This window comes from Bradyrhizobium sp. CCBAU 65884, assembly GCF_028128835.1.
GTDB lineage: Bacteria > Pseudomonadota > Alphaproteobacteria > Rhizobiales > Xanthobacteraceae > Bradyrhizobium > Bradyrhizobium ottawaense.
On record NZ_LBJU01000130.1, the window covers coordinates 170,486 to 283,619 of the forward strand.

Here is a 113,134-nt window from a genome sequence, read left to right on the forward strand (position 1 = left end):
CGCCGGCGCAGGCCGACAGCAGGGGCGTGCCGAGCAACAGGCCGAGCGCGCTCCGGCGGGTCGCCCCTGACATCAGGGACCCGGGAACGGGAGATTTTGGAAAACGCGGGCCCACCATTTCAGCTTCTCTTCTGACCCGTCGGCGCCGGCGGGTCACGACATTCTTTCCACGACACAAGCCGCGGATTCAGGCATATTGTCGGCAAATAGTTAACCGAAACAAAAGGATAATAGCCGCTTAACGCGGCCGCCTTGCTGTCCCGGCAGCTGTTTGCCCTCGCTCATTCAGCATCAAGGCGGCGTTTCGGTCGCGAATATGGCGCGAGAGCCCTCACGCCCTCTCGGCGTGATCCTGGATCGATCACATTCCCGTCCGTTCCTCGCCCCTCACCTCGGCGCGATCTTTTTCGGCGAACCGGTTCCCAGCCCTGCGGATCATGCCTAAGTTGACTTCATTATGCGCGCAAAGCCGGTCCCGATAAATACGCCTGAAGCTCAAGACGCCGCCTCGCGCGGTTTCTGCATCGATGCCCATCGGCTTGCGGCGCCGAAGGCGGCACCGGGCCTCCATCTGGTCGCAACCCCCATCGGCAATCTCGGCGACATCACGCTGCGGGCGCTCCAGACCCTCGCCGGCGTCGATGTCATCGCCTGCGAGGACACCCGCATCACACGACGCCTGACCGAGCGCTACGCCATCGCCGCGCAGCTCAAGCAATATCACGAGCACAATGCGGAAGCCGCGCGCCCGAAAATCCTGGAGGCGCTGGGGCAGGGCGGCTCGATTGCGCTGGTCTCCGATGCCGGCACGCCGCTGATCTCCGATCCCGGCTTCAAGCTGGTGCGCGAGGTCTGCGCCGCCGGCCATGCGGTGTATGCCTTGCCCGGCCCGTCCTCGGTGCTGGCGGCGCTGTCGGTGGCGGCACTGCCGACCGACCGCTTCTTCTTCGAAGGCTTTTTGCCGGCGAAATCCGCCGCGCGAAAGGCGCGCTTGACCGAACTCGCGCGCATCGATGCGACGCTGGTGATGTTCGAATCCGGCAACCGCGTGCAGGACACGCTGGCCGAGCTCGCCGAGATCATGGGGGCGCGCGAGGCCGCGATCTGCCGCGAGCTGACCAAGCTGCACGAGGAGATCTCGCGCGCACCGTTGAGCCAGCTGGCGCGCGAGGCCGATACGCTGGAGACGCGCGGCGAATTCGTGCTGGTGATCGCTCCGCCAGCGGCCGACGCCGAAATGCTGACATCGGATGCGCTGGACGGTCTGTTGCGCGAACAGCTTGCCGCGCACAGCGTCAAGGATGCCGTGGCGCATGCGGTCGCGCTCTCCGGCCGCCCGCGCCGCGAGGTCTATGCCCGCGCGCTCGAGCTTGCAAAAGACTTAAGGGGCGGCGATGGCGAAGACTGAGGTCCCGGTGGAACCGAAGGTCGCCTCGCCCGAGCGCGTCGCCGCGTTTCACACCGGCATCTCCGCGGAGAGCCGCGCTGCGGCCTATCTGATGGCCAAGGGCTACCGCATCCTGGCCAAACGCTACCGCACGCCGCATGGCGAGATCGACATCGTGGCGCGCCGCCGCAATCTGATCGCCTTCGTCGAGGTCAAGGCACGGGCCACGCTGGATGACGCCGCCTTCGCGGTGACGCCGCGCCAGCAGCAGCGCATCATCGATGCCGCGCAAGGCTGGCTCGTCGCGCATCCCGAGCATGCCGAATTCGAATTGCGATTCGACGCCATGCTGATTGCGCCGCGCTCACTTCCGCGCCATGTGTTGGCGGCATTCGACGCCTCGACCTGAAAGGCAGACCATGAAACTGAACGTCGCCGTCCAGATGGACCCCATCGCCCGCATCAACATCAAGGGCGATTCCACCTTTGCGCTGCTTCTGGAGGCGCAGAAGCGCGGCCACGGCCTGTCCTATTATACGCCCGACAAGCTCTCGATGGTCGGCGAGGAGATCGTGGCTCCGGTTCAGCTCCTGACCGTGCGCGACGAGCCGGGCGATCACTTCACGCTCGGCGAGCCCAGGCGCGAGGCGCTGAACGGCTTTGACGTGGTGCTGCTGCGCCAGGACCCGCCGTTCGACCTCGCCTACATCACCTCGACACATCTTCTGGAGCGCATCCATCCGAAGACGCTGGTGGTCAACGATCCCGCCTCGGTGCGCAACGCGCCGGAAAAGCTGTTCGTGATGAATTTTCCGCAGCTGATGCCGCCGACCCTGATCTCGCGCGACCTCGACGAGATCAACGCGTTCCGCGACAAGCATGGTGCGGTCGTCATGAAGCCGCTGCATGGCCATGGCGGCGCGGCGGTGTTCCGCGTGATGCCGCAGGACATGAATTTCGGCTCGCTCTTCGACATGTTCTCGGTGACGTTCCGGGAGCCCTGGGTGATCCAGCAATTCATCCCCGAGGTGAGGCACGGCGACAAGCGCATCATTCTGGTCAACGGCGAGTTCGCCGGCGCCGTCAACCGCGTGCCGGCCGCCGACGACCTCCGCTCCAACATGGTGCGCGGCGGCGCGGCGCAGGAGACCGAGCTCACCCCGCGCGAGCGCGAGATCTGCGCCACGGTCGGACCGGCGCTGCGCGAGCGCGGCCTGTTGTTCGTCGGCATCGACGTCATCAACGGCAACCTCACCGAGATCAACGTCACCTCGCCGACGGGCATCCGCGCCATCGCGCGCCTCGGCGGCCCCGATGTTGCGGCGAAGGTCTGGGACGTGATCGAACAGAAGCGGGCGAAGTAGCACTCTGCAATGATGACGTTGCGGAGCGCGCGAACTCTCCTCAGCGTCGTCCCGGCGAACGCCGGGACCCATACCGCGGAATCTATCCGGGGAGCTTGGTCGCGGTACCGGGCGCTCAATCTTCGTCAAACTGCTCCCTGGGGTTATGGGTCCCGGCGTTCGCCGGGACGACACCGATGTTGTGGAGCGCGCTGCGATCTCATTGGCATGATCGCACCCACACACCACTAACCACCCATTCACCATGACGCCGCGCATGTCATTCGAACGGACGTTCCGTACTGCGTGAATCTACGGGGCCGCTGGCCGACCGGATAACGCCGCGTTCACCATCTGCCGAAAACCAGCATCAAGGCCGGCCATCGCATTCGGCCTCGCAACACCCCTTATACTTTTACTCCCTACTCATCGACACGGGGAACCCGCCAGGTGCGGTTCGAGTGCCCCGCGTAAGAGTAGAAGCGTATGAATACCGCACGCATTGTCGTTCTCGTCATCGCGCTGGGCGCCGGTGGTGTCGCTGCGTATCTGGCGAGCGGCTTCGACAACAAGCCCGCGCCCGTCCTGCCCGTCGCCGAGAAGCTGCCGACCGTCGAGGTCCTCGTCGCCAAGTCCGACATCGGGCTCGGCCAGGCCGTGAAGCCCGAGGACCTGCAATGGCAGGCCTGGCCGGCAGCGACCGCGAGCAGCGCCTTCATCCGCCGCGACAGCAGGCCCGAGGCGCAGACCCAGATCGCCGGCTCGATCGCCCGCGTCCCCCTGATGCAGGGCGAGCCGATCCGCGAGCAGAAGCTGGTCAAGGCCGACGGCTCCGGCTTCATGGCCGCGATCCTGCCCGCCGGGATGCGCGCCGTTTCCACCGAGATTTCAGCCGAGACCGCCGCTGGCGGCTTCATCCTTCCGAATGACCGCGTCGACATCGTCTTGACCCGCCGTCTGAAGAACCCCGACGGCGCCAACAACAATAACGGTCCGACCGGCGGCAACGACCTCGTCCTGTCCGAGGTCATCCTGACCAACATCCGCGTGCTCGCGATCGACCAGGCGCCGAAGGAGAAGGACGGCCAGAACGCCGTCGTCGGCAAGACCGTCACGCTCGAGCTTCGGCCCGACCAGGTCGCAGTGCTCGCAGCCGCGCGCCAGGGCGGCACGCTCCAGCTCGCGCTGCGGAGCATCGTCGATGCCAACGCAGTCGACGGCACGCCCGAGGACCAGGGGATCAAGCGTGCGGGCGGCGTGAACGTGATCCGTTACGGGGTGCAGGCACGGCAATTGACGTCACAGAAGTGATGATGGGGATAGCATGAACTACGGGGATGATCGGATGGGCCTGCGCCTTCGGGGGAAGCGCACGCGCTCGTTCTGGACGGGGACGATGCTGATGCTGGGGCTGCTCGCAGCCCCCGACCTCGTCAGCGCGACGGATGCGCCGGTCGGCGACCAGGCGCCGATGCAGGCACCGGATCTCGGCGTGTCGTCGGTCGGGACCATCGCGTCGGCGAAGACGCGTTTTCTCTCGCTTGGCGTCGGCAAATCCGTCGTCATCGACCTGCCGCGCGAGGTCAAGGACGTGCTGGTGGCCGATCCCAAGATCGCCAATGCAGTGATCCGCTCGGCCCAGCGCGCCTATATCATCGGCGGCCAGGTCGGCCAGACCAACGTCGTGTTCTTCACTGCCGACGGCCAGCAGGTCGCCTCCTATGACATCGCAGTGAAGCGCGACCTCAACGGCATGCGCGCGGCCCTGCGCCAGTCGCTGCCGGGCGTCCAGATCGAAGGCGTCGGCGACAGCGTGATGCTGACCGGATCGGTGTCGAGCCCGGTCGAGGCCCAGCAGGCCGGCGAGGTCGCCGCAAAACTGGTCGGCGGCTCGGACAAGGTCGTCAACAGCATCGTCGTGCGCGGCCGCGACCAGGTGATGCTCAAGGTCGTCGTCGGCGAAGTGCGCCGCGACATCGTCAAGCAGCTCGGCGTCGATCTCAGCGCCAGCCTGAACGCCGGCACCGCGGTGGTGAATTTCAACAATTCCAACCCGTTCTCGGTCTCGGGCGGACCGATCGTCGGCAGCAACGGGCTCGGCGTCGCCGGCCTCGCCAAGGGCGTCGCCACCGTCAGCGCCACCATGCGCGCGATGGAAAGCGCCGGCGTCATGCGCACGCTCGCCGAACCGAGCCTGACCGCGATCTCGGGCGAATCCGCCACCTTCATCGCCGGCGGCGAATTCCCGATCCCGGCAGGCTATTCCTGCGATCCGGTCACCCACGTCTGTACCACCCAGGTCACCTACAAGAAGTTCGGCATCTCCCTGAACTTCACTCCCGTCGTGCTCAGCGAAGGTCGCATCAGCCTGCGCGTGATGACCGAGGTCTCGGAGCTGTCGAATACGAACTCGATCACGTTGACGCAGGCGGTGTCCTCGACCTCGAGCAACTCGATCACCATCCCCTCGATCCAGACTCGCCGCGCCGAGACGACGCTGGAAATTCCCTCGGGCGGCTCGATGGCGATGGCCGGCCTGATCCAGCAGCAGACCAAGCAGGCGATCAACGGCCTGCCCGGCGTCGACCAGGTGCCGATCATCGGCGCGCTGTTCCGCAGCCAGGACTTCGTCAACAACGAGACCGAGCTGATGGTGATCGTGACGCCCTATGTGGTGCGCGCGGTCGCCCAGAAGGAATTGGCGCGGCCCGACGACGGCTTCGCGCCGGCCTCGGACGCGCAGACCGCACTGCTCGGCCGCATGAACCGCCTCTATGGCATCGCGCGTCGCGTCGATCCGATTGCCGGCGCGCCCGGCGATTTCGGCTTCATCATCGACTGAGACGAACGGACGGCTGGGGAACGGGGCGGGAATCGGGCAAGAGGGGACGAAGCGATGACGAAGACGACAGCCGATCGACGTCGCAATCTAGGCGTTGCGCTGGCACTGACGGGGCTCTCCGTCATGCTGGGCGCCTGCAACACCACCGGTGAGATCGTCACCCAGACGGTACCGACCGACTATCGCCAGCGCCACCCGATCGCGGTGCAGGAAGGCAAGAAGTCGATCGTGATCTTCGTCGGCAAGGCGAGGGGCGGCCTGTCGGCCGCGCAGCATTCGGACGTCGCGGGCATCGCCCGGGACTGGGTGCGCGAAGGCACCGGCTCCGTCGTCGTCGACGTTCCCGTCGACGCTGCGAATTCGCGCGCGGCGGCTGCGACCTATCGGGAAATCCGTTCCGTGCTCGCATCCGGCGGCGTGCCGTCGCGTGCCATCGTCCAGCATCCCTATCGCCCTGAAGATCCCGGGCTGCTGCCCACCATCCGCCTGAGCTATTCGAAGATCGCCGCGGTCGCCGGCCCCTGCGGGCTGTGGCCGGAAGACCTCGGCCCCAACATCCTCGATCCCGGCTACAACGAGAACCGGCCCTACTTCAATCTGGGCTGCGCCAGCCAGCGCAATCTCGCCGCGATGATCGACAATCCGGCCGACCTCGAGCAGCCGCGATCCGAGACGCCGGCCTATACCGCGCGGCGCGACATCGCCTTTGATCGCTACCGCAAGGGCACTGCGATCTCGACTCCCAATTCCGAGGCCGACAGGGCCAAGCTCAGCGACACAGGCAAATGACGGGCATCCACGACGAAGAAGCGGACGATCCGCAGCACCCCGAGGAACACATTGCGCCGGTTCCCCGCATTTCGGTGCAGGCCTTTTGCGAGACCGAGAAGACGCTGGCCGCGGTAACCGCGGCCGGGCAGGACCGCCGGCTCGCCAAGGCGCACCTCACCGCCAAGGACGGTGGCCTTGCCGCGGCGATCGAAGTCTATGAATCGATGCCGACGCCGAACGTGATCGTGATCGAATCCGACGGCACGCGCGACATCCTCGAGGGACTGGACGACCTCGCCGGCGTCTGCGACCCCGGCACACGCGTGGTCGTGATCGGCAATCCCAACGACACCGCGCCCTATCGCGAGCTGGTGCGCCGCGGCGTCAACGATTATGTGGTGGGACCGGTCGAAACCCTCGACGTGGTCCGCTCCATCTGCAGCCTGTTCTCGGCCTCCGAGGCCATCATCACCGGCCGCGTCATCGCGGTGGTGGGCGCCAAGGGCGGCGTCGGCGCCTCCACCGTCGCGCACAATTTGGCCTGGACCATCGCCCGTGACCTCGCGCTCGATTCCGTCGTGATCGACCTCGACCTCGCCTTCGGCACCGCGGGCCTCGACTACAACCAGGACCCGGTGCAGGGTATCGCCAACGCGGTGCTGTCGCAGGACCGGCCGGACACGGCGTTGATGGAGCGCCTGCTCTCCAAATGCACCGAGCGCCTCAGCCTGCTCGCGGCGCCTGCCACCCTCGACCGCGTCTATGATTTCGGCGCCGAAGCTTTCGACGCCGTGTTCGACACGCTGCGCATGACCACGCCCTGCATCGTGCTCGACGTTCCCCACCAATGGTCCGGCTGGACGCGGCGCGCGCTGGTGAACGCCGACGACATCGTCATCGTGGCCGAGCCCGATCTCGCCAATTTGCGCAACACCAAGAACATGCTGAGCGTGCTGAAGGCGGCGCGGCCAAACGACCGGCCGCCGCTGTATTGCATCAACCAGGTCGGCATGCACAAGCGCGCGGAGATCGAGGTCAAGGCGTTCGCCAAGACCATGGAAAGCCAGCCGATCGCGGTGATCCCGTTCGATTCAAAGCTGTTCTCCACCGCCGCCAATAACGGCCAGATGATCGCGGAGGTCTCCAAGAACCACCGCACCACCGAGCTGTTCCAGAACATGGCGAACCGCCTCGCCGGCCGCGGCGAGGTGAAGAAGCCGAAGCGCTCGCTGCTCGGACCGCTGCTGAAGAAGTTGAAGGGCAAGTCAAGCCGCAACTCGGCGCCGCATCGCAAGGCGTCGTAAGCGTACACCAAAAGGGGCGGACTACTTATCCGCCCGCTGCTGCTTCTTCGCCAGCAGCTGCCGCAGCGCCGCGACCTTGGCCGCGGCCTGGTCCGGCGGCAAATCTGCCTTCACGAGGATTTCGGCCTCGGCCTCGCGGCCCTGCAATCCCAGCACGAGCGCGAGATTGGCGCGGACCCGCGCATCGTTCTGATTGCGCTGATAAGCGCGGCCGAGCACCTGTTCGGCCTTCGGCAGATTGTTTTGCAGCATATAGGACAGGCCGAGATTGGACAGCACGGTCGGCTCGTCCGGCACGATCTTCAACGCCGCGGCATAATATTGCTGCGCCTCCTCGTTGCGGCCGAGCTGATCGAGCGCCGCACCTTGCGCCGACAGGATGCGCCAGTCCGGATCCTCCGGCGCATGCGCGCGGCTGAGGACGTCGAAGGCCTGCTGGAAATTGCCGCTGTCGGCGAGCGCGCGGCCATAGCCGGCGAGCAGCGCCTTGTTGCTGGGATGGGCGAGCACCGCCTGCTCCATGACCGCAACCGCCTGCGCGCGCTGGCCGGTCTCGCGCAGCGCCTTGCCGTAGGCGAGCGCAACGTTGGGATCACTGGGCTTGGCGCGATAGCGCTCGCGCAAGGCGTCCATCTCTGGCTTGGCGTCGGCTTTGACCGCCGTTTCCGATCTGACACCGAGCGCACCGGTCACATCCTCGATGCCGGCGGTCTGGCAGCCACCGAGGACAAGCACCAGGAGTGCGGGAAGCAGCAATCTCGCCGGGGGAGAGGCGAGGGACGAACGCTTGGACATACTCTGATCACTCGGCAACTGATCAGAGATGCTTACCGATTAACGCTAAAGTCCCGTTAAGGACGCGGCCTGGGAGATCTTAGTCGGTGAACTCGGCACCGAATTCGCAGCCGATGCGCCAGCGCAGGCGGCATTGGCGGGAATAATCAGGTGCGAAAATGATGGTGAATTGCGGCGGCACTTCCAGGAATTCCGCCACCACCTTCACGCCGCCATCCGAAATATCGGTGATCGTGCAGTCCCGCGGCAGCGAGCCCGCGCCAAAATGGATCTTGGCGAGCCGGCTGCACACCCGACGTTCGCTTCTCCGGCGATTTGCAAGCATTTGAATTGTTCACCCGTTAGACCACGGCCCATCCCGCAGCCTCAGGAATAGCGGACATTCGTTGGAATGTGCTGAGGACAGAAGCCGGCATTCGAGGCTTAGTGTCGGCGTGGCGTTTACGATTGGTTAGGGCTTGCTCGCCCTCCGGGATCGTTCCCGTATTGTTCTTGCGGAGAAGGTCCGTCTCTGCTACCCCTAATTGTGCGAGAGGGGCAGGCTGGTTTGAGCATGGTTCAGCGGGTTTCCACCGTCGCCTTTGAGGGGATCGAGGCCCGCGCGGTCGACGTGCAGGTGCAGGTCGCGCCGGGCCTGCCGGCGTTCGCGATCGTCGGCCTGCCGGACAAGGCGGTGTCGGAGGCGCGCGAGCGGGTGCGCTCGGCGCTAATCGCCTCAGGGTTGGCGCTGCCGGCGCGGCGAATCATCGTCAACCTGGCGCCGGCCGACCTCCCGAAGGAAGGCAGCCATTACGACCTGCCGATCGCACTCGGCTTGATGGCGGCGATCGGCGCGATCCCGCCGGATGCGCTGACCGGCTTCACCGTGCTCGGCGAGCTCGGCCTCGACGGCTCGATCGCGCCCGTGGCCGGCGTTCTTCCCGCCGCGTTCGGCGCCAATATGCGCGAGGAAGGGCTGATCTGCCCGGCCTCGTGCGGCTCCGAAGCGGCATGGGCGAGCCCGGACATCCAGATCATCGCGGCAAGCTCGCTGATCCAGATCGCCAATCACTTCAAGGGCACCCAGGTGCTGTCGCGGCCGTCACCGAAGGTGCATGAGCCCGCCGCCTCCACGCTCGACCTGCGCGACATCAAGGGCCAGGAAAGCGCCAAGCGCGCGCTGGAGATCGCCGCCGCCGGCGGGCATCACTTGCTCATGATCGGGGCGCCCGGGGCCGGCAAATCGATGCTGGCGGCGCGCCTGCCCTCGATCCTGCCGCCGCTGTCACCGAGCGAACTGCTCGAGGTCTCGATGATCGCCTCCGTTGCCGGCGAAATCGAGGGCGGCGCGCTGACGGCCAAGCGGCCGTTCCGCTCGCCGCATCATTCCGCGAGCATGGCCGCGCTCACCGGCGGCGGCATGCGCGCAAAGCCCGGCGAGATCTCGCTGGCACATCAGGGCGTGCTGTTCCTCGACGAATTGCCGGAGTTCGATCCGCGCGTGCTGGATTCGCTCCGGCAGCCGCTGGAGAACGGCGAGGTCGCGGTGTCGCGCGCCAATCATCGCGTCACTTACCCTGCCCGCTTCATGCTGGTCGCGGCGATGAATCCGTGCCGCTGCGGCAACGCGTTCGAGCCGGGCTATGCCTGCAAGCGCGGCCGCGTCGACCGGTGCACCGGCGACTACCAGGCGCGCATCTCCGGCCCGCTGATGGACCGTATCGACCTGCGCATCGAAGTTCCTGCCGTGACCGCAGCCGACTTGATCCTGCCGCCCCCGGCGGAAGGCTCCGCCGAAGTCGCCGCCCGCGTGGCGGCGGCGCGCGACATCCAGCTCGCGCGTTATGCCGATGCCGGCCTGCCCCGTGTCCGCACCAATGCCGAGGCTCCTGCCTCTGTGCTGGAGGAGATCGCAAAGCCGGACGCGCAGGGCCAGAAGCTGCTGCGCGACGCTGCCGAGACCATGCGGCTGTCGGCGCGCGGCTATCACCGCGTGCTGCGGGTGGCGCGCACGCTGGCGGACCTCGATCGAGCCGACAAGATCGGCCGGCTGCATCTCGCCGAAGCGCTGTCCTACCGCGCACTCGCGGAGGATGTGCGCCAGATGGCTTGATCATTCCGCGCATCAACCCGGCGGTAACGAGTTTCCTTTACGCTCTGCAAACCATAAAGCCCAATGAGTTCCCCGGGCCTCGGCGAGTAGAGTGTCATGTTGCGTTTCAAGATCCTGGCCTCGGTTGTTCCCTTGTTGGCGGCTGCGGTGTTCGCCCGCGCGGAGATCGGATCGGTCTCGCATCCCTGCATCGCCCTCGGCGAAACCTCGGTCGAGCTCACCTCCCTGTTCTGGACCGCCGGCGTCCATGTCGCCTTCACCGAGGATCCCGCCCGGGCCACGGTGCGGGTTCAGATCACCGACGATGCCGATACAGCGGACTTCGCCGTGGTCGACGACGGTCTCGGTTCCGAGCCGGATTCCTGTCAGGCCAATCCCTCGACGCGCCTCGTCTCGATTGCCGCTCAGCCCGTCGATGGCGGCCAGGTGATCTATCTCTCCACCGAAGGGCCGGCGGATTACCGCATCTATGTGCGCTCGAAGTCGTTCTCGCAGCGCGAGGCCGCGGCGCTGATCGTCGGCGCCCATGGCGGCCATCGCCCGCTCCCGCTCCAAGCCGCCTCGCTCTGAGCCGTTAACACCTGGTCAACCCTGTTTGGAGGCAGCGCCAAAGCCTCAAGCTGTTCGCAAGGTCGGCGCGACATCGTCGCAGACGGCGGGTGGCGGGATTTCGAAGAAGAGTCGGGGTCGGTGGCGATGGGTCGGACGTTCCGGATCAAGGTGCGCATGCGCCGCTTCAGGCGACAGCATCCCCGCATCGCTTTCGCGATCCGCTCTTTCATGATCTTCTCGGCGACCTTCGGCGGCGCCTATGGCTTCGTGTCCGGCAGCCGGTCCGAGAACTCCGGCTACGATCCCCACACCTTTGCGATCGGCGCGAGCTTCCTGTTCGCGCTCGCCTGCCTCGGCCTTGCGACGCTGAGCATGCGCCTGCGTTTCGTGGGCAAGCGGCTGCGTACGCTCGCCGCCCACAACGAGGCGCTGATCGATCGCAATTGGGAGCTGAAGGAGGCGGAAGAACGCGCCCGCAGCCTGTTCGAGCAGCAGGGCGACCTCATCGTGCTGCGCGCTACCGATGGCCGCATCACCTTTGCCAACGAAGCCTATTGCGCGCTCGCAGGACAGGCGCGCAGCGCGCTGGTCGGCACGCGCTTCGATTTCGACGTGCTGGAGCAGGGTGACAGCGCCCGCGAGAGCAGCGGCACACGCATCCACGACCAGAAGATCGCAACCCCGCTCGGCGCGCGCTGGATCGCCTGGCGCGAGGGCTATGTCCGCCTCGATGCCGGACAGCCCGCCGAATTGCAGAGCGTGGGGCGCGACGTCACCGACCGCACCGAGACCGAACGCGCTCTGTCCGACGCGCGCGACCAGGCCGACGCCGCCAACCGCGCCAAATCGCGCTTCCTCGCGATGGCCTCGCACGAGATCCGCACGCCACTCAACGGCATCATCGGCATGGGCGGCCTCCTGCTCGACACCAATCTGACCCCGGAGCAGGCGACCTATGCCAAGGCGGTGAAAACCTCGGGCGAAGCCTTGATGGCGCTGATCGAGGAACTGCTCGACTATTCCAAGATCGAGGCCGGCAAGCTTGATCTGGAGCAGCGTCCCTTCGCGCTCTCGACCCTGGTCGAGGAGATCACCGAGCTGCTCGCGCCCCGCGCGCAGGCCAAGGCGCTCGAGATCGCCGCCTATGTCGACGAGCGCCTGCCGCTGGAGGTGGTCGGTGATGCCGCGCGGCTGCGCCAGGTGCTGTTCAACCTCGCCGGCAACGCCATCAAGTTCACCGCGAGCGGTGGCGTCGCGCTGATCGTCGAGCCCGGCATCTGGCCGAACGAGGTCAGCTTCCTGGTCCGCGACACCGGCATCGGCATTGCGCCGGAGGCGCAGCAGCGCATCTTCCGCGAATTCGAGCAGGCCGACGAGCGCGTCGCCCGCACCTATGGCGGCACCGGGCTCGGCCTTTCCATCAGCGAGCGCATCGTCAAGCGCATGGGCGGCCGGATCACGCTCGCGAGCGAGCCGGGCAAAGGCTCGACCTTCGAGATCGCGGTGCCGCTTCCGCCGTCGCAAGCCAGCGCGGGACAGACGGCCTTTCCAAGTCCCGACCTCACCGGCAAGTCGATGCTCCTCGTCGCCGACGGCATCGAGGCCTCGCTGATCGCGCGGCGCCTCGAGCGCTGGGGTGGCCAGACCTGCATGATTACGGATGCCGCGGTCGCCGAAGCGCTGCTGCCGGAACGCTCATGGCACGCGGTGCTGATCGATCGTGCGATCGGCCCTGCCGCGGCCGACCAGCTGGGCGAAATGGCCCGCGCGCATGCGTTGCAGCGCCTCGTGCTGCTGACTTCTGGCTCGCGCCACGAAAAGCTGTCCCCGGCCTTCACCGGTTTTCTGGTGAAGCCACTGCGGGCGGCCTCGCTCGCCGCGCGCCTTGCGATGACGCCGGAGGTGGCCTCGCCCGATCTGGCGCCGGAACCACCGGCGGAAGCTGCCGGCGCGACGCCGGCCAAAGGAGCGACCAAGGGCCTGTCGATCCTCGTCGCCGAGGACAACGAGATCAACGCGCTGTTGATGCGCTCGCTGCTGACGAAGCTCGGCCATCGCGTCGTCATCGCCGTCCACGGCGAGGCCGCGCTGGAGTCCTGGCTCGCCGCTTCATCGGCCGGCACGCCCTATGATCTCGTGCTGATGGACATCCAGATGCCGCAGCTCGACGGCATCGAGGCGACGAAGCGAATCCGAACGCATGAGGCGGCGACCGGCGGCCACCACACGCCGATCCTTGCGCTCACCGCCAATACGCTGGTGGAGGATCGCTATGCCTGCTTCGAGGCGGGCATGAACGGATTCCTGATCAAGCCGCTCGATCGCGACAAGCTGGACGAAGCGCTGGCGGGACTGGCGGCGTCACGGCGGCTGGCCGTCTGATCCGAAAATCTCGCGGGAACTCATCCCGGCAGGCAATCGATAATTGAAATCGACCGCGTTGCGCGTCACCATCCTCCGGGGGCATTTGCAGGAGGGTTTCGCGCATGAACGTGCTTTTCCGCCTCGTATTCATTGTCTTTCTCGCTGGATTTTCCCGACACGCCGCGGCCGATACGCCGGAGCTCATCGCCTCGCTCAAGCAAGGCGGCTACGTGCTGATCTTTCGGCACACCGCCACCGATGACAGCCAAAAGGACGTCTACCCCTTCAAGTTCGACGACATGAGCGCCCAGCGTCAGCTCAGCGAAAAGGGCAGGGACATGGCGCTCCAGATCGGGGCAGCGGTCAAGGACCTCGCGATCCCGATCGGCGATGTCTACACCAGCCGGCTCAACCGTGCGATCGAGGCCGGCAAGCTGATCTCCGGCCGCGAGGTCAAGCCGGTCGACGCGTTGACGGACAGCAGCAACGCCAGCGCATCGGGAATGGCAAACACCACCGGCGCCAATGCAAAGGCCGGGCAGGCCGTGCGCCAGCTCGTCGACGCGCCGCCGAAGGCAGGCAGCAACAATTTCCTGGTCACCCACAAGACGAACATCGCCGATGCCTTCGGCAAGGAGGCCGGCGACGTCGGGGAAGGCGAGGCCTTCGTTTACAAGGCCGGCAGCTCGGGCCCCGCCACCTTTGCCGGACGCCTCAAGCCTGCAGATTGGAGCGCCAAAGCCGGCAAGTGAAGCGCCCACATTCGACCCTGATCGCTGGCGTGATGGAGGGGCCGGATTTCCCCGGCCTCTCGACGAGCCGGCTCACGTGGAGGGTATCCGGCCAACGTCTGCGCAAACCGAGATTTGCCGAGACATTGCCGAAACGCCGCAGACAGATTGACCTTGTGCGACTTGCCCCCGCACGATCGACTTGTGATACCCACGTCTTGCGAGTTCCGACTGAAAGGCTGGCGAACACGTGAGAACATCGGAAGACCGCTCATTTCTCGTATTGCTTGCCGTGGTCACGCTAGCCTTTGGCTGGGTGCTCTGGCCTTTCTCCGGAGCATTGCTGTGGGCCACGCTGCTGGCCATCATCTTCGCCCCGCTCTATCGACGCTTCCTGGAAACCCTCCCGGGAAGGCGCAACCTTGTCGCATTCTCCACCGTCGTCATCGTGGTGGTGATCGTCTTGATCCCTGTCGCGATCGTCATCGCTTCGCTCATCGACCAGGGAGGGGAGCTGTATCAGCGCGTTCAGTCGGGGGAGATCAGTTTTGCTCATCCGCTTCAGCAGCTGAAATCCGCGCTGCCCGACTGGGCTGCTCCCATGGCGGATCGGCTCGCCAGCATCGATTTTTCGGCCCTGAAGGAACGCCTGTCCGGTCTGCTCGTCCCGGCCGGCCAGCAGCTGGCCGGGCACGCGATCAACATCGGTCAGTTGACCCTCGAATTCGTCGCAAGCTTGCTCGTGATGTTGTACCTGCTGTTTTTTCTGCTGCGCGACGGTGACGAGCTGAACGCACGCATCCGCGACGCCCTGCCGCTGCGTGCGAGCCACAGCGCCGAGATTCTGCATGCGTTCACCCTGGCGGTTCGCGGGACCATCAAGGGAATCATCCTCGTTGCCCTGATTCAGGGCGCGCTTGGCGGGGTGATCTTCTGGCTGCTCGGACTGACGGCGCCGCTACTGGCGGGCGCGCTGATGGCGCTGCTCTCGCTTCTGCCCGTGCTCGGCTCCGCGCTGGTATGGCTTCCGGCCGGGCTCTATCTGCTCGTGGCAGGCTCGGTCACGAAGGGAATCATCCTGCTCGCTTTCGGCACCTTCGTGATCGGCCTCGCGGACAACTTTCTCCGCCCCATCCTGGTAGGACAGTCGATCCGGATGCCGAGCTACATTGTGTTGCTCGCCACCCTGGGCGGACTTGCGGCTTTCGGAGCAAACGGCTTCGTCATCGGCCCACTCGTCGCGGCTATGTTCCTGACGGCCTGGCAGGTCTTCGTCCGCTCGAAAGAGCAACAGGAGGTCCGGAAATGACCTGCTACGCGGCGCAAGCTATGAAGCGCGGTGCGGAGAGCTTGTCGGGCGGCCCCGGGGTGCCCTTGAAGATGGTGTCGGTCTTTGCCGCACGCTTGCAATGCGGACATACGAAGAGATGCGCAATGACCGGAACCGGCTCGTCCGCGAGCAGTTCCGAGCGGTACCACCTCATCTCGACATGGCAATCCGGGCAGGTCGGTGCTTCGAGCTGTTCCGCAGCACTTCTGAGACGATCAACCATCGAGCCCTCGCGTTTTCGAAGGTCATAGCCCAATACCTCTTGCCGGTCTGCAACAAAAGACACGCTGCACGAACGCGCAGGATCCGCCGACCGCCGCGACTACAGTCGCCTGAGCGCCACGTTCTCCACGGTGTGGTCGGCGCCCTTCTTCAGGATCAGCGTCGCGCGAGGGCGGGTCGGCAGGATATTGTCCTCGAGATTGGCGAGGTTGGTGCGCTCCCAGATCGCGATCGCGGTGGCAGTGGCTTCCTCGTCCGACAGCAGCGCGTAGCGGTTGAAGTAGGACTTTGGATTGGTGAATGCGGTGTCGCGCAGCGCCAGGAAGCGCTTGATGTACCATTGCCGCAACGGGGCTTCGTCGGCGTCGATATAGACCGAGAAATCGAAGAAGTCGGAGACCACGGGCACCGCCTTGCCGTCGCGCGGCAGCTTGCCGGTCTGCAGCACGTTGACGCCCTCGACGATCAGGATATCGGGCTGGTCGATCTCGGCCCACTGGTTCGGCACGATGTCGTAGGTCAGATGCGAATAGACGGGCGCACGCACATGGCGGCGGCCGGACTTGATATCGGAGAGGAAGCTGAGCAGCAGCGGCAGGTCGTAGCTTTCCGGAAAGCCCTTCTTCTGCATGATGCCCTGCCGGTCGAGCACGGCGTTCGGATAGAGGAATCCGTCGGTGGTGATGAGTTCGACCTTCGGGCGCGGCGACCAGCGCGCCAGCAGGGCCTGGAGCACGCGGGCCGTGGTGGATTTTCCGACCGCGACCGAGCCGGCGACGCCGATGATGTAGGGCACCTTGCGGTCGCGGATGTTGAGGAACTGGCGCTCCGCATAATACAGGCGCTGCATCGCATCGACATAGATCGAGAGCAGGCGCGACAACGGAAGATAAATGTCCTCGACTTCCTTGAGATCGAGGCGATCGTGCAGCGAGCGCAGCCGGTCGAACTCGCCCGGCTCCAGCGTCATCGGCGTATCGTCGCGCAGACGCGCCCACTCCTCGCGCGAATAGATGCGGTACGGATTATACTGCTGCTCGGGTGCGCGGATGTCCATAACGCGACCTTTCCCTTGGGGCTTATACTAGCCCTTACGCGACGCTTTCTCTTCCAGCCCTGACATATTCGTACGCTTGTCGAGCGCCGCTTCCACCTCTTCCAGCTTTACGCCGCGGGCCTTCAGCAAGACAAGGAAGTGATAGAGCAGGTCGGCACTCTCGGCGATCAGATGCGCGCGATCGTTTTCGACTGCTGCGATTACGGTTTCGACTGCTTCCTCACCGAACTTCTTGGCGCAATGCTCTGCGCCCTTGTCGAGGAGCTTGCGGGTATAGGACGCTTCGCCGCCGGCCGCCGCGCGGGCGTCGATGGTCTCGGCCAGATCGTGGATCGTGAAACGCGGCATCGGAATTACTCGGAAACACGCTTGGCAACACACTTGGCCACGGAGGCCATTCCCCGCTACCTCATGTAGCACTTTTACGAACGGGAGTCGTCAGGCATCGAGGCGCATGGCCAGTCCGCGCCGGGCCATGTGCTCCTTGGCTTCGCGGATGGTGAATTCCCCGAAATGGAAGATCGAGGCGGCCAGCACGGCCGTGGCGTGGCCGTCGCGGATACCGTCGACGAGGTGGTCGAGATTGCCGACGCCGCCTGAGGCGATCACGGGCACGGCAACGCTGTCGGCGATCGCCCGGGTCAGCGGGATGTCGAAGCCCTGCCTCGTGCCGTCGCGATCCATCGAGGTCAGCAGGATCTCGCCGGCGCCGAGCGAGACCACTTCCTGGGCATATTCGATGGCGTCGATGCCGGTCGAATTGCGACCGCCATGGGTGAAGATCTCCCAACGGTCGCCGCCGGGGCGCTTGACGCGCTTGGCATCGATCGCAACCACGACGCATTGCTCGCCGAATTTCTCGGCCGCTTCCTTGACGAACTCGCGCCGGGATACTGCGGCGCTGTTGATCGAGACCTTGTCGGCGCCGGCGCGCAGCAGCGTCTTGATGTCGTTGACCTCACGCACGCCGCCGCCGACGGTCACAGGCATGAAGCAGGCCTCCGCCGTGCGCCGGACCACGTCCAGCATGATGCCGCGATTCTCATGGGTCGCGGTGATGTCGAGGAAGGTGAGTTCGTCTGCGCCGGCGGCGTCATAGGCGATCGCGGCTTCGACGGGGTCGCCGGCATCTCTGAGATCAACGAAGTTGACGCCCTTGACGACCCGTCCGTCCTTGACGTCGAGGCAGGGGATCACGCGCACCTTGAACATGTGTCAGCTCCCAGGCGCGCGCGCGTTGCGGATCAAGGTGAGGGCGGCGGCGGGATCGAGCCGGCCGTCATAGAGCGCGCGGCCGGCGATCGCGCCAGCGAGCTTTTTCGCGCGCGGTGTCAGCATGGCTTTCACATCTTCGATCGAGGCGAGGCCGCCTGAGGCGATCACGGGAATCGAGATGGCGTCGGCCAGCGCGATGGTCGCATCGAGGTTCAGGCCCTTGAGCAGGCCGTCGCGCGCGATGTCGGTGAAGATGATGGCGGCAACGCCGGCATCCTCGAAGCGCTTTGCGATCTCCAGCACCGTGACCTGCGAGGTCTCGGCCCAGCCTTCGACCGCGACCTTGCCGTCGCGGGCGTCGAGCCCGACCGCGACGCGGCCGGGGAATTTTTTCGCCGCAGCCTTCACCAGCTCCGGATCGCGCACCGCGGCGGTGCCGATGATGACGCGGGTGATGCCCTTGTCGAGCCAGGCTTCAACGGTCGCGAGATCGCGAATGCCGCCACCGAGCTGCACCGGAATCTTGACCGTCTTCAGCATCGCCTCGACGGCCTCGGCATTCACCGGCTTGCCGGCGAAGGCGCCATCGAGATCGACGACATGGAGATACTCAAAGCCCTGCTCGACGAAGCTCTGCGCCTGCGCGGCAGGATTGAGGTTGAACACGGTCGCGCGCGCCATGTCGCCTTGCTCGAGGCGCACGCATTGGCCGTTCTTGAGATCGATCGCGGGAAAGAGGATCACGGTTTCCATCGCAAAAAGTTCGAGATCAGAGCGAGGCCAAAGCGCTGGCTCTTCTCGGGGTGGAATTGGGTGCCGATCGCGGTGTCCTTGCCGACGATCGCGGTGACAGGCCCGCCGTAATCGGCGCGCGCGAGCACGTCCGCCTCGTTGGCGGCATTGAGGTGGTAGGAGTGCACGAAATAAGCGTGCTGGCCTTTCGGGCCGAGCGGCAGCCTGTTCAGCACCGGATGTTCCTGCAGTACGTCGAGCGTGTTCCAGCCCATGTGCGGAATCTTCAAGCTCTCGTCGCGCGGCGTGATCTTCTCGACGTCGCCGCCGATCCAGTTCAGGCCATCGGTCGTGACGTGCTCCTTGCCGCGGGTCGCCATCAGCTGCATGCCGACGCAGATGCCGAAGAACGGCCGCGCCTTGACCCGCACCGCTTCGGTGATCGCCTCGACCATGCCATTGACGGCATCGAGCCCGCGCCGGCAATCGGCGAAGGCGCCGACGCCCGGCAGCACCAGACGGTCAGCCTCGTAGGCCTGATCGGGATCGCTGGTGACGAAAACCTTTTGCGGATTTTCGAGGCTGCGCGCGGCGCGCTCGAACGCCTTGGCGGCGGAATGCAGATTGCCAGAACCGTAATCGATGATGGCGACGCTCATCTTGACCCTCCCGGTTCTGGAAACAACCCGATGATGCCGCCGGCCGGAATCGGCGGCGGATTCGAGAATGGCTGACCCGGCACGCTGCGGGTCGGCGGCGGGCCGCCGCGATCGACGGCCCATTGATCGTTGACGATGCCGTGCTGCTTCTGGCTCCAGCGCTCGAAGAAGCGACGCTCGGCGGTGTCCTCGTCATCGCCAACCACCACGTCGAGCTGCCGCCATTTGCCGCGCGACAGCGTCCAGCGGCGGAGGCTCGAGGCCTCGAAGCCCATCAGCAGCGCGACGATGAGATCGGCGAAGAAGATCGAGCCCCGTCCGACGCCGAGGCTCGACAGTCCGGCGTTGAACGCTGCGACGAAAACCACCCAGCCGATCAGCGCCAGCCACAGCCGATTCCACAGCAGCCAGAACGGACCGAGGATCATCGCCCAGAAATGGAATCCGTCGCGCACGAACACGAACTTGTCGGTCGCGCGCAGATCGGCTCCGGCAGGGGAGGGAGCATGAACTGTGTAGACAGGCATGGTGATGCCCCGTTCCTAGGAATTCAGTGATGCCGCAAGCGGCGCGCAGCCGCTGGCCGAAAGACGTCAGCCGCCGAGCGAGCCCTTGGTGGACGGGATTTCTCCCGCCGCTTTCGGATCGATCGCGACCGCGGTGCGCAGCGCCCGCGCCAGACCCTTGAAGCAGGACTCGGCGATATGGTGGCTGTTATCGCCATATAGGGTCTCGACGTGGAGAGTCACGCCGGCATTCATGGCGAAGGCCTGGAACCACTCGCGCACCAGCTCGGTGTCGAACTCGCCGATCTTGTCGCGGGGGAAGTCGGCCTTGAACACCAGGAACGGGCGGCCCGAGATGTCGATGACCACGCGCGACAGCGTCTCGTCCATCGGCATGTGCACGCCGGCATAGCGGGTGATGCCCGCCATGTTGCCGAGCGCCTGCTTGACCGCCTGGCCGAGCGCGATGCCGGTGTCCTCGGTGGTATGGTGGTAATCAATGTGCAGATCGCCCACCGCCTTGACCGTGAGGTCGATGCGGGAATGGCGGGCGAGGAGATCGAGCATATGGTCGAAAAAGCCGATGCCGGTCGCGATATTGGCCACGCCGGTGCCATCGAGGTTCACGGAGACCTCGATGTCGGTTTCCTTGGTCTTGCGCTTGATCGTCGCGGTGCGCATTGAAACTAGCTCTCATCTGGCTCGGGGGCCGAAAACGCCGGTCTTTTAACAGCCAAATGACGCCTTCGCTACCGCGGGATCGCCTTGGCAGGCCGGCACTTCCACCTATGGTGAGCAAATTGGGGCCGGAGCGGCCCGTTGTGCCCTGGTTGTCCCCTTGCCCCCGACCGCCTAAATCAGGCCGGACAACGAGGTACTTCATGCAGGATTCCCAGAACAGCTCGCCGGGCTGGCACGGCACCACGATTTTGACGGTGCGCAAGGGCGGCAAAGTGGTGGTCGGCGGCGATGGCCAGGTCTCGATCGGCCAGACCGTGATCAAGTCCAACGCTAAAAAGGTCCGCAAGCTCGGCAAGGGCGATGTGATCGGCGGCTTTGCCGGCGCGACCGCCGACGCCTTCACGCTGTTTGAGCGGTTGGAAGCCAAACTCGAGCAATATCCGGGGCAGCTGACCCGGGCCGCGGTCGAGCTGGCCAAGGACTGGCGCACCGACCGTTATTTGCGGCGGCTGGAGGCCATGATGATCGTGGCCGACAAGGACGTCTCCCTGGTGCTGACCGGCACCGGCGACGTGCTCGAACCCGAGGCCGGCGTCATGGCGATCGGCTCCGGCGGCAATTACGCGCTGGCGGCGGCACGGGCCCTGCTCGACACCGACAAGGACGCCGAGACCATCGTCCGCCGCTCCCTCGACATCGCCGCCGACATCTGCGTCTACACCAACCGGAATTTGACGATCGAGAGCCTGGCAGCGGGATAGGCCATGGCGCCCGCCCACACCTTCCGCCCGATGGCCGAGGCCGATCTGCCGATGATCCGGCGCTGGCTGGACGCGCCGCATGTCGCCGAATGGTGGCATGATCCGGAGACGCTCGAGTTCGTCAGCGGCGACCTCGAGCATCCTGACTTGGCGCAGTTCATCGTCAGCCTTGACGGTCGGTCTTTCGCCTATCTGCAGTGCTACCAGATCGGCGATTGGCATGTCAGCTTCGGCTCGCAGCCCGTGGGCACCCGCGGCCTCGATCAATTCATCGGCGAGGCCGACATGGTCGGATGCGGCCACGGCTCGGCTTTCATTCGCGCTTTCATCGATCAGCTCTTTGCCCGCGGCGTGCCGCGCATCGTGATCGACCCCAGCCCCGCCAATCCGCGCGCAATTCGTGCCTATGAGAAAGCTGGATTCGTGCCGCAGCACGAGATCGTTACGCCCGATGGTCCCGCACTCCTGATGATCCGAGACCCATGACGCTTGCCGCGACTTCCACCGCCAAGACGGCGTTTCCGCCGATCGCCTGGGCGGGCATCGCGCTGTTGCTGCTGGCGCTGCAGGCTGCGATCCTGTTCGGCATGGGGCGGGTGCCGATCTGCACCTGCGGCTATGTCAAGCTGTGGCACGGCGTGGTGAACAGCTCGGAGAACTCCCAGCACATCGCCGACTGGTACACCTTTTCCCATGTTCTGCACGGCTTCCTGTTCTATGGCCTGACCTGGCTGCTGTTCGCGCGATTGCCGTTGCTGTCTCTATCCTGGCCGGCTCGACTGATCATCGCCATGCTGATCGAAGGCGCCTGGGAGATCGTCGAGAACTCGCCCTTCATCATCGAGCGCTACCGCGCCGGCACGATCTCGCTGGATTATTTCGGCGACAGCATCGTCAATTCGGTCTCCGACAATCTGGCCATGATGCTCGGGTTCCTCGTCGCGCGCGTTCTGCCCGTATCAGCGACGATCCTGATCGGCCTCGCCTTCGAGATCATGCTGGCGCTGCACATTCGCGACAATCTGACGCTCAATATCCTGATGCTGATCCATCCGATCGAGGCGGTGAAGCAATGGCAATCCGGCCCGCCCATCATCTGACCTAAAAAGCGACTTGTCCTTGACCGCCTCCCGCCCTAGCTAGACAGACATGACAGACTTCTCTCCCCGTGAAATCGTTTCCGAACTCGACCGTTTCATCGTCGGCCAAGCCGACGCCAAGCGCGCCGTCTCGATCGCGCTGCGCAACCGCTGGCGCCGGCAGCAGCTCGAAGGCTCGCTGCGCGAAGAGGTGCTGCCGAAGAACATCCTGATGATCGGCCCCACCGGCGTCGGCAAGACGGAAATCGCGCGGCGGCTGGCCAAGCTCGCGAATGCGCCGTTCCTGAAGGTGGAAGCGACCAAATTCACCGAGGTCGGTTATGTCGGCCGCGACGTCGAGCAGATCGTGCGCGATCTCGTCGAGGTCGCAATCGCCCAGGTCCGCGAGAAGAAGCGCAAGGACGTGCACGCCCGCGCGCAGCTCGCCGCCGAGGAGCGCGTGCTCGATGCGCTGGTCGGCGCCAATGCCAGCGCGGCGACGCGTGAATCCTTCCGCAAGAAGCTGCGTGCCGGCGAGCTCAACGACAAGGAAATCGAGATCGAGACGCAAGGCGGCGGCAGCGGCATGCCGATGTTCGAGATCCCGGGCATGCCGGGCGCGCAGATGGGCGCGATCTCGATCGGCGACATCTTCGGCAAGTTAGGGGGCCGCAGCAAGACGCGGCGGCTGACGGTCGAAGGCTCGCACGAGATCCTCGTCAACGAGGAGTCCGACAAGCTGCTGGACACCGATCAGCTGACGCTGGAGGCGATCAACGCGGTCGAGAACAACGGCATCGTGTTTCTCGACGAGATCGACAAGATCTGCGCGCGCGAGGGCCGTGCGGCCGGCGACGTCTCGCGCGAGGGCGTGCAGCGCGATCTGTTGCCCTTGATCGAGGGCACCACGGTCTCGACCAAGCACGGCGCGGTCAAGACCGACCACATCCTGTTCATCGCCTCCGGCGCCTTCCACGTCGCAAAGCCGTCGGACCTGCTGCCGGAATTGCAGGGCCGCCTGCCGATCCGCGTCGAGCTGCAGGCGCTGACCCGCGACGACATGCGCCGCATCCTGACCGAGCCCGAGGCCTCGCTGATCAAGCAATATGTCGCCTTGATGCAGACCGAGGGCGTGACGCTCGACATCACCGACGGCGCCATCGACGCGCTCGCCGACGTCGCGGTCGCCGTCAATTCCACCGTCGAGAACATCGGCGCGCGGCGGCTGCAGACCGTGATGGAGCGGGTGCTGGACGAGATCTCCTTCACCGCCCCCGACCGCAGCGGCGAGACCGTCAAGGTGGATGCGGATTTCGTGCAGAAGCACGTGGGTGATCTCGCCAAGAACGCCGATCTCAGCCGGTTCATTTTGTAATTTTGGCCTGGCACGCTATCAATCGGTTGTCGTCCCTGCGAAAGCAGGGACCCATAACCACCAGCGGTCCTTGTTGAAACAGATAGTAGCTCCAGCCCTGCCTCAAATAACCTCCTGTGGTTATGGGTCCCGGCTCGCGCTTCGCTTGCCCGGGACGACGGCGGAGGTCGATCGCGCCAGCCCGGGTGCTGCGTGATCGCTCCGATCCAGAACAACCCCTGGCGACTCCTGCTCGCGATCAACGCGGCGGTCATCGTCGGCGTGTTCATTCACAAGATCCAGCTGCCGCCTTACGTCCCTTACATCCATCTCGTGGTCGACTACCATTTCGGGTTCATCAAGCGCGCGCTGATCGGTGCCACCGTCGCGCTGGTCACGGACAAGGTGCCGGTCTGGTCGGTGTTCGCGATCGGCGGGGTGACGTGGCTGGTGACGCTGGCCCTGTACGCAAGGCTGTTTCAGAAGAGCTTTGGCTTCACCGCGAAAACGCTGCCGCTGTTCGTCTTCATTGCGGGCTCGCCGTTCTTCCTCAAGAACTTCATGCACACGCTCGGCCATTTCGACATCTATGGCTGTGCGCTGGCGCTCGTTCTGCTGCTGATGCCGGCTGGGTCGCTGCTGTTCGTGGCTTTGGCCGCGATGTTCTCGATCGTCCTCGTGCTGATCCACCACATTCATCTGCTGATGTATGTGCCGACGATCGTCACCATCGTCGTGATCAGGCACTATCTCGCCTGCGGGCTCAATCGCGGCAATATCGCCTTCGGCATCGTCGCCCTGCTCATTGTCGCGGTGCTGTTCTTTGCGGCGCAATTTTTGGGAACGATGCCGATCCCCGAAGCGGATTTCGTCGCCTATCTGAAGAGCCGGATGGCCGATCCCTCGCGAACCGATCTGCTGCAATTTGCCTACATCTGGTACCAGCCGCTGTCCAAGGAGGTCTCGGACACCTGGGGGCGCCTGCCGCACAACGTCCTCGGCGTGCCCGTGTTCGCGCTGCTGATCTGGCTGCACACGCCGCTGTGGCGTTTCTTCGCGAAGCTCATCGGCGCGCTCGCAAGCGAGACGCACCGCCGCCTCGTGCTCGCGGCACTGATCGGAATCAGCCTCGCCTATCTCGTGATGTTTGCGATGGTGTTCGACTATTCGCGCTGGATCTCGAACTGGGCGGTCTGCATGTTCCTGCTCCTGCATGCCGTGAAGATGCTGCCGGCCGCGCAGGAGACAGCGCTGATCCCGACGGAGGATCAGAAAACGAATATCTTCGGCCTGATCCTCACGCTGATCCCGCGCGTTGGAATCATCCGGCCGTTCTAGAGCACTGGTTGAAGTCAAATCGAGTATGGCCAACAGCGATGCTCTCTCCGTTCCCTCCCCCCTTGTGGGGGAGGGAACGCACTTTCGCCGGAGCGCGTGTCGAGTCTCATCGTTTCAGGTCTTAAAACCTCGCCCGCCTGATCCGCACATACAGCGCGCCCTCGCCGCCATGGCCGATATGCGCCGTCTCGAAGCCGACGACGAAGGCGCGGAATTCCGGCAGGCTCAGCCATTCCGGCACCAGGCGGCGCAGCACGCCGCTTTCGCCGCCGCTGCGGCCCTTGCCGGTGATGACGAGGACGAAGGTCAGGCCGTCGTGATGGGCGCGGTGCAGGAAGCCGGTCAGGGCGCGATGCGCGCGCGTCTGGGTCATGCCGTGCAGATCGAGCCGCGCCTCGATCTCGCTGCGGCCGCGCGACAGCTTTGTGCGCTCGCGCTTGCCGAGCGGCGCCAAGGGCGGGACGGCCGGTTTTGCGGCGCGCGGCGCCGGTGCAGCGGCGACCGGCCGTGGCGATGACGCAGGCCGCGTGACGGGTGCTGCGGGCAAAGGCTCGGTGCGCGGAGCGGCATGCGCCTTCGCCGCGCGGTGCTTCCTCAGCGGCTTGACCTGTTTGGCAACGACTTCCCACAGCTCGCGCTCCTCCTCGCTCAGCGCGCGGCGGCGCGGCGAGGGGCGAGGCTCCAGCACGGGCGGACGGGACGATCGCTTCATTGCTGCCGATGGGGCCGTTTCTTCACTGGCCGCTGGGATTCGGAAGCGGGCTCGATCACGGGACGCGGCGCCGGCAGCGGGACTGGACCCGCGATGGCGACGGTGTCGCTCTTGGTTTCCGCGGGGCCGGCGGCAGCGGCCGGCTTCGCCGTCCCCTTCCCGGGGTCGGTTTGCGGAAACAGCTTGGCGATCTTCTCCGAGGGGCGCGGATCAGGCAGCGGCAGCCGGGCGCCGCGTGCCGAGGGATCGAGGCCCTTCGGCACCAGCATCACGAAATGCATGGGATGGCGCAGTCGCCCCGAGATGCGGCCGGCCTCCTGGCCTGCGCCGAAAAACAGATCGGCGCGCGCGGGACCGATGATGGCCGAGCCGGTATCCTGCGCGATCATCAGCCGATGGAACGGTGTCTTCGAGCGTTCGGACTCGATCGGCAGCTCGCCCTCAATGAAGAACGGCGTGCCGTAGACATGCAGCGCCTTGTCCACCGCGATCGAGCGTCCCGCCGTCAGCGGGATACCCTGCGCGCCCACCGCCTCGTCCTTGTCGGAGAGGTTGACCTCTCGGAAGAAAATATAGGCGCGGTTCTGGCGGCGCAGATCCTTGGCACCGTCAGGATTTTGCGCCATCCACTCCCTGATCTTCTGCATCGACATCTCTTCCTTCGGAATGATGCCGCGCTCGATCAGGACGCGCCCGACGGCAGTGTAGGGATAGCCGTTATAGGCGTCGTAATTCAGCCGGACCGTGCCGCCGTCGTCGAACTTGATCCGCGCCGAGCCCTGGATCTGCGCGAACAGCAGATCGGTCGGATCCTTCAGCCAGGCGATCTCCAGCCCGCGGCCGGCGATCTTGCCGTCCTCGATCTCGCCGCGGTCGTAATAGGGCACCAGCTTGCGGCGGCCGATCTTGCGATAGACCGGGCCCTTGTTGGGCAGGCTGACCGAATCCTGCTTGTAGCCACGCACGAACAGATTCGAGGGGCGGCGATAGACCGGAACGTTGTAGACGTCGGTCGGCGTGCGCGATCCATCCAGCACCGGCTCGTAATAGCCGGTGACGAAACCGTCGGGCTCGCCGAGGCGGGAGATCCGCAGCGGCGCGAAATTCTCCTCGAAGAAGGTCTTTGCTTTGGCGTCGTCGGTGAGATCGAGCGATTTCGCCGCCCGGCAAGGCTCGCTCAGCGAACCTCCCAAGGCTTTCGGCTCGGCCGCGCCGGTTTGTGCATTGATCGGCTTGCAGCTGGCGCGGAACGTCTTGTACGCCGCGAGATGATTGTCATCGCTCCAGCCCTTCACGTCCGCCCAGGCCAGCGGCAGATATTGCGCGCCCGGAATTTCGAACGGCAGCGGGAGCTGCGGATAGGGCAAGGCCCGCGGCGGAGCCGCAGGCAATTGCGGGGGATGATGGTGATGGCTGCGATAGTGGCGCCGCGCGGCCTCGGCGCCGAGCGAAAACGACGACAGCACGACGACACCTGCGCAAAGCGCCGTCGCGCCGGTCTTCAGATAGACCTTAATTCGCGCTTCCGGTGCCAACCAGCTTCCAGTTCGGATCGCGAGAGGTGACGTCGCGGGCGAAAGTCCAGATGTCGGTGATGTCGGCGACCGTGTCGGCGCTGCCGTCGACGATATTGCCGGCCTTGTCTCGGGTGGCCGAGATCATCTGCGAGACGAAGCGAATCGTGAGCTGGGCGGTACGGTCGCGCAGCTCGGCGCCGACGAGTTCGGCCTTGTCGATCGAGACGAAGCGGGTCTCGGTCTTCTGCTCGTTCTTCTCGCGTTCCTTGATCGCGGCCTCGAAGCTGTCATAGACGTCCGAGGACAACAGGTCGCGCAGCGCGCGGCGGTCGCCATTGGCAAAGGCCAGCACGATCATCTCGTAGGCACCGCGGGCGCCCGAGATGAAATGGCGCGGGTCGAACGTGGCATCCTTGTCGACGATGGCATCCAGGCCCTGCGCAAGCGCGGTGCCCGGCTCGGTCAGGCCCTTCCAGCGATCGGAGGGCGGGGTCGGCTCGGCCGTCGGCGCCAGCGGGGCCTGGTCGATCACCTTGCCCGGCATGGTCACGACGTTGTTGTCCTGGGCACCCCCGAGCGCATTGCGAGCGGCGGTCCGATCGAACGGCGGCCGCTCGTTGCCGGTACGCTGCCCGAGCACGCTGCGCAGCCGCAGAAAGATGAAGACCGCCAGCGCCAGGAAGATGATGGTGTAGATGTCCACGTCGGATTCGCTTTCTGGTCTTTGCTCTGGGTCTTCGCTTTGGGGTCGTCGCCGGGAAAATCAATCCGGCCAGTAGACCGTTCCATACGGGAACGGCAAGTCTACATCACCATTTTAGGTCCACGTCAGGTCCGTGGGATGTAGGCACGAAATCTTGCCCGGCCAATGGCGCCTTTTGGCACAGCACCGAGTGTAGCGCGTTTTATGCTTAAGGGGAAACCCGATCCTGCCCGGAAATCGCGCATCTTCAATCATTTAAGGCGCAGTTTTGCGGAAAAGGCGGGATGAACGCGGCGGTTGCGACGCGGCCGGAATCCGCCTCCGGGACCGTTCGTCCTTGTGGAATGAGGCGGCCCTATGTTAGCCAACCGCCGCGAAATTCAGCCCAAATCGGGTAAGGAGAGACTCTCATGACCAATGGTAACGGCACCCCTCCCGAGGCGGCCCAGGCTCCCCAGCTCAACGTGCTGGCGCAATATACCAAGGACCTTTCGTTCGAAAATCCGAACGCGCCCAGCTCGCTCCAGCAGCAGAGCCAGCCTCCCCAGATCAACATCCAGATCAATGTCAGCGCCAACAATCTCAGCGAACAGGAGTTCGAGGTGACGTTGTCGGTCGAAGGCAAGGCCGAGACCGCGGGCAAGATCATGTTCTCGTTCGAGCTCGCCTATGCCGGCGTGTTCCGCATCGCCAACGTGCCGAAGGAGAATCTGCATCCGCTGGTCATGATCGAGTGCCCGCGCCTGCTGTTCCCGTTCGCCCGCGAGATCATCGCGACCGCGGTGCGCGACGGCGGGTTCCCGCCCCTGATGCTGGATCCGGTCGACTTCGTCGGTCTCTACCGCCAGAACATGGAGCGGCAAATGGCCGCTCAGCCGAGCGGCCAGGCCTAACCAGCCGGAGGAGCTGGAGCGGGCAAAAACTCGTTCCAGATCGCCTTGTCGCCGAGCGTTGCGATGAAGGCCTTGTGGGCCTCACGCTCGGCATCGGAAACCCGCGGCGCGAGCGGCACCAGCCGCTGCCGCCGCGGCGCATCGCCAGCCGCATTCACCCGAATCTCCTGAGCGTCCGACGCCAGAAGCAGCTGCGACTGCCGCGCCCCGACCAGATCGACATAGACCTCGGCCAGCAGCTCTGCATCCAGCAGCGCGCCGTGCTTGGTGCGGTGTGAATTGTCGATCGCATAGCGCGAGCAGAGGTCATCGAGCCGGTTGGACACGCCGGGATGCTTGCGCCGCGCCAGCAGCAGCGTATCGACCAGCCGTTCGCGCGGGATCGCCGCGCGCTTGATCTTGTCGAGCTCGGCATTGATGAAGCCGATGTCGAACGAGGCGTTGTGGATCACCAGCGGCGCATCGCCGATGAACTCCAGAAACGCATCGACGACCTCGTGGAACAGCGGCTTGGTCGACAGAAATTCGGCCGACAAACCATGCACCGCAAAGGCTTCCGCCGGCATGTCCCGTTCGGGATTGATATAGACGTGATACGTCTGCCCCGTCGGCATGCGGTTGAGCATCTCGACGCAGCCGATTTCGACCAGACGATCGCCGCGCAGCGGATCGAGGCCGGTGGTTTCGGTATCGAGAACGATTTCGCGCATGTCTTGAGATCAGTAGCTTGAGAGCAGCGTCTTGAGAACCGTGTGAGGCGGCGAATCAGGCTCGCCGCTGCGGCATCTTAACGACCTCGGCCAGGATGTGGGCGATTTGCGCGCGCACCGGGTCAAGTCCGTGTGACGTATCCACCACGAAATCGGCCCGCTTGCGCTTCTCGGCGTCCGGCGTCTGCTTGGCGATGATGGCGTCGAGCTTGGCTTCGTCCATGGTACCGCGCGCCAGCACCCGCTCGCGCTGGAGTTCCGGCGAGGTCGAGACCACGACCACGGCGTCGACCCGCTTCTCGCCGCCGGTCTCAAACAGCAGCGGGATGTCCAGCACCACGACCGGCGCCTTGGCGGCTTCCGCCTCGGCAAAAAACTTTTGCCGGGACGCGCCGAGCATTGGATGGACGATCTGCTCGAGCTGCTTGATGGCAGCGGGATCATGCACGACGCGCGCCGACAGCTTTGGCCGGTCCACCTTGCCGTTCACAGTGGTGCCGGGAAAGGCGGCCTCGATGGCGGGCGCCGCTTCGCCTTCATAGAGCTGATGCACGGCGGCATCGGCGTCGTAGACGGGCACGCCAGCCTCCGCGAACAGTTTCGCGGTGGTAGATTTCCCCATCCCGATCGAGCCGGTCAGTCCCAGGATCCGCATCGGCGCTCAGCCCTGTCTGTCATTCACACCGCAACTAGCCGTTCGCGTCGCAGGAACGCAAGCAGCGGCAGCAGCGGCAAGCCGAGAATGGTGAAATGATCGCCCTCGATCCGCTCGAACAGATGGATCCCCAGGCTTTCAAGCTGATAGGCCCCGACGCTGGTGGTGACGGCGTCGCCGGCAGCGTCCAGATAGGCTGAAAGCTCGTCCTCGGTCATTTCGCGCATGGTCATACGTGCGACCGCGACGTCTTCGAAAACAATCTTGCCGTCATGCGCCACGGCCACGGCGGAATTCAGCTCATGGCTGTTGCCGGCGAGATCGCGCAATTGCGCCAATGCCTGCGGACGGCCTGCGGGCTTGTTGAAAAGACGGTTGCCAAGAGCCAGTGTCTGATCGGCCCCGATCACGTAGCTTCCGGGATGATTGGCCGAGATCGCCTTGGCCTTTTCGCGCGCCAGCAGCAGTGCGATCTCGCGCGGATTTGAAAGCGCCGAAGCTAATTGAATACCGCGCTCGTCGATATCGGCGGTAATAGCCTTGAACTCCAGCCCGGCATTGGCCAGCAGCATTTTTCGGGCTTTGCTCTGCGAGGCCAGAATCAACGGATGTTTGCCGAGCCACAGACCCATCGCGAAAGCTATCCGGAAGGCCGGTTGCGCTGGCGATCGCTGTAGAGCTTCATGATCGCCGCCGCGGTTTCCTCGATCGAGCGTCGCGTGACATCCAGCAGCGGCCAATCATGCTTGGCACTGAGCTTGCGCGCAAACGCAACTTCCTCGGTGACCGACTGCCTGTCGGTATAGGTGTCGTTGCCGGAGTCGGTCCCCATCGAAAGCAGGCGATTCTGACGGATCTGGATCAGGCGTTCCGGCGTCGCGTGCAGGCTGACGACCAGCGGCCGCGTCAACGTCTCCAGTTGCGAAGGCACAGGAATGCCGGGAACCAGCGGCACGTTGGCGGTGCGGATGCCGCGATTGGCCAGATAAATCGACGTCGGCGTCTTGGAAGTGCGGGACACGCCGACCAGCACCACGTCGGCATCGTCGAGACCTTCGACATGCTGACCATCGTCATGGATCATGGTGTAGTTCAGCGCATCGATGCGCTTGAAATATTCCGCGTTGAGGACGTGCTGGGCGCCGACGCGGCCGGTGGTCGCAGCCCCGAGATAGGCTTCGAACAGCTGCATCACCGGGCCGATGATCGACAGGCTCGGAACATTGATCTCCTTGCACTTGTCCTCGAGCCTCGAGACCAGGTCCTTCTCCAGTAGCGTGAACAGCACGATCCCCGGCGCTTCCTCGATCTCGTCGAGCACGCGGTCGAGCTGCTTCTGGCTGCGCACCAGCGGATAGACATGCTCGACCGGGGTGACGTTGGCGTATTGGGCCGCAACCGCGCGTGCCACGGTGATCAGCGTCTCGCCGGTGGAGTCGGACACGAGGTGCAGATGGAAATAATTGTTCGAGGTTGGCACAAAATCTCTTTGTATGGCGTCGGTGTGGATTGTGGATTTCTGTGGAGCTTAACCCCTCGGAAAGGGTTGCGCGACACCAGGGGCGGGACAAGTGCCAATTTTCTTCACACCGCTGCCCGTCAGGACAAGTCCGGCGCCCTCGCTGCAGGGAAACGGGATTGCGCGGACAACCCCCTTGATAAGCTGCCGACAGAAAGGCGCAAGCCTTTGAAGCTGGCCGACTTATCGTAAATCGCCGCAGCGATCAGGGATATGTTGATGGATGTGAACAAGCGCGCGTGAACGTGCGGACGGAATTGTGTGAGTCCAATCCACGGTCACATAGACTCAAACCTTAAGAATCTAAGATTCTAGATTTGAGGAAGGCGCTACGGACGGATATGTGTGCAGGCAAGACCTTAACGAGTTCTTACTATCCCCAGCGTTCCCTCGGCTGGCTCAGAAATCCGGACGCAGAAAATGTTTGAAGACGTCTATCTCTGGATCAAGGCGCTGCACGTGATCGCCGTCATCTCCTGGATGGCGGGCATGCTCTATCTGCCGCGGCTGTTCGTTTATCACAGCGAGGCCGAAATCGGCTCGAAGCAGTCGGAAACGTTCAAGGTGATGGAACGTCGGCTGCTCAAGGCCATCATCAACCCGGCCATGATCGTCACCTGGCTCGCCGGGCTCTATCTCGCCTGGTCCGGCCACTGGTTCTCGTTTGGCTGGCTGCACGTAAAACTGGCATTGGTCCTGGCGATGTCCGCGGTCCACGGCTTTTTTTCCCGCTGGCTGAAGGATTTCGCCGCGGACCGGCGCCCCCGGACCCAGAAATTCTATAGAATTATCAACGAGGTGCCGACCGTCCTGATGATTCTCATCGTCATCATGGTGATCGTGAAGCCGTTCTAGGCAAGGCGCGCGACGATTAGCTCAGCGCTTCGGCTTGCGGAGAAGGGAGCGATTTTCTATATTATCGATATCCCACCCAACGCAGGCGGATGTGGTTGTGTCTGAGCTTTCCAGAGGCCGGACACCGCATCAGGTTTGAAGCCTCATCGGCACTTAACCTTGCCAGACCTGCGGACCTTATCTTCTCACGTCCGCATTTCAGAGCCTCCTCGCACCCCTCCCAAGGTTACCCACAGGACCACCCCAATGCGGGAAATTAAACTCGAAGACCTCAAGTCCAAAACGCCGGCCGAGCTCGTCTCGTTCGCGGAGGAGAACGGGGTCGAGAATGCCAGCACCATGCGCAAGCAGGAGCTGCTGTTCGCCATCCTCAAGCAGCTCGCGCTCGCCGAGACCGATATTGTCGGCCAGGGCGTCGTCGAGGTTCTCTCCGACGGCTTCGGCTTCCTCCGCTCGCCCGATGCGAATTATCTGCCGGGCCCGGACGACATTTACGTTTCGCCGTCGCAGATCCGCCGTTTCGGCCTGCGCACCGGCGACACCATCGAAGGCCACATCCGTAGCCCGAAAGAGGGCGAACGCTATTTCGCGCTGCTGAAGGTCAACACGCTCAATTTCGAGGATCCGGAAAAGGCCAAGCACAAGGTCAATTTCGACAACCTCACGCCGCTGTTTCCGAATCAGCGTTTCCGCATGGAAATCGACGATCCGACGCGGAAAGACCTTTCTGCACGCGTGATCGACATCGTCGCGCCGATCGGCAAGGGTCAGCGCGCACTGATCGTCGCGCCGCCGCGCACGGGTAAAACCGTGCTGATGCAGAACATCGCGCACTCGATCACGCACAATCACCCCGAATGCTATCTGATCGTGCTGTTGATCGACGAGCGTCCGGAAGAAGTCACGGACATGCAGCGCTCGGTGAAGGGCGAGGTCGTGTCGTCGACCTTCGACGAACCCGCGGTGCGTCACGTCCAGGTCGCCGAGATGGTGATCGAAAAAGCCAAGCGTCTGGTCGAGCACGGCCGCGACGTCGTGATCCTGCTCGATTCGATCACGCGTTTGGGCCGCGCCTACAACACCGTGGTGCCGTCATCCGGCAAGGTGCTGACCGGCGGTGTCGACGCCAATGCGCTGCAGCGCCCGAAGCGCTTCTTTGGTGCCGCCCGCAACATCGAGGAGGGCGGCTCGCTGACCATCATTGCGACCGCGCTGGTCGATACCGGCAGCCGAATGGACGAAGTCATCTTCGAAGAGTTCAAGGGCACCGGTAACTCGGAACTGATCCTGGACCGCAAGGTCTCGGACAAGCGCACCTTCCCGGCGATCGACATCTCGCGCTCCGGCACCCGCAAGGAGGAGCTCATCACCGATCCGCAGGTGCTCAAGAAGATGTACGTGCTTCGCCGCATCCTCAACCCGATGGGCACGATGGACGCGATCGACTTCCTGCTCGACAAGCTGCGCTCGACCAAGAGCAATTCGGAGTTCTTCGACTCCATGAACACCTGAGCATGGTGCAGCAAGAAATTAGAGGGCGCCTTCGGGCGCCCTTTTTCGTTGTGCGGCTTTGCTGCGGCGTAGATGCAGCATGGAGCTGTGTCGACGCGCAGATCCAGATTTCTCAGAAGATGTTGATATACCTACAGAATGCTTGACATCGGCTGGCGGACCTATGCCAAACGGCGAGGTTTTTGCAGCACACTTCCGGATCTATATTGCGATGCAACATGATCTTTGCTGCGGCAAGGGCGCAGCAAAACGGACCGGCCGCGGTCCTGGGAGCGGCCCATTTGCCTTTTCGTCGCGAGCCGGACAAATAGGCCATGCATCCGCGAGACCAGACCATCTTTGCGCTCTCGTCCGGCCGGGCGCCGAGTGCGATCGCCGTGGTGCGCGTCTCGGGTCCGCAAGCCGGTCTGGCGCTGACGACCTTGGCGGGGAAGCTGCCGGCGCCGAGGCAGGCCAGCCGCCGGCTGCTTCGTGACGGCGCGGGCCAGCCGATCGACGATGCGGTCGTGCTGTGGTTTCCGGGGCCGGCCAGCGCGACCGGCGAGGACGTCGCCGAATTCCACGTTCATGGCGGCCGCGCCGTGCTCTCGGTACTGTTCGCTGCAATTTCGATAATTCCGAATATTCGAGCCGCCGAGCCGGGCGAGTTCACGCGGCGCGCGTTCGAGAACGGCAAGCTCGATCTCACCGAGGCCGAAGGCCTCGACGATCTCATCCATGCCGACACCGACCGCCAGCGTCGCCAGGCGCTGCGCCAGCTGCAGGGCCTGCTCGGTGACCGCGCGCGCGACTGGCGCGAGCGCATCATCGAGGCCTCGGCGCTGATCGAGGCCGGCATCGATTTTTCCGACGAGGGCGATGTGCCGGCGGAATTGAGGTCGCCGGCGGTGAAAGCGATCAAGGCCCTGCACGATGAAATCACAGAAGTCCTTGCGGCACAGGGACATTCTGAACGGCTGCGTGAGGGCCTGGTGGTTGCGATCGCGGGCGAGCCGAATGTCGGCAAGTCGACGCTGATGAATCAGCTCGCGCGCCGCGAGGTCGCGATCGTCTCGCCGCATGCCGGCACGACGCGCGACGTGATCGAGGTCCAGCTCGATCTCGATGGCTATCCCGTCACGGTGATCGACACCGCCGGCATCCGCGAGACCGATGATCCGGTCGAGCAGGAGGGCGTGCGCCGCGCGCGAGCGCGGGCCGAGGACGCTGACCTCGTGCTGTGGCTGGTGGAGAGCGAGCAAGCCGTCAATCCGGACGCGCTGCGTTCCCTTCGGAAATCCGAAGGCGGCGATCGGTCGGAGGGGTCCGTCTGGATCGTCCGCAACAAGATTGATCTCGGGGGCCGGGCTAGCAGGTTGAGCAGCGAGTTCGGGATCTCGGCGAGACAGGGTGATGGCATCCCCGAGCTGGTCGATGCGCTGGTGAAATTCGCTTCCGAGTTTTTCGGAACCACCGAGGGCGCGCTGGTGACCCGGGCTCGCCAAAGGGAACTGTTGGTCCGGACGTCGGAGAGCTTGCGCCGGAGTCTGGACCTTGTAGAAGACGGCGAGGAGCTTGCAGCCGAAGAGCTGCGCGCCGCCGCTTACGCCTTGGGCCGATTGCTGGGCCGGGTAGATGTCGAAGACGTCCTCGGCGCCATCTTCCAAAAGTTCTGTATCGGAAAGTAAGGCTAGTTCTTCATTGTAGAACTAGCGCTTGTTCCATTCCTTCTGTCTCACGTGAAACATCCCGCTGCTTTAATCTCGATATCGATCGGGAACCCGCTTCGGAATCGGGGTGGCGTGAAGCGTGAATTGGGGCCTTTGGCTCCTTCGCCTCGTCCGGTCCGGTCTGGGTGCCCGGATGTTTCACGTGAAACACTGGTTGGGTGGAGAGTAAGGCCGGGCGAATAGGAGTTCCTCTCTTCAAGCGAGTCCCAGGACCATTCCAGGGCCTATTTTCGCCTCTTATTGCGAAGAGCCCCTGCGACGAAGCAATCCACGCTGCCTCCGAGAAAGGGATCCTGGATTGCTTCGCTCGCAATGCCTGTGGCCATCATCGGATCCAACATCCACCCAGTCGTCACCTTGCCGGGTGGAATGCCGATTTCGTTTCACGTGAAACACGAAACAATTCAATGGCCATTCTACTGTGCATGGGGTTGTTTTCGTGAAATCGCTTTCGGCCTCCTGGTCCGTGTTTCACGTGAAACATGCCTCGCCAGTTTCTTCTTCCGGCTTTCCCGACACTGAGCTAGAAGTCCGGACATGCGAACAGAGCGAAAGAGCTTCGACGTCATCGTGATTGGCGGCGGCCACGCCGGCTGTGAAGCCGCGGCTGCGTCTGCCCGGATGGGCGCAACGACCGCACTGGTGACGCATCGTTTCTCTACCATCGGTGCGATGTCCTGCAATCCCGCGATCGGCGGCCTCGGTAAGGGTCATTTGGTTCGTGAAGTCGATGCGCTGGACGGTCTGATGGGTCGCGTCGGCGATGCCGGCGGCATCCAGTTTCGCGTGCTCAATCGCCGCAAAGGTCCCGCCGTCCGTGGTCCTCGGGCCCAAGCCGACCGGAAGCTTTATGCCGCTGCGATGCAGGCCGCGATCCGGGAAACCGAGGGTCTTTCCGTCATCCAAGGCGAGGCTGACGAGCTGATCGTGGTTGATAACCGCGTCACCGGACTGCGCCTGGCGGATGGCCGGGAGCTTCGGGCAGGGGCTGTTGTCGTCACCACCGGTACCTTCCTCCGTGGTCTCATTCATCTCGGAGAGAAGAACTGGCCGGCCGGCCGGGTCGGAGAGGCGCCCGCGATGGGTCTTTCCGGCTCCTTCGAGCGCGCCGGCTTCACCCTTGGACGGCTCAAGACCGGCACTCCGCCGCGTCTCGACGGCACCACGATCGACTGGTTCGCAGTCGAAATGCAGCCCGGAGACGAGCCGCCGGAGCCGTTTTCGGTGATGACCGAGCGGATCACCACCCCGCAGATCCAGTGCGGGATCACCCGGACCACATCCGCGACCCATGAGGTGATCCGGGCCAATGTCCATCGCTCCCCGATGTACTCCGGCCAGATCAAGAGCTCTGGTCCCCGCTATTGCCCCTCCATCGAGGACAAGATCGTCCGCTTCGGCGATCGTGACGGTCATCAGATCTTCCTGGAGCCGGAAGGCCTCGACGACAGCACCGTCTATCCCAACGGCATCTCGACCTCGCTGCCGGAGGAGGTCCAGCTCGCGATCCTCGCCAGCATCCCCGGCCTTGAGCGAGTGAAGATGGTCCGGCCGGGCTATGCCATCGAATACGACCACATCGATCCCCGCGAGCTCGATCCGACCCTGCAGACCAAGCGCCTCCGCGGCCTGTTCCTGGCCGGACAGATCAACGGCACCACCGGATACGAAGAGGCTGCCGGGCAGGGCATCGTGGCCGGCCTGAACGCGGCACTGGCTGCGAGCGGGGCCGCATTGACGGTGTTCGACCGTGCCGACGGCTATCTTGGTGTGATGATCGACGACCTCGTCACCCGCGGGATCAGCGAGCCCTATCGGATGTTCACCTCCAGGGCCGAGTATCGCCTGACCTTGCGGGCGGACAATGCCGATCAGCGTCTGACCGAGAAGGGGATCGCTTTGGGGTGCGTCGGCAGTGCCCGGACCCAGCATCACCGCGCCAAGATGGACGCCCTGAACGCGGCCAGGGCGCTGTCGAAGTCGCTGGCGATCACCCCGAACGAAGCGATCAAGCACGGACTGTCCCTGAACCGGGATGGCCAGCGCCGGTCGGCGTTCTCGCTGATGGCCTATCCGGATATCGGCTGGAGCCAGGTCCGCGCGATCTGGCCGGAGCTGTCCGCCATCGATCCCGTCATCGCCACCCATCTCGAGATCGACGCCAAGTACGATGTCTACCTCGATCGCCAGAGCGCCGACGTCGAGGCCTTCCGGCGCGACGAGGGGCTGGTGCTGTCTGAGGTCGATTACCAGCAGGTGCCCGGGCTCTCCAACGAGGTGCGTGCCAAGCTGGAGAAGGCACGGCCGTTCACCGTCGGGCAGGCTGGCCGGATCGACGGCATGACGCCGGCAGCGCTCGGCATTCTCGCGGCCTATCTCCGGCGTGAGGCACGCAAATCCACCAAGGCAATCGCATAGGCGTTTCACGTGAAACAGCGCGGACCGGGCGGGGACAGACCGCTAACGCGACGACCAGGGACAGGCGAGGGCGCGCATCGTCGATCTGACCCGGGACCGACCAAGCCGAAGATCGACAAAGCCAGTGCCAACGATCAGGCGCTCGATTCCGTCATCGCTGCCGACAAGCGTGAGGCGCTCGAGCTCGCGCCCGTTTCACATGAAACGGAAGCCCGGCTCGATCGCTACATCGCGCTGCTGCGGGAGTGGCAGGCCAAGACCAATCTGGTCGCGCCCTCGACCCTGCCGCAGCTCTGGACCCGGCACATCGCCGACTCGCTCCAGCTCGTCGATCTCGCGCCCGCTGCAAAGCGCTGGGCCGACCTCGGCAGTGGCGGCGGCTTCCCCGGCGTCGTCCTGGCCTGCGCCATGGCCGGGACGCCGGGTGCGAGCATTCATCTCGTCGAGCGAATCGCCAAGAAGGCGGCGTTCCTGCGCGAAGCGGTTCGCGTCACCACATCTCCGGGAGTCGTACATCTCGCTGAGATCGGGGATAATGTGGATAGAATCACCGGCCCCGTCGATTGCGTCACCGCCCGTGCGCTGGCTCCGCTACATCAACTCATCGGCTTTGCGGAGCCGCTGATGCGCCAAGGCGCAAAGGCGTTATTTCTCAAGGGTCAAGATGTAGAGGCTGAATTGACCGAAGCCGCTAAATATTGGAATATCGAGCCTCGACTCCACCAAAGCCGCACGGGTGACGGCTGGATCGTGGAGCTCGATGCCGCCGAACGGCGCAGCTGAGGCGCTCAGGGGTTGAGTGGGGAAATTTCGATGACCGTGATTGACGAGCCGCAGCAAGAGCAGACCCAAGAACCGACCCAAGAACCGACCAGCGAGGTGCCGCATGGCCATCCGCGCATCCTGGCGCTGGCGAATCAGAAGGGCGGTGTGGGGAAAACAACCACAGCGATCAATCTTGGCACCGCACTCGCCGCGATCGGCGAGCGTGTCCTGATCGTCGATCTCGATCCGCAGGGCAACGCCTCGACCGGCCTCGGCATCGATCGCCGCAACCGCTCATGCTCGACCTATGACGTGCTGATTGGTGAAGCCCCGCTGCGCGAGGCCGTGGTCTCGACCGCGGTGCCGCGGCTGCACATCGCGCCCTCGACCATGGATCTCTCCGGCCTCGAGCTCGAGCTCGGCACCACGCCTGGCCGCGCCTTCAAGCTGCGCGACGCCATCGGTGCGCTCAACAACAACGTCTCGCCGGATGCCGACTACACCTATGTGCTGATCGACTGCCCGCCCTCGCTCAACCTGCTCACGGTGAACGCGATGGCGGCGTCGGACGCGATCCTGGTGCCGCTGCAGTGCGAGTTCTTCGCGCTCGAAGGTCTGTCGCAATTGCTGCAGACCGTGGAGCAGGTGCGCTCGACGCTCAATCCGAACCTGTCGATCCACGGCATCGTGCTGACCATGTTCGACTCGCGCAACAACCTCTCCAACCAGGTCGTCGCCGACGTCCGGCAGTTCATGGGCGAGAAGGTCTACAAGACCATGATCCCGCGCAACGTGCGCATCTCGGAAGCGCCGTCCTACGGCAAGCCGGTGCTGGTCTACGATCTCAAATGCGTCGGCAGCGAAGCCTATTTGCGGCTCGCCACCGAAGTGATCCAGCGCGAGCGCGAGCTGCGCGTCACGCATTGACGAGGCCGTAGGGTGGGCAAAGGCGTCTTCGCCGTGCCCACCGTCTTCCACACACGATCGGTGGGCACGCTTCGCTTTGCCCACCCCAAGATTCTACGATTCGAAATTCAGTTCTGGAGTGCTGCACCGTGAATCCAAGGGAGCTGGCGATGGCCGACGAAGCGCGTTCGCGACTGGGCCGGGGTCTTGCAAGTCTGATCGGTGACGTCGGCGGCGAGGCTCAGCATGTCGATCGGCCGCGCGCGCAGCGCAAGGTGCCGATCGAGTTCATCAAGGCCAATCCGCGCAATCCGCGCCGCACCTTTTCGGACACCGAGCTGAAGGAGCTCAGCGAGTCGATCAGGCAGCACGGCGTGATCCAGCCGATCGTGGTGCGTCCGGTGAAGGGCGCACAGGACCGCTTTGAGATCATCGCCGGCGAACGGCGCTGGCGCGCCTCGCAGATGGCCGGCCTGCACGAAGTGCCGATCGTCCCGGTCGACATCAGCGACAGCGACGCGCTGGAGTTCGCGATCGTCGAGAACGTGCAGCGCGAGGACCTCAACCCGATGGAAGAGGCGCAGGGTTATCATGCGCTCGCCAACGAGTTCAAACGCAGCCAGGACGACATCGCAAAGGTCGTCGGCAAGAGCCGCAGCCACGTCGCCAACATGATGCGGCTGACGAAGCTGCCGGCCGAGGTGCAGGCCTTCATCGCGACCGGTGAGCTGACCGCAGGCCACGCCCGCGCGCTGATCGGCGTGCCCGATCCGCTCGCCGCCGCCAAGCGCATCGTCGAGGAGGGCCTCAACGTCCGCCAGGCCGAAGCGCTCGCGCATGAAGAGGGCGTACCGGAGCGCAAGCCGCAAAAGGCGCGCGCCACCGGCGGCAAGGAAAAGGACCCCGACACGATCGATCTCGAAAAGCGCGTCAGCGACGCGCTCGGCCTCAAGGTCACCGTCAATCACCGCGATCCCGGCGGCTCGGTCCAGATCAGCTACAGCAACCTCGATCAGCTCGACGAAGTGATGAAGCGGCTGGCGAAGGGCGTGCTGTAGGCCAAGCCCTCGCTGTCATCCCCGCGAACGCGGGGACCCATACCGCGTGATTTATCGATCGGACCGGGCGCGCAGTACCGGACCGCAAGTCTTCGCCAAACGACTTCCTGTGGTTATGGATTCCCGCGTTCGCGGGGATGACAGCGTGGCTCAGCCCCGCCGCTTCGCGTTCGCGGCGATCGCCATCAATGTCCGCTGGGCGATGGCGGCGGCTAGCGTGGATTGCTTGCGGGTGTCGAGCGCCGCGGTCGCGAGCTGCTCGATGATGGCGGCGAGCCGCGCCACGCTGAAATTTCGCAGCGCCGTTTCGACCGCGGGCTTACGTGAAAAATGCAGGCGCGGATAGCCGCCGTCGAGCACGGCGGAGGCAGGCTGGCCGTCGGCGATTGCGAGCGCCGATTTGTGCAGCCACGCAGCCTGACGCTGCGCGGCGGAGATGATCACGCCGGGATAGGTGCCGGCGATCATGGCCTTTGCGAATTCGGTCTCGACGATGTCGGGCCGTCCGGCAAAGGCCCCGTCGACGATCGGGTCGAGCTTGAGCTCGGACGCATCAGCGACCACGGCCATCACGTCGTCCAGCGTGACCTCGCCTTTGCCGTGGGCGTAGAGCGTCAGCTTGCGCAGCTCGTTGCGCGAGGCCTGGCGGTCGCCGCCGAGGAACGACATCAGCGCCGCGCGGGCGTCCTGCGCGATGCGCAAATTTGCGATGCGCAATTCGTCATCCATCAGCTTGGCAAGGTCGCGCTCGGTGTCGGGATAGCAGCCGATCGCTACCGCGGCCTTGGCCTTCTCGCAGGCTTTTCGCAGCGGCGATTCCGGGCGCAGCTCGCCGGCCTCGATTACGACGCGGCAATCTTTCACCGACATCTCCGCCAGCGTATCGATGCCGCTGGCAAAGCTGCGCGAGCCGGCGCGAATGCGGATGGCGCGGCGGCCGCCGAACAGCGGCACCGTCATGGCCTCGTCGACGAGGCGCGAGGGCTCGGCGGAGAGCTCGTCACCGTCGAGCCTGACCAGCGAGAACGGATCGTTGGGATCATCGACGGCAGAGGCGATCAGCGCATCCGCGCGCTCGCGCACCAGGCCGGCATCGGGACCGTAGAGCAGGATGATCGGGCGGCCCGCATCGGGGCGGGCGAGGAAGGCGTCGATCTCTTTTCCACGCAGCGCGACCATGTTGCCTGTTACCTTGTCATTCCGGGGCGCGCGAAGCGCGAACCCGGAATCCAGAGGTTGGGAATCGAGATTCTCAGGTGCGCAATTGCGCACCGTAGTTCTCGCTTCGCGAGCCCCGAATGACGGGAATAATCAGGTGCCTGCGGTGAAGAACGAGGCGAGGCGGGTGGTGATGTTCTCAGCGATCTCGCTGGCGGCACGATCCTCCGCGTCGCGCACGGCGCGGGTGCGGGAGAAGCGCTGATAGGACCCTGGCATGTCATAGGACACGCGCGAGAACGTGGTGCCGGTCATCACCGACTTACCGGTCGCGACCTCGATCAGATTGTACTGGGCGTCGATGCCGAGGTTTTCGCTGGTCGGCAATCCCGTCGTGGCGCTGACGATCAGCGAAGAACGGCTGGAGGTGAAGCGGATGTCCAGCCGATGGGTCGGCGGCATTCCCGTCGCGGTGCCGTAGAGCTTGAAGGCGAGAGCATTGCGGACTTCGACACCGACACGGGCCTCGCGGGAGGCATTGGGCTTGGCGATCGGCGGGAGCTCGACCCCCATCAGTTTCTCGCGCAAGCCGGGGGTGCCGTCGCCACGCTCGGCATACATCGGCTGGAAGCAACCAGCCGTCAGCGCCGCCAATGCGGCGACCGCCAGCAAGCGGGCTGCGATGCGGATCCTAGCCGACAACATTTACGATCCTCTTGGGGACGATGATCACCTTGCGGACGGGCTTGCCGTCCAGGGCCAGTTTTACCGCATCGAGAGCCAAAACGGCAGCCTCGATTTCCGGATTCTGGGCCGCTGTTGCAACTGTGACGTCACCCCGCTTCTTGCCGTTGACCTGGACCACGAGGGTCACGCTGTCTTCAACCAGCAAATCGCGTTCGATTTGCGGCCAATGGGCCTCGGAAACCAGCCCGCTCTGGCCCAGAGCCTGCCAGCACTCTTCGGCAAGGTGCGGCATCATCGGGGAGAACAGCTGGACCAGGATCTGACCGGCTTCGCGGATCGCCCAGGCCAAATCAGGGGCGGGCTGGCCGGGTCGCTGCAAGATCTCCGAGAAGGTATTGGCGAATTCGCGGATATGGGCCAGGCAGACGTTGAAGTGCAGCCGTTCGATTCCGGTGGTGACCTTGTCGAGCGCACCATGGGCGGCCTTGCGCAAGGCGGTCGCGTCCGGGCCGAAGCTGGCCGGCCGGGCCGCCGGCGCGGCTTTGCCGAGTTCGATGGAATCGTTCACCAGCCGCCACAGCCGCTGCACGAAGCGCGAGGCACCCTGGACGCGCTCGTCGCTCCAGATCACGTCGCGGTCGGGCGGGGAATCCGACAGCATGAACCAGCGGGCGACATCGGCGCCGTAGGTCTCGATGATGTCGTCGGGATCGACCGTGTTCTTCTTCGACTTCGACATCTTCTCGATCGGGCCGATCTGGATGTCTTCGCCCGACATCAGCAGCGTCGCGCGCCGGCCGTTGCCGCCGACCTCGACCTTGACCTCGGCCGGCTGCACATAGGTGCCGTCGGCCTTCTGGTAGGTCTCGTGCACCACCATGCCTTGCGTGAACATGCCGGCGAACGGCTCGTCCAGCGCGATGTGCCCGGTCGCCTTCATCGCGCGGGTGAAGAAGCGGCTGTAGAGCAGATGCAGGATCGCGTGCTCGACGCCGCCGATATATTGGTCGACCGGCAGCATCCGGTTGGCGACGGCGGGCGTCGTCGGAGCGGTGTCGTTCCAGGGATCGGTGAAGCGTGCAAAGTACCAGGACGAATCCACGAAGGTGTCCATGGTGTCGGTTTCGCGCTGAGCCTTGGCCCCGCATTTGGGGCAGGTGACATGCTTCCAGGTCGGGTGATGGTCGAGCGCGTTGCCCGGCTTGTCGAAGGTCGCATCGTCAGGCAGCGTCACCGGCAAATCGGCATCCGGGACCGGCACCACATCGCATTTCGGGCAGTGGATGACGGGAATCGGGCAGCCCCAATAGCGCTGGCGCGAAATGCCCCAGTCGCGCAGGCGGAAATTCACCTGGCGCTCGCCGACCGGCGCGTTGCCGCGCTGATCGCTTTCCAGACGTTTTGCGACCTCGTCCTTGGCCTGCTCGATGGTCATGCCGTCGAGGAAGCGCGAATTGATCATGCGGCCGTCACCGTCATAGGCGGTGTCGGTGATGACGAACGACTTCGGATCCTGGCCCTCGGGGCACACCACCGGCGTGTTGCCGAGATTGTACTTGTTGACGAAGTCGAGGTCGCGCTGGTCATGCGCCGGGCAGCCGAAGATCGCGCCGGTGCCGTATTCCATCAGCACGAAATTGGCGACATAGACCGGCAGCTTCCAATTCGGATCGAACGGGTGCACCGCGCGGATGCCGGTGTCAAAGCCCTGCTTCTCCGCGGTGTCGATGATCGATTGCGCGGTGCCGATCTTCTTGATGTCGGCAATGAACTCCGCAAGCTCGGGGTTCTTCGCGGCGGCTGCCTGCGCCAGCGGATGATCTGCCGAGATCGCCATGAACTTTGCGCCGAACAGCGTGTCCGAGCGCGTCGTGAAGATCTTCAGCTCGCTCTCGCCGGCGGGCGTCGTCGCCTGATCCAGCGCGAAGCGAACCAGCAGCCCTTCCGAGCGGCCGATCCAGTTGCGCTGCATCAGCCGGACCTTGTCGGGCCAGCGATCGAGCCCATCGAGCGCGGACAGCAGCTCTTGCGAGTACTTCGTGATCTTGAAGACCCACTGGCTCATTTCCCGTTGTTCGACAACGGCGCCGGAACGCCAGCCGCGGCCGTCGATCACCTGCTCGTTGGCGAGCACGGTCATGTCGACCGGATCCCAGTTGAGCTTGCGCTTCTCACGCTCGGCGAGGCCGGCGCCGAGCATGTCCAGGAACATCTTCTGCTGATGCTTGTAGTAGCTGGGGTCGCAGGTCGCGAATTCGCGTGACCAGTCCAGCGACAGCCCGATCGAGCGGAGCTGCTTCTTCATCGCGGCGATGTTGTCGTAGGTCCAGGCCTTGGGCGCGACCTTGCGCTCGATGGCGGCATTCTCGGCCGGCAGGCCGAAAGCGTCCCAGCCCATCGGATGCAGCACGTTGAACCCCTTGGCGCGCATGAAGCGGGCCAGCACGTCGCCGAGCGTATAATTCCGAACATGGCCGATATGGATGCGCCCGGACGGGTAGGGGAACATCTCGAGCACATAGTATTTCGGCCGCGAATCGTCGTTCTTGGAGACGAAGATCGACTGTTCGTCCCAGAGGCGTTGCCAGCGCGGTTCGGCGTCGCGGGCGTTATAGCGTTCGGAGGTCATGGAATCGTTGGGGTTTTCGTGGGTTCGGCCGTCTCAAGACGGCGGACTAGGCCATAGAAGTCCTTAGGGGGTCAATGGGTTGCCGCAGTTTGGAACTTTGTCGGGGCCTCCGCATAACTACGAAGGTCGGCGTTGGGGTGTGATTAAGGGGTCAATGCCAATTTGCGGCCCGACGAGACCGCATGAGTGCGATGGATTCCAGCTTCGACGAGCCCGATTACGACTATGCCGCGTCCATTGCCGGACGGGCGATGCGGAGCATGGCCGAACAGCGGATTGCGCCGACCCCGGCCAATTTTGCCGTCTGGTTCCTGTATTTCGGGGACGGCCATGAGGATCTGCGCAACGCGATCGATCTTCTGATCGACCACAATCGTCCTTTCGACGCCCGAACCAATCAGGACCTGTTCAAGACCTATGTCGCGCCCCAGGTGAGTGCCGCCGTGGTCGACACGTCCGAGCGGCTGCAGGCGCTCATGGGGGCCGCGAGGGAGTTTCTGGCGACCGCGATCGCCGACAATCATTCGCAGATGCAGGTCATCAGCGAGGTGGCGGACCAGGGCAAGGCCGGCGTCGATCCGAAGGCGCTGGTTGCCCAGCTCATGAACGAGCTGGCGCGGGCCGCCACACGGGCGACACGGCTGGAAGCCGGCTTTGCGGAAAAGACCCGCGAGCTCGACGTGATCCGCGATTCGCTATCGAGGTCCGAGGAGCGCGCCCGGACCGACACGCTGACCGGCCTCGCAAACCGGCGGGCGCTCGACGAATTCCTGCGCAAGGCGCAGGCGACCGCCGCGTGGGGCGAGCCGCTCAGCGTGCTGATGCTCGACATCGACCACTTCAAGACTTTCAACGACAATTTCGGCCACGGCGTCGGCGACCAGGTGCTGCGCCTGTTGGCGAAGGTGCTGCGCGAAAAGGTTCGTGAGCAGGACCTGCCGGCCCGCTATGGCGGCGAGGAGCTGATCGCGGTGCTGCCGGATGCCGATCTCGCCACCTGTGCCGAGATCGCCGACCGGATCAGGCACGCGCTCGCCGAGTGCACGATCACCCGCCGCTCCACCGGCGAGGTTCTGCCCAGCATCAGCGTGTCGATCGGCGTGGCGCAGTACCGGGCCGGCGAAGCGATCACCGATCTCGTCGAGCGCTGCGATCGCGCGCTCTATCTCGCCAAGAGCAGCGGCCGCAATCGCGTGGTGACGGAGACCGAGCTCGATCGCGCCGGGGCTGCGGGATAGCCTGTTGAGGGGTGGAGACGACGACGTTGGTCGTGGCTGACGATCAGCCCGCCATCATCATTTCGGAGGCGCCGGTCTCGATCGCCTGCACGCCGTGCTCGACGACATTGTTGCGGCCGCGGTGTTTTGCGGCGTAGAGCGCGGCGTCGGCGGCTTCGATCAGGTCGCCGGGACGCAAGGCCTCGTTCGGCTTCGTCGCGGCAACGCCGATCGAGACGGTGACGATCATGTGGGCTGAGGTGATGTGCGGCAGGCACAGCTTCAGCACGGCCGCGCGAGCCAGCTCGCCGATTTCCACGGCGCGGTTCACATCGGTGTTCGGCAGCAGCAGGCAGAACTCCTCGCCGCCATAGCGTGCCGCAAAGCCCATCGTGTCGGCGGCGATGCCGGACAGCGACTCGCCGAGCCTGGTCAGGCAGGAATCGCCTTCGAGATGGCCATAGGTGTCGTTGAACAACTTGAAATGGTCGACGTCGATCATCAGCAGCGCGAGGTCGCTGCCATATTGCTGCGCGCGCATCCACTCGAAGTCGAGCCGGCTCTGGAAGCCGCGACGGTTGGCGAGCCCCGACAGCATGTCGATCGAGGCCATCACCGTCAGCCGGTCGTTGCTCGCGATCAGCTCGCGCTCGCGCTGGCTCAGCTGCGCCGCCATCGCGTTGAACGCGCGGGCGAGCGGCACGAACTCGGCCGGCAGGCGATTGCGCGCCGCGCGGGCCGACAGATCGCCCTCGCCGAGACGCTTGGCCATGTCGACGAGCATCTCGATCGGCTTGATGACGAGCTTTTCGGCGGCGATCAACGCGCCGAGCAGGACGAACACGACGACGAAAGCGAGTTGGAGATAGGCGGTGCGGATGTCGCGGTTGACCGCCGCGGACACCTTGTCTTCGTCGATGCTGGCGATCAGGCGGGCGTTGGTGCCGGAAATCCGGATGTAGCTGACCGCGCGGCGCGAGCCGTCGGCGGCGAGGAAAGACAGTGAGCCTTCATCCTGGTCGGAACGAAGGGCCCTGTCGGCGATGGCCGACATCAGCGGCATGTTGTCGAGCGGACGGCCGACTGCGCTGTGCTGATCGGCCGGAGCGGCCAGCACCGTGCCTGCGCTGTCCACCAGCACGGCGGTGATGCCGGCGCGGCCGCCAAGATTGCTCATGACCTTCGACATCCAGTCGAGATTGACCGTGGCAAGGACGACGGCATCGGAGACGCCGCTGAAGGCGGACACCGGATAAACTGCCATCACCGTCGGCGTCGCTATCGGCCGCGACAGGATGAAATCGCTCAGCACGAAGCGGCCGCTCGTTTGGGCTTGCTGAAAATAGGGCCGGTCGCTCAGGTCGAGGCCGACATACATGTTGTTCGTCGCGCACTGGATGCGCCCGTCTACGCCCGCGATCAAAAGCGTGCGGATCCAGGGCAGGTTCGACGGCAGGCTCGCGCGCAGCACGTCGCAGCTCTTGCTGACGCCGCCGGCAGAGGCGCGAATAAAGGCCTCCGATTTCAGGATGGTCTCGACCGACGAGATCACCTCGCGCTGCGCATCGGCGCTATGTCGCGCCACGGTGGTGAATTCAACCGTGGCCTGCGCGATCTGCCGGGTGCGGGTGTCTTCGAGCGAACGGATGCGCTCGAGCATCAAGGGCGCCACCAGAATCACCGCGAGCAATGCAAGCCGCGCCCGGATTCCGAGAACCTGCTTGAGTTTCGCTCGTTTGCGGTTGAGACTGATTGTTGCCATCTTCGCTACCCACCCCGTCGGCCAAGGTAAAGCGAAGGGTTCAAAAACTCTTTCTTGAACTCGGTAAAATTGGACTTACCTCGGTCAGGATCACAGCCAAGCGACGTCATGACAGAAGCCAACGCCGCGCCGGTAACCGGCCATTCACCAAACGCGCTCGCCGCGGTCGAAGCCGAAATCGCCCGCGCCTGCAAGGATGCGCGACGCGATCGCGCCTCCGTGACGCTGATCGCGGTGTCCAAGACTTTCGCCGCAGATGCAATTACCCCGGTTATCGACGCCGGACAGCGCGTATTCGGCGAGAATCGGGTGCAGGAGGCCAAAGGCAAGTGGCCTGCGTTAACGTCTGTTTACTCGGGCATCGCGCTGCATCTGATCGGACCGCTGCAATCCAACAAGGCGAAAGAGGCGGTCGCGCTGTTCGACGCGATCCATTCGGTCGACCGTCCGAGCATTTGCCAGGCGTTAGCCAAGGAAATCGAATCCCAGAACAAGCACCCGCAACTCTTCGTCCAGATCAACACCGGCGAGGAGCCGCAGAAGGCCGGCATCGCGCCCGGCGAGGCCGACGCCTTCCTCGCCAGCTGCCGCGACACCTATGGGCTGACGATCTCCGGATTGATGTGCATCCCGCCGGTCGACGAGCCGCCGGCGGCGCATTTCGCGCTGACCGCCAAGATCGCCGCGCGCAACGGCTTGACGAATCTCTCGATGGGCATGAGCGCGGATTTCGCCAATGCCATCATGCTGGGTGCCACACATGTGCGCGTGGGGAGTGCGATCTTCGGGCATAGATAGTTGTTGTCGTCCCTGCGAAAGCAGGGACCCATACCGCGTGATCTCCAATTGATAAGTGGTCTTCGTACCGGCGAAACTCAGGTAACTCCCAATCCTCGCCAAACTTCTCCCCGGGGTTATGGGTCCCTGCGTTCGCAGGGACGACAGCCGAGCATGAGGCTACTTACGCAAACCCCACCGACACTTTCCCCAGCACACCAAAGTCCGCCGCGAAATGATCGCCGGCCTCGATCGGCAGCGGCGGATGGCACGTGCCTGTGGTCACCACCTCCCCCGCCCGCAAGGTCAGTCCAAGCCCGCGCAGCTCATTGGCGAGCCAGGCGAGCGCGGCGCGGGGGTCGCCGAGCACGTTCTTGCCGTGGCCGACACAGCGCTCGCCGCGCAGCGTGATCTGGGGCCGCTCCTCGACGAGATCCATCGCACGCCAGTTCGCAGTCGTCGCCGCGCCCAGCACGAACAGATGCGCGCAGGCATTGTCGGCGATCAGCTGCGCCTCGCCCGCTCCAGCGAAATCGGCAAAGCGCGAATCGGGAATCTCGATCGCAGGATGGAAGGTGTCGACCGCGGCGAGCACCTCATCGACGCTGTAGGGCGCTGCACGCGGCGCCAGATCGCGTCCCATGCGGAAGGCGAATTCAGGTTCGCCAACGCGCATCTCGTTGCCCTTCATCGACGCAGTCCCGCCATCGGCAATCACGGTGTCGCTCATGATGCGACCGGCGAGCGGTCCCGTGACATTGATGTGCTTCTGTCCTGATACGCTCGTGGCCGCGATCTTCCAGCCGAACAATGTCCCGCGCGACAATGTTTCGAGCCCGGCCTGGATGGCGTGGCCCTCCGTGCGGCTCTGTGGCCGCAACCGCGGCTCCAGCGCGTCAAGCTTGGTGCCGTCGCGCCAATGTTGAACGAGCACGCGCGAGGCGGCTGCGATCTGATCCCTGTCGAGCATACGTCCTCACCCGATGATGATTCTTGTTCTTGGTCCCAATCGCCGCAGCAATTGCAGCATCGCAGATTTCGTCATGGAGACGCAGCCCGCGGTCGGGCCGAAATTGTCGCGGGCCAGGTGCAAAAATACCGCGCTGCCGCGGCCGGCGACCCGTGGTCGCGTGTTGTGGTCGATTTCGATGATGAAGTCATAGAGATGGTCGGCACGCTTGAGCCGGTCACCGCCCTGCCCCTCGTCGAGCCGGATTCCCTGGTTGTAATGGCGATCCCTGGGATCCTCGCACCAGGCGTCCTCTCCGGTGATGATCCGGGCCGGCAGGAAGCTCTGCGGACGGCTGTGCCGGTCGCCCCGCCACCACAAGCGCTTGGGACGGAAGCTGCCCCTGGGGGTGCCGCCGTCGCCCTCGCGCTTGTTGGCCAGGATGCCGCCCCGCCCCAGCGCAACCGGTATGGTCAGCGATCCCGCCGTCAGCCAGCCTCGGCGCGGATTCCCAGCCGCAGGCTTAACGCGGATCGCAGAGAGCGGTCCGGCGCTTCGATTCTTGGTGTAACCAACTGAAGCTGCTTTATTTTTCATGTGAACGTGCAATGTCGAATTCATTACAGGACATTCATCAAACCGGCCTGCTATTCTGAGTTAGAGTGCTTCCGGCTTGTGAATCGGTAACAGCCCACTACTTCAACACGAACAACAATAATAACGGCGACCCCTAAACTTCCCCTCACGGCTGGGTGCAGCATGGATGCGCGCCGAGCCGGACCCCAAAAGGATGACCCCCTATGGCCAATGCCCGCAAGATCCTGATCGTGGATGACGATACCGATCTGCGCGACACGTTGGTGGAGCAATTATCGCTACACGAAGAATTCGAAGCCTCCGCCGTCGATACCGGCGCCAAGGGCGCGAGCGCCGCCAAGGCCAATGCCCCCGATCTCGTGCTGATGGATGTCGGCCTGCCCGACACCGACGGCCGCGAGGTGGTCCGCTCCTTGCGCAAGGGCGGCTTCAAGGCCCCGATCATCATGCTGACCGGGCACGACACCGATTCCGATACGATTTTGGGGCTCGAATCCGGCGCCAACGACTATGTGGCAAAGCCCTTTCGTTTCGCCGTCCTGCTGGCCCGCATCCGCGCCCAGCTGCGCCAGCACGAGGCCAGCGAGGACGCGGTGTTCTCGGTCGGCCCCTACTCCTTCCGGCCCGGCTCCAAGATGCTCACCGCCGCCAATGCGCGCAAGGTGCGGCTGACGGAGAAGGAGACCGCCATCCTCCGCTTCCTCTACCGCGCCGGCCAGATGCCGGTTTCGCGCGAGACCCTGCTCCAGGAGGTCTGGGGTTATAATTCCGGCGTCACCACCCACACGCTGGAAACCCACATCTACCGCCTCCGCCAGAAGATCGAGAAGGATGCCGCCAACCCGGAAATCCTGGTCACGGAAGCCGGTGGCTACAAGCTGGTGCCGTGATACGCTCGAAGGGCGTGCGAATCGTTTTAGATCGCATGCCTTTGAGCCTCGGATCTGAATGTCAATTGACGACGACGTAGCGCTTCTCGAGCGTGTCCCGACATTGCGCCTGTTGGGAGACGCCTCGTTGCGCATGCTGGCGATCGGCTCCGAGCAGCGTAACTTCGTCCGCGGCGATACCCTGTTCAATCTCGGCGACGACGCCGATGCCGGCTTCGTGGTCCAGCGCGGCGCCTTCCGGGTCGATGACGGCGCCGGCGCCGAGATGATCGCCGGTCCCGGCGCGCTGATCGGCGAGCTCGCGCTGGTGGTGCCGATGAAGCGGCCGTCGAGCGCGATCGCGCTGGAGCACTCCTCCGTCATCCGCGTCGCACGCAGCCTGTTTCAGCGCGTGCTCGAAAGCGATCCGGCCGCGGCGGTTCGCCTGCGCGATGAGTTCGCGGTCCGCTCGAGCCAGATTGCCAGCGATATCCTGATGGCGGGTGCGAAGCTGACGTCGTAGCTTCCCGTCATTCCGGCCGCGCGACTTCGTCGCCCTGGAATGACAGACGCTACACCTCCAGCGTCACCGTGACAGGCACGTGGTCCGACGGCCGCTCCCAGCTCCGCGCATCGCGCAGAATCCTGAAATCGCTGACCGCATCCTTCAACGCGCGCGAGACCCAGATGTGATCGAGCCGGCGGCCGCGGTCGCCGACGGTCCAGTCGGCGGAGCGGTAGCTCCACCACGTATAGACTTTTTCCGACATCGGAATCCGCTCGCGTGCGACGTCGACCCATTCGCCGGCGGCCAGCGCGGCCTGCAGCTTTTCGGTTTCGATCGGCGTGTGCGAGACCACCTTCAGAAGCTGCTTGTGCGACCACACGTCGTTCTCGTGTGGGGCGACGTTGAGATCGCCGACCAGGATGTGGCGATCCTCGCCGCGCGGATGCAGCGGCTCGCACGCCTTCATCTCGTCGAGGAAGCGAAGCTTGTGGTCGAACTTCTCGTTCAGCGCGGGATCGGGAATGTCGCCGCCGGCGGGGACATAGAAATTATGCACCACCAGCGGCTTTGCGATACTGGCCTTCTCGCCGAACGATACGGAGATGTGACGCGAATCCAGCTTGTCGCAGAAGGTGCGGATATCAGTCGATTCGAACGGAATCTTCGAGACGATGGCGACGCCGTGATAGCCCTTCTGCCCATTCAGCGCGACGTGCTCGTAGCCGAGCCGCCTGAAGCGCTTCAGCGGAAAGGCATCGTCGATGCACTTGGTCTCCTGCAGGCACAGCACGTCCGGCCGCGCGCTCTTGAGGAATTTCGCGACCAGATCGATGCGCAGCCGCACCGAATTGATGTTCCAGGTTGTCAGGGAAAAACGCATGGGAAATGCGTCTTAGCACGGATTAGTGCGGGGAAAATGCTTGTCCACAGCGAGCTCTCGTAGGGTGGGTTAGCCGAAGGCGTAACCCACCACGGTCTTTCACCGCGGTAGCAGAAGTGGTGGGTTACGCTGCGCTAACCCACCCTACGAGACCTATCCCGGCGCCGGGCCGTAATTGGTGAAATCGATCTTGAACATGCCGGGATCGAGCTTCTTGCTCGAGTCCAGATTGTAGACCGCGATCGTGGTGTCGTAGCCCTGCGGATCGGTGACGGTCCACTGCTTCAACTGGCCGTCCTTGGCGCCGAACATCAGCAGGAGGCGGCTGGTGCCGACCAGCGCCTGCTTCTCCTCGATGGTGACGCTGACGAAGACGTCGTCGGCTGAGACGCCAACGACATTGGTGTCCTTCATCAGGTCGATGCGATCCGACAGCAGGAAACGCAGCGGCGTCTGCGACAGCGGATAGACGTCCTGGGTCGCGAGCTTGCGGTCGCGCACCACCAGCGAGGATCCGTCTGCGACGATGTCGATCGGGCTCGGCGCGTCATATTCGAAGCGCACCTTGCCAGGTTTCTGGATGTAGAAATCGCCTTGCGTCTTGCTGCCGTCGGGACCGACCTGGACGAAATTCCCGACCAGCGTCGACAGCGACGACAAATAGGCACTGACCTTGGCCGCCTGCGCCTTCTGGTTGGCATCGAAGGTCTGGAAGATGCTGCTCGGCACGTTGCGGCGCGGATCCGGGATCACCGGATTCGGCGGCGTCTGAGTCGCTCCGGTGACTGCGGGCCCGCCGGCGGACGCTCCGCCGTCGCGGCCCTTCGGCGCGGGTTTCGGCACCGGGACGTTCTGCGCGAACGAGGACGCCGTCACCATCGCAGCGGTGACGAGAAGCACGCCGGCCACGCGCGCGCCTCGCGCAGCGATGGTGGCAGCGAATCGAATGTCCGGATGTCTGATCAACGCGTCGTCCTAATGTGGCTGGGCGTCTTTTAGCGTGATTTCGGGCAAAAGCAGATAACGATTTCGCGTGAAATGATGTCTGGAGGCGGCTGCCTCACATATGGCTGTCTTCTTCCTCGACCAGAATCTCGCGCTTGCCGGCGTGGTTGGCGGGTCCGACGATGCCTTCCAGTTCCATGCGCTCCATCAAGGATGCGGCGCGGTTATAGCCGATCTGCAGGCGGCGCTGGATGTAGCTGGTCGAGGCCTTGCGGTCGCGTTTGACGATCGCAACGGCCTGCTGGAAGAGGTCGCCGCCGCCATCGCCACCCATGCCGGTGGCGTCGAACACCGCGCCGTCCTCGTCCTCGGTGGGCTCTTCGGCCGTGACGGCCTCGAGATATTCCGGCTGGCCCTGCGTCTTGAGGTGACGCACCACCTTCTCGACTTCCTCGTCGGAGGCGAAAGGTCCGTGCACGCGGCTGATGCGGCCGCCGCCCGCCATGTAGAGCATGTCGCCTTGGCCGAGCAGCTGCTCGGCGCCCATCTCGCCCAAAATGGTGCGGCTGTCGATCTTGGACGTCACCTGGAAAGCGATGCGGGTCGGGAAGTTCGCCTTGATGGTGCCGGTGATGACATCGACCGACGGACGCTGCGTCGCGAGGATCACGTGTAGGCCGGCGGCGCGCGCCATCTGCGCGAGGCGCTGCACCGCGCCTTCGATGTCCTTGCCGGCGACCATCATCAGGTCGGCCATTTCGTCGACGATGATGACGATGTAGGGCAGCGGATCGAGCGAGAGCTTCTCTTCCTCGTAGATCGCCTTGCCGGTTTCCTTGTCGAAGCCGGTATGCACGGTGCGCGTCGGCTCTTCGCCCTTGGCCTTCAATTCGAGCAGGCGCGTGTTGTAGCCGTCGATGTTGCGCACACCGAGCTTGGCCATGTTCTTGTAGCGCTCTTCCATCTCGCGCACGGCCCATTTCAGCGCGACCACCGCCTTCTTCGGGTCGGTCACGACGGGCGTGAGCAGATGGGGAATGCCGTCATAGACGGAGAGTTCGAGCATCTTCGGATCGACCATGATCAGGCGGCACTGGTCCGGGCGCAGCCGGTAGACCAGGCTGAGGATCATGGTGTTGATGGCGACCGATTTGCCGGAGCCGGTGGTGCCGGCGATCAGCATGTGCGGCGTGCGCGCGAGGTCGATGATCACAGGATCGCCGCCGATGGTCTTGCCGAGGCAGAGCGGCAGCTTCGCCACCGTTTCGGTGGCTTCCTTGGCGATCAGCAGCTCGCGCAAATAGACCTTTTCGCGATGCGCGTTCGGCAGCTCGATGCCGATGGCGTTGCGGCCGGGCACCACGGCGACGCGCGCCGACAGCGCACTCATCGACCGCGCGATGTCGTCGGCGAGTCCGATCACGCGCGACGATTTGATGCCGGGCGCCGGCTCCAGCTCGTACAGCGTGACCACGGGGCCCGGATTGGCTTTGACGATTTCGCCGCGCACGCCAAAGTCCTGGAGCACGCCTTCGAGCGAGCGGGAATTGGCTTCCAGCTCGGCCTTGCTGAGCGGCTGGCGATCGCCGGCCTTTGGCGCGGCCAGCACGGAGACGGACGGAAGCTCGAACTTGTCGGAGGATTTCTTGGCAGCAGCCTTCGGGGCAGCCTTCTTGCGCGGGGCGCGCGCGGCGGGCTCCTCCTCTTCCTCCTCGTCTTCTTCCTCTTCCTCGTGCTGATCCTCGTCGTCCTCGTCCTCGGACTGCGGCGAGATCGAGGGCGCGGCGCGGCCGCCGCCCAGATTCGGCTCTTGGCGGCTGAACGCCACGGCCTTGGTCTTCGGGCCGCTTGAGACCAGCGAGCGGTAAGCGGCACCACAGAGCCAGATCAGCCGCGCCTTCGTGCTCATCAGCGCATGGAACAGCCAGCCCAGCGACACCGAGCCCCGATCGTTCTCCTCGTCCTCGTCGAGCGGCTTGTCGTCGTCCTCGATCTCCGAGAGCTCGTCGTCGTGCTCGCGGGCGCCTAGACCGCATGCGATCAGGAAGGTCGCGGCCATCGCGGCGAACAGGATCGTGCCAAGCACCACGCGATAGATCGTGCCGGCCGGCCCGAAAATCACTGCGGGCGCGCGCACGAGCGCATCGCCGACCACGCCGCCGAGGCCGGTCGGCAGCGGCCATGCGCCGCCATGCGGCCAGCAGCTGACGAAGCCTGCGGCGATCACCGTGCAGAGAATCCAGGAGCCGAGCCGCAGCGCCTCGCGGTCGAATGCGCGGTGGGTCATCATGCGCCAGCCCCAGACCGCGACGGTCAGGACCAGCATGATGGCGCCGAGCCCGAGGATCTGCATCGCAAGGTCGGCGCCGATCGCGCCGGCATAACCGAGAATGTTGCGGATCGGCCTCGAGGTCGCGTGGCTCAGGCTGGGGTCCTGCACCGACCAGGTCATCAGCGCTGCCGAGGCAACGCCCGACAACGCGATCAGGCCGAAGCCGGTGAGCTCGCGCACGCGCCGAGCCAGCCCCTCGCGGATCGAGGGCGGCAGATGGCCGACCAGTGGAATGACACGTTCGATTGTCGACATGCTCATGGGCCCCACCTAACCCAGAGTCTCGACCAGCCGGTGCAACGCCTGCGCCGTGGTCTCGCCATCCTGCACCAGCGCCAGGCGAATGTAGCCTGCGCCGGGATTGAAGCCGTCGGGCTGCTGCCGCGCCAAAAAGCTGCCGGGCACCACGCGCACGCCTGCTTCCTTGAACAATTTCAGACACACCGACACGTCGTCTCCGATCTCGGACGTGTTGAGCCAGACGCAGAAGCCGGCATCAGGCCGGCGATAGCCGTAACGATTGCCGATGATCTGGTCGGCGAGATCGAACTTGATCCGGTAGAGCCGGCGGTTCTCCTCGACATGCGCCTCGTCGCCATAGGCAAAGGTCGCGACATGCTGGAGCGGCACCGGCACCTGCGGAGCGGCGATGTTGCGCAGCTCCAGGAACATGCCGATGAATTTCTTATCGCCGGCGGCGAAGCCGACGCGCAGCCCCGGAAGATTTGAGCGCTTCGACAACGACTGGAACGCAGCCACGCGGGTGAAATCGGGGCCGGCGCATTCGAGCGCACTGCCCGGTGCTTCGCGGGTGTAGATCTCCGAATAGCACTCGTCGCTGAGGATCATGAAGCCGTATCGATCGGCGAGGCTCTTCAGGCGCGTGAAGTAGTCACGCGAGGCGACCGAGCCCTGCGGATTTGCGGGCGAGGCCAGATAGAACGCCACCGTGCGTGCCAGCGTCGCCTCATCGATGGCATCGAGGTCAGGCAGGAAGCCGTTCTCGACGGTGGTCGGCAGATAGACCGGCTCGCACGCTGCAGCAGCCGCGCCGGCGCCATAGACCGGATAGAACGGGTTCGGCATCAGGATCGCGGGTTTGCCGGGGCGCGGGCCGACATAACGGACGGCCGCGATCGCGGCGAGGAACAGGCCCTCGCGGCTGCCATTGAGGACGAGAATCTCGCTTTTGGGATCGAGCGGTCGCGGCAGCTTGAAGCGCGACGACAGCCAGGTGCTTGCGGCCTGGCGGAACGGCTCGGTGCCCTGGTTCATCGGATAGCGGCCGAAATCGGCGATGTGCTTGGCCAGCACCGGGCCGACGAAATCAGGCACGGGGTGCTGGGGTTCGCCGACCGCGAGCGAAATCAAGGGCTTGCCGGGTTGATGCGGCGCCAGCAGCTCGTTCAGCCGGACAAAGGGCGAGCGTCCGGTATCGGAGCTTCCACTGGCCTGTGGCGCACGGGATGAAGCGGTCATGACCATTCTGGGCGCCAGCACTCTCGGAACAGCCGGTCGCGCGAAGGCCCCGGCGGGAAGCGGTTCAGTTCACCATAGATAGGGCGAGGTTAAGACGCGATTAACCATCGGCCGCCGCCTCCGTCCAGAGCAGGAATAATGAGGCCGGATAACAACGGGATGCGTGGCACTCCGGGAGCCATGGTCGGGCTTGTCCCGGCCATCCACGGTTTGTTTGCTGCCGCGTCGAAGAACGTGGATGCCCGAGCCAAGCCCGGCCATGACGAGCTTCGCAAGTCGGGCGCCTCAATGCCCCGGAAGCTTCTCGAACGTTGCCATCCCCGCCGGGATCGCATGAAACTCCTGCATGTCGCAGGTGTAGATCGCCATCTGCGGCTGGAATTGCTTTGGCTCGTCCAGCGTGCCGACCTTCAGGATCGCGGCTGGCAGCCCGGGAGCCCTGGTCACCAGATGGGTGCCGCATTCGGCGCAGAATTCGCGCGTGACGGCGCGTTCGAGATCCTTGCGCGTGAACTGCTTGGGCTGCCCCAGGATGTAGCTGAAGCCGGCCACCGGCATCGCGATGAAGGTGTTGGGCGCGCCGCCCGAGATGTACTGGCACTCGCGGCAATGGCACTGGGCCTGCATCATCGGATCACCTTCGGCCACGTAGCGCACTTCGCCGCAATAGCATCCGCCTTCCAAACGCATGACGACCTCCCCGATTATTGTTTCTTGTGGTCGATATTTCTGCGCCGCCGGTGCGGAATGGCAATCCTTTTCTTCGCTGCGAAATCAAAGCACCCCGCCCAAAAAGAAAGGGGCTCCAACTTGCGCTGGAGCCCCTCAACGGTCAGGGCATTGCCGGGTATGTGCCCGAACCGTAGTTCTGAGCGCGATCTCCGGGGAGACCGCGCCCGGGAGGAGACTTACATGTTGTAGGCGCGCTCGGTGTGCTCGGTGATGTCGAGGCCTTCACGCTCGCTCTCGACGTTGGTCCGCAGGCCAACGATCACGTCGACGACCTTGTAGAGGATCGCCGAGCCGATGCCCGACCACACCAGCGTGGTGCCGACGCCCCAGAGCTGGGCGATCATCTGCGCCGCGAAGTCGTAGTCGCCGACCTTCGGCGGGATCGCGGTGTAGTCCATGACGCCAGCGCCACCCAGAGCCGGGTTGACGAGGATGCCGGTACCGAGAGCGCCGACGATGCCGCCGACGCAGTGCACGCCGAACACGTCGAGGCTGTCATCGTAGCCGAGCGCGTTCTTCACGACGGTGCAGAAGAACAGGCAGACCACGCCGACGATGAGACCGAGGACGATCGCGCCCATGACGCCGGAGTAGCCGGCCGCAGGGGTGACCGCCACGAGACCAGCGACCGCGCCGGAGATGACGCCCAGCACCGACGGATGACCCTTGATGATCCACTCCGCGAACATCCACGACAGCGCGGCGGCTGCGGTGGCGACGAAGGAGTTGGTCATGGCGAGCGCAGCGCCGCCGTTGGCTTCCAGGTTGGAGCCGGCGTTGAAGCCGAACCAGCCGACCCAGAGCAGCGAGGCGCCGATCATCGACATGGTCAGCGAGTGGGGAGCCATCAGCTCCTTGCCGTAGCCGACGCGCTTGCCGATCAGGAGAGCGCCGACGAGACCTGCGATGCCGGCGTTGATGTGCACCACGGTGCCGCCCGCGAAGTCGATCGCGTCCTTCTTGAAGATCCAGCCTGCGTCGGCCTTGATCTCGGCGAGCTTGGCCTCGGCCGCGGTCTTGGCCGCCGCGTCAGTGGCGGCTGCGAGCGCCTTGGCCGCATCCTGGATCAGGTCCGGACCCTGCCAGTACCAGACCATGTGCGCGATCGGGAAGTAGATCAGCGTGACCCAGAGCGGGATGAACAGAGCGATCGCCGAGAACTTCATGCGCTCGGCGAAGGCACCGACGATGAGGGCGGGCGTGATCGCCGCGAAGGTCATCTGGAAGCACACATAGATGAGCTCCGAGATGTTGGCGTCGACCGAGAAGGTCGCGGCCTTCGTATCGGTGGTGACGCCCATCATGAAGGCCTTGGAGAAGCCGCCGATGAAGTCGGAACCGCCGGTGAAGGTGAGGCTGTAGCCGTACACGGCCCAGATCACGGTGACGACGCAGACGGTGTAGAACACCTGCATCAGGACGGAGAGCATGTTCTTGGAGCGGACGAGACCGCCGTAGAACAGCGCGAGGCCGGGGATGGTCATCAACAGCACCAGCACTGTCGATGTCAGCATCCAGGCGTTGTCTCCCTTGTTGACCGTTGGCTCGGCGTAGGCTGCGGTCGCAGCGAACAGGCCGACTGCGAGAGCCGCCAATCCCGCGCCATAGGGACGCTTGAACGTCATATTATTCACTCCTGATTGGATAAAGGTTGAGCGCGAAATCAAAGGGCCGCGGCATCGGCCTCGCCGGTGCGGATGCGCACCGCGTGGTCGAGGTTGATGACGAAGATCTTGCCGTCGCCGATCTGTCCGGTTTTCGCGGCGGACGTGATGGCGTCGATGGTCTTGTCGACCTGGTCGGAGGCGACAGCGACCTCGATCTTGATCTTGGGCAGGAAGCTCACGGCATATTCGGCGCCGCGATAGATTTCCGTATGGCCCTTCTGGCGGCCATATCCCTTGACTTCCGTCACCGTGAGACCGTGAACGCCGATGGCGGTCAGGGCGTCACGGACTTCTTCCAGCTTGAATGGCTTGATAATCGCCATAACAATTTTCATGGGTCCTATCCCCGCTTGGGCCCGGTCCGGACGTGGCCGGGCGTTCTCGACTGGTTCGCCACGAGGGAGAAAGTTCACTACGCGGGCACAGCCTGGACCCATAGAATCAAATGCCGTGCCAGATCGGGCGCGGTGCCTAACGGACTATGAAAACGGGTGTTTTCGCGGTGGACGGGTATTGCGGTGCAGTGCGCTATTCCGTCGCGCCCAAAACGTGGTCAGGCCTGCTCAAAATGCGTGCATGACAGGCTGCCGACACAATATTGCTCATGCGTCGGGCAGCTCAGAGGTAATTACGTAGCGCCGCCGCTTATTGCAGGGCTTCGCCGTGCTGCGAAATATCGAGCCCCTCGAGCTCGTGCTCACGGGATACGCGCAAGGGCACGAACAGGCCGACCAGCTTGAGCAGGATGAAGCTCACGCCAGCCGACCAGACGAAGGTGACGGCGACGCCATAGAACTGGATCAGGACCTGCTGCGGGTGACCCTCCAGCAGGCCGGCGGTGCCGCCGATGGCGCTGGTTGCAAACACGCCGGCGAGCAGGGTCCCGGTCAGGCCGCCGATGCCGTGGACGCCGAACACGTCGAGCGAATCGTCATAGTTGAAGCGGTGCTTCAGCCAGGTGCAGGCCCAATAGCAAATCGCACCGGCAATGATGCCGATGACGATGCCGTGCCAGGGCGCCACGAATCCGGAGGCCGGCGTGATGGTGCCGAGCCCGGCAACCGCGCCGGAGATCATGCCGAGCACGGAGGGCTTGCGCCGTGTCGACCATTCGATCGCGCCCCAGGTCAGCGCACCGGCGCAGGCGGCAAGATGGGTGGCGATGATCGCCATCACCGCGCGTGAATTGGCCGCGCCCGCCGAGCCGCCGTTGAAGCCGAACCAGCCGACCCACAACAGGCCGGTGCCCATCACCGCGAGCGAAAGATCGAACGGCGAGAGATTTTCGGAGCCGTAGCCGTGACGGCGCCCCATCACCTTGGCGGCGACGAGGCCAGCGGTGCCGGCCGACAGATGCACCACGAGGCCGCCGGCGAAATCCAAGACGCCCATGCTATTGAGGAAGCCGCCGCCCCACACCCAATGCGCCAGCGGAATGTAGACGAAGATGAACCAGGCGACGGAGAACAGGAGATAGGCGGAGAACCGCATCCGGTCGGCGACCGAGCCCGCGACCAGCGCCACCGTGATGATGGCAAACGTCATCTGGTACAGCATGAACAGCGATTCCGGAATGGACTTCGCCGCCGGGTTGACGCTGTCCATGGTCATGCCGGCGAGAAACCAGCGGTCGAGCGTGCCGATCCACGGGCCGTCGCCAACGAAGCACAGCGAATAGCCGAACGCGACCCAGAGAATGGAGATGATCGTCACCGCGGCGAGGCTTTGCGCCATGGTGGCGAGCACGTTCTTCTTGCGCACCATGCCGGAATAGAACAGCGCGAGCCCCGGGATCGTCATCATCAGCACCAGCGCGGTGGCGACGATCATCCAGGCGGTGTCAGCGGTGTTGATCTCGGAGGCCGCGGCGCGCGCCGGCGAAGCCATGATCGACACAAGTCCGATCGGCGCAGCCATGGCAGCTGCGCGGCGCAAATATCCCGCCATGTCGTTCCCCCCAGCATAGAACTACGTCGCACGCTGTGGCGTCTTTGCCCGGCGCGATCGAAGAAGATGTATCAGGGCGTTTTCGAGCGAAGCGGATACCGCTTCGCGCCGGGAAAACGCGTCAAAACAAAGATCTAGAGCGCGTCGCTGTCGGTTTCGCCGGTACGGATGCGCAGCGCGTGGTCGATCGGCGTGACGAAGATCTTGCCGTCGCCGATCTGCCCGGTGCGCGCGGTCGAGGTGATCACGGCGACCGCCTTGTCGGCGACGTCGGAGGCGACCGCGATCTCGATGCGCAGCTTCGGGAGGAAGTTCACGACATATTCGGCGCCGCGATAGATCTCGGTGTGGCCCTTCTGCCGGCCATAACCCTTCACCTCGGTCACGGTCATGCCGTGGACGCCGATCGCCGTCAGGGCCTGGCGGACCTCATCGAGCTTGAAGGGTTTGATGATCGCGACGACGAGTTTCATGGTCAGGCCTATTCCCCGGGATGCGCCGCGCCGTATGTCCCCGGCGCAGCGTCAATCTGGCATCTTTCCGGGCAAATGGCATAAAAAAGTTGCAGACTGAAGCGGAAAAACGTCTGGCCATGTGAACGGCCGCCTCTGTACAGGGCAGCCGTTCATCCTTCACAATGCATTTTTGGCATGGATGCGGTGAACCCAAGCGTCCCGGCCGGTACAAACGTATGTTTGAGGGGGACGCTTCATGGCGAGTTGGTTCTACGCATCCGAGGGCAAGCAGCAGGGGCCCTTTCCGGAAGGGCAATTCCGCGATCTCGTCGCCCAGGGCGTCGTGCGCCCGGATACGCTGGTGTGGTCCGAGGGCATGGCCGGCTGGCAGAAGGCTGTCGAAATTCCCGGCCTGATCGGCGGCGGCGGTGCGCCCCCGGTGATCCCGGCCGGCGGCCCGCCGATGATGGGCTCCGGTGGCTATGCCGGCGGCGGAGGCGGAGGGGCGCTGTCGGTCGATTTCAGCATTCTCGAGTTCACCTGGCGCACGCTCGTGCTCGTGATCGGCTCCTGCTTCGTCATCCCGGTGCCGTGGCTGTTCGTCTGGTACACGAAATGGATCGTGCCCTGCATCAAGGTTCCCGGACGGCCCAATCTCAGCTTCACCGGCAACGCGATGACACTGGTGCCCTGGTTCTTCGGCTTCATCGTTCTGGCGATCGCGCTCGGCTTCGTCGGCAGCCAGCTGCTCTCCAATCTGCTGTTCATCGTCCAGATCGTGCTCTACTGGCTGCTGATCAAATGGATGATCGCAAACCTTGCTTCCAACGGGCAGCCGCTCGCTCTCAGCTTTACCGGTTCGGTCTGGGCGTATATCGGCTGGAACCTGCTGTTTGCGATCTCCATCATCACCATCATCGGTTGGGCCTGGGTTGCCGCGGCCCAGATGCGCTGGTTCTGCCGCAGCATCGAAGGCACGCGGCGCGAGATCGTGTTCAAGGGCAGCGGTCTCGACATCCTCTGGCGCGGCATCGTGGCTGCGATCCTGTGCAGCCTGATCATCCCGATTCCGTGGGTGTATCGCTGGATCATGAACTGGTTCGCGTCGCAGACCGAGCTCGCTCCGCGGGGCGCGCAGTCGCGCATGTAACGGCTGCTGGCTTTCGGTAGCGAGCAGCCAGGATGTCCAATCGAATCTGGTTTCACGCATCTGAAGGCCAGCAGAAGGGTCCGTTTCCGGAGGCGCAGTTTCGCGATCTGATCGCGCGGGGAATCGTGCGATCGGATACGCTGGTCTGGGCCGAGGGGATGACCGGCTGGCAGAAGGCCGGCGCGGTCCCCGGTCTCGTGCCCGGCGCATCACCGGCGGTGGCTTCGAGCGGCGACGCGCGAGGCCGGCTGTCGGTGGACCTGCCGCTGTGGCCGTTCCTGGGATGGTGCATCCTGCTGGTGGTCGGCAACGCCGTCGTGGTGCCGGCTCCCTGGATCGCCACCGTCTACTACCGCTGGCTCTTCCCGCGCGTCCACGTTCCGCAGCGGCCGAACATCGGCTTCACCGGACAGGTCGGCGATATCTGGTACGTCTTCGTCGCGCTTGCGCTGGCGGGCTATGTGGGTCTCGTCCACGACCTCTTTCAGCTTGCGACGATTCCGCTCCAGGCCTTCCTGTCCTGGATGGTCATGCGCTGGGTGGTTGCCAATCTCAGCTCGAACGGTCAGCCGATTCCGATGACGTTCGACGGGAGCCCCTGGGCCTTCATCGGCTGGCAGCTCCTGATGTTTCTCGCCATGTTCACGATCATCGGCTGGGCCTGGGTCATGGCCGCATGGATGCGCTGGATTTGCCGAAACATCGTGGGAACGCGGCGCGAGGTGATATTCGTCGCCACGGGCCTTCAGCTATTGTGGCGAACCCTCGCATTCGGTTTCGGCTGCCTTCTGATCATTCCGATCCCGTGGCTGCTGCGCTGGTACTTCACGTGGACCATGACGCAATTCGAGCTCGTCGAGCGCAGGACAGCGGCAGCCTAAAGCGCGATGATATCTCGATGAATCGCCATCGCGCTTTCGTTTGTTGTTTGCGCATGATCTTTCCGGAAAACCGCTTCGCACTTTTCCGGATCATGCTTTAGGACTTCCGTTCGCGCACGGAGCCTTCCTGCGCGACGGAGGCGACCAGCGTCCCGTCCGGCTTGAAGATCGAGCCGCGGGTCAGGCCGCGGCCGCCGCGCGCGCTCGGCGAATCCTGTGCGTAGAGCAGCCATTCGTCGGCGCGGAACGGGCGGTGAAACCACATCGCATGGTCGAGGCTGGCGGGCATCATGCGCTTGTCGAACAGCGTGCGGCCATAGCGAGCCATGATCGCATCCAGCAGCGAGAAGTCCGAGGCGTAGGCGAGCGCGCACATGTGCAGCGCTGGATCGTCGGGCAGCTTCGCGGCGGTCTTGATCCAGACGTGAATGCGGCCGTCGTCGATCTTCTGGCCGAAATAACGGCCGAGCTCGACAGGACGCAGCTCGATCGGACGATCGGATTCATAGTAGCGGCGGATGAACTCCGGCATCTCCTTGAACATCGGCTGCTTCGCCACCTCCTCCGCCGTGAGCTTCTCCGGCGGCGGCACGTCGGGCATCTTGTCCTGATGGTCGAACGCACTCTCCTCTTCGGCGTGGAACGACACCATGATCGAGAAGATCGCGTTGCCGTGCTGGATCGCGGTGACGCGGCGGGTCGAATAGCTCTTGCCGTCGCGCAGGCGTTCGACCTGGTAGATGATCGGGATCTGCGGATCGCCCGGCAGGACGAAATAGCAATGCAGCGAATGCGGCAGCCGGCCCTCGACCGTGCGGCAGGCCGCGACCATCGCCTGCCCGATCACCTGGCCGCCGAACACCCGCTGCCAGCTGGTCTTCGGGCTGTTGCCGCGGAACAGATTCACCTCGAGTTGCTCGAGATCGAGGATCGAAATGAGGTCGATCAGGCTTTTGGACATGGAGTGAGCTTTCTCGCCGTCGTTCCGGGGCGGATGGTCCACAATGGGCCGTTCCGCCCTTGTTTCACCGCACTGTTTCGCCCACCTCAAGTCTGCTAGCAAGACCAGGATTTGATCGGGAATTTGGGTATGTCGGTACAGGGTAGCATTGTCATTGGTGGCGGCGCGTTTGCAGGGCTTGCGCTGGCCCTGGCGCTGCGACAGGGGCTCGGGCCCGAGATTCCCGTCATCGTCGCCGATCCCGCGCTCGCCACCCGGCCAAGCCGCGACCCCCGCGCCACCGCCATTGTGGCCGCCTGCCGCCGCCTGTTCGAGGCGATCGGCGCCTGGGACGACGTCAGGAGCGAAGCGCAGCCGATCCTCGACATGGTCGTCACCGATTCCAAGCTGGAGGATGCCACCCGTCCGGTCTTCCTCAATTTTGCCGGCGATGTCGCGCCGGGCGAGCCCTTCGCGCATATGGTCGAGAACCGCCGCTTGATCGATGCGCTGGTGGTGCGTGCCGAGGCCGAGGGCATCGATCTGCGCGCCACCACGGTCGCATCCTACGATGCGCGCACCGAAGGCATCGACGTGACGCTCGGGGACGGCAGCGTCATCGCGGCCAGCCTGCTGGTTGCCGCCGATGGCGCAAGGTCAAAGCTGCGCGAGCGCGCCGGCATCGCCACCCATGGCTGGGAGTATGACCAATCCGGCATCGTCGTCACGGTCGGCCATGAGCGCGATCACGAGGGCCGCGCCGAAGAGCATTTTTTGCCGGCGGGCCCGTTCGCGATCCTGCCGCTGTCGGGAAAGCGCTCGTCGCTGGTATGGACCGAGCGGCGAGCTGAGGCCGCGCGGATCATTGCTCTCAGCGACGAAGAGTTTCACGCCGAGCTCGAGCAGCGTTTCGGCCTGCATCTCGGCGAAGTGAAGGCGCTCGACAAGCCGCGCGCCTTTCCGCTGTCCTATTTCGTCGCGCGCTCCTTCATCGCCACCCGCCTCGCGCTGGTCGGCGATGCCGCCCATGTCATCCACCCCATTGCGGGCCAGGGCCTCAACATGGGCCTGAAGGATGTCGCGGCGCTGGCCGAGGTCGTGGTCGATGCCGCGCGGCTCGGCATGGATCTCGGCGCCGCCGACGTGCTCGAGCGCTACCAACGCTGGCGCCGTTTCGACACCATGGCGATGGGCGTTGCCACCAACTCGCTGAACTTCCTGTTCTCCAACCAGTCGACGCTGCTGCGCACCGTCCGCGACATCGGCCTCGGCCTCGTCGATCGCGCCCCGCCGCTGAAGAACCTCTTCATCCGCCAGGCCGCGGGATTGACGGGCGAGGTGCCGCGGCTGCTGAAGGGCGAGGCGTTGTAAGGGGCGCTGGCGCTAATCTCCGCTGTCGTCCCGGACAAGCGAAGCGCAGATCCGGGACCCATAACCACAGGGAGTGGTTTGGCGAAGACTCGGAGTTGTCACTTCGCTCCGCAACCGCTCCCTGTGGTTATGGTTCCCCGCGTTCGCGAGGACGACACCGAGTGTGTTGCGCGGTCATCGCGCAACAACGGGCTACCCGACCATCATCAATCGATCTTGCGCGCCTCTTCCGGCAGCATGATCGGGATGCCGTCACGGATCGGATAAGCCAGCTTGGCGCTGCGCGAGATCAGCTCCTGCTTTGCAGAATCGAACTCCAGCGGGCCCTTGGTCAGCGGGCAGACGAGAATTTCCAGCAGTTTGGGATCGACGCTGGCTTCAGGACGTTCGGTGGACGCGTTCATTGGAGTCTCCGGCAATCGGTTGCCTCTAGCACAGAAATCCGCGCCCGCCCATCGCGGCTGCCAAAGCGTTTTCCGGCGCAGTAGGTTACCGGTTGCGCAAAGAAAACGCGTCAAGATAAGAAATCTACGCGGAGACCATCGTCAAGACCTCGTCGAGCAGGGACTGCAGCCGTGCTGCCGGCACCGGCGCGCCTGACAGGGCGAAGCCGAGGAATGTCCAATACAGGATCTGCGCCCGGGCCTGCGCGGTTGCCGGGGTGAGCCCGCGTTTTTCCAGCAGCCCCTCGATATAGTCGAGCCGGCGGCGGTCGATCGCGCGCACGGCCCCTTGCGCGGCCGCATCGAAGGCCGCCCAATTGCGCACCGCGCGTTCGAGCTCGAGCCGCGCACCGAACGACCTCCGTAGCAGCGCCTTGAGCGGGTCGTCGCCGGCGGCTTCGACGTCTGCGATGATCTGCTCGGCCGCGATCTCGCGCCAGCGCTTCAGCACGGTGGCCTGGAACGCGCCGAGATCGGCGAAATGCCAATAGAAGCTGCCGCGCGACACGCCCATGGATTTTGCCAGCGGATCGGCCTTGAGCGCGGTGAAGCCGCTTTTGGCGAGCGCCTTGAGACCTTCCTTGATCCAGTCGTCGGCGGAGAGCTTTTCGGTCATGTCGGGTTCCCGGGGGCCAACCATACACTAGTGTATTGACAGGCCGCAGGCCAGCGCCTACGTCTCCATACATAACTGTATGGAGAGATGATGATGCGTGATTTCCTGCTGGAATGCGCCGGCCTCGCCACCATCGCCGTAGCCCTCATTCATGGCGTCCTCGGCGAGACCAAGGTCTTCGCCCGTGCCCGCATCGAGCCGGAACGGCTCCGCACCCTGATCCGCCTGGTCTGGCAGACTTCGACCGTGGCGTGGATCGGCGGCGGCGTGTTGCTGCTCGCGACTCCCTGGATGGCGTCCGAGTCGGCGCGGCACTGGATCGTCATCACGCTCGCCTGCGTGCTCGGCTTCGCCGCCTTCGCCAATGCCTGGGCCACGCGAGGCCGGCATTTCGGCTGGATGGCGCTCAGCGCCGTCGTGGCGATGACGGTCGCCGGCTACTGAGCGTCGACGAGCGACGCATGGATGCGTCCCGGCGGAGGCGAAAGCGGCATGGGCTTTGCCGTCAGCCAGGGCGTGCGCGGACGTCTGCGCTGGGCGGACTGGCTGCAGCGCCACTCACCGGGAATGCGAAGTGCGGCCTAGCGCAATTGGCGAAGTCGGCCGTTCATCCCGGCCGTGAGGCGTAAGGCCGCAGCGCCACTGCGAATGCGGGCTGCCTGCGGACAGCACTGATCTTTTGCCGGTCGTTAGAAGAACTCTAAATCCAATTGGCCCCGTACCGGATTGACTTCACCATCACCTTTGCTTCCTTCAGTCCGGCTTCGCGGCTCGCGTAGCGCGCACGACAGAGGAGGAGACGTTCGTGAAGGTCATTCGTGTTGTTGCCATTGCACTGACGGTTGGAATGGGCATGGGGTCGGCCGCCATGGCCGACGGTTTCAAGGATTGCACCAAGCTCGACAAGGCGTCGTGGAAGCCGGCCAGCGAGGCCGAAGCCAAGGCCAAGGCACTCGGCTACGAGGTGCGGCGCTCCAAGATCGAAGGCTCCTGCTATGAGGTCTACGGCGTCAAGGAAGGCAAGCTTTACGAGCTGTTCTACAGCCCCGAAGATCTCAGCCTGAAGCACACGATCGCCAAGTAGACCGCGCGAATTGATCCGCGCAAAACAAGGCTTGAGGATGGTCTTCGCTTGATCGAAGAAGCGATGCCAAAAGCGCGCGGGGGGTCCGACCGGACCCCCGCGGATCGAACCGCTTCGCGGACGGTCGCGGTCTGGGACCTCCCGCTGCGCCTCTGGCACTGGGCACTCGCGGCTAGCGTTCTGGCCGCGTGGTTCACGCCCACCGTCTATGACCGAACTCACCGCATCGTCGGCTATGTGGTGCTCGGACTTCTCGCCTTTCGCCTGGTCTGGGGCTTCCTGGGAAGCCGCTATTCGCGCTTCCGGATGGTCGGCGTAAGGCTTCGGGCGGCGCCAAGCTATCTCTGGAATCTGCGCCGCGGCATCACCGGCCGCTACATCGGGCTCAATCCCGCCGGCACCTTGATGCTGGTGGCGCTGCTGGCTGCGCTCGCCGTCTCGACGATCACGGGAGCGATGTCGGTCACCACCACCTTCTTCGGCGTCTGGTGGGTCGAAGACACCCACCATTATTCATCGGATGCGGTCATCGTCCTGGTCGTGCTCCACGTCGTGGGCGTGGTGCTGATGGGGCTACTCCAGCGCGAGAGCCTGGTCCGCGCGATGATCACCGGACGCAAGCGCATCCGCGGCCATTCCTAAAAATATCGTTGCCGATCGATGCACGCGTCCTGCAGCCGGCTCGGGCACGGTCGCGGCATGGCCTCAGGCTGTTCGTCAGATCGAGTTGTACGAGTACCGTTAACATGCCGGTAAGCATGCAATCAGGCACGGCACAAAATTAACGTGAATGGCGGTTAGCCGATCCACCATCGATAACTATCGACGATGGAGCGCTGCTGGATGTTCCGCGTTTTCTCCTGCCTTGCGGTCGAGCACGATTGGCGGCTCGTTGTACTCGCTGGTCTGGTCTGCTTCGCTGCAAGTATTGTCGCGGTCAGCATCTTTCATCGTGCGATCGCGACGCGCGCAAGAACGCGGTGGATCTGGATCACGATTGCCGGCGCGGCCATCGGATACGGCATCTGGGCAACGCATTTCGTCGCGATGCTCGCCTACGAGCCGGGCGTTCCAACGGGCTACGGCATCGTGCCGACCGCGTTTTCTCTCGCTGCGGCAATGCTCCTGACCTCGGTCGGTTTCGGCGTTGCAGTCGGCACCTCCGGCCGGTGGCGCGCGATGGCAGGGGGCGTCATCATCGGCGGCGGCATTGCCAGCATGCACTATCTCGGGATGTGGGCACTTGAGGTGCCGGGTCGAGTCGTCTGGTCGGTGGACCTCGTGTTCGTCTCGATCATTTTAGGCATGTGTCTCGGCTGCGCCGCGCTGGCTGTCGCGCTCATGTACCAGGGCTACCGGGGCACCCTTGCGGCGGCAATCCTGCTGACACTCGCGATCGTATCGCATCATTTCACGGCCATGGGGGCGGTGCAGATCACGCCAGATCCAACGCGAGCGACGACGGATAGCCTTTCGCTTTCTCCGGCCCTCCTCGCGCTTGCTATCGCCGGTGTGGCGCTATCCGTGCTGGGAATGAGCCTGGTCGGCGTGCTGGCCGATCGTCGCCTGGCGACCCGGACCGCCAGGTTCGAGGAGATCATCAACCAGCTCTCGGTTGCCCGACAGCAGCTCGAAGGCTCGCAGAACGAACTGCAGGACCAGAAGCTCAGGCTTGATACGGCCATCAACAACATGGTCGAGGCTCTCTGCATGTTCGATGCGGAGAGGCGACTTGTGGTCTGCAACGAGCGATATGCCCTGCTCTATCGGCTGCCACCAGAGCTGCTGCGAACGGGGACCCCGCACGCCGACATCATCAGGCATCGCGTCGTGACCGGCATTCTCAAGAGCGACACCAGCGAGGGCGCAGCCGAGCAGTTCCTGTCGAAATTGGCCGCGTTGCCGTTCGATGCAGTCTCGAGCAGAATCGACGAGTTCACGGATGGTCGGTTGATCTGCGTGACGCGACAGCCGATGGCCGGCGGCGGGTGGGTGGCCACGCATCTTGATGTCACCGAACAACGCCGGTCCGAGGCTAGGATCGCTCATATGGCGCAACACGATGCGTTGACCGATCTGCCAAATCGCGTGCTGCTCAGGGAGCGGATGGAGCACGCCATTGCGGTTACGCGTAGCGGCGGCGTCGATCTGGCCGTGCTCATGCTCGATCTCGATCGCTTCAAGGAAGTCAACGATACGCTCGGACATCCGGCAGGCGATTCCCTGCTGCGCGCCGTTTCTGCGCGTCTGCGCGAGTGCACCACGGAAACCGCGCTGATCGCTCGACTAGGCGGCGACGAGTTCGCCGTGATCGACTACGTGACCAACCCGGCCGTCGAGGCCGCCACCCTCGCCGAGAACATCAGAAAGGCGCTCTGCGAACCCTTTGATCTCGGCGATCACCGGGTCACGGTGGGCACCAGCATCGGCATTGCCATCGCGCCGCGCGATGGCAGTGATTCCGACGGGCTCATGAAGAGCGCGGATCTCGCCCTCTACTCGGCCAAGAGTGGTGGACGTGGCGCATTCCGCTTCTTCGAGCCGGAACTGGACCAGCTCATGCATGCGCGACGCAACCTGGAGCGCGACATGCGGGATGCGCTTGCTGGCGGCGAATTCGAGCTGCACTACCAGCCATTCGTCAATACCGCGACCGGCGAGATCCGCGGCTTCGAAGCCTTGCTGCGCTGGCACCACCCGCGGCGTGGTCTGGTCTTGCCCGGCGAATTCATACCGCTCGCGGAGGAGGCCGGCTTGATCGTGCCGCTGGGAGAATGGATCTTGAGGACGGCCTGTGCGGAAGCCGCCAAATGGCCTGCCCATCTCAAGATCGCGATCAACCTGTCTCCCGCTCAATTCAGGAGCAAGGAGCTTGTTCCGGTCATTGTCGATGCACTGGCGAGCTCGGAAATTGCGCCACACCGGCTCGAGCTCGAGGTCACCGAGACGGTGATCATGCATGACAGCGAAGCCGTATTCGCAGCACTTGGTCAATTGCGCGAGCTCGGCGTGCGAATCGCCCTGGACGACTTCGGCACCGGCTATTCATCGCTGAGCTTTCTGCAGAGATTTCCGTTCGACAAAATCAAGGTCGACCGCAGCTTCGTCAGCGAACTGTCCAGCGCAAGGGCAGACGCGCACCATCTCGCGCGAGCAGTCGTTCGCTTCGCAGTCAGCCTCGGCAAGACGACGACCGCCGAAGGCGTCGAAACGAAGGAGCAACTGGACGTCCTCCGTGAAGAGGGGTGCGTCGAAACGCAAGGCTACTACTTCGGTCGGCCGATGCCCGCATCCGCCATTGCAAAAATGTTGCGGCGAGGTGCCAAGCGAGGTGACAAGGCAGCCGTCTGCGCTGCGTGAGCACCCGCATCCTCACTGCAGCGGAGGATCGCCGCTGGTGCGCTTCTTGGCGAGGTCCATCTCCGTCACCGCGATCAGAATCTCGGCGCGGGTCTTCAGGTCGGGCGCCTCCAGCATGGCCTGCTTCTCCGCGGGGCCATAGGGCGACATCATCGCCAGCGCGTTGACGAGCGCTTCGTTGGGCGCGCTTTCGACGCCTTCCCAGTCGACCTTGAGATTGTTGGCCTTCAAAAAGTCTGCCAGCACGGCCAGCAGCGCCTCGCGGTCGACCTCGTCCTCGCCCATGCGCGCGGTGAAGTCGTCGACGAAGGCGAAGAAATCCACCTTGCACTGCCGGTAGGCAGTGAGCACCTCGAGCTCCTCGACCACCTTGAAGCGCGAGACGCCGGTGAGCTCGAGGATGTAGCGTCCATCGCCGGATTCGGCGAGCTGGGTGATGCGGCCGACGCAGCCGACGCGGAACAGCGTCGGCTTGTCGGAATTCTTCGGCGAGTGCGCGACATCAGGCTGGATCATGCCGATCAGGCGATGTCCGTCGCGGAAGGAATCGTCGACCATCGACAGGTAGCGCGGCTCGAAGATGTTGAGCGGCATCTGGCCGCGGGGCAGCAGCAGCGCGCCCGGCAGCGGAAACACCGGAATGATCTCCGGGAGGTCGGCGGGTCCGCGATATTCGATGTTGATCGGCATCTGGTCCCGGTCCCCGCTGACTTGGTCAACCGCGCCTACGAAAACAGGATCGTCGACAAGCGCTTGCGTCCCTCGACGGTTGCATCATCCGTGCCGCCCCAGGCTTCGAAGAACTGCACCAGCTGCTTGCGGGCGCCGTCGTCGTTCCATTTGCGGTCGCGCTTGACGATCGCGAGCAGCTGCTCGGTAGCGGCCGCACGGTTGCCTTGCGCGTTGAGCGCGGTCGCGAGGTCGAATCGGGCCTGATGATCGAGCGGGTTTGCGGCGACTTTCTGTTCCAGCTCGGCGACCGGTCCGAGCGATTGCGCCTGCTCGGCGAGATCAATCGCGGCCTGCACGGCCTTTACCGCGGGGTCGTTGCGCTTGGATTCCGGCACCATGGCGAGCGTCTGCTTGGCCTGCTCCATCGCGCCGGAGACGGCATAGCATTTTGCGAGGCCCGCGAGCGCCGCGATGTTGGTGGCATCATGCTGGAGCACCTCGGCGTAGATCTGCGCTGCCGCAGCCGCATCGCCCTCGGCGAGCACGGCTTCAGCCTCCTGCAGGATCTCGGCGATATTGGGCTCGCCCGGCGCGGTCACGCCTTTTGTCAGCTTTTCGATGAAGGCGTTGAGCTGGCTCTCGGGCACCGCGCCCATGAAGCCGTCGGCGGGCTGGCCGTTGACGAAGGCGATCACGGCCGGGATCGACTGGATGCCCATCTGGCCCGGGATCGCCGGGTGCTGGTCGATGTTCATCTTGACCAGCTTGACCTTGCCCTTGGCCGCCTTGACGGCCTTTTCGAGCAGAGGGGTGAGTTGCTTGCAGGGGCCGCACCACTCCGCCCAGAAATCGATCAGCACCGGCTGGCGCTTCGATTCCTCGATGACGTCCTTCACGAAGGTCTGGGTGGTGGTGTCCTTGATCAGATCGGCCGCAGCCGGGCCCGCCGCTCCGTTACCCTGGTCGATGATCGTCACGGGATCCCCTCGTCTATGTCCGGAATGGCGGGTCTTTAGCACGCCGCCACACCTTATGCTCGCTGTCGGCTCCTAAATTGGGCCGCGACGGCCGAATTTCAATCCACCGAGGCCGATTCGCCAGTTCCGGGGCAGTTTCGGGCCATTTCGCCGCATTCAGGCTCCATATGGGGCCCCAAGAACCGAATCTAGATCGCCGGTAGCTGTTGCATTCCCCTCCCGGTTTTGGCATACGACAGCCGTTGCCGGCGCGTCACGCGACCGACACAGGATGCGGGTGTAGCTCAGTGGTAGAGCACGACCTTGCCAAGGTCGGGGTCGAGGGTTCGAGCCCCTTCGCCCGCTCCAGTTTTTCCCAAAGCATCCAGCCGATCCGGACGGAAACGTGGTTCGCCGCGCCGCTGGCGGCCGTCCCGGGTTCGCAATGACAATTCTGGTCACCGGCAGCGCAGGCCACCTCGGGGAAGCCATCCTCCGGACCCTCCGGGCTCGCGGTTCCCCGGTGCGCGGGATCGATCTGAAGCCATCGCCCTTCACCGACGCGGTCGGCTCGATTGTCGATCCCGGCTTCGTGCGCAGCCAGATGGACGGCGTCACCGCCGTCATCCACACCGCGACGCTGCACAAGCCGCATGTGGGGACCCACAGCAAACCAGACTTTGTCGACACCAACGTCACCGGCACGCTCAACCTGCTGGAGGCGGCGGCGAGCGCCGGCGTGCGCAGCTTCGTCTTCACCAGCACCACCAGCGCGTTCGGCTCGCAGCTCCGCTCCGGGGCGGGACAGGCGGCGGTCTGGGTCACCGAGGATCTGCCGTCGGTGCCGAAGAACATCTACGGCACCACAAAACTGATGGCGGAGACCCTGTGCGAGCTGTTCTATCGCGAGCGCGCTCTGCCGGTCGTCGTCTTGCGGACCTCGCGCTTCTTTCCGGAAGATGATGACGATCCGGCGATGCGCTCGGCCTACACACTGGAGAACGCGCAGGCCAACGAGCTGCTCTATCGCCGGCTGGACATCACGGACGCCGTGAGCGCGCATCTGCTCGCCGCCGAACGCGCCCCGAAGATCGGTTTCGCCCGCTACATCGTCTCCGCCACCAGCCCGTTCGAGCCGCGCCATCTCGCCGCGCTTGCGCGCGATGCGGCCGGTGTCGTGCGCGAGCTCTATCCGGATTGCGCGCAGCTGTATGCGGCGCGAGGCTGGAACCTCCTCCCCGAGATCGACCGCGTCTATGTCAACGAGCGCGCGCGGCGTGAGCTCGGCTGGCGGCCGGAATTCGACTTCGCGCATGTGTTGAGCTGCCTTCGCGAGGGTCGCGATTTCCGCAGTGCGCTGGCGCGCGAGGTCGGCGCGAAAGGCTATCATGACGCGGTGTTCGACGACGGGCCTTACCCTGTCGCCCCCTGAGCGCCGCGTTCGTCATTTTGCTCGATGCATCAAATGCCTGTCCGGCGTCACCGCGTGCAACCCGGCCCGAGCCGTTCTACTGTGCATGGGGTTGTTTTCGCAGTTTTTGTTTTGGCCCGTCTCTCGTGCTGTCTGAAGGCGAGCCGCCTGCCGGTCTGATTCCGCGTTGCAGCGAGGTGCTGTCGTCGCGGTGTTCGCGGTCATTGACACTCCGTCTCAATATTTAATGAGCGCAACCGCAACCCATGCGATGCCCTTCTCAGCACTCGCAGATGTGCTAGCCTTTTTATGTCTGCCTCTCGGCAGACCCCAAACTTCGCCTCTCGACTAGCAAAACAAAATAAATCGCAGCCCTGGCGGCTGCCTTAGGGGAGTGACGCGATGACATCGATGTTCCATCGATCCGTGTTGGCACTTGCGGCCGTGGCCCTTCTTGCGGGGACCAGCGCCGGCAGCGCGCAACAGCAGGACAAGAGCAAACCGCTGAAGAAATACGAATCCGGCACCAAGGAGTTCTGGACCCATCCGCCAGATGACTGGTTCCTCGGCGACGAGACCGAGGCGCAGAAGGGTCTCGCGCCGCCGTCGGGTCCGCCGACCGGCGCCTCCGATGCCGAGCTCGCCAACATCATCAAGAAGGTCAAGCTGCCGCCAGGATTCAAGATGGAGGTCTATGCCTCCGGCGTGCTGGCCGCGCGGCAGATGGCCTGGGGTGACAAGGGCACGCTGTTCGTCGGCTCGTTCGGCCTCGGCAACGTCTATGCCATCAAGGACAACAACGGAAAGAAGGAGGTCAAGACCGTCCTCAAGGGCCTCAACATGCCCACCGGTCTCGCCTTCAGGGACGGCGCGCTCTACGTCATTGCTGTCGACAAGCTGATCCGCTACGACAATGCGGAGGCCAATCTCGACAAGCTCGGCGACGGCAAGGTCGTCTATGACGACATGCCGTCCTATGCCGCGCATGGCTGGAAGTACATCGCAGTCGACAAGGAGGGCTGGTTCTACATTCCGTTCGGACCGCCCTTCAACATTGGTGTCCCGCCGACCAGCGTCTCGCAGATCCGCCGCGTCGATCCCAAGACCGGCAATGCCGAGATCTACGCGCTCGGTGTCCGCAACTCGGTCGGCGGCGACGTCGATCCGCGCACCGGCAAGTACTGGTTCACCGAGAATGCCCGCGACTGGATCAGCGATGATCTGCCCTCGGACAAGCTGAACATGATCAACCGGATCGGCGAGCATTTCGGCTATCCCTATTGCCACCAGGGCAACCTGCCGGACGACAAGTTCGCCATGGGCCACAAATGCTCCGAGTTCACGCCGCCGGTGTTGAACCTCGGTGCGCACGTCGCTCCGCTCGGCATGAAGTTCTATACCGGCGACCAGTTCCCCGCTGAGTACAAGAACAACATCCTGATCGCCGAGCACGGCTCCTGGAATCGCCACAAGTACCAGGGCGGCCGCATCATGCGCGTGATCGTCGGGCCTGACGGCAAGAACCCCAAGCAGGAGGTGTTCGCCTCCGGCTGGATCGAGGGCGACCAGGGCTATCTCGGTCGTCCTGACGACATCATCCTCGCCAAGGACGGATCGATCCTCGTCGCCGACGACTGGGCCGGCGCGATCTACCGCATCAGCTACAGCAAGAAGTAGCACGACAAGAGAAAGAGGCTGCGGTGGCGGGAGGGCGCCGCAGCCTCTTTGCTGAAAACGTGGATGCTGTCGTTCCGGATTGCGCGCCAGCGCAAGTCCGGAACCCATAACCATAAATCGGGTTATGGATTCTCGGATGCGCAATTGCGCATCTTAGCTCGTGCTTCGCACGCCCTGGAATGAGCTAATTAGATCGGAATTCCCACGATGCGCCGCCAGTTTTCTTCTTACGCCATCGGCGCGCTCTCGCTTGCGGCGCTCGCATCCGTCCCGGCTCAGGCTGCGGACAATGCTGCGATCAAGGAGAAGGCTGCCGTCTGCTCAGGCTGTCACGGCGAGAACGGCGTTTCGCAGACGGAGAATATCCCCTCGCTGGCCGGCCAGCCTGATCAGTTCATCCAGTGGCAGCTCGTGTTCTTCCGCGCGGGCTCGCGCAAGAACGACCAGATGCAGCCGATCGTCGAGGAGATCACCAATGAGGACATCCGCAATCTCGGCGCTTATTTCTCGCAACTGACGCCGCCGAAGGAACCGGAGGACAGCGACCCGGACCTGTCGAAGAAAGGCGCGCAAGTTGCCGCAGGCCGCCGCTGCGCCTCATGCCATACGGACAGCTTCGCCGGCACCAAGGGAGTGGCGCGACTGGCTGGCCAGCGCGAGGAATATCTGGTCAAGGCGTTGCGCGACTACAAAGCGGGCCAGCGCGTCGGCGGCGGCGTCGCCGCGATGGCCGATGTCGCCTATCACATGAGCGACGAGGAAATCACGGCGGTCTCGCACTATCTCACGCATTTGAAATAGTGCGGGGCTAGTTGCGGCAATCTCCGCTGTCGTCCCGGACAAGCGCGCCTCAAGCGCGCGCAGATCCGGGACCCATAACCACAGGAAGATGTGGTTACGAGGGCTCGGAGTGACGACGTCGCGCACAATGTAGTCTTGTGGCTATGGGTCCCGGATCTGCGCTTACGCTTGTCCGGGACGACACCGAGTGTGTGGTTGGGTGTTACCCCGCCCGCTGCCTCTCATACGCCTTCAAATGCGTGTAGGCGATGCGCAGCTTGGGCACCGGCACCTTGGCGGCATCGGCGCGTGCGATGAGATCGCCGATGACGTGATCGGCTTCGACCGGCAGGCCCGCCTTGATGTCGCGGAACATCGAGGCCGTCATCGGCGAGCCTTCGGCGGTGAGGTTGCCCTTCACTCGCTCGAAGAACGGCCCGCCCGGCGTATAGCCCGACGCGGTGGCGATCGCGCTGGTCTCATCGAGCATGCCGAGGAGGAAGTCGCGGCCGCCGGGCGCGGCGAGGATGTTGCCGACGGAGGTGCGCATCAGGCTGGTGGAGGCCGCAAGCGAGGACAGGAACACCCACTTCTCCCACATGTCCTGCATGATGTTCTGGCTGGCGGCGGCACCGGTGATACCGCTCTTGAAGGCCTCGTCGATCGCCTTGACGCGATCTGACAGCTTTCCGTCGCGCTCGCCGTAGTTCAGCGACTGCATCGGTTGGAGCTGCACCACCTCGCGTTTCTCGTTCAGGGTCGCCGCGATGGCGCAGAGGCCGCCGAGCACGCGCTCCTTGCCGAATTTTGCATCGAGGATATCGAGATGCTTCATGCCGTTCAGCATCGGGATGATCGCCGTATCAGGTCCGACCGCCGGCGCAAACGATTTGATGGCGTCGTCGAGATCGAACGCCTTGCAGCTCAAGAGCACGACGTCGAACTTGTCCTTGAGCGCGTCGGCTTGCACGGTCGGCGGATTCTTCAAGGTCACATCGCCATTCGGGCTCTTGATGACGAGGCCGGCGCTTGCGAGCTCGCCGGCGCGGCGCGGCCGGACCAGGAAGGTGACGTCGCGGCCGGCTTGCAACAGCCTGCCACCAAAATAGCCGCCGATGGCGCCGGCGCCGACCACGAGGATACGCATGGGATGCTCCATTGTTGCTCTTGATTATTGCTCTTGGCGGCTACTTATAATCGCCATTTCGAGCGAAGCGAAGCAATCCAGAATGTTGCCGCGATCACATTCTGTCGCCGGAGAATGAGCGGCTAAGTCCCGAGCACCATCTCCTCGACCTCGCGCAGCTGCTCCTTGCCGAAGAACATCTCGTTGCCGACGAAGAAGGTCGGCGAGCCGAACGCGCCGCGGGCAACGGCGTCCTCGGTGTTCTTGATCAGCCTGCCCTTCACCTCGGGTTCCTGGCTGCGGGCGAACAGCTTCTGGGCGTCGAGCCCGGATGAGGCCAGCGCCTTCGCCGCGATCTCGGGATCGTCCATCTTCTTCGGCTCGCGCCACATGTGGTGAAAGGCCGCCTCGACGTATTTTTCGAATACACCCTCGAGCCGTGCGGCAATCGCCGTGCGCATCAGGTTCAGCGTGTTGATGGGGAAATGCGGATTCCAGACATAGGGCTGGACATGGAAGCGCTTGATGAAGCGCTCGGTCTCGACCTGATGGAATTCACGCTTGTTCTTGATGCCCGCGAGCGTCTCGGCCGGCGACTTGTTGTTGGTCGACTTGAAGATGCCACCGAGCAGGATCGGCACATATTCGAACTTGACACCGATGCGCTGCTCGATCGCGGGGATCGCGAGGTGGCTGAGATAGGCATTCGGGCTGCCGAAATCGAACAGGAATTGCGGGGTTGTGCGGGTCAAACTCGTCTCCGTGACCTAACTTTTTTGATCTGGCTTACCCACATTGTGACGCAGCGTGCCCTGCGGGTCCACCGTTTAATGATGAGCATAATACTCTGGAAATCAGACCAGCCGTCGGATCGCCCGCTTGCGCCAGACCATGAGGTAATAGCCCATCTGCAAGACGAACATGGCGCAGAACACGATGGGATAGGCGGCCCACACGCCCGAAAGGCCGATTGTGTGGCTCAGGATCACCGCGGCCGGCAGCTCGATCGCGAGGATCGCGAAGATCGAGAGCAGCATTGGCATCAACGCGACGCCTGCCGCCCGCATGGCACCTGAGAACACTGTGGCGAGGCCAAACGGCACCGAGCTCCACAGGGCGATATCGAGCAGGCCTTTTGCCAGATCGAGCACGGCGGCATCGGTGATGAAGATGCCGAGGATTGCGCGCGGCGCGAGATAGATCAGCGCCACGAGCCCACCGGTCAAAACGAGGTTGAAAGCGAGCCCGGTCCGCACGATGCCGTCGAGCCGGGCCCTGTCGCCGCTGCCGACGGCCTGCGCGCCCAGGATCGAGACCGCGATCGAAATCGACATCGCCGTGAACTGCGTGTAGCCCATCACCTGGTTGACGGCGCCATAGGCCGCAGTGGCGTCCGACCCAAAGCCGTTGACGAGGCCGAGCAGGACCAGCTCAGCGATCGCCATCACCACCATGCCGATAGCGCTCGGCAATCCGATGCCGAGGATTTTTCCGAGCATGGCGCCGTTGAGCCGCAGGTGACCCAGCAGCGCCGCATCCGGCGCGAGCGCGTGCTTCTTTCGTAGCAGATAGAGTGCCAGCGCGATCAACGTGAGTGCGTTCGAGATCGCGGCCGCCCATGCCGGGCTGGTGATGCCGGCCGCCGGCAGTCCGAATGACCCACGGATCAACATCGGCGTCAGGATCAGCCCGATCGCGGTCGACAACGCCAGCGCCAGCAGCGGCGTCAGCGCATCGCCGACGCCGCGGATCATCGCCGTCATCAACAGGAAGATGAAGCCGAGCGGCATCGTCAGCAGCATGATGCGCGCATAGGCGCTGGCCTGGTCGAGAATGTCCGCGGGCGTGGCGAGAGCCATCATCAGCTGACGGCTGAAGAGCCCGCCGATCAGCGCCACTGAGATTGAAAGCAGAAGGCCGATCGCGAGCGTCGTGCCTACGACGCTCTTGATCCGGCCGTGCTCGCCCGCGCCAAAGGCCTGGCCGATCAGCACGGTCGCGCCGGTGCTCAGCCCCATCACGAAGGCGAACAGGAAGAACATCACCGGGAAGAAGACTGAGACCGCGGCGAGCGCATCGACGCCGATCATCTGGCCGAGATAGACGTTGCTGACGGTGCCGAACAGCGATTGCAGCGCGTTGCTCAGCATCAAGGGTGCGAGGAAGCGGAGGAATGTTGTCCAGAGCGGCTTGGGGACAGACATGGATTGGCCTTTCATCAGGGCGTGCGAAGCCGTTGCCGCGCAATGCGCGGCTCGGCCGTCGATGGGAAGGTGAGAGCGCGCGCGCCTTAAGCGCGGTCGCTGTAGGCGAGCTTGACGATGTGGTCGCGGATATCGGTCGGCCAGTCCGCGATCAGCCCGGTGAAGCGTCGCCGGTCATCGGCAAACAGCGCGCGCGAGGCTTCCTCGAACTGCGGCAGGTTGCCCGCCATGGTCGACATGAAGTGATAGGCCGCGTCGCGCGCCTGCCGCTCGCGGTCCTTGTCGCCGCTGGCGCGCCTGGCCTCGTCGACGAGCTTGCGCAGCGCGACCGAGGCGCCGCCCGCTTGCGCGTTGAGCCACTCCCAGTGTCGCGGCAACAGCGTCACCTCGCGCGCGACCACGCCGAGCTTCGGCCGCCCGCGCCCGCGCGGCTCGCTCGGTGGAGTGCTCTCCTCGACCGGCGGCGGCACAAGCTTCGCCAACCGCGCCAGGACCTCGCGATCCCCGCCGCGCAGATCGAAGTCGATCGATCGGCCGGTGCCGTCCTCGAAGATGAGGATGGGCTCGTCCGGCCGTTGCGCTACCCGCTTGACGACCAGCGCGACCTCGCCTGCCGGCCCGGACACCAGGCGACGCTGCCCCTGGAAGGCGGTGAAAATCTTCTGCATTGGAATCATTGTCATTTTGACGACGTTGGGTCATTTAATACCCGGGTAAATTGTCGGTGTCAATATACCCGGGTGAAAATATCCGTCCTGATGGCTCGACATTGTGATCCCGGGCTGGCACGAACGGCGCCGCGACTGAGCACGCCTAGCCACTACGCCTTGCCCCGGGGACCTCGCCGATGCTGACCGTTCACCACCTCAACAATTCCCGTTCGCAGCGCGTGCTGTGGCTGCTCGAAGAGTTGGGCGTGCCCTACGAGATTGTGCGCTATCAGCGCCAGCCGGACATGCGCGCGCCGAAGGAGCTGCGCGCCATTCATCCGCTTGGCAAGTCGCCCGTCATCACCGACAACGGCAACACTATCGCCGAGTCGGGCGCGATCATCGAATATCTCATCGCGACCTACGGCAACGGCCGGCTGATCCCGCCGCCGAACACGCCGGAGCGGCTGCGCTTCACCTATTGGCTGCATTACGCCGAAGGGTCCGCGATGCAGCCGCTGCTGTTGAAGCTGCTGTTCACGCTGATGCCGAAGCGCGCACCCGCGCTGCTGCGTCCGCTGGTGCGCAAGGTCTCGAACCAGGCGCTGACCACCCTGGTCAATCCGCAGCTCAAGCAGCACATGGATTACTGGGAAGGCGAGCTTGCAAAGAGCGAGTGGTTCGCCGGCAACGAGTTCACCGCAGCCGACATCCAGATGAGCTTTCCGCTGGAAGCGGCGCAAGCGCGCGGCGGGCTCGAGCAGGGCCATCCCAAGGCGATGGCGTTCCTCGAGCGCATCCACGCGCGGCCTGCCTATGCGCGCGCATTGGAAAAGGGCGGGCCGTATCAGGTGGGACGGTAGTTCTTTTTTATCGTCATCCCGGGGGCGCCCGAAGCGCGAACCCGGAATGACGAGATCCCGGGTTCGGCTCTGCGAGCCGCCCCGGGATGACAGTGACTGCTAGTGCGCGTGCAACACGCGTCCGCGCGTCTCCGGCAGCGCGAAGGCGGCGATGAAGAACAGCGCGTAAGCGACCACCGCGAAGATCGCGGTCGCATTCGCAAGCGAGGTCGACGCCGACAGCGCGCCGACGAGGAACGGAAACAGCGCGCCGATCCCGCGGCCGAAATTGTAGCAAAAGCCTTGGCCGGAGCCGCGCAGCCGCGTTGGATAGAGCTCGGTCAGGAACGCGCCGATTACTGCCCCGCAGCTTCTGCGCCGCGCGTGCGCGGATCGGGTGCGCCGAGCGGCCCGTTGGGTGTCACGACAATCGAATTGGCCGACGTCTGCCCCATCGGCTCGACGATGACATGGCCCATCGCCTTCAGCTTACCCAGAACATCGCTCGGAAAGCCGCCCTCGACACGGACTTCGTCCGGCAACCATTGGTGATGCAGCCGTGGCGCTGCGACGGCGGCCGCAACATCCATCCTGTAATCGAGGACGTTGACGATGACCTGCAGCACGCTCGAAATGATGCGGCTGCCGCCGGGCGAGCCCGTCACCAGCACCGGCTTGCTGTCCTTCAGCACGATGCTCGGCGACATCGAGGACAGCGGCCGCTTGCCGGGGCCCGGCAGATTGGCCTCGAAGCCGACGAGACCGTAGGCATTGGAGGCGCCGATTGCGGCGGTGAAATCGTCGAGCTCGTTGTTGAGCAGCACGCCGGTGCCGTCGGCAACGAGGCCGACGCCGTAGCTGAAGTTCAGTGTATAGGTGTTGCTGACGGCGTTGCCGCTGGAATCGACGACGGAAAAATGCGTGGTGTTGCTGCCCTCGCGCGGCGAGGGAGCCGCGGAAACGAACTCCTTCGACGGCGTGGCGCGTTCGGCGGAGATGCCGGCGCGCAGCTTGGCGGCGTAGTCCTTCGCGACGAGCGTCTCGATCGGCGCGTTGACGAAGGCGGGATCGCCGAGATAGCGCGCGCGATCTGCGTAGGCGCGCTTCATCGCCTCGATCAGAAGATGCAGCGATGCCGGCGATCCCTGCTTCAGATCGGCGAGCTGAAAGCCCTCGAGGATGTTGAGCGTCTCCACCAGCACGACACCGCCCGACGAAGGCAGCGGCATCGACACGATGTCATAGCCGCGATAGCTGCCGCGCACCGGCGCGCGGATCACGGCCTGATAGGCCTTCAAATCGGCGGGCGTCATGATGCCGCCGGCGTCGGTCACGGCTTTGGCGAGCTTTTCCGCGACCGGTCCTTCATAGAAGCCGCGTGGCCCCTGTGCGGCGACGGACGAGAGCGTTTCAGCGAGATCGCCCTGCACCAACCTGTCGCCTTCGCCCAGCGGCGTGCCATCGGGCCGCGAAAAGATTTTCGCCGAGGAGGGCCAGCGTGCCAGCCGCCGGTGCCAGGTAGGCAGCGTGTCGGCCATATCGTCGCCGACGGCGAAGCCGTCGCGGGCCAGCGCGATCGCGGGCGCAAGCAATTGCGCCAGGGTGAATTGCCCCGAGCCGTATTTCTGCAATGCCAAAGCGAGGCCCGCGACCGTGCCGGGCACGCCGACACCGAGCGCGGAATCCCGTGACTTCGCCGTATCGGGCTTGCCGTCGGCGCCGAGGAAGATTTGCGGCGTGGTGGCCGCCGGCGCCGTCTCGCGGTAATCGATCGTGATGTCTTCGTTGCGGTCCGCGGAATGGATCACCATGAAGCCGCCGCCGCCGATATTGCCGGCACGCGGATAGGTCACGGCCATCGCAAAGCCGGTCGCAACCGCAGCATCGACCGCATTGCCGCCGCTCCGCAGGATATCGGCCCCGATCTGCGCAGATATCCTCTCCTGCGCGACGACCATGCCGTGCTCGGCGGCGACGGCGCGCACCGTGTCAGGCGCGGCTGGGACATAGGCCCGTCGCGCATCCTGGGCGGCCGCCGGTGACAGTCCAAACGCCAGGGCGGCTATGAAGGCGAAAAATGTCCGCCTTGTCGAATTTGACGACATCATCAAGCTTCCGCCGTGGCTTCGAACCAGTTCACATGCCTCGCTGCAATGCTATACGGTTTGCCCCAAGAGAGGCAAAACTGTTCGTGATGAGGACTGCGTGATGACGACGATCGCCCCGGATGTGCGCATGGCCGGCGTGGCGCGGACCTATCCGCCGCGCGCCGCCGTCGTCAGCTGGATTTTCTTCGACTGGGCCGCGCAGCCTTATTTCACGCTGATCACGACCTTCGTGTTCGCGCCCTATTTCGCCACCAGCATTGCGCCGAACCCCGCCACCGGCCAATCGATGTGGGGATTTGCGATGGCGGCCGCGGGCCTTGCGATCGCGTTGATGTCGCCGGTGCTGGGCGCCATCGCGGACGCCTCGGGCCGCCGTAAGCCGTGGATCGCCGGGTTCGGTGCGCTGCTGGTGGTTGCATCCTGCACGCTATGGATCGGCAAGCCCGGCGATCCCTCCATCATTCCGCCACTGCTCATCGCAGTCGCGCTCGCCAGCGTCGGCGCGGAATTCGCTACCCTCTTCAACAATGCGATGATGCCGACGCTGGTGCCGCCGGAGCGCATCGGACGGCTCTCCGGCACCGGCTGGGCCACCGGCTATGTCGGTGGAATCGTCAGCCTGATCATCGTGCTCGGTTTCCTCGCGGCCAACCCGCAGACCGGCCGCACATTACTCGGCTTCACGCCGCTGTTCGGGCTCGATCCGGTCAGCCATCAGGGCGATCGCATCGTGGGGCCGCTGACCGGGCTGTGGTTCATCGTCTTCGTGACACCGCTGTTCCTGTTCACGCCGGATTATCCGGCGAAGCGCCCGGTGCGCGAGGCTTTGCGTGAGGGGCTGTTGGAGCTGAGGCAATCGATCAGAAGCCTGCCGCAGCAGAGATCGCTGGCGGCATTTCTGCTCGCCAATATGATCTATACGGATGGTCTGGTGTCGCTGTTCGCCTTTGGCGGCATCTATGCCGCGGGCACCTTCGGCTGGCACACCATCCAGATCGGCACCTTCGGCATCATGCTCGCGATTGCCGGCGCATTTGGCGCATGGTTCGGCGGCAAGCTGGATGATCGTCTCGGGCCGAAGCGCGTCATCGCCGGCAGCTTGCTCGTGCTGCTGTTGTCCGTGGCGGCAATTCTCCTGGTCGACAAGGACAGCGTGTTGTTCATCAAGGTCGCGCCGCCGCAAGCAGACGCTCCCTTGTTCTCGAGCGCGGCCGAGCGCGCCTATCTCGTGCTGGGCTGTCTCATTGGCGCGGCCGGCGGTCCACTCCAGGCGGCCTCACGCACGCTGCTGATCCACCTCGCACCGAAGGACCGCATCGCGCAGTATTTCGGCCTGTTCGCGCTGACCGGGAAGGTGACGTCCTTCATCGGACCGCTGCTGATCGGCACGATCACCGCGGTGACCGCAAGCCAGAAGGCCGGCATGGCGGTGCTGGTGGTGTTCTTCGTCGCGGGGCTGGGGCTGTTGATGCGGGTGCGGGATTAGTCGCATCACGCGATTCATCCTTCGTCATTGCGAGGAGCGAAGCGACGAGGCAATCCAGGCTTCTCCTCGGAAACAGACTGGATTGCTTCCGCCTTCGCCAAGGCTTCGGCGGACAAGTCGCTGCGCTCGCAATGACGAAGTCGATGGGTTCGTCGTTCGCTCTTGCAGCTCGCCTTGCCGATCGACTCAGTGCCGGAAATGCCGCGTGCCCGTGAACACCATGGCGATGCCGTGCTCGTCGGCGGCCTTGATCACCTCGTCGTCACGCATCGAGCCGCCGGGCTGCACCACCGCGGTGGCGCCGGCCTCGATGCAGGCGAGCATGCCGTCGGCGAAGGGGAAGAACGCATCCGACGCCACCACCGAGCCCTTGGTGAGCGGCTCGGCGAGCTTCAGCTCGTTCGCCGCATCCTGGGCCTTGCGCGCGGCGATGCGGGCCGAATCGACCCGGCTCATCTGACCCGCGCCGATGCCGACGGTGGCGAGATCCTTGGCGTAGATGATCGTGTTCGACTTGACGTGTTTTGCGACCCGGAACGCAAACTTGAGGTCGCGCATTTCAGCGTCGGTCGGCGCGCGCTTGGTCACGATCTTGAAGGTCATGTCGTCGACCACGGCGTTGTCGCGGCTCTGCACCAGCAGGCCGCCGGCGACCGTCTTGGCGGTGAGGCCAGGCGCGCGCGGATCGGGCAGGCTGCCGGCGAGCAGCAGCCGCAGGTTCTTCTTGCCGCCGATGATGGCGATCGCTTCCTCGGTGGCGTCGGGCGCGATGATCACCTCGGTGAAGATTTTTGTGATCTCGCGGGCCGTATCCGCGTCCAGCGGACGATTCATCGCGATGATGCCGCCGAAGGCCGAGGTGGAATCGCAGGCCAGCGCCTTGCGATAGGCGTCGACGAGGTTTGATCCCTCCGCGACGCCGCAGGGGTTGGCGTGCTTGACGATGACGCAAGCCGCGGTGCGCTTGGCGTCAAACTCGCCGATGCATTCATAGGCCGCATCGGTGTCGTTGATGTTGTTGTAGGAGAGCTCCTTGCCCTGGAGCTGCCGGGCCGTGGAGACGCCCGGGCGCTTGTCGGGCGTCACGTAGAACGCCGCGGTCTGGTGCGGGTTCTCGCCGTAGCGCAGCGACTGGATCAACTTGCCGCCGAAGGCGCGGAAGTCGGGCGCGTCGATCTCGAGTTGGCGATTGAACCAGTTCGAGATCGCGGCATCGTAAGCGCCGGTGCGCGCATAGGCCTTCGCGGCAAGCCGCCGGCGCAGTTTCAGCGTGGTCGCGCCCTTGTTGGCGGCGAGCTCGTCGAGCACGGCCTTGTAGTCATCTGCCTCCACGACAACGGCGACGTCGTCATGGTTCTTCGCGGCGGCGCGGATCATCGCGGGGCCGCCGATGTCGATGTTCTCGATGCAATCCTCGAAGCCGGCGCCTTTGTCGACGGTCGCCTCGAACGGATAGAGATTGACGACCAAAAGATCGATCGGCGCGATGCCGTGCGCCTTCATCGCGTCCACATGTTCCTTGTTGTCGCGGATCGCGAGCAGGCCGCCATGTACCTTCGGATGCAGCGTCTTGACGCGGCCGTCCATCATCTCGGGGAAGCCGGTGAGGTCGGAAACATCCTTCACCTTGAGGCCGGCCGCGGCGATTGCTTTCGCAGTGCCGCCGGTCGAGACCAGCTCGACATCATGCGAGGCGAGCGCCTTTGCGAATTCGATCAGGCCGGTTTTGTCGGAAACGGAAAGCAGGGCGCGGGTGACGCGGCGGGGATGGTCAGTCATGAGCAAGATCCTCTGTCTTAAGGAGTGTCTATGCCCAGGCGCGCGGCAGATATGTGTCGCGCTTCCCGATGGTGCTCCATCCAAGGTCGCCAGTCGCGCGAGCGAGGGCTCGATAGCAGTTTTCGGCGTGCTTCACAACGACCAGATAGGGCTGAATCCGCGCGTTTACAGCGGAAGTTCCGGTTCGCGCCGAGCGTTGCGGCGGGCATTGGTGACGGTCGGCGATGCCGTCGAGCGGACAAAGCTCCAGCGGATCGAGGGCGCCTGCCGCGCGTCCTGCCGGATCACGATCTGGGCGGTGCGGCGCGGCCCGTCATTGCCGGCCAGGAACACGCTGTCCTCGAGGTCGACCTTGTCGTCGAGCGCCTCGAAGGTCCAGACGTCGCGGTTCGGCAGCACCAGCATGACGCCGCGCGCATCAGACAGCCGGCTCGCCTTCACTGCCGGATGCAGATGGAAGCGCAGCGCAAAGTCAGCGTCGGCACCCTTGAAGCGTCCGCCCTGCGGCGGCGACAGCGTGTCCTCGCCGTCGATGCGCGCGCCGTCATTGGCGATCATCAGCACGCGGCGGTGGATCGCGCCGAATTTAGAAAGATAGCCGTCATGCGAGGTCGTGAGCAGCGTGCCGTTCTGCACGATCTCGCGATAGCTCTCGACCTCGACGGGGCCGCTGGTAACCGGCGAGCCGTGCAAGAGCCGCTTCATCGCCGACATCTCGACGAACTGGCACGACGAAGTATCGTGATAGGTCAGCGTCGAATGCGCCGCGGTGCCGCGGGCGAATGGCCGCCAATTGTCGCGGCCCGTGGTCGGCATGCCGCAATTGGTGACGATGCGGCTGATGCCGGAAGACAGTTCGAACGACAGGCAGCCGGCATGGGCATCGTGGCTGACGCCGGCTGGCGGCGGCGGGCCGGTGTCGATGATCACAGTGGTCTGGCCGGCATCGAGGCGCTGAAAGCCGGTATGCGGCATGTTCGCCATCGGCGCGCCGTGGGTGTCGTCATAGGCGAGCAGCGTTGCGAGCAGGTCGGACGATGTCGCGCTCATGCCGTTGAACAGCGCGAAGTTACCGTCGCCGTGGCGGAAGAAGCGCAGCATCGGCATCATGCGGTCGATCGCGTTGAGCAGCGCCGGCGGTGGCGCGATATTACGCGCAGCAAACGTCTGCCGCAGCGGCAGCAGGTCGATCAGGAGTTCGATCAGCGCGCCCGGATTGCGGGAGATGTGTCCGCCGTCGGGCAGGATCTGCCGCTGCAATTCGTCCGACAGCTTCTTCGATGCGCTGCGGATTTGGCCCGCCTGGTTGGCGAGGCACAAGGCCGCATAGCACAGCGCGATCAGCACCTGGAGCTTCGGCACCCCGTCGGGAATGTTGACCATGGTGTAGCGCAGGAAGCGGATCTCGCGCGCGAGGGCGCGCAGGTAACGGCGGTAGAACTTGTTGTCGGTCTCGCCCAGCACCAGCGGCGCCTGCGACAGCAGCGAGATCACGCGCCGGGCCAGCACGTCGGCGCGGCGCGCGACCGGGCGGCGCTTGTTGGCGGGGTTGGCGATCCAGTCCTCGATCAGCGCGCGCGCATTCGCCCGCGTCAGCGCGGTGTCGGCGGCGCGCAAATGGCGCAGCCAGCCGAAGCCGAGCAGCGCGACTTCCCAATCCTCCGACGGCGGCTCGAGATCGAAGATCGAACGGCCGTGGCAATTGACGATCTTGCCGGCGAAGACGAAGCGGCCGGCATAGATTTCGGCGGCGCGAGTCGCATCCGCGGTGCGCAGATCGTGCGGCGCGATGATCAGCCGATCGGTGCGGCCGGGCCAGACCCGCGACAGCGCAACGGAACCGCCGCTCGCGCGCGCGAGCATGTTCCGCGCGAAGCGGTTCATGACCAGCGTCGAGATACGTCTGCGTTGAGCGACCGACACGCTTTGCCTTGAAGGGGGAGAGGATTCCGACGAATCCCTATTAATCCCAAAATCGGACGTCTGACACCACCTTGAACGTGTGCGAATCAGCGTCGCGGTCGCAAAATCCGGTGCAAAATCAGGATTTAACGAGCCGGGTCGCGAAAAACCCATCGAGACCGCCGAGCTTGGGATCGGCGTTCGGCAGATGGCTGGGCAGGGTGCGCAGATCGCCGTCCCCTGTGATGATTTCGTCGAGGCCCGCGATCTCCGCGGCCTCGATCGGGACGCGCCGAAGCGCAGGCTCGCTCGCCAGCAGCGTTGCCACGGCCTGCTCGCCCTCTTCGGGTTCCAGCGAGCAGGTGCAGTAGACCAGCGTGCCGCCCGGCTTGAGCAACGACACCGATTTTCGCAGCAGTCGCTGCTGGAGCACGGTCATGGCGGTGACATCGGATTCCTGCCGCAGCCATGCCACATCGGGATGACGGCGGATCGTGCCGGTCGATGTGCAGGGCGCATCGATCAAAATACCGTCGAAGCCTTCGGCTGGGCCGGCCCATTCCACGGCGTCAGCGACGACGGTCTCGGCCTGGAGCGACAGCCGCGCCAGGTTTTCACGCAGCCGCATCACCCGGGCCGGCGAGCGGTCGATCGCCGTGACCTGCGCGCCGGCATGCGCCAGTTGTGCGGTCTTGCCGCCGGGGGCGGCGCAGAGATCGGCAATGGACTTGCCCTTGACGTCGCCGAACAGCCGGGCCGGCAGCGCGGCGGCGGCGTCCTGCACCCACCATTGTCCCTCGGCGAAGCCGGGCAGCATGGTCACCGAGCCGTGCAGCAGCATCCGCACCGTTCCGGTCGGAAGCGTCTCGCCGTGCAGGCGGTTCGCCCATTGCGCGGCATCGGACTTCACCGTGAGATCGAGCGAAGGCTCGTGGCCGAGTGCCAGTGCCATCTCCCTTGCGGTTGCTTCGCCATAATGCGCGCTCCAGCGCGCGAGCAGCCATGGGGGCAGATCCAGCGATTGCGCGGCGACCTCCTCGACCAGCGCCGCGCCCTCGCGCGCGCAGCGGCGCAGCACGGCATTGACGAGGCCGGCATAGCGCGCGGCGCGCCGGTCGGATTGCACCAGGCGAACGGAGAGGTCGACGGCCGCGTGATCCGGCACGTCCATCCAGAGGATCTGCGCCGCGCCGATCAGGAGTGCGCTCTGCGCGCGCGGCGCATCGGAGGGGATGCCCTTGTCGAGCAGGCGGGACAGCACATGGCCGAGCGTGCCGAGCCGGCGCAGCACCGTGGCGACCAGTCGCCGCATCAGCGCGCGGTCGCGGTCGGCAAGCGTCTTCAGTCCGGGATGGGCGCCGCTGCCGTCGAGTTGGTCATCGAGCGTACGGTGCTTGTGCAGCACGCCGTCGACGATGTCGGCGGCAATCCGTCGCGCCGCGAGACCGGGCACTTCGGACGGAGGGGCGAAACGTTGAGATGGCATGCGGAAGCAAGGTTCTGAGCAAGCGGCAGTTCCGCCGCAATGGGCGCATGCCTTGAGAACCCAATCTCTGGCACGCGAATATGCCAAATGTAAGAATCGCTTCCGGCTTTTTCAGCCCTTCCGGGCCGATTTCAGGAATGCGTTATTGGACATCGCGTTGCGGCTCGTCCTGCGCTAGAAAGCCTGGCGATGAGTGATCAGCCTCCCGTTCCCGACCGCAAGCAGCTTACGCCGGCAGCCCAGCGCGCGCTGGCCGAAGCCGAGGCGCGCCGACAGGCCGCAGCCGCGCAGGCCCAAGAGGCCGGCAAGGCGGCGCCGAAGGAGTTGCAGGGGCCGAAGGGACCCGAGCCGACCCGCTACGGCGACTGGGAGCGCAAGGGCATCGCCTCCGACTTCTGAGCGATCGCCGGTCCTGGAAGGCGTCCACTCCCGCCACTACAGATAGTGATTGTCCCTGAGATAACCGATGATGCGCTCGCAGGCCGCGTCGCTCGACATTTCTGACGTGTCGATTGTGATCTCGGGCGCCTGCGGCGTCTCGTAGGGATGATCGATGCCGGTGAACGATGGCAGCTCTCCCGCCCGTGCTTTGCGATAGAGCCCCTTGGGATCGCGATGCTCGCATTCGGCCAGCGGGGTCGCGACATGGATCTCGATGAACTCGCCTGCCTCGACCCGCTGGCGCGCCAGCTCGCGCTCGTTGCGGAACGGTGAGATCAGCGCGACCAGCGCGATCATGCCGGCATCGACGAACAGCGCCGCGATCTCGGCAGTGCGCCGGACGTTCTCCGCCCTGTCCGCGTTGGAGAAGCCGAGGTCGCGGTTGATGCCGTGGCGGAGATTGTCGCCGTCGAGCAGCGCGGCGTGGCGTCCGAGTTCGGCAAGCCTGCGGTCGACGAGATCGGCGATCGTCGATTTGCCGGCCCCGCTCAGCCCTGTGAACCAGAGCACGCAGGGTCGCTGCTGCTTCAACCGCGCCCGCACCGATTTGTCGACGGCAAGCCGCTGCCAATGAATGTTAGTGGCGCGGCGGAGCGAGAGATCGATCATTCCCGCGGCGGCGGTGCGATGGCTGATGGGATCGACGAGAATGAAGCTGCCCATGTCGCGGTCGTCGCGATAGGCCTCGAACACCAATGGACGGTCGAGGCTGAGATGGGCGTAGCCGATCTGGTTGGCGTCGAGTGTGGCAGCGCTTTCATGCGCCATGGTGTCGATGGCGATGCGGTGCTTGAGCGTCGTGATCACCGCGCCGGTCGAGGCCGCGCCGCATTTGAGCAAATAGCGACGGCCCGCGACCATGGCCTCGTCGTCGAACCAGACGAGATGGGCCGCCAGCTGATCCGAGACCTGTGGCGCGGGCCCCGCCGTCAGCACGTCGCCGCGACTGACGTCGATCTCGTCGGTCAACGTGAGCGTCACCGATTCGCCCGCCGCAGCGCGGTCGCGCTCGCCGCCGGGGGTGAGAATGCGCGCGATGCGCGTCTGGCGGCCCGAGGGCTGCACGGCGATGGTCTCGCCGATCGCGATCGTTCCGCTGGCGATACGCCCGCAGAAGCCGCGAAACTCCGCATGCGGCCGGTTGACCCATTGCACCGGCAACCGGAACGGCCGCTGCGAGACATCGCCGGAAACGTCGACCGATTCCAGATAGGCGGTGACGGTCGGCCCGGCGTACCAGGGCATCCGCGCGCTGGCGGCGACGATGTTGTCGCCGTCGGGCGCGACGACAGGGATGCACTGGACCTGCGAGATTCCGAGCTGTCCGGCCATGGTCAGATATTCGGCAGTGATGGCCGCAAAGCGATCCCCGTCGAATCCGATCAGATCCATCTTGTTCACGGCGAGCACGACGTGACGGATACCAAGCAGCGACAGGATGTGGCTGTGGCGCCGCGTCTGCGTGATTACGCCCTTGCGGGCATCGACCAGCACCACGGCGAGATCGGCGTTGGAGGCGCCGGTCGCCATGTTGCGGGTATACTGCGCGTGCCCCGGCGTGTCGGCGACGATGAAGCGGCGCAGCTTGGTGGCGAAGAAGCGGTAGGCGACGTCGATCGTGATGCCCTGCTCGCGCTCGGCCCGCAAGCCGTCGACCAGCAGCGCGAAATCGAAATCGCCGCCGGTGGTGCCGACCGTCCGGCTCTCGGACGCCAGCGCGTCGAGCTGGTCGTCGAGCAGCGTCTTGGAATCGTAGAGCAGCCGGCCAACCAGCGTGCTCTTGCCGTCGTCGACGCTGCCGCAAGTGACGAAACGCAGCGTCGGACGATCGTCCTGTTCGAGCCGCGGCGCATCGGAGGCAGCGATCGTGGGTGCCTCGTGATAGGACATCAGAAGTAGCCTTCCGCTTTCTTGCGCTCCATCGATGCGGGACTGTCCCGGTCGATCATGCGTCCCTGCCGCTCGGAGGTGCGCGAGGCCATCATCTCGCGCACGATCTCGGGGAGCGTTGCCGCGGTCGAGACCGTGGCGCCGCTGAGCGGATAGCAGCCCAGGGTGCGAAACCTGACGGAGCGCCATCGCGGCTCTTCGCCTGCATGCAGCGGCATCCGTTCATCGTCCACCATGATCAGCGCGCCGTCGCGCTCAACCACCGGGCGCGAAGCCGCCAGATAGAGCGGAACGATCGGGATGTCCTCGAGCAGGATGTAGTCCCAGACGTCGAGCTCGGTCCAGTTCGACAGCGGAAACACCCGCATGCTCTCGCCGGGCGCGAGCATCGTGTTGTACAGGCTCCACAGTTCGGGCCGCTGGTTCTTCGGATCCCACCGATGCGCCGTGCTCCGGTGCGAGAACACGCGCTCCTTGGCGCGCGATCTCTCCTCGTCGCGCCGCGCGCCTCCGATCGCGGCGTCGAAGCCGTGGAGGTCCAGCGCCTGCCGCAACGCCTGGGTCTTCATGACGTCGGTGTAACGGGCCGAGCCGTGGGTGAAGGGGTCAATGCCCTGGCTCAAGCCGTCATTGTTGGTATGGACAATCAGGTCGATGCCGAGTTCGCGCGCGCGACGGTCGCGAAACGCGATCATCTCGCGGAACTTCCATGTCGTGTCGACGTGCAGCAGCGGAAATGGCGGCTTGCCGGGATGAAAGGCCTTCATCGCCAGGTGCAGCAGCACCGAGGAGTCTTTGCCAATGGAATACAGCATCACCGGCCTGCGGAATTCGGCCGCCGTCTCCCGCAGGATGTGAATGCTTTCCGCCTCCAGGCGCCGAAGATGGCCGGCGGCGTGAAGCTGCTCGCCGCCGGTTCTTTCAAGGAGGGCGGGTTCGGCGCTCGTGGGATTGTCCAGCATGCGGATCACGCGGCCTCGGCGAACCAGTCGCCGAACAGATGCGCCGAAATTGCCGCATTCAGGCCGAGATCGCGAACGCACGCCGCGACCGAAGCTCGATAGGCGTCATTGACCCCGCAGCGCTCCAGAATCTCCAGCTGAGCTTCGCTCACCGAGGCCGTCGCGCGGCGCTGGTAGCGATAGGCGCTATCGGAGGTGTGCAGATTGGGCACCTTGTAGATCGTCGCTTCGCTCGGGAAGATGACGCGCGCGTTGTTGGCTTGTACGTCTCCCGGTTCCCGCCATGACGTCACGGCATTCTCGGTAAAGCGGCTCGAAAGGCCGAGGCGGTCGAACAAGACGCGCACCGACGACAGGGCCTCCTTGCTTACCTCGTAGACGTAGTGCGTGACGGGAACGCCGTGTTGTTGCGCGTAACTTGCGACGCGGGCCGCGCTGAGTGCGGCAACGACATAGTGCCGCAGCAATGTGTCCTCGGGCGCGCGCGAAATCAGCTTCTCGAGCCATGATGCCAGCGAACTCGCCGGCTCGCGATCGAGCATGATGAGATGCAGACGGTGCCGCGGATAGCCTGCTTCGACCAGGAGCTGCAGCGGATTGAACAAGCTCTCGGCAAGGACGTAGGGCCCGATCGTTTCCTTGCTGAAGATGTGCGGCTCGTCGTTTGCCGAGGGGATGATCCAGGGCGCCAGGGGGCGGCCGACGAGCGCGTCGCGCAGGATCGCCTTCAGCGGTTGATAATATGAAGGCATGCCGGTCATGCCGAACAGATTGCTGAGGGCGGTCGAGCCGACTCTGGCCTTGCCGCATGCAAAATAGAGCATCGGAAAGTCCTGCGCCGGACGATGCAGGAAATCCTCGGCGAGGCAGTCCGTCACTTCACGCATCAACGTCGCGAGCGTGACGGCTCTGCTCTGGAATTCGCCCACTGGGGACAGCAGCATGGTGTCGAGGGAACTGTGCTGCTGCCGAACGAGGTCGGCCATTCGTTCGAGCGAATCGGCTGAAATTGCGTCGATGTTCATGTCGGAGGACCCGCTGTAGGGAGTTCTACGAGCGATTGCTCGTTGGATCTTTTCCAACCTACAGTTGTCAGGGGTGCCGGACAATTCCGGGGAATCCCGGAGGCGCTATCCATACGCGACGAGCATTGAAGATGTGCTCGTCGCCGCTATGCAGTTTCATACCGCGCGCACGGTGTTGAGGAACTTCTCGACTTCCGTCTTCAAGAGGCTGCTTTCACTCGACAGCGAGCGCGCCGATGCCAACACCTGCCCCGACGCCGCGCCGGTCGCGCTCGCGCCATGACTGACCTGGGCGATCTTGTCTGCGACTTCGACGGTTCCCTTGGCGGCTTCGCTGACGTTGCGCGCAATCTCGGCCGTCGCTGCACCCTGTTCTTCGATCGTCGCTGCAATGGTGGACGAAATGTCTGAAATGCGGGCGATGGTCGCGCCGATTTCCTTGATCGCTCCGACGGAGTCCTCGGTTGCCGATTGCATGCCGGCGATCTGCGCGCTGATTTCCTCGGTCGCTCGCGCGGTTTGCGCTGCGAGCGCCTTCACCTCGCTCGCCACGACCGCAAAGCCGCGGCCGGATTCGCCGGCGCGCGCCGCCTCGATCGTTGCGTTCAGCGCCAGGAGGTTGGTCTGCTCGGCAATCGCGGTGATCAATTTGACGACGTCGCCAATCCGGCCCGCCGCCTTGAGCAGTTCATTGATCCGGACATCGGTGCGCTCGGCCTGCCTGACCGCTTCGCTGGCGATGCGGCTGGAATCATGGACCTGGCGTCCGATCTCGACGACCGAGGTGCTCATTTCCTCGGCGGCGGACGCGACCGCTCCGACATTGGTGGACGCTTCCTCCGAGGCCGCCGCGACCATTCCGGAGAGTTCCTGGGTCTCTTCCGCGGTTCCCGACAGCGTACCGGCGGCTGCCTCGAGCTGCTGGCTGGCCGCTGACACAGAGTCGATGATGCCGCCGACCGCGGCTTCGAACACGCCGGCGAGCTGGGTCATCTCTTCCTTGCGCTGAGCGGCCGCAGCGGCTTCCTGATTCTTCTGCTCAACCTCCATCTGCTCGATACGGATCAGGTTTTCCTTGAAGGTCTGAGCCGCGCGAGCGTTGTCGCCGACTTCATCGCCGCGGCGCGTGTAGGGAATCTCGATCGCCTTGTTGCCGGCGGCGAGCTGGAGAAGCACGTCGCCGATGCGCCGGATCGGCCGGGCGATGTTCGACACGGAAAAGACGGCGGACCCGATCAACGTCAGAACGACGAAGACGCCGACGATCAATGCGAAGGTGGCGACGCGGTCCAGTTCGGCCAGCATCTCGCCCTTGCGGCGCGCGGCGAATTCGTTGGCAACGCCGACCAGATCGTCGATCCGTTTGCTGACTTCCAGGGCTGCCGGACGCATACGCTCTGCGAGAATGGTGGCCTTCGTCGATTCTGCGGCAGTCCTGGCGCCGCCCGAGGGGGCGCCAATGACGGTCTTTTGCGCCCCCGCCAGTTCAATGCCGCTGGTCAGATACGCATCGACGAATTTCTTGGTCTCACGATAGGCGTCCTGGGTGACCTTGCGGGTCGCCCGGTCGGTGGCCGTATCGATTTCCGCGCCGGCTTCGCCTGCTCGCGCGCGGAGACTCTCGAGGAGCTTGTCAACCTCTCCGGCTGACGAGGCGGAGCTGATCTCGAGAGCTGCGAGCTGCGCCCGCGCCATCGCCGTCTGCGCCGCTTGCGCATTGCCTTTGTTGAGGTAGTTGATCGTGACCAGGCGATTGGATTCGGCGATCGACCGGTTGCCGAGCATCTGGTTGGTCAGCATGCCGCAGACCAGCACAACGCTCACGCCGGTGACGATGCCGAGCTTTGTTCCAATGCGAAACCTGAATGACCCCACCGCTCTCTCCTCGCGTTCTGTATAGCAGGTATTCGCAACCAATGATTGAGATTTGGGTAATATTCGCGGATCTCCAGTAGAACTACGGCCGACATATTCGACGATGGAATTTTCCTGCACGCTTGCCCGTCGATCTGGTTCCGCTATGTGCGCGCCCGTGCTTTGAGTTCCCCCGACTCTGTCCTAGCGTGAGGTCATGCGCTTCCAGGATCGACCCAATGCCTATCGGCCGCAATTCGGCGGCTCGCCGTTCGGTCGGCGCTTCTCCGGATTATTGCCGTGGATGTTCGTGGTGGGCGTCGCGCTGGCGGTCGTGCTCACCTTTCGCCATGGAATGGGCTGGCTTGTTCCTGATGCCGATGGTGACCGCACGCGGAATGCCGAGATCGTTCTCGAGCAGGCGGGCCATCCCGATGTTCGCGAGCCGGTCGACGTCATTCGCACCATCGACGGCGACACCTTTCTCGCGCGCGTTCGTCAGCGCGGCGGCCGCGATCTCGTCGTGCGGGTTCGGTTGCGCGGCATCGACGCGCCCGAGATGAAAGCGTCTTGCCGGGAGGAGCAGGGCAAGGCCGAAGCCGCGGCCCGCGCATTGCGCGATCTGCTCGGTCAGGGCGACGTGACGATCGCCAATCTCGGCCCCGACAAATACGGCCGCGTTCTCGCCGACGTCGCGACCCGGCGGACTGCGAGCGTTGCGGCGGCATTGCTCGCCGGCGGTTTTGCGCGAAGCTACACTGGCGGCCATCGCGACGGCTGGTGCGCACGCAGCTGGCGCTTCTGGTAACAAAAGAAGCCGCGTTCGGGGACGCGGCCTTTCTCTTGTCTTGCCTTGATCCCGGCGATCAGCGCGTCACGACCACCGTCGTGCCGACCGAGACGCGGCCATAGAGATCGGTGATGTCGTCGTTGAGCATGCGGATGCAGCCATAGGAGACGAAACCGCCGATCGAGCCCGGCACGTTGGTGCCGTGGATGGCGTATTCGCCGCCGGCCAGCGTCATCGCCGCGACGCCCATCGGGTTGCGCGGCGAGCCGCCCGGAATCATGTCGGGAATGCTCGGCTTGTCACGCTTGACCTCGGCCGGCGGTGCCCAGGCCGGGTTGCGATATTTCCCGTCGATGCGGGTAGTGCCGGCCCATTGCTTGCCGGACTTGCCGACGCCGACCGGATAGCGCACGGCGTGGCCGTTATCGAGGATGAGATAGAGCCGCCGCTCGCTGGTTTTGACCACGATGGTGCCCGGCGAATAGTCCGCCAGATGCGCCCCCACCATTTCCGGCCGCGCCTGCGCCGCCGTCGACATCAAGACCCCTGCCCCGATGGTGGCGGCCAGCGCCGCCGCAATCCTAATCGACATCGATTTTCCCCTAAGCCCGAACGGATCGTCCAAAATTACGCGGAACCGGCAATCGCCAGCTTGCCACGTCCTTGTCAGGGGACATTCTTAACCGCGCCCGTTAACCGGTTGGTTTCCAAGCACGGCTGCCAAGGGCCAGCCAGCAGGGGGAACAAAGGAAATGTTCGAAATAAAGTAAATGACCTGAAAACAACACTCGGCGGGAAAGATGCGGCCGCATCTGCGCGCGCGCTGACGAGTGCGTGAGGATGTGAACGGCTGTTGTTTACCGGAGGGTCGACGACAAACGCGGTCTCGTGTCCCGGACAAGGCGCAGCGCGTCGCGCCGCGACGAAGAGCCGGGACCCAGTTCTTTGCGCTGGGATGGATGGGCCCCGGCTCAGCAGCGCACCGCGACGTGCGCGCTGCGCTGCGTCCGGGGCAGGAGAGCAAGCTTATGCCGACTTCTTGTTCTGCCGGTTCCTGACGAGATCGTCGACCACGGCGGGATCGGCCAGCGTCGAGGTGTCGCCCAGGCTGCCCGGCTCATCCTCGGCGATCTTGCGCAGGATGCGGCGCATGATCTTGCCGGAGCGGGTCTTGGGCAGGCCCGGCGCAAACTGGATCTGGTCCGGGGATGCGATCGGGCCGATCTCCTTGCGCACCCAGGTGACGAGCTCCTTGCGCAGGTCCTCGGTCGGCTCGATGCCGGCCATCAGGGTGACATAGGCGTAGATGCCCTGGCCCTTGATGTCGTGCGGGAAGCCGACCACGGCAGCCTCGGAGACTTTCTCATGCGCCACCAGCGCGCTCTCGACTTCCGCAGTGCCCATGCGATGGCCGGAGACGTTGATGACGTCGTCGACGCGGCCGGTGATCCAGTAATAACCGTCGGCATCACGGCGGCAGCCGTCGCCGGTGAAGTACTTGCCCTTGTAGGTCGAGAAATAGGTCTGCTCGAAGCGGGCATGGTCGCCGTAGACCGTGCGCATCTGGCCGGGCCAGGACCGCGTCAGGCAGAGATTGCCCGAGGTCTCGCCGTCCAGAACCTTGCCGTCGGCGTCGACGATCTCAGGCACCACGCCGAAGAACGGCTGCGTCGCCGAGCCCGGCTTGAGCTTGGTCGCGCCCGGCAGCGGCGTGATCAGGATGCCGCCGGTCTCGGTCTGCCACCAGGTGTCGACGATCGGGCAGCGGTCGTCGCCGACGACGCGGTGATACCACTCCCACGCTTCCGGATTGATGGGCTCGCCGACCGAGCCGAGCAGGCGGAGCGAGGCGCGCGATGTCTTCTTCACGGGCTCGTCGCCCGACTGCATCAGCGCGCGGATCGCGGTCGGTGCGGTGTAGAAGATGTTGACCTTGTGCTTGTCGATGACGTTCCAGAACCTGGAATTATCCGGGTAATTCGGCACGCCTTCGAACATCAGCGTCGTCGCGCCATTGGCGAGCGGCCCATAGAGAATGTAGCTGTGGCCGGTGACCCAGCCGACGTCGGCGGTGCACCAGTAGATGTCGCCGTCGTGATAATCGAAGACGTATTGATGCGTCATCGAGGCGAACACGAGATAGCCGGCGGAGGTGTGCAGCACGCCCTTGGGCTGGCCGGTCGAGCCTGAGGTGTAGAGGATGAACAGCGGGTCCTCGGCGTGCATGTGCTCGACCGGGCATTCCGTCGTCACCATCGCCGCCGCCTCGTGATACCAGAGGTCGCGCGTCGGGTTCATGTCGATCTTGCCGCCGGTGCGCTTGACCACCACGACCCAGTCGACGTCGTCGGCCTTGGCGAGCGCGGCGTCGACGTTGGCCTTCAGCGGCACCTTCTTGCCGCCGCGCAGGCCTTCGTCCGCGGTGATGATGATCTTGGATTTGCAGTCATTGATGCGCTGGGCGAGGCTGTCCGGCGAGAACCCCGCGAACACCACGGAGTGGATCGCGCCGATGCGCGCGCAGGCGAGCATCGCATAGGCCGCTTCCGGAATCATCGGCAGGTAGATGGTGACGCGGTCGCCCTTCTTGACGTTGCGGGTGCGCAGGATGTTGGCCATCCGGCAGACCTCGTCGTGCAGCTCCTGGTAGGTGATATGCTTGGACTGCGAGGGATCGTCGCCTTCCCAGATGATCGCGGTCTGGTTGCCGCGCTTGGCGAGATGGCGGTCGATGCAGTTGTAGGCGACGTTGAGGATGCCGTCCTCGAACCATTTGATCGAGATGTTGCCGGGCGCGAACGAGACGTTCTCGATTTTCGTCGGCGCGTGCATCCAGTCGATGCGCTTGGCCTGCTCCGCCCAGAAAGCATTCGGGTCCGAGATCGAGCGAGCGTACATCTCCTTGTACTTGGCCTGGTCGACCCAGGCGCGCTTCGCCCACTCCGCCGGGACGTCGTAGATCTTCTCGGACATGCTTCCCTCCACATACGGCAGGCCGAACGCTAGCGACCGGCGAGCCGACTTGATCATTGACTGATTATGCGTCGGGCTAACCGGGCCCGACAAGGAGCACAAGCTGGACCTTCGGCGGGCGGCCGGCCATGCGGAGGATCAAGGCCACCTGCTGTGACTGTCGCAGATCTGAAACAAGCCGGCGGGCGGCTTTTCGGGGCCTTGCCCAGCTCCGCGGAACAGGCCGGCGCAGGGGCCCCATGCATTAATGGAGGTATTTAGAAACCACCCTCACCGATTCGGGACTCGCAATAGTGTTCGGAACACCCTAAATGGCCAACCCGGGTCCGAAGAGACCCTTCGGAACAAAAATCAGAACAGCGGCATTGACCGGTAACAGACAGGGCTAAGGCATAAGACTATGATGGATCAGCAGAATCTCGGGACGATACGGCCCGCTTCAGCCGATCCTGCGGCCATTGCATTGGCCAAAGCCCTCGGACAATGGCCGAAACCCGCCGCTTTCAGGCGTCCTAGCCCGAAGAAGGCCTTCGACACGGCGCCCGCGGCGACGGTCGAAGCGCTCGCCAAGGAGCTCGGCCTGCGGCTCGGCGACCAGAACGAGCTGACCATCCGCCGCATCCGGCGCGGCAAGGGCTATTCCTTCGTGCGTCCCAATGGCGCACATATCCGCGACGCCCGCACCATCCGCCGGCTGCACGCCATGGCGGTGCCGCCGGCCTATCGCGAGGTGCGCTACTCCGCCGATCCGAGCTTGCATCTCCAGGCCGTGGGCCGCGATGCCGCGGGCCGGCTGCAATATCGCTATCACGCCGATTGGGAGAAGGTCCGCGAGCACCGCAAGGCGCATCGTCTGGAAAAGCTCGTCGGCGCGCTGCCAAAGATCCGGCGCAAGGTCTCGGCGTTCCTGTCGGGCGACGAGCCGACGCGTGAATTCGCGCTCTCGGCCGTGATCGAGCTGATCGCGCGCACTGCGATCCGCCCCGGCAATGAATCCTATGCCCGCCTCAACGGCACCCGCGGCGCCACCACGCTGCTGAAGTCGAACGTCACGCTTGAGGACGACAGCTTCGTGCTGACCTTCAAGGCGAAGGGCGGCAAGGCGGTGCGCAAGGAGTGCGATGCGGCCAAGCTGGTGCGCGCCATCGGCATTTTGCAGGGCGTCCCCGGCAAGCGCATGTTCCAGTATCGCGATGCCTACGGCATCGTGCGCGCGGTCAACACCACGCAGGTGAACGCGTTCTTGCGCGAGATCGCCGGCATCAAGATTTCGCTGAAGGATTTCCGTACGCTGATGGCGTCTGCCGTCGTCGTGGAATCGCTGTCGCGAATCACGCCGGCGACCAGCCAGCGCGGCCGCAAGAAGCAGGTGCTGGACGCGATCCGCGCCGCAGCCGACAAGCTCTCCAACACGCCGGCGATCTGCCGCAAGAGCTACGTCCACGACACCATCGTCACCGCGTTCGAGGACGGCATCCTCGAGCGCTTCGCCGCGACCATGAAGGGCCAGCGCTCGCAGGCGAGGCGCGAGCAGCTTCTGGCGCAGGTGGTGGCGACAGCCGCGGTGTAACGACACTGCCGTATGGTGGGCAAAGCGAAGCGTGCCCACCATTTCTGTTGCGGTGTTGGGGTAGATGGTGGGCACGGCGCTTTGCCCACCCTACGAGAGCTACGACTTGGGCGAGACGCCGTTGTCGGGACCGGGATCGCCGCCTGCGGCTGCGGTCGTGAGCCGTTCCATATAATGCGCCCACCCCGTCGCGTGCGCGGCGGCCTGCGCTTCGCTTGGCAGGCCGCTATGGGTCATGCGCAGCAGCGTGCCGCCGTCGCGCTCGATCAGGTCGATCTCGATCAGGCTCGAGCCGGGCGGTACCTCCTGGCCGCCTTCCCATCCGAACGTGTAGGCCAGACGATGCACCGGCACGACCTCGCGGAAGGCGCCGCGGGCGACGCCGCTGCGGGGGCCGATGCCCTTGAGCAGATAAAGCCCGCCGGGATGCGGCTCCGTGGTGGCATCGGAGCCCATCCAGCTCAGGATTTTCTCGGGGTCGGTCAGATAGGCGAAAACGGTGGAACGTGGTGCCGCGATCTGGGTCTCGCGTCGCACTATGAACGGTTCGGTCATCGGCGATCATCCCTTCGCTGCCATTGGCACATGGCGGCGCCAAAGCGGCGCGTCAAGGATTGCCCGTGACAAAGGCGGCCCGCCTTGGCCATGATCGAGCCATGCAGCTCTCCCCGACCCTCGCCTGGCTTGTCGATGCCGCTTCGGATAGCGCCGGAGCTGATCGCCTGCTTGCGGAACTCGCCGCCCATCTGGTCGCCGACGGCGTGCCGCTTGCGGGGGGCGCCCTGACGCTGGAGGTGCCGCATCCGCTGATCGCGAAGCGGACCTGGTTGTGGCGTGCAGACAGCGGCCAGGTAATCGAAGCACTCGGCTTCGCGCCGGGCGGATTGGCGCCCGATCCGCCCAACGATGCCGGTCGCCGCTGGCTGCGCGACATCGCGCGCGGCGACGTCCATGAAGACATCGCCGGACGTCCAGATGGGCCGCAGCTTTGCTGGATCGGGCCGCGTCCGTTCACCGCGGACGACATCGGGCAATTGCGCCAGGCCGCGCGTTTTGCCGCGACGCCCCTCGCCGTGCTCGCCGCGCGCGCCACGTTGCGCGCGACGTTAGATGCCTATCTCGGCAAGCGGAGCGCGGAGCGGGTGCTGGCAGCGCCTCTGCGGCGCGATCTCGGCGAGACCATTCAGGCCGCGCTGCTCTATGCCGACCTCCGCAACTTCACGACGTTGTCGGAAACCTCTCCGCCTGCACAGGTCATCGCCGCGCTCGATGCCTGGTTCGATCGCATCGCCGGCGCCGTCCACGCCTTTGGCGGCGAGGTGCTGAAATTCATCGGCGACGGCGTGCTCGCGATCTTTCCGGTGGTCGAGGCATCGCCCCGCCGCGCGTGCGATGCCGCCCTGCGTGCCGCAGGCGCGGCCGAGGCCGGCATGGCCTATCTCAACGCGGAGCGCGGCGCTCAAGGGTTGTCGCCGCTGGCATTCGGTGCCGCACTTCATCTGGGCGAGATGCTGTGGGGCAATATCGGCGCCGCCAACCGGCTCGACTTCACGGCGATCGGTCCCGCCGTCAATCTCGCCAGTCGGCTCGAGGGATTGTGCAAGTCGCTGGAGCGGACCGTGCTGGTGTCGGGCGCGCTCGCCGCCGAGACGGACATGCCGCTGATCGCGCTCGGATCGCATTCGCTGCGCGGCATTGCTGCGCCATGCGAGGTGTTTGCGCTGCCGGAGATGTGAGCGCGGATATTGCAGGTCGTTGCGCGATGGCCGTGCCAAACTCTCGGTGTCGTCCCGGCGAAGGCCGGGACCCATAACCACCAAATTATATTGTAGCACGCGCTGGTAACCCCGAGTCCTCGCAAAACGATTGCTGCGGAGTATGGGTCCCGGATCTACGCGCGCCTAAGAGCGCGCTTGTCCGGGACGACGGCGGAGAATTAAGGCCGCACCTGCGGCTAAACCCCGCCCATCTTGCAGACGAGCTTCCACTCCTCGGCCGTCACCGGCTGCACCGACAGGCGCGAATATTTCACCAGCGCCATGTCGGCGAGTTTCTTCTCGGCCTTGATCGTCGCCATCGTCACCGGCGTCTTCAACGGCTTGTCGGCCTTGATATCGACGCAGACGAATTTCTCGGTCTTGTCGGTCGGATCGGGATAGGCCTCCTTGATGACCTCGGCGATGCCGACGATCTCCTTGCCCTCGTTGGAATGATAGAAGAATGCCTTGTCGCCCTTCTTCATGGCGACGAGGTTCTGGCGCGCGGTGTAATTGCGCACGCCGGTCCAGGCCTCGCCCTTGGCGCCCTTTTCCACCTGCTGGTCCCAGGACCACACCGACGGTTCGGATTTCACCAGCCAGTAGTTCATCGCGCGCGCCCTATCCATTCGTCATGGCCGGGCTTGTCCCGGCCATCCACGTCTCTGCCATCAATTCAATATCAAGACGTGGATGCCCGCGACAAGCGCGGGCATGACGAGAAGACGTCATTCCTCTGCCTTGAAGGGGCGCGTCATCAGTGCCGAGATTGCGGCGTCGATCGTGCTCCGGCCGCTCAGGATCGACGCGACGGCTTCTGATACCGGCATCTCGACGTTTTGCGAAGCTGCGAGTTCGATCAGCACCGGCGCGGTGAACTCTCCCTCGGCAAGCTTGCCCGCAGGCGGCTGCTCGCCGCGGCCCAAAGCAAGGCCAAGGATGAAATTGCGCGATTGCGGGCTCGAGCAGGTCAGGATCAAATCGCCGAGGCCGGACAGGCCGGTGATCGTTTCGCTGCGTGCGCCGAGCTCGCGGCCGAGGCGCGTCAGCTCGGCAAAGCCGCGGGTCGTCAGCGCGGCCTGGGCGGAGGCCCCCAGCTTGCGCCCGACCGCGATGCCGACTGCGATCGCCAGCACGTTCTTGGCTGCGCCGCCGATCTCGACGCCGCGGATGTCCGTGGAGTGATAGGGACGGAACGTCGGTGAGCCCAGGGCCTGCACCAGCGCGCTCGCCAACGTCTCATCGCCTGCCGCCAGCGTCACCGCCGTCGGCAAGCCGCGCGCGACATCGTCGGCAAAGCTCGGACCCGACAGGATCGCGGGCTGGGCGTGCGGCGCGGCCTCAGCGATCACGTCGGTCATGAATTTATGGGTGCCGTGCTCGATGCCCTTGGCGCAGGCGACGATCGGCACCGGCCCTGTCAGATGCGAGGCCAGCATGTTGACGGCGCCGCGCAAATGCTGCGCCGGTGTTGCGATCAGCAACATGTCGGCGCGTGCGGTGAGCGCCAGATCGCTGGTCACGACGATCTCCGGCGCGATCTGCACGCCGGGCAGTCGCGGATTATCGCGTGTCGAGGCGATCCGCGCGGCATGCTCGGCATTGCGTGCCCAGAGCGTGACGCTCCGTCCCGCCCGCGCCGCCACGGTCGCCAGCGCCGTGCCCCAGGCGCCCGCCCCGATCACCGCGACAGATTGGAACGTGGTCATGGCTAGAATCCCGCCCGGGTCTTGCCGTAGCCGGTCGGCGCCGTCGCGTTGGCGTCGAGCAGCCAGCGCGCGCGGGGCTGCGCTTCCATCGTGTCGGTCAGGCCGAGCGCGAGGCGTTCGGCGCCGGCCCAGGCGATCATCGCGCCGTTGTCGGTGCAGAGCGCGGGCGGCGGCATGATCAGTTGCGTCCCGGCTTGCTGTGCGACCTCATCGAGGGCGCCGCGGATCGCCTGATTGGCCGCGACGCCGCCGGCCGCGACCAGGGCACGCGGTGCGCCGAATTTTTCGCGGAACAGTCTGAGGCCGACGCTCAGCCGGTCGGCGGTCGAATCCAGCACGGCGGCCTGAAAGCTCGCACAGAGATCGCTGACGTCCTGCGGCGTGATCTCGGCTAGCCGGCTCGCTTCAGTGCGGACTGCCGTCTTCAATCCCGACAGCGAGAAATTGGCGTCGGGGCGTCCCTGCATCGGCCGCGGAAACGCAAATCGCGTGGCATCGCCGCCTGCCGCCGCGCGCTCGACCTGCGGGCCGCCGGGATAGGGCAGCCCCAACATCTTCGCGACCTTGTCGAAGGCCTCGCCGATCGCGTCGTCGACGGTGGTGCCAAGCCGTACATACTGGCCGACGCCGGTGACCGCGACGATCTGGGTATGGCCGCCCGAGGCGAGGAACAGGCAGTAGGGAAATTCGATTCCGTCGGTGAGGCGCGGCGTCAGCGCATGCGCCTCCAGATGGTTCACCGCAACCAGCGGCGTGTCGTGCACCATCGCGATCGCCTTTGCGGTGGTGAGCCCGACGATGACGCCGCCGATCAAGCCCGGCCCCGCCGCGGCCGCGACGCCGCCAAGCTGGGCGAAGCCGACGCCGGCCTCCTGCATCGCGCGCTCGATGATGCCGTCGAGCAGATCGACATGGGCACGGGCGGCGATCTCCGGCACCACGCCGCCGAAGCGGGCGTGCTCCTCGATCTGCGACCGCACGATGTTGGACAGGATCCTGCCGCTGCCGTCAGGCGCGCGCTCGACCAGCGCCGCGGCTGTCTCGTCGCAGGTTGTTTCGATGCCCAGTACCAGCATTGGCGAATTGTTATCCAATTTGCGCCCTTGCGCTCATCCGTAAAGCAGAGTTCTGGTACGTCCGGTAGCATTCCGGGGCCAGATTGCGCAATCGCCACGCGCGGCTTCCTCACGAATGCGTGGCCGCCAATCGGTTCGGGAACACCAGCGATGTCCATTCTTGTCACACGGCCGCATCCCGACAATGAGACGACGGCGGAAAAGCTGCGCGCGCGGGGGCTTGCGGTGCTGCTTGCGCCGGTGCTCAAGTTCGAGCCGGTCGCCTTCCATGACGAGAGTGAAGCTCCCTACGGCGCCATCCTCGTCACATCGGCCAACGCAATCCGTGCCGTCGCGCCACAATTGCAGGATCTTGGTCTGTTGGAGCTGCCGTTGTTTGCGGTCGGCGAGCACACGGCTGCTGCGGCGCGCGACGCCGGCTTTGCCGAGGTGATCGTCGCCGGCGGCGATGCCGCGTCCTTGCGCGACAAGGTGTTGCAGAGCGCACGCGACAAGGTGCTGAAGAAAAAGAGCACGCTGCTGTATCTCGCAGGCGCGGATCTGTCGCGCGACCTCGGCGGCGAGCTCGGTGCGGAGGGGTTTAGCGTGGTCACACAGACGACCTATCGCATGGCGCCGGTCAAGCATTTGCCGCGCGAGGTCTGCGAGGGCTTTGCCGCTCACGGCGTCGAGGCGGTGCTGCACTACTCCCGACGCAGCGCCCGGGCGTTCCTGGATGCGGCCAGGGACGAAGGCGTCGAAATCTCGGCGCTGGCTATACCGCAATGCTGCCTGTCCGAGACTGTTGCCAGCGTGCTGCGCGATGCCGGCGCGTCGCAGGTTCTGGTGGCTGCGACACCGGACGAAAATGCCTTATTTACCACCTTGGAGCGTGCGTTGCGCACCCGTTTGGCGTAAGAGGTCGAGCCGAATCCGACGTAATCGGGTCCGTCCCGCGTATGGAAGTGTGAGGAACCGTCACGATGGCCGACCACAAGCCTGAAGACGCAGGATTGGCTCCTGAGTCCGGCCGTGCCAAGCGCACTCCGCCCACCATCGACCTCGAAGCCACCGAAGTCTCGACCCAGCCGCAGGAGGCGGCGGTCGAGCCGGAGGCTCACCTGGAGCCCGAGCGGGCCGCGCACGAGCAGACCAGGGTCGAGGAAGCCAAGTCCGAAGAGATCGAGTCCGAAGAGACCAAGTCCCAGCCGCAGCCTGAACGCGCTGAGGAACAGCCTTCCGTCGCGTCCGCGCCGATGTCGCCCTGGGTCATCGCGCCGTTCTCCGGCGCTGTCGCAGCGGCGGTCGTGATCGCGGTCGGTTGGTTGCTGGGCTGGCCCGCCGTACAGGCGCCGCCGGCCGCCCCGCAAGTCACGAGCGCGACGGTCGATGCGCTGAGCGGTCGCGTTGCGGCAGTCGAAGCCAAGGCCGGCAAGCCCGCCGCCGATCCCGCCATGGCGGCGCGGATCGACGCGCTGGAGAAATCCGCAGCCGGCTTGCGCAGCGACGTCGCCAATCTGCGTGCGCAGTCCGACAAGACCGCGAGCACATTGAACGATGCGAAATCGGCGCCGCAAACTGCCGCGCCCGACCTTGCCGCTCTGAGCGACCGCATCACCCAGCTCGAGCGCGCCAGCAAGACCGAACGTGCCGAGCTTGCGCAGCAGGGCGAGAAGATCGCCGATGCGAAGAGGATGGACGACAAGCCGCTGCGTCATGTGGTGGCGGCGGCCCTGCTCGACGTCGCCGTTCGTCACGGCGATGCTTACGAGTCGCAATTGGCCGCAGCGCGGGCGATGGCGGCAAAGCCCGATGCGCTGAAGCCGCTCGACACCTTTGCCGCGTCAGGCATTCCGACGCCGGTGGCGCTGAGCCGCGAGCTGCTCAATATCGTGCCGAAGCTGTCGCCGCCGGCGGAAGCCCAGACCAGCGGCACGGGCATCGTCGAGCGTCTCCAGGCAGGAGCGTCAAAGCTCGTCCGCATCGAGCGCACCGACGGGGTCGGCAACGATCGCGGCGCCATCGTCGCACGGGTGACGGCAGCGGCGCTGCGCAATGATTTCGTGGAAGCGCGGCGCGAGCTCAAGACGCTGGCCGAGGCGGATCGTGCGCCGGCGCAGGCCTGGCTCGACAAGGCCGATGCCCGCGACGCTGCGCTCGCCGCTTCCCGCAAGTTCGCCGACGATGCCATGGCGGATCTCGTCAAGCCTGCTCAATAAAGCTTCGCGCAACAATCAGCGCGTATAGGGATCGCCATGCTTCGCATCGTCCTCTTCCTTGTCCTGATCGCGCTGGCGGCGGCCGGCGCGGCCTGGGTTGCCGACCAGCCCGGCGATCTCGTCCTGACCGCGGGCAGTTTCCGCGCCTCGACCACGCTTCCCAAATTCGTGTTCCTGCTCGGCCTGTTTGCCGCGGCCGTCGTGCTGGTCTGGAGCATCGTGACGACGATCTGGCGCACGCCGGGGCGTCTGCGCCGCCGCCGCCATGACAAGCGCCACGCGCGGGGCCGCCACGCCATCACCCACGGCCTGCTTGCGATCGGTCATGGTGACACCGCGCTTGCCCGCCGGCACGCGGAAACGGCGCGGCGACATGCCCCGAATGATCCGCTCGCGCTGCTCCTGCATGCGCAGTCAGCGCAGCTCGAAGGCAATCGCGACGAGGCGCAGCGCGTCTTCCGCGCCATGGCCGGGCGCGAGGACACGCGCCTGCTTGGCCTGCGCGGCCTGTTCATCGAAGCGCAGCGCGCCGACGATGCGGTCGGCGCCGTGATGATCGCGGAGGAAGCGATCAAGCTGTCGCCGTCCTCGACCTGGGCCTCGCATGCGGTGCTCGGCTTCCGCTGCGCGCGTGGCGACTGGAGCGGTGCGCTTGCGATCCTCGATTCGAATCTGTCTGCGGGGCAGATCGACAAGCAGACCTATCGCCGGCAGCGCGGCGTCCTGCTCACTGCACGCGCGCTGGAATTGGCAACCATGGACCGCGACGTCGCGCGCGAGAGCGTGATGGAGGCGATCAAGCTGGCGCCGACGCTGGTGCCGGCGGCGGTGCTCGCCGCAAAATTCGAGAGCGAGGCGCATCAGGTGCGCCGCGCCATGAAGCTGGTCGAGGCCGCCTGGATCGCGAATCCGCATCCCGATCTCGCCGATGCCTATGCCCACGTGAAGCTAGGCGATACCGCGTGGCACCGCTTGCAGCGGGTCGAGACGCTTGCGGCCAAGACGTCGGCCGACAAGCCCGGTCATGTCGAGGGCCAGCTCGCGATCGCGCGCGCCGCGATCGATGCCTCCGAGTTCGCTCGCGCGCGCGAGGTGCTCGCGCCTTATGTCAAGGATCCGACCCAGCGCGTCGCGCTGCTGATGGCCGAGATCGAGCGCACCGAGCACGGCGATGGCGGTCGCGCCCGCGCCTGGACCCTGCGCGCGGTGCGCGCCCGTCACGATCCGGCCTGGACTGCGGACGGCTACGTCAGCGACCGTTGGCGCCCGGTCTCCCCGGTCACCGGCCGGCTCGATGCGTTCCAGTGGCAGACCCCGGTCGCGAGCCTGCCTTCGGACAAGGGGACCACGATCGAATCCTCGGCCTTCGAGGAGGCCATGCTGGCGGCCCCGCCGCCGAAGCGGGTGACGGTGGCTCCCAACGAAGGCCCGGCGGAACCGCCCGTGGCGGCACCAGCATCGGCACCGGCGTCAGTGCCGGCCGCGCAGGACAATTTGCCCCCGATGGCCAAGGACGAGCCGGCCGTTGCGACCGCCGAACCGGTCCAGCCGGCCCCCGAGCCCGCCGAATCACCGCCCCCGGCGGCGCCCCCCGTGTTCCGGAGCCGCGCCGACCTCGGCAAACCCGCGCCAGCGCCGATTCCTGCGGTCATCCCGATCGTCCGGGCCCCCGACGATCCCGGGATCGATGACGAGGGTCCGAGCGATGAATTTACGGAACAAATCGGTACACCCAAGGCCCAGGCCGGCGGCTGGCGCGGATTCTGGTCCCGCTGGGGCGCGTGAGCCGCATTTCGAATCCGGCTTGTCCTTGCCAATTCGGGCCATGCCCGATATCAGGAGCGCGCGTATCGGGGCCGGCATCGCCTTGGCCCCGGCAGGGTTCGCCGCAATAGCTCAGTTGGTAGAGCACGTCATTCGTAATGACGGGGTCGGGGGTTCGAATCCCTCTTGCGGCACCAGCGCCTCAGGTTGTCCAGCCGGAAGAGATGGGTAACGCATCGTATCTAAGAGATGGCTGACAACCTCGTGCCGGCCGGGTGTGGGCAATGGGGCAGGCAGGGGCATGGCGAACGGAACGGGGTCCGCGGATCGGAGCGACTGGGTCCGGCTGCCCGGCCTCGTCATCCTTGCGGCGTTGATCACCGCCATCGTCGCCTCCAAATCGCTCGACGCGTCGCGGCTGCACAGCCGGTTGTCCGTTCCGCCGCTCTATGACGACGTCGCCTATTTCGGCGACGCGGTCAGATGGGTGAATGCCTTCGGAAGCCGCGGCGTCGCCGGCAGCGTCTGGGACTTGCTGCATCACCATGCGCCGTTTTCGACGCTGGTGGCGGCCACCGGTTTTTGGTCGTTTCCCGGAAGCTATCTCGGTCCTTATCTCGTTCATGCCGTGATCGTCTTCGGTTTCCTGCTCGGGATCATCTGGCTGGTTCGGCGACGGCCGGTCCTCGAGATCGCATCGTGTCTGATCGCAGCGGTGTGCGTGCCGGTGCTGTGGCACACGATCACGGAAGCGCGTCCCGATCTGCCCTCGGGACTTGCCATCGGTCTTGCCGCCGGTGCCATCGTCTACCGCGGCGTGCTCCGGCGCAGCGCCCGGTCGCTGGCTGGCCTCGGGCTCGCCTGTGCACTCGCCGCCTGCATCAAGCCGACGTCGTTCCCGGCTGCGCTCGCTCTGCTCGGCAGCGCGTTCGCGATCCGGCTGGTCGTCGATTGCATCCAGGCCGGCGGATTGCGCTTGTCGATCAGGACTGCGCTCGGCGCGCTCGTGTGGTTCGTGCTGCCGTTGATCGCGACCACGGCCGCGCTGATCGGGCCCGCATTGGTCGAGACCGTCACCTACATTCTTATGGTGTTCGTCGGCCAGCGCGACCTCTGGACGACGGGCGAAGGTTTCTGGCCCGGGCTGCTACGTTTCTCCATCGGTGGAGAGGGACAGTTCGGCCTGCACTATTGGCTCGCCATCGGGTTGGCCTTGATGCTGCTGCGCTTCGTGCTCGCTGCGATCCGGGGCCGGGCTGCGGTGCTGGATGCGGTCGTTCTGCTCGCGACCGTGCTGATTGCCTACGCCATTCCGTCCGTTGCCGAGATCAAGACCTACTTTTTCGGCGCAATGTTCTACGGCGTGTTCATCGTCGCGATGGTCCTCAATGGCTGCGCCATCATGGCGTCCATTGAATCGCTGCTTGCGCGCACGGCCCTTGCGACAGCCATCCGTCGCCATCTGCTGACGGCGGGCCGGGTGCTTGCGCTCGCAATGGCGTTCGCGCTGTTCGTCAAGCACGTCGTGATCGGTCAGCTCAGCGTGGCGACGCCGCTGAGCGCA

The 113,134-nt window shown here is 64.8% G+C and carries 105 protein-coding genes, 2 tRNA genes, 1 pseudogene and 1 riboswitch (2 of these 109 cut by a window edge); of the genes and pseudogenes, 51 read left to right on the forward strand and 57 right to left on the reverse strand.

Annotation, left to right across the window (positions count from 1 at the left end):
- Positions 1–118: the 5' portion of a penicillin-binding protein activator gene (locus XI03_RS32600; protein WP_271594398.1), read on the reverse strand. 1,115 nt of this gene lie to the left of the window's left edge; the window shows 118 of its 1,233 coding nt (coding positions 1–118); its start codon is at positions 116–118; its stop codon lies beyond the left edge, outside the window.
- Between the two features lie 339 nt (positions 119–457).
- Between XI03_RS32600 and rsmI the strand changes: the two genes are divergently transcribed.
- The 7 genes from rsmI to XI03_RS32635 all read left to right on the forward strand — a co-directional run bounded on the left by rsmI (position 458) and on the right by XI03_RS32635 (position 7,647).
- Complete coding sequence (gene rsmI / locus XI03_RS32605) at positions 458–1,408, forward strand: 16S rRNA (cytidine(1402)-2'-O)-methyltransferase (protein ID WP_038972286.1); 951 nt, start codon at positions 458–460, stop codon at positions 1,406–1,408.
- Positions 1,395–1,796 (forward strand): YraN family protein, encoded by a 402-nt coding sequence (locus XI03_RS32610; RefSeq protein WP_028139402.1) that lies wholly within the window; start codon positions 1,395–1,397, stop codon positions 1,794–1,796. Before rsmI ends, XI03_RS32610 begins: the two co-directional genes overlap by 14 nt.
- Before the next feature lie 10 nt (positions 1,797–1,806).
- Positions 1,807–2,751, forward strand: a complete 945-nt coding sequence (gene gshB / locus XI03_RS32615) for a glutathione synthase (protein ID WP_038948653.1) — start codon at positions 1,807–1,809, stop codon at positions 2,749–2,751.
- Positions 2,752–3,216: 465 nt separating this feature from the next.
- A complete protein-coding gene (gene cpaB / locus XI03_RS32620; protein WP_271594399.1) occupies positions 3,217–4,041 on the forward strand; it encodes a Flp pilus assembly protein CpaB in 825 nt (274 codons plus the stop codon).
- Between the two features lie 13 nt (positions 4,042–4,054).
- Positions 4,055–5,572, forward strand: coding sequence for a type II and III secretion system protein family protein (locus XI03_RS32625; RefSeq protein WP_271594400.1), 1,518 nt, complete (start codon positions 4,055–4,057; stop codon positions 5,570–5,572).
- 54 nt (positions 5,573–5,626) lie between these two features.
- Complete coding sequence (locus tag XI03_RS32630; RefSeq protein ID WP_028139398.1) at positions 5,627–6,361, forward strand: CpaD family pilus assembly protein; 735 nt, start codon at positions 5,627–5,629, stop codon at positions 6,359–6,361.
- On the forward strand, positions 6,358–7,647 hold the full coding sequence (locus tag XI03_RS32635) for an AAA family ATPase (RefSeq protein ID WP_028139397.1): 1,290 nt from the start codon (positions 6,358–6,360) through the stop codon (positions 7,645–7,647). The genes XI03_RS32630 and XI03_RS32635 overlap by 4 nt, the downstream gene beginning before the upstream one ends.
- Positions 7,648–7,668: 21 nt before the next feature.
- Here the strand turns inward: XI03_RS32635 and XI03_RS32640 are convergent, their stop codons facing one another.
- Both XI03_RS32640 and XI03_RS32645 read right to left on the reverse strand, forming a co-directional pair.
- Positions 7,669–8,442: a tetratricopeptide repeat protein gene (locus XI03_RS32640; protein ID WP_028139396.1), complete on the reverse strand. Its 774-nt coding sequence runs from the start codon at positions 8,440–8,442 to the stop codon at positions 7,669–7,671.
- A 79-nt stretch (positions 8,443–8,521) separates the two neighbouring features.
- The gene (locus tag XI03_RS32645) at positions 8,522–8,767 is read right to left on the reverse strand and encodes a PilZ domain-containing protein (protein WP_011083489.1); all 246 of its coding nucleotides are present in this window, start codon (positions 8,765–8,767) and stop codon (positions 8,522–8,524) included.
- 228 nt (positions 8,768–8,995) lie between these two features.
- On the opposite strand from XI03_RS32645, the gene XI03_RS32650 reads away from it, so the two are divergent.
- The 5 genes from XI03_RS32650 to XI03_RS32670 all read left to right on the forward strand — a co-directional run bounded on the left by XI03_RS32650 (position 8,996) and on the right by XI03_RS32670 (position 15,490).
- Complete coding sequence (locus XI03_RS32650; protein ID WP_095424553.1) at positions 8,996–10,534, forward strand: YifB family Mg chelatase-like AAA ATPase; 1,539 nt, start codon at positions 8,996–8,998, stop codon at positions 10,532–10,534.
- A 96-nt stretch (positions 10,535–10,630) separates the two neighbouring features.
- A complete protein-coding gene (locus XI03_RS32655; RefSeq protein ID WP_028139394.1) occupies positions 10,631–11,104 on the forward strand; it encodes a hypothetical protein in 474 nt (157 codons plus the stop codon).
- A gap of 126 nt (positions 11,105–11,230) precedes the next feature.
- The gene (locus XI03_RS32660) at positions 11,231–13,468 is read left to right on the forward strand and encodes a PAS domain-containing hybrid sensor histidine kinase/response regulator (RefSeq protein ID WP_271594468.1); all 2,238 of its coding nucleotides are present in this window, start codon (positions 11,231–11,233) and stop codon (positions 13,466–13,468) included.
- Positions 13,469–13,572: 104 nt separating this feature from the next.
- Entirely contained in the window at positions 13,573–14,202 is a 630-nt protein-coding gene (locus XI03_RS32665; protein WP_271594401.1) for a histidine phosphatase family protein, read from the forward strand.
- Positions 14,203–14,431: 229 nt separating this feature from the next.
- Positions 14,432–15,490, forward strand: a complete 1,059-nt coding sequence (locus tag XI03_RS32670; RefSeq protein ID WP_271594402.1) for an AI-2E family transporter — start codon at positions 14,432–14,434, stop codon at positions 15,488–15,490.
- 4 nt (positions 15,491–15,494) lie between these two features.
- Here XI03_RS32670 and XI03_RS32675 read toward each other — a convergent pair whose 3' ends face one another.
- From XI03_RS32675 to hisB, 8 genes are all read right to left on the reverse strand, one after another.
- Positions 15,495–15,734: a hypothetical protein gene (locus XI03_RS32675; protein WP_028139390.1), complete on the reverse strand. Its 240-nt coding sequence runs from the start codon at positions 15,732–15,734 to the stop codon at positions 15,495–15,497.
- A gap of 99 nt (positions 15,735–15,833) precedes the next feature.
- The gene (gene coaA, locus XI03_RS32680; protein WP_028139389.1) at positions 15,834–16,790 is read right to left on the reverse strand and encodes a type I pantothenate kinase; all 957 of its coding nucleotides are present in this window, start codon (positions 16,788–16,790) and stop codon (positions 15,834–15,836) included.
- A gap of 27 nt (positions 16,791–16,817) precedes the next feature.
- Positions 16,818–17,138, reverse strand: coding sequence for a phosphoribosyl-ATP diphosphatase (locus XI03_RS32685; protein ID WP_018323522.1), 321 nt, complete (start codon positions 17,136–17,138; stop codon positions 16,818–16,820).
- A 90-nt stretch (positions 17,139–17,228) separates the two neighbouring features.
- Entirely contained in the window at positions 17,229–18,002 is a 774-nt protein-coding gene (gene hisF, locus XI03_RS32690) for an imidazole glycerol phosphate synthase subunit HisF (protein WP_018323523.1), read from the reverse strand.
- A 3-nt stretch (positions 18,003–18,005) separates the two neighbouring features.
- A complete protein-coding gene (gene hisA, locus XI03_RS32695) occupies positions 18,006–18,749 on the reverse strand; it encodes a 1-(5-phosphoribosyl)-5-[(5-phosphoribosylamino)methylideneamino]imidazole-4-carboxamide isomerase (protein WP_028139388.1) in 744 nt (247 codons plus the stop codon).
- Positions 18,746–19,396, reverse strand: a complete 651-nt coding sequence (hisH, locus tag XI03_RS32700) for an imidazole glycerol phosphate synthase subunit HisH (protein ID WP_028139387.1) — start codon at positions 19,394–19,396, stop codon at positions 18,746–18,748. The genes hisA and hisH overlap by 4 nt, the downstream gene beginning before the upstream one ends.
- Positions 19,393–19,923, reverse strand: a complete 531-nt coding sequence (locus XI03_RS32705) for a DUF2628 domain-containing protein (RefSeq protein WP_028139386.1) — start codon at positions 19,921–19,923, stop codon at positions 19,393–19,395. Before XI03_RS32705 ends, hisH begins: the two co-directional genes overlap by 4 nt.
- Positions 19,924–19,989: 66 nt before the next feature.
- On the reverse strand, positions 19,990–20,583 hold the full coding sequence (gene hisB / locus XI03_RS32710) for an imidazoleglycerol-phosphate dehydratase HisB (protein ID WP_018323527.1): 594 nt from the start codon (positions 20,581–20,583) through the stop codon (positions 19,990–19,992).
- Positions 20,584–20,783: 200 nt separating this feature from the next.
- On the opposite strand from hisB, the gene hslV reads away from it, so the two are divergent.
- From hslV to XI03_RS32735, 5 genes are all read left to right on the forward strand, one after another.
- Positions 20,784–21,344, forward strand: a complete 561-nt coding sequence (hslV, locus tag XI03_RS32715) for an ATP-dependent protease subunit HslV (protein ID WP_018323528.1) — start codon at positions 20,784–20,786, stop codon at positions 21,342–21,344.
- Positions 21,345–21,347: 3 nt separating this feature from the next.
- Entirely contained in the window at positions 21,348–21,830 is a 483-nt protein-coding gene (locus XI03_RS32720; protein ID WP_271594403.1) for a GNAT family N-acetyltransferase, read from the forward strand.
- Positions 21,827–22,444 (forward strand): DUF2585 domain-containing protein, encoded by a 618-nt coding sequence (locus tag XI03_RS32725; protein ID WP_271594404.1) that lies wholly within the window; start codon positions 21,827–21,829, stop codon positions 22,442–22,444. The genes XI03_RS32720 and XI03_RS32725 overlap by 4 nt, the downstream gene beginning before the upstream one ends.
- 49 nt (positions 22,445–22,493) lie before the next feature.
- Entirely contained in the window at positions 22,494–23,798 is a 1,305-nt protein-coding gene (gene hslU, locus XI03_RS32730) for an ATP-dependent protease ATPase subunit HslU (RefSeq protein ID WP_028139383.1), read from the forward strand.
- A gap of 192 nt (positions 23,799–23,990) precedes the next feature.
- Positions 23,991–25,115, forward strand: a complete 1,125-nt coding sequence (locus tag XI03_RS32735; protein WP_271594405.1) for a hypothetical protein — start codon at positions 23,991–23,993, stop codon at positions 25,113–25,115.
- Positions 25,116–25,236: 121 nt separating this feature from the next.
- Here XI03_RS32735 and XI03_RS32740 read toward each other — a convergent pair whose 3' ends face one another.
- The 3 genes from XI03_RS32740 to XI03_RS32750 are packed head-to-tail and all read right to left on the reverse strand — an operon-like array spanning position 25,237 to position 28,047.
- The gene (locus XI03_RS32740; RefSeq protein WP_038948660.1) at positions 25,237–25,827 is read right to left on the reverse strand and encodes a Smr/MutS family protein; all 591 of its coding nucleotides are present in this window, start codon (positions 25,825–25,827) and stop codon (positions 25,237–25,239) included.
- Positions 25,824–27,362 carry a murein transglycosylase A gene (gene mltA / locus XI03_RS32745; RefSeq protein WP_271594406.1) on the reverse strand — a complete coding sequence of 513 codons (1,539 nt, stop codon included), beginning with the start codon at positions 27,360–27,362 and terminating at the stop codon, positions 25,824–25,826. The genes XI03_RS32740 and mltA overlap by 4 nt, the downstream gene beginning before the upstream one ends.
- Entirely contained in the window at positions 27,340–28,047 is a 708-nt protein-coding gene (locus tag XI03_RS32750) for a Tim44/TimA family putative adaptor protein (protein ID WP_028139379.1), read from the reverse strand. Before XI03_RS32750 ends, mltA begins: the two co-directional genes overlap by 23 nt.
- Before the next feature lie 410 nt (positions 28,048–28,457).
- Between XI03_RS32750 and secB the strand changes: the two genes are divergently transcribed.
- Positions 28,458–28,940: a protein-export chaperone SecB gene (secB, locus tag XI03_RS32755; protein ID WP_018323536.1), complete on the forward strand. Its 483-nt coding sequence runs from the start codon at positions 28,458–28,460 to the stop codon at positions 28,938–28,940.
- Here the strand turns inward: secB and dnaQ are convergent.
- Genes dnaQ through XI03_RS32775 form a run of 4 tightly spaced genes read right to left on the reverse strand, consistent with a single transcriptional unit; the run spans position 28,937 to position 31,785 of the window.
- Positions 28,937–29,650, reverse strand: coding sequence for a DNA polymerase III subunit epsilon (gene dnaQ, locus XI03_RS32760; RefSeq protein WP_028139378.1), 714 nt, complete (start codon positions 29,648–29,650; stop codon positions 28,937–28,939). The two genes, secB and dnaQ, sit on opposite strands and share 4 nt — an antisense overlap.
- A gap of 55 nt (positions 29,651–29,705) precedes the next feature.
- On the reverse strand, positions 29,706–30,305 hold the full coding sequence (gene coaE / locus XI03_RS32765) for a dephospho-CoA kinase (RefSeq protein ID WP_028139377.1): 600 nt from the start codon (positions 30,303–30,305) through the stop codon (positions 29,706–29,708).
- A 23-nt stretch (positions 30,306–30,328) separates the two neighbouring features.
- Positions 30,329–30,937, reverse strand: coding sequence for a Maf family nucleotide pyrophosphatase (locus XI03_RS32770; protein ID WP_271594407.1), 609 nt, complete (start codon positions 30,935–30,937; stop codon positions 30,329–30,331).
- 8 nt (positions 30,938–30,945) lie between these two features.
- Positions 30,946–31,785, reverse strand: coding sequence for a pyruvate, water dikinase regulatory protein (locus tag XI03_RS32775; protein WP_018323540.1), 840 nt, complete (start codon positions 31,783–31,785; stop codon positions 30,946–30,948).
- A gap of 459 nt (positions 31,786–32,244) precedes the next feature.
- Between XI03_RS32775 and hemJ the strand changes: the two genes are divergently transcribed.
- The 7 genes from hemJ to XI03_RS32810 all read left to right on the forward strand — a co-directional run bounded on the left by hemJ (position 32,245) and on the right by XI03_RS32810 (position 41,047).
- Positions 32,245–32,679 carry a protoporphyrinogen oxidase HemJ gene (gene hemJ, locus XI03_RS32780; protein ID WP_028139375.1) on the forward strand — a complete coding sequence of 145 codons (435 nt, stop codon included), beginning with the start codon at positions 32,245–32,247 and terminating at the stop codon, positions 32,677–32,679.
- Positions 32,680–32,925: 246 nt separating this feature from the next.
- The gene (gene rho / locus XI03_RS32785) at positions 32,926–34,191 is read left to right on the forward strand and encodes a transcription termination factor Rho (protein ID WP_008133567.1); all 1,266 of its coding nucleotides are present in this window, start codon (positions 32,926–32,928) and stop codon (positions 34,189–34,191) included.
- 314 nt (positions 34,192–34,505) lie between these two features.
- Positions 34,506–35,858: a tRNA uridine-5-carboxymethylaminomethyl(34) synthesis GTPase MnmE gene (gene mnmE, locus XI03_RS32790; RefSeq protein WP_271594408.1), complete on the forward strand. Its 1,353-nt coding sequence runs from the start codon at positions 34,506–34,508 to the stop codon at positions 35,856–35,858.
- Positions 35,859–36,437: 579 nt separating this feature from the next.
- A complete protein-coding gene (gene mnmG, locus XI03_RS32795) occupies positions 36,438–38,318 on the forward strand; it encodes a tRNA uridine-5-carboxymethylaminomethyl(34) synthesis enzyme MnmG (RefSeq protein ID WP_271594409.1) in 1,881 nt (626 codons plus the stop codon).
- A 153-nt stretch (positions 38,319–38,471) separates the two neighbouring features.
- The gene (gene rsmG / locus XI03_RS32800) at positions 38,472–39,101 is read left to right on the forward strand and encodes a 16S rRNA (guanine(527)-N(7))-methyltransferase RsmG (protein WP_442869770.1); all 630 of its coding nucleotides are present in this window, start codon (positions 38,472–38,474) and stop codon (positions 39,099–39,101) included.
- Between the two features lie 30 nt (positions 39,102–39,131).
- A complete protein-coding gene (locus XI03_RS32805; protein WP_018323546.1) occupies positions 39,132–40,010 on the forward strand; it encodes a ParA family protein in 879 nt (292 codons plus the stop codon).
- Between the two features lie 149 nt (positions 40,011–40,159).
- A complete protein-coding gene (locus XI03_RS32810) occupies positions 40,160–41,047 on the forward strand; it encodes a ParB/RepB/Spo0J family partition protein (protein ID WP_028139371.1) in 888 nt (295 codons plus the stop codon).
- Positions 41,048–41,197: 150 nt separating this feature from the next.
- Here the strand turns inward: XI03_RS32810 and holA are convergent, their stop codons facing one another.
- From holA to leuS, 3 genes are all read right to left on the reverse strand, one after another.
- Positions 41,198–42,226: a DNA polymerase III subunit delta gene (gene holA, locus XI03_RS32815; protein ID WP_028139370.1), complete on the reverse strand. Its 1,029-nt coding sequence runs from the start codon at positions 42,224–42,226 to the stop codon at positions 41,198–41,200.
- A 132-nt stretch (positions 42,227–42,358) separates the two neighbouring features.
- Positions 42,359–42,910 (reverse strand): LPS assembly lipoprotein LptE, encoded by a 552-nt coding sequence (gene lptE, locus XI03_RS32820; RefSeq protein ID WP_271594410.1) that lies wholly within the window; start codon positions 42,908–42,910, stop codon positions 42,359–42,361.
- Entirely contained in the window at positions 42,897–45,521 is a 2,625-nt protein-coding gene (gene leuS, locus XI03_RS32825) for a leucine--tRNA ligase (protein ID WP_271594411.1), read from the reverse strand. Before leuS ends, lptE begins: the two co-directional genes overlap by 14 nt.
- Positions 45,522–45,712: 191 nt before the next feature.
- On the opposite strand from leuS, the gene XI03_RS32830 reads away from it, so the two are divergent.
- The gene (locus XI03_RS32830) at positions 45,713–46,759 is read left to right on the forward strand and encodes a GGDEF domain-containing protein (RefSeq protein ID WP_271594470.1); all 1,047 of its coding nucleotides are present in this window, start codon (positions 45,713–45,715) and stop codon (positions 46,757–46,759) included.
- Between the two features lie 43 nt (positions 46,760–46,802).
- On the opposite strand, the gene XI03_RS32835 is transcribed toward XI03_RS32830, so the two are convergent.
- Positions 46,803–48,500, reverse strand: coding sequence for a diguanylate cyclase domain-containing protein (locus XI03_RS32835; RefSeq protein WP_271594412.1), 1,698 nt, complete (start codon positions 48,498–48,500; stop codon positions 46,803–46,805).
- A gap of 108 nt (positions 48,501–48,608) precedes the next feature.
- Between XI03_RS32835 and XI03_RS32840 the strand changes: the two genes are divergently transcribed.
- Positions 48,609–49,298, forward strand: a complete 690-nt coding sequence (locus XI03_RS32840) for a YggS family pyridoxal phosphate-dependent enzyme (RefSeq protein ID WP_028139366.1) — start codon at positions 48,609–48,611, stop codon at positions 49,296–49,298.
- 163 nt (positions 49,299–49,461) lie between these two features.
- On the opposite strand, the gene XI03_RS32845 is transcribed toward XI03_RS32840, so the two are convergent.
- Positions 49,462–50,247 carry a 2-keto-4-pentenoate hydratase gene (locus tag XI03_RS32845; protein ID WP_271594413.1) on the reverse strand — a complete coding sequence of 262 codons (786 nt, stop codon included), beginning with the start codon at positions 50,245–50,247 and terminating at the stop codon, positions 49,462–49,464.
- 6 nt (positions 50,248–50,253) lie between these two features.
- Positions 50,254–50,823, reverse strand: coding sequence for a L,D-transpeptidase family protein (locus XI03_RS32850; protein WP_028139364.1), 570 nt, complete (start codon positions 50,821–50,823; stop codon positions 50,254–50,256).
- Positions 50,824–51,026: 203 nt separating this feature from the next.
- Here XI03_RS32850 and XI03_RS32855 point away from each other — a divergent pair, with 203 nt between their 5' ends.
- Both XI03_RS32855 and XI03_RS32860 read left to right on the forward strand, forming a co-directional pair.
- Entirely contained in the window at positions 51,027–51,713 is a 687-nt protein-coding gene (locus tag XI03_RS32855; protein WP_007598630.1) for a response regulator transcription factor, read from the forward strand.
- A gap of 58 nt (positions 51,714–51,771) precedes the next feature.
- Positions 51,772–52,215, forward strand: a complete 444-nt coding sequence (locus XI03_RS32860; protein WP_018323556.1) for a cyclic nucleotide-binding domain-containing protein — start codon at positions 51,772–51,774, stop codon at positions 52,213–52,215.
- A gap of 49 nt (positions 52,216–52,264) precedes the next feature.
- Here the strand turns inward: XI03_RS32860 and xth are convergent, their stop codons facing one another.
- The 9 genes from xth to XI03_RS32905 all read right to left on the reverse strand — a co-directional run bounded on the left by xth (position 52,265) and on the right by XI03_RS32905 (position 62,655).
- Positions 52,265–53,080 (reverse strand): exodeoxyribonuclease III, encoded by an 816-nt coding sequence (gene xth / locus XI03_RS32865; RefSeq protein WP_038974763.1) that lies wholly within the window; start codon positions 53,078–53,080, stop codon positions 52,265–52,267.
- A gap of 153 nt (positions 53,081–53,233) precedes the next feature.
- Entirely contained in the window at positions 53,234–53,989 is a 756-nt protein-coding gene (locus tag XI03_RS32870; protein WP_095424570.1) for an outer membrane lipoprotein carrier protein LolA, read from the reverse strand.
- Positions 53,990–54,140: 151 nt separating this feature from the next.
- Positions 54,141–56,618: a DNA translocase FtsK gene (locus tag XI03_RS32875; RefSeq protein WP_038948671.1), complete on the reverse strand. Its 2,478-nt coding sequence runs from the start codon at positions 56,616–56,618 to the stop codon at positions 54,141–54,143.
- A 9-nt stretch (positions 56,619–56,627) separates the two neighbouring features.
- Entirely contained in the window at positions 56,628–57,842 is a 1,215-nt protein-coding gene (locus XI03_RS32880) for an aminotransferase class I/II-fold pyridoxal phosphate-dependent enzyme (protein WP_271594414.1), read from the reverse strand.
- Between the two features lie 279 nt (positions 57,843–58,121).
- Entirely contained in the window at positions 58,122–58,526 is a 405-nt protein-coding gene (locus XI03_RS32885; RefSeq protein WP_028139359.1) for a GFA family protein, read from the reverse strand.
- 218 nt (positions 58,527–58,744) lie between these two features.
- Positions 58,745–60,193, reverse strand: a complete 1,449-nt coding sequence (locus XI03_RS32890) for an ammonium transporter (protein WP_271594415.1) — start codon at positions 60,191–60,193, stop codon at positions 58,745–58,747.
- Positions 60,194–60,231: 38 nt separating this feature from the next.
- Positions 60,232–60,570, reverse strand: coding sequence for a P-II family nitrogen regulator (locus tag XI03_RS32895; RefSeq protein WP_008142813.1), 339 nt, complete (start codon positions 60,568–60,570; stop codon positions 60,232–60,234).
- 310 nt (positions 60,571–60,880) lie between these two features.
- Complete coding sequence (locus tag XI03_RS32900) at positions 60,881–62,182, reverse strand: ammonium transporter (protein ID WP_271594416.1); 1,302 nt, start codon at positions 62,180–62,182, stop codon at positions 60,881–60,883.
- 134 nt (positions 62,183–62,316) lie between these two features.
- The gene (locus tag XI03_RS32905) at positions 62,317–62,655 is read right to left on the reverse strand and encodes a P-II family nitrogen regulator (RefSeq protein ID WP_018323564.1); all 339 of its coding nucleotides are present in this window, start codon (positions 62,653–62,655) and stop codon (positions 62,317–62,319) included.
- A gap of 238 nt (positions 62,656–62,893) precedes the next feature.
- Between XI03_RS32905 and XI03_RS32910 the strand changes: the two genes are divergently transcribed.
- Both XI03_RS32910 and XI03_RS32915 read left to right on the forward strand, forming a co-directional pair.
- Positions 62,894–63,787 (forward strand): DUF4339 domain-containing protein, encoded by an 894-nt coding sequence (locus XI03_RS32910; protein ID WP_271594417.1) that lies wholly within the window; start codon positions 62,894–62,896, stop codon positions 63,785–63,787.
- 32 nt (positions 63,788–63,819) lie between these two features.
- The gene (locus tag XI03_RS32915; protein ID WP_271594418.1) at positions 63,820–64,668 is read left to right on the forward strand and encodes a DUF4339 domain-containing protein; all 849 of its coding nucleotides are present in this window, start codon (positions 63,820–63,822) and stop codon (positions 64,666–64,668) included.
- A gap of 97 nt (positions 64,669–64,765) precedes the next feature.
- Here the strand turns inward: XI03_RS32915 and tesB are convergent, their stop codons facing one another.
- Positions 64,766–65,629 carry an acyl-CoA thioesterase II gene (gene tesB, locus XI03_RS32920; protein WP_018323567.1) on the reverse strand — a complete coding sequence of 288 codons (864 nt, stop codon included), beginning with the start codon at positions 65,627–65,629 and terminating at the stop codon, positions 64,766–64,768.
- A gap of 129 nt (positions 65,630–65,758) precedes the next feature.
- On the opposite strand from tesB, the gene XI03_RS32925 reads away from it, so the two are divergent.
- Entirely contained in the window at positions 65,759–66,979 is a 1,221-nt protein-coding gene (locus tag XI03_RS32925) for a ubiquinone biosynthesis hydroxylase (RefSeq protein ID WP_271594419.1), read from the forward strand.
- Between the two features lie 206 nt (positions 66,980–67,185).
- Here the strand turns inward: XI03_RS32925 and XI03_RS32930 are convergent, their stop codons facing one another.
- Together XI03_RS32930 and XI03_RS32935 are read right to left on the reverse strand one after the other, a co-directional pair.
- Positions 67,186–67,383, reverse strand: coding sequence for a Trm112 family protein (locus tag XI03_RS32930; protein ID WP_028139353.1), 198 nt, complete (start codon positions 67,381–67,383; stop codon positions 67,186–67,188).
- 124 nt (positions 67,384–67,507) lie between these two features.
- Positions 67,508–68,038: a TetR/AcrR family transcriptional regulator gene (locus XI03_RS32935; RefSeq protein WP_271594420.1), complete on the reverse strand. Its 531-nt coding sequence runs from the start codon at positions 68,036–68,038 to the stop codon at positions 67,508–67,510.
- 93 nt (positions 68,039–68,131) lie between these two features.
- Between XI03_RS32935 and XI03_RS32940 the strand changes: the two genes are divergently transcribed.
- From XI03_RS32940 to XI03_RS32955, 4 genes are all read left to right on the forward strand, one after another.
- Complete coding sequence (locus XI03_RS32940) at positions 68,132–68,482, forward strand: hypothetical protein (protein ID WP_271594471.1); 351 nt, start codon at positions 68,132–68,134, stop codon at positions 68,480–68,482.
- Positions 68,483–68,843: 361 nt separating this feature from the next.
- A complete protein-coding gene (locus XI03_RS32945) occupies positions 68,844–69,122 on the forward strand; it encodes a PepSY domain-containing protein (protein WP_018323571.1) in 279 nt (92 codons plus the stop codon).
- Positions 69,123–69,170: 48 nt separating this feature from the next.
- A complete protein-coding gene (locus XI03_RS32950; protein ID WP_442869765.1) occupies positions 69,171–69,764 on the forward strand; it encodes a cytochrome b/b6 domain-containing protein in 594 nt (197 codons plus the stop codon).
- A 201-nt stretch (positions 69,765–69,965) separates the two neighbouring features.
- On the forward strand, positions 69,966–72,482 hold the full coding sequence (locus XI03_RS32955) for an EAL domain-containing protein (protein ID WP_038973013.1): 2,517 nt from the start codon (positions 69,966–69,968) through the stop codon (positions 72,480–72,482).
- A 12-nt stretch (positions 72,483–72,494) separates the two neighbouring features.
- On the opposite strand, the gene XI03_RS32960 is transcribed toward XI03_RS32955, so the two are convergent.
- The gene (locus tag XI03_RS32960) at positions 72,495–73,172 is read right to left on the reverse strand and encodes an LON peptidase substrate-binding domain-containing protein (RefSeq protein WP_018323574.1); all 678 of its coding nucleotides are present in this window, start codon (positions 73,170–73,172) and stop codon (positions 72,495–72,497) included.
- 35 nt (positions 73,173–73,207) lie between these two features.
- Positions 73,208–74,131: a thioredoxin gene (gene trxA, locus XI03_RS32965; protein WP_271594422.1), complete on the reverse strand. Its 924-nt coding sequence runs from the start codon at positions 74,129–74,131 to the stop codon at positions 73,208–73,210.
- A 273-nt stretch (positions 74,132–74,404) separates the two neighbouring features.
- On the opposite strand from trxA, the gene XI03_RS32970 reads away from it, so the two are divergent.
- The 4 genes from XI03_RS32970 (at position 74,405) to XI03_RS32985 (ending at position 77,999) form a co-directional block, all read left to right on the forward strand.
- A tRNA-Gly gene (locus XI03_RS32970) sits at positions 74,405–74,479 on the forward strand.
- 76 nt (positions 74,480–74,555) lie between these two features.
- A complete protein-coding gene (locus XI03_RS32975; protein WP_271594423.1) occupies positions 74,556–75,542 on the forward strand; it encodes an NAD-dependent epimerase/dehydratase family protein in 987 nt (328 codons plus the stop codon).
- Between the two features lie 381 nt (positions 75,543–75,923).
- Positions 75,924–77,198: a PQQ-dependent sugar dehydrogenase gene (locus XI03_RS32980; RefSeq protein WP_028139346.1), complete on the forward strand. Its 1,275-nt coding sequence runs from the start codon at positions 75,924–75,926 to the stop codon at positions 77,196–77,198.
- A 207-nt stretch (positions 77,199–77,405) separates the two neighbouring features.
- A complete protein-coding gene (locus XI03_RS32985; RefSeq protein ID WP_271594424.1) occupies positions 77,406–77,999 on the forward strand; it encodes a c-type cytochrome in 594 nt (197 codons plus the stop codon).
- A gap of 202 nt (positions 78,000–78,201) precedes the next feature.
- Here XI03_RS32985 and panE read toward each other — a convergent pair whose 3' ends face one another.
- The 4 genes from panE to XI03_RS33005 form a co-directional block, all read right to left on the reverse strand.
- Positions 78,202–79,125 (reverse strand): 2-dehydropantoate 2-reductase, encoded by a 924-nt coding sequence (gene panE / locus XI03_RS32990; protein WP_271594425.1) that lies wholly within the window; start codon positions 79,123–79,125, stop codon positions 78,202–78,204.
- Positions 79,126–79,247: 122 nt separating this feature from the next.
- On the reverse strand, positions 79,248–79,856 hold the full coding sequence (locus XI03_RS32995) for a 2-hydroxychromene-2-carboxylate isomerase (RefSeq protein WP_271594426.1): 609 nt from the start codon (positions 79,854–79,856) through the stop codon (positions 79,248–79,250).
- 102 nt (positions 79,857–79,958) lie between these two features.
- A complete protein-coding gene (locus XI03_RS33000; protein ID WP_271594427.1) occupies positions 79,959–81,308 on the reverse strand; it encodes an MATE family efflux transporter in 1,350 nt (449 codons plus the stop codon).
- Between the two features lie 86 nt (positions 81,309–81,394).
- Positions 81,395–81,991 (reverse strand): DUF2239 family protein, encoded by a 597-nt coding sequence (locus XI03_RS33005; protein WP_271594428.1) that lies wholly within the window; start codon positions 81,989–81,991, stop codon positions 81,395–81,397.
- Between the two features lie 164 nt (positions 81,992–82,155).
- On the opposite strand from XI03_RS33005, the gene XI03_RS33010 reads away from it, so the two are divergent.
- Positions 82,156–82,821, forward strand: coding sequence for a glutathione S-transferase family protein (locus tag XI03_RS33010; protein WP_028139340.1), 666 nt, complete (start codon positions 82,156–82,158; stop codon positions 82,819–82,821).
- A 99-nt stretch (positions 82,822–82,920) separates the two neighbouring features.
- Here the strand turns inward: XI03_RS33010 and XI03_RS33015 are convergent.
- Both XI03_RS33015 and ggt read right to left on the reverse strand, forming a co-directional pair.
- Positions 82,921–83,157: pseudogene (locus XI03_RS33015) on the reverse strand (MFS transporter); the annotation flags it as partial.
- A complete protein-coding gene (gene ggt / locus XI03_RS33020) occupies positions 83,157–84,908 on the reverse strand; it encodes a gamma-glutamyltransferase (RefSeq protein WP_271594429.1) in 1,752 nt (583 codons plus the stop codon). The pseudogene XI03_RS33015 and the gene ggt, both read right to left, overlap by 1 nt.
- Before the next feature lie 100 nt (positions 84,909–85,008).
- On the opposite strand from ggt, the gene XI03_RS33025 reads away from it, so the two are divergent.
- Positions 85,009–86,394 (forward strand): MFS transporter, encoded by a 1,386-nt coding sequence (locus XI03_RS33025; protein ID WP_028139338.1) that lies wholly within the window; start codon positions 85,009–85,011, stop codon positions 86,392–86,394.
- A 186-nt stretch (positions 86,395–86,580) separates the two neighbouring features.
- Here the strand turns inward: XI03_RS33025 and purH are convergent, their stop codons facing one another.
- The 3 genes from purH to XI03_RS33040 form a co-directional block, all read right to left on the reverse strand.
- Entirely contained in the window at positions 86,581–88,173 is a 1,593-nt protein-coding gene (gene purH, locus XI03_RS33030) for a bifunctional phosphoribosylaminoimidazolecarboxamide formyltransferase/IMP cyclohydrolase (protein WP_271594430.1), read from the reverse strand.
- A 25-nt stretch (positions 88,174–88,198) separates the two neighbouring features.
- A riboswitch (ZMP/ZTP riboswitch) is annotated at positions 88,199–88,280 on the reverse strand.
- A gap of 58 nt (positions 88,281–88,338) precedes the next feature.
- A complete protein-coding gene (locus tag XI03_RS33035; protein WP_028139336.1) occupies positions 88,339–90,057 on the reverse strand; it encodes a heparinase II/III family protein in 1,719 nt (572 codons plus the stop codon).
- Positions 90,058–90,214: 157 nt separating this feature from the next.
- A complete protein-coding gene (locus XI03_RS33040; protein WP_271594431.1) occupies positions 90,215–91,561 on the reverse strand; it encodes an RsmB/NOP family class I SAM-dependent RNA methyltransferase in 1,347 nt (448 codons plus the stop codon).
- Positions 91,562–91,750: 189 nt separating this feature from the next.
- On the opposite strand from XI03_RS33040, the gene XI03_RS33045 reads away from it, so the two are divergent.
- Entirely contained in the window at positions 91,751–91,960 is a 210-nt protein-coding gene (locus tag XI03_RS33045; RefSeq protein ID WP_271594432.1) for a DUF1674 domain-containing protein, read from the forward strand.
- Between the two features lie 36 nt (positions 91,961–91,996).
- Here the strand turns inward: XI03_RS33045 and cysC are convergent, their stop codons facing one another.
- The 4 genes from cysC to XI03_RS33065 all read right to left on the reverse strand — a co-directional run bounded on the left by cysC (position 91,997) and on the right by XI03_RS33065 (position 97,754).
- Complete coding sequence (gene cysC, locus XI03_RS33050) at positions 91,997–93,892, reverse strand: adenylyl-sulfate kinase (protein WP_271594433.1); 1,896 nt, start codon at positions 93,890–93,892, stop codon at positions 91,997–91,999.
- Positions 93,892–94,854, reverse strand: a complete 963-nt coding sequence (cysD, locus tag XI03_RS33055; protein WP_271594434.1) for a sulfate adenylyltransferase subunit CysD — start codon at positions 94,852–94,854, stop codon at positions 93,892–93,894. The genes cysC and cysD overlap by 1 nt, the downstream gene beginning before the upstream one ends.
- 5 nt (positions 94,855–94,859) lie before the next feature.
- Positions 94,860–95,879 carry a sulfotransferase family protein gene (locus XI03_RS33060; RefSeq protein ID WP_271594435.1) on the reverse strand — a complete coding sequence of 340 codons (1,020 nt, stop codon included), beginning with the start codon at positions 95,877–95,879 and terminating at the stop codon, positions 94,860–94,862.
- A 156-nt stretch (positions 95,880–96,035) separates the two neighbouring features.
- Positions 96,036–97,754 carry a methyl-accepting chemotaxis protein gene (locus XI03_RS33065; RefSeq protein ID WP_271594436.1) on the reverse strand — a complete coding sequence of 573 codons (1,719 nt, stop codon included), beginning with the start codon at positions 97,752–97,754 and terminating at the stop codon, positions 96,036–96,038.
- A gap of 196 nt (positions 97,755–97,950) precedes the next feature.
- Between XI03_RS33065 and XI03_RS33070 the strand changes: the two genes are divergently transcribed.
- On the forward strand, positions 97,951–98,541 hold the full coding sequence (locus tag XI03_RS33070; RefSeq protein ID WP_271594437.1) for a thermonuclease family protein: 591 nt from the start codon (positions 97,951–97,953) through the stop codon (positions 98,539–98,541).
- Positions 98,542–98,599: 58 nt separating this feature from the next.
- On the opposite strand, the gene XI03_RS33075 is transcribed toward XI03_RS33070, so the two are convergent.
- On the reverse strand, positions 98,600–99,115 hold the full coding sequence (locus tag XI03_RS33075; RefSeq protein ID WP_028139328.1) for a L,D-transpeptidase: 516 nt from the start codon (positions 99,113–99,115) through the stop codon (positions 98,600–98,602).
- A 434-nt stretch (positions 99,116–99,549) separates the two neighbouring features.
- Positions 99,550–101,496, reverse strand: coding sequence for an acetate--CoA ligase (acs, locus tag XI03_RS33080; RefSeq protein ID WP_271594438.1), 1,947 nt, complete (start codon positions 101,494–101,496; stop codon positions 99,550–99,552).
- 400 nt (positions 101,497–101,896) lie between these two features.
- Here acs and XI03_RS33085 point away from each other — a divergent pair, with 400 nt between their 5' ends.
- Positions 101,897–103,066, forward strand: coding sequence for a DNA topoisomerase IB (locus XI03_RS33085; protein ID WP_028139326.1), 1,170 nt, complete (start codon positions 101,897–101,899; stop codon positions 103,064–103,066).
- Positions 103,067–103,165: 99 nt separating this feature from the next.
- On the opposite strand, the gene XI03_RS33090 is transcribed toward XI03_RS33085, so the two are convergent.
- Positions 103,166–103,621, reverse strand: coding sequence for an SRPBCC family protein (locus XI03_RS33090; protein ID WP_038972988.1), 456 nt, complete (start codon positions 103,619–103,621; stop codon positions 103,166–103,168).
- 101 nt (positions 103,622–103,722) lie between these two features.
- On the opposite strand from XI03_RS33090, the gene XI03_RS33095 reads away from it, so the two are divergent.
- Positions 103,723–104,802, forward strand: coding sequence for an adenylate/guanylate cyclase domain-containing protein (locus XI03_RS33095; RefSeq protein ID WP_271594439.1), 1,080 nt, complete (start codon positions 103,723–103,725; stop codon positions 104,800–104,802).
- 218 nt (positions 104,803–105,020) lie between these two features.
- On the opposite strand, the gene XI03_RS33100 is transcribed toward XI03_RS33095, so the two are convergent.
- The 3 genes from XI03_RS33100 to tsaD form a co-directional block, all read right to left on the reverse strand.
- Positions 105,021–105,434 carry an EVE domain-containing protein gene (locus XI03_RS33100; RefSeq protein ID WP_271594472.1) on the reverse strand — a complete coding sequence of 138 codons (414 nt, stop codon included), beginning with the start codon at positions 105,432–105,434 and terminating at the stop codon, positions 105,021–105,023.
- Between the two features lie 117 nt (positions 105,435–105,551).
- Positions 105,552–106,532, reverse strand: coding sequence for an NAD(P)H-dependent glycerol-3-phosphate dehydrogenase (locus XI03_RS33105; protein WP_271594440.1), 981 nt, complete (start codon positions 106,530–106,532; stop codon positions 105,552–105,554).
- Between the two features lie 2 nt (positions 106,533–106,534).
- A complete protein-coding gene (gene tsaD, locus XI03_RS33110) occupies positions 106,535–107,608 on the reverse strand; it encodes a tRNA (adenosine(37)-N6)-threonylcarbamoyltransferase complex transferase subunit TsaD (protein ID WP_028139321.1) in 1,074 nt (357 codons plus the stop codon).
- 150 nt (positions 107,609–107,758) lie between these two features.
- Between tsaD and XI03_RS33115 the strand changes: the two genes are divergently transcribed.
- The 5 genes from XI03_RS33115 to XI03_RS33135 all read left to right on the forward strand — a co-directional run.
- Entirely contained in the window at positions 107,759–108,505 is a 747-nt protein-coding gene (locus XI03_RS33115) for a uroporphyrinogen-III synthase (protein ID WP_271594441.1), read from the forward strand.
- A gap of 65 nt (positions 108,506–108,570) precedes the next feature.
- Complete coding sequence (locus tag XI03_RS33120) at positions 108,571–109,806, forward strand: COG4223 family protein (protein ID WP_271594442.1); 1,236 nt, start codon at positions 108,571–108,573, stop codon at positions 109,804–109,806.
- Positions 109,807–109,842: 36 nt separating this feature from the next.
- A complete protein-coding gene (locus tag XI03_RS33125; RefSeq protein WP_271594443.1) occupies positions 109,843–111,591 on the forward strand; it encodes a heme biosynthesis protein HemY in 1,749 nt (582 codons plus the stop codon).
- A gap of 100 nt (positions 111,592–111,691) precedes the next feature.
- Positions 111,692–111,767: transfer RNA gene (locus XI03_RS33130), tRNA-Thr, on the forward strand.
- Between the two features lie 104 nt (positions 111,768–111,871).
- On the forward strand, positions 111,872–113,134 hold the 5' portion of the coding sequence (locus XI03_RS33135) for a hypothetical protein (RefSeq protein ID WP_271594444.1). Its footprint extends 384 nt past the window's final position; only the first 1,263 of its 1,647 coding nucleotides appear in the window; its start codon is at positions 111,872–111,874; the stop codon falls past the right edge of the window.

What these genes read in the sequence shown, in the direction of transcription:
- rsmI (WP_038972286.1), top strand. Translation starts at nt 458, where the DNA reads ATGCGCGCAAAGCCGGTCCCGATAAATACGCCTGAAGCTCAAGACGCC.
- XI03_RS32610 (WP_028139402.1), top strand. Translation starts at nt 1,395, where the DNA reads ATGGCGAAGACTGAGGTCCCGGTGGAACCGAAGGTCGCCTCGCCCGAG.
- gshB (WP_038948653.1), top strand. Translation starts at nt 1,807, where the DNA reads ATGAAACTGAACGTCGCCGTCCAGATGGACCCCATCGCCCGCATCAAC.
- cpaB (WP_271594399.1), top strand. Translation starts at nt 3,217, where the DNA reads ATGAATACCGCACGCATTGTCGTTCTCGTCATCGCGCTGGGCGCCGGT.
- XI03_RS32625 (WP_271594400.1), top strand. Translation starts at nt 4,055, where the DNA reads ATGAACTACGGGGATGATCGGATGGGCCTGCGCCTTCGGGGGAAGCGC.
- XI03_RS32630 (WP_028139398.1), top strand. Translation starts at nt 5,627, where the DNA reads ATGACGAAGACGACAGCCGATCGACGTCGCAATCTAGGCGTTGCGCTG.
- XI03_RS32635 (WP_028139397.1), top strand. Translation starts at nt 6,358, where the DNA reads ATGACGGGCATCCACGACGAAGAAGCGGACGATCCGCAGCACCCCGAG.
- XI03_RS32640 (WP_028139396.1), bottom strand. Translation starts at nt 8,442, where the DNA reads ATGTCCAAGCGTTCGTCCCTCGCCTCTCCCCCGGCGAGATTGCTGCTT.
- XI03_RS32645 (WP_011083489.1), bottom strand. Translation starts at nt 8,767, where the DNA reads ATGCTTGCAAATCGCCGGAGAAGCGAACGTCGGGTGTGCAGCCGGCTC.
- XI03_RS32650 (WP_095424553.1), top strand. Translation starts at nt 8,996, where the DNA reads ATGGTTCAGCGGGTTTCCACCGTCGCCTTTGAGGGGATCGAGGCCCGC.
- XI03_RS32655 (WP_028139394.1), top strand. Translation starts at nt 10,631, where the DNA reads ATGTTGCGTTTCAAGATCCTGGCCTCGGTTGTTCCCTTGTTGGCGGCT.
- XI03_RS32660 (WP_271594468.1), top strand. Translation starts at nt 11,231, where the DNA reads ATGGGTCGGACGTTCCGGATCAAGGTGCGCATGCGCCGCTTCAGGCGA.
- XI03_RS32665 (WP_271594401.1), top strand. Translation starts at nt 13,573, where the DNA reads ATGAACGTGCTTTTCCGCCTCGTATTCATTGTCTTTCTCGCTGGATTT.
- XI03_RS32675 (WP_028139390.1), bottom strand. Translation starts at nt 15,734, where the DNA reads ATGGTTGATCGTCTCAGAAGTGCTGCGGAACAGCTCGAAGCACCGACC.
- coaA (WP_028139389.1), bottom strand. Translation starts at nt 16,790, where the DNA reads ATGGACATCCGCGCACCCGAGCAGCAGTATAATCCGTACCGCATCTAT.
- XI03_RS32685 (WP_018323522.1), bottom strand. Translation starts at nt 17,138, where the DNA reads ATGCCGCGTTTCACGATCCACGATCTGGCCGAGACCATCGACGCCCGC.
- hisF (WP_018323523.1), bottom strand. Translation starts at nt 18,002, where the DNA reads ATGTTCAAGGTGCGCGTGATCCCCTGCCTCGACGTCAAGGACGGACGG.
- hisH (WP_028139387.1), bottom strand. Translation starts at nt 19,396, where the DNA reads ATGAGCGTCGCCATCATCGATTACGGTTCTGGCAATCTGCATTCCGCC.
- XI03_RS32705 (WP_028139386.1), bottom strand. Translation starts at nt 19,923, where the DNA reads ATGCCTGTCTACACAGTTCATGCTCCCTCCCCTGCCGGAGCCGATCTG.
- hisB (WP_018323527.1), bottom strand. Translation starts at nt 20,583, where the DNA reads ATGCGCACCGCGACGATCAAGCGCAAGACCAAGGAAACCGACATCGAG.
- hslV (WP_018323528.1), top strand. Translation starts at nt 20,784, where the DNA reads ATGCAGGATTCCCAGAACAGCTCGCCGGGCTGGCACGGCACCACGATT.
- XI03_RS32720 (WP_271594403.1), top strand. Translation starts at nt 21,348, where the DNA reads ATGGCGCCCGCCCACACCTTCCGCCCGATGGCCGAGGCCGATCTGCCG.
- XI03_RS32725 (WP_271594404.1), top strand. Translation starts at nt 21,827, where the DNA reads ATGACGCTTGCCGCGACTTCCACCGCCAAGACGGCGTTTCCGCCGATC.
- hslU (WP_028139383.1), top strand. Translation starts at nt 22,494, where the DNA reads ATGACAGACTTCTCTCCCCGTGAAATCGTTTCCGAACTCGACCGTTTC.
- XI03_RS32740 (WP_038948660.1), bottom strand. Translation starts at nt 25,827, where the DNA reads ATGAAGCGATCGTCCCGTCCGCCCGTGCTGGAGCCTCGCCCCTCGCCG.
- secB (WP_018323536.1), top strand. Translation starts at nt 28,458, where the DNA reads ATGACCAATGGTAACGGCACCCCTCCCGAGGCGGCCCAGGCTCCCCAG.
- dnaQ (WP_028139378.1), bottom strand. Translation starts at nt 29,650, where the DNA reads ATGCGCGAAATCGTTCTCGATACCGAAACCACCGGCCTCGATCCGCTG.
- coaE (WP_028139377.1), bottom strand. Translation starts at nt 30,305, where the DNA reads ATGCGGATCCTGGGACTGACCGGCTCGATCGGGATGGGGAAATCTACC.
- XI03_RS32770 (WP_271594407.1), bottom strand. Translation starts at nt 30,937, where the DNA reads ATGGGTCTGTGGCTCGGCAAACATCCGTTGATTCTGGCCTCGCAGAGC.
- hemJ (WP_028139375.1), top strand. Translation starts at nt 32,245, where the DNA reads ATGTTTGAAGACGTCTATCTCTGGATCAAGGCGCTGCACGTGATCGCC.
- rho (WP_008133567.1), top strand. Translation starts at nt 32,926, where the DNA reads ATGCGGGAAATTAAACTCGAAGACCTCAAGTCCAAAACGCCGGCCGAG.
- mnmE (WP_271594408.1), top strand. Translation starts at nt 34,506, where the DNA reads ATGCATCCGCGAGACCAGACCATCTTTGCGCTCTCGTCCGGCCGGGCG.
- mnmG (WP_271594409.1), top strand. Translation starts at nt 36,438, where the DNA reads ATGCGAACAGAGCGAAAGAGCTTCGACGTCATCGTGATTGGCGGCGGC.
- XI03_RS32805 (WP_018323546.1), top strand. Translation starts at nt 39,132, where the DNA reads ATGACCGTGATTGACGAGCCGCAGCAAGAGCAGACCCAAGAACCGACC.
- XI03_RS32810 (WP_028139371.1), top strand. Translation starts at nt 40,160, where the DNA reads ATGGCCGACGAAGCGCGTTCGCGACTGGGCCGGGGTCTTGCAAGTCTG.
- holA (WP_028139370.1), bottom strand. Translation starts at nt 42,226, where the DNA reads ATGGTCGCGCTGCGTGGAAAAGAGATCGACGCCTTCCTCGCCCGCCCC.
- lptE (WP_271594410.1), bottom strand. Translation starts at nt 42,910, where the DNA reads ATGTTGTCGGCTAGGATCCGCATCGCAGCCCGCTTGCTGGCGGTCGCC.
- leuS (WP_271594411.1), bottom strand. Translation starts at nt 45,521, where the DNA reads ATGACCTCCGAACGCTATAACGCCCGCGACGCCGAACCGCGCTGGCAA.
- XI03_RS32830 (WP_271594470.1), top strand. Translation starts at nt 45,713, where the DNA reads ATGGATTCCAGCTTCGACGAGCCCGATTACGACTATGCCGCGTCCATT.
- XI03_RS32835 (WP_271594412.1), bottom strand. Translation starts at nt 48,500, where the DNA reads ATGGCAACAATCAGTCTCAACCGCAAACGAGCGAAACTCAAGCAGGTT.
- XI03_RS32840 (WP_028139366.1), top strand. Translation starts at nt 48,609, where the DNA reads ATGACAGAAGCCAACGCCGCGCCGGTAACCGGCCATTCACCAAACGCG.
- XI03_RS32845 (WP_271594413.1), bottom strand. Translation starts at nt 50,247, where the DNA reads ATGCTCGACAGGGATCAGATCGCAGCCGCCTCGCGCGTGCTCGTTCAA.
- XI03_RS32850 (WP_028139364.1), bottom strand. Translation starts at nt 50,823, where the DNA reads ATGAAAAATAAAGCAGCTTCAGTTGGTTACACCAAGAATCGAAGCGCC.
- XI03_RS32855 (WP_007598630.1), top strand. Translation starts at nt 51,027, where the DNA reads ATGGCCAATGCCCGCAAGATCCTGATCGTGGATGACGATACCGATCTG.
- XI03_RS32860 (WP_018323556.1), top strand. Translation starts at nt 51,772, where the DNA reads ATGTCAATTGACGACGACGTAGCGCTTCTCGAGCGTGTCCCGACATTG.
- xth (WP_038974763.1), bottom strand. Translation starts at nt 53,080, where the DNA reads ATGCGTTTTTCCCTGACAACCTGGAACATCAATTCGGTGCGGCTGCGC.
- XI03_RS32875 (WP_038948671.1), bottom strand. Translation starts at nt 56,618, where the DNA reads ATGAGCATGTCGACAATCGAACGTGTCATTCCACTGGTCGGCCATCTG.
- XI03_RS32880 (WP_271594414.1), bottom strand. Translation starts at nt 57,842, where the DNA reads ATGGTCATGACCGCTTCATCCCGTGCGCCACAGGCCAGTGGAAGCTCC.
- XI03_RS32885 (WP_028139359.1), bottom strand. Translation starts at nt 58,526, where the DNA reads ATGCGTTTGGAAGGCGGATGCTATTGCGGCGAAGTGCGCTACGTGGCC.
- XI03_RS32890 (WP_271594415.1), bottom strand. Translation starts at nt 60,193, where the DNA reads ATGACGTTCAAGCGTCCCTATGGCGCGGGATTGGCGGCTCTCGCAGTC.
- XI03_RS32895 (WP_008142813.1), bottom strand. Translation starts at nt 60,570, where the DNA reads ATGAAAATTGTTATGGCGATTATCAAGCCATTCAAGCTGGAAGAAGTC.
- XI03_RS32900 (WP_271594416.1), bottom strand. Translation starts at nt 62,182, where the DNA reads ATGGCGGGATATTTGCGCCGCGCAGCTGCCATGGCTGCGCCGATCGGA.
- XI03_RS32905 (WP_018323564.1), bottom strand. Translation starts at nt 62,655, where the DNA reads ATGAAACTCGTCGTCGCGATCATCAAACCCTTCAAGCTCGATGAGGTC.
- XI03_RS32910 (WP_271594417.1), top strand. Translation starts at nt 62,894, where the DNA reads ATGGCGAGTTGGTTCTACGCATCCGAGGGCAAGCAGCAGGGGCCCTTT.
- XI03_RS32915 (WP_271594418.1), top strand. Translation starts at nt 63,820, where the DNA reads ATGTCCAATCGAATCTGGTTTCACGCATCTGAAGGCCAGCAGAAGGGT.
- tesB (WP_018323567.1), bottom strand. Translation starts at nt 65,629, where the DNA reads ATGTCCAAAAGCCTGATCGACCTCATTTCGATCCTCGATCTCGAGCAA.
- XI03_RS32925 (WP_271594419.1), top strand. Translation starts at nt 65,759, where the DNA reads ATGTCGGTACAGGGTAGCATTGTCATTGGTGGCGGCGCGTTTGCAGGG.
- XI03_RS32930 (WP_028139353.1), bottom strand. Translation starts at nt 67,383, where the DNA reads ATGAACGCGTCCACCGAACGTCCTGAAGCCAGCGTCGATCCCAAACTG.
- XI03_RS32935 (WP_271594420.1), bottom strand. Translation starts at nt 68,038, where the DNA reads ATGACCGAAAAGCTCTCCGCCGACGACTGGATCAAGGAAGGTCTCAAG.
- XI03_RS32940 (WP_271594471.1), top strand. Translation starts at nt 68,132, where the DNA reads ATGCGTGATTTCCTGCTGGAATGCGCCGGCCTCGCCACCATCGCCGTA.
- XI03_RS32955 (WP_038973013.1), top strand. Translation starts at nt 69,966, where the DNA reads ATGTTCCGCGTTTTCTCCTGCCTTGCGGTCGAGCACGATTGGCGGCTC.
- XI03_RS32960 (WP_018323574.1), bottom strand. Translation starts at nt 73,172, where the DNA reads ATGCCGATCAACATCGAATATCGCGGACCCGCCGACCTCCCGGAGATC.
- XI03_RS32975 (WP_271594423.1), top strand. Translation starts at nt 74,556, where the DNA reads ATGACAATTCTGGTCACCGGCAGCGCAGGCCACCTCGGGGAAGCCATC.
- XI03_RS32980 (WP_028139346.1), top strand. Translation starts at nt 75,924, where the DNA reads ATGACATCGATGTTCCATCGATCCGTGTTGGCACTTGCGGCCGTGGCC.
- XI03_RS32985 (WP_271594424.1), top strand. Translation starts at nt 77,406, where the DNA reads ATGCGCCGCCAGTTTTCTTCTTACGCCATCGGCGCGCTCTCGCTTGCG.
- panE (WP_271594425.1), bottom strand. Translation starts at nt 79,125, where the DNA reads ATGCGTATCCTCGTGGTCGGCGCCGGCGCCATCGGCGGCTATTTTGGT.
- XI03_RS33000 (WP_271594427.1), bottom strand. Translation starts at nt 81,308, where the DNA reads ATGTCTGTCCCCAAGCCGCTCTGGACAACATTCCTCCGCTTCCTCGCA.
- XI03_RS33005 (WP_271594428.1), bottom strand. Translation starts at nt 81,991, where the DNA reads ATGACAATGATTCCAATGCAGAAGATTTTCACCGCCTTCCAGGGGCAG.
- XI03_RS33010 (WP_028139340.1), top strand. Translation starts at nt 82,156, where the DNA reads ATGCTGACCGTTCACCACCTCAACAATTCCCGTTCGCAGCGCGTGCTG.
- ggt (WP_271594429.1), bottom strand. Translation starts at nt 84,908, where the DNA reads ATGATGTCGTCAAATTCGACAAGGCGGACATTTTTCGCCTTCATAGCC.
- XI03_RS33025 (WP_028139338.1), top strand. Translation starts at nt 85,009, where the DNA reads ATGACGACGATCGCCCCGGATGTGCGCATGGCCGGCGTGGCGCGGACC.
- purH (WP_271594430.1), bottom strand. Translation starts at nt 88,173, where the DNA reads ATGACTGACCATCCCCGCCGCGTCACCCGCGCCCTGCTTTCCGTTTCC.
- XI03_RS33035 (WP_028139336.1), bottom strand. Translation starts at nt 90,057, where the DNA reads ATGAACCGCTTCGCGCGGAACATGCTCGCGCGCGCGAGCGGCGGTTCC.
- XI03_RS33040 (WP_271594431.1), bottom strand. Translation starts at nt 91,561, where the DNA reads ATGCCATCTCAACGTTTCGCCCCTCCGTCCGAAGTGCCCGGTCTCGCG.
- XI03_RS33045 (WP_271594432.1), top strand. Translation starts at nt 91,751, where the DNA reads ATGAGTGATCAGCCTCCCGTTCCCGACCGCAAGCAGCTTACGCCGGCA.
- cysC (WP_271594433.1), bottom strand. Translation starts at nt 93,892, where the DNA reads ATGTCCTATCACGAGGCACCCACGATCGCTGCCTCCGATGCGCCGCGG.
- cysD (WP_271594434.1), bottom strand. Translation starts at nt 94,854, where the DNA reads ATGCTGGACAATCCCACGAGCGCCGAACCCGCCCTCCTTGAAAGAACC.
- XI03_RS33060 (WP_271594435.1), bottom strand. Translation starts at nt 95,879, where the DNA reads ATGAACATCGACGCAATTTCAGCCGATTCGCTCGAACGAATGGCCGAC.
- XI03_RS33070 (WP_271594437.1), top strand. Translation starts at nt 97,951, where the DNA reads ATGCGCTTCCAGGATCGACCCAATGCCTATCGGCCGCAATTCGGCGGC.
- XI03_RS33075 (WP_028139328.1), bottom strand. Translation starts at nt 99,115, where the DNA reads ATGTCGATTAGGATTGCGGCGGCGCTGGCCGCCACCATCGGGGCAGGG.
- acs (WP_271594438.1), bottom strand. Translation starts at nt 101,496, where the DNA reads ATGTCCGAGAAGATCTACGACGTCCCGGCGGAGTGGGCGAAGCGCGCC.
- XI03_RS33085 (WP_028139326.1), top strand. Translation starts at nt 101,897, where the DNA reads ATGATGGATCAGCAGAATCTCGGGACGATACGGCCCGCTTCAGCCGAT.
- XI03_RS33090 (WP_038972988.1), bottom strand. Translation starts at nt 103,621, where the DNA reads ATGACCGAACCGTTCATAGTGCGACGCGAGACCCAGATCGCGGCACCA.
- XI03_RS33095 (WP_271594439.1), top strand. Translation starts at nt 103,723, where the DNA reads ATGCAGCTCTCCCCGACCCTCGCCTGGCTTGTCGATGCCGCTTCGGAT.
- XI03_RS33100 (WP_271594472.1), bottom strand. Translation starts at nt 105,434, where the DNA reads ATGAACTACTGGCTGGTGAAATCCGAACCGTCGGTGTGGTCCTGGGAC.
- XI03_RS33105 (WP_271594440.1), bottom strand. Translation starts at nt 106,532, where the DNA reads ATGACCACGTTCCAATCTGTCGCGGTGATCGGGGCGGGCGCCTGGGGC.
- tsaD (WP_028139321.1), bottom strand. Translation starts at nt 107,608, where the DNA reads ATGCTGGTACTGGGCATCGAAACAACCTGCGACGAGACAGCCGCGGCG.
- XI03_RS33115 (WP_271594441.1), top strand. Translation starts at nt 107,759, where the DNA reads ATGTCCATTCTTGTCACACGGCCGCATCCCGACAATGAGACGACGGCG.
- XI03_RS33120 (WP_271594442.1), top strand. Translation starts at nt 108,571, where the DNA reads ATGGCCGACCACAAGCCTGAAGACGCAGGATTGGCTCCTGAGTCCGGC.
- XI03_RS33125 (WP_271594443.1), top strand. Translation starts at nt 109,843, where the DNA reads ATGCTTCGCATCGTCCTCTTCCTTGTCCTGATCGCGCTGGCGGCGGCC.